This window comes from Aliiroseovarius sp. YM-037, from assembly GCF_048060095.1.
Classification (GTDB): Bacteria; Pseudomonadota; Alphaproteobacteria; order Rhodobacterales; family Rhodobacteraceae; genus JBLUOA01.
Genome location: NZ_JBLUOA010000001.1, coordinates 55,521 through 168,184, shown reverse-complemented (window position 1 = coordinate 168,184; position 112,664 = coordinate 55,521). Strand labels below are relative to the sequence as shown.

Below are 112,664 nucleotides of genomic sequence, written 5' to 3'. Positions count from 1 at the left end.
CTCCAACGCACAATGGTCGTCGTCGAAGGCGTCGCGCGATCGCTCGACCAGCATATCAACATCTGGCAGGTCGCCCGCCCAATCGTCGAAGATTACATCAAGCAAAGCATCGGCCCCCGCGCCCTGCTGCGCGATCTTGGCCGGACGCTTCAGGTCGTCGCACGCTTCGGCCCACAACTGCCACAACTTGCCGAAGCGGCACTGGTCCGTCAGGCGCAAGACCCGGTGTCAAAACCAACGTCGTCGCCGTGGCGCAACATCGGTTTCATGGCGCTTGGCGCGGCGCTGGTCGGGGTCGGGGCGGCAGTTGCATCCCTGTTCTGAGGGGTGAGCGTATCAGCCTGACCCGTCCGGCTCCCGCAGCGCTGTGATGTCATCCGCCTCAACCTTAGCGCCGCTGTCCAGAACAAACACCGTCTGTCCGTTTTCGCTCCGCGCCTCGGTGATGCGCGCGTAGGTTTCAATCGGCGTTGTTCCCAAGGCTTCTGTCCCTGAATAACTCTCAACCTCAAAACTATAGGCACCACTCGGCACCGGGGTTCCGTCATCCCCGACACCAGCCCAGTTGATTGGATCATCGGTCACCGGAATATCGAACCGCTGCACCTCATCCCCAGCAGCGTTTCGCACGACCAGTTGGGCGGCATCCGCGTTGGCGGCTGGCTTGGGGGTCAGCTCAATCGGGGTGCCATCAAATTGCGTGGGCGCGGCGGCCCGTGCCTCCATCCCGACCCAAGAGGCCATCTGCGACAACCCGGAAAGCCCCATCTGCGCGCCCATTCCTTGTAAAAGATCGTTCGTGCGGACCTGCTGCTCCACCCCCGAAAACGTGGCGAGTTGCACGGCGAAATCCTGCGACTGCATCGGATTCAGCGGGTCTTGGTTCTGAATCTGCGCAGTCAGCATTTTCAGAAAGGTTTCAAAATCCGAATTGATCGCCGCGGCACTTTGCGTTTTCGGGGAATCCACCGGTTTCGGTGCCGTTGCGGTGGCCTGAGTCACATCCATCTTTTTTCCTTCAAAGCCTAAGATCGAGCCTGTCCGGCTGATCGATTGTCAACGTCACGACAGCGTCCGTTTGCAGCGGTTCAAGGGGTATATCCCCCTCCTCCGAAGGCATTTCAGATTGATCGGGCGACTGATCTCTCTGACCGAACTGGAATGTAACTTCGGAATACCCAATCTCTCCAAATTCCTGCGCGAGAAGGTCAATGTTCCGTCGGAGCAAATCGCCCGTCTCGGGCCGTTCGGTCAGAATCGACACGGTGATCCCACCGTCTGACGTATGAAGTGATAGTCTCACCCGGCCCAGTTCCTCTGGCGACAAGGTCAGTTCAACCGGTTGACCGGCATGCATGTTAGATGCGTTGGCTAGCTGCTGCAGAACTGCCTGAGGGATCGTCGGCCGCTGGACTGGATCGCTGCGCATAGGCGGCGATGTGGTTTCGGTATGAATATGGACACGCTCTGCCGCCCCGAAGTCTGTTGTGAGCGGCCGGTCCGGCTGGCCTGCTTCCCCACCTGAAAGCGCCAGCGCGGGGCCATGATCGGGGATGGGCGGCAGGGATATTTGATCCGGTGCGGCTTGCGTGGCGCGGGCATCCGGCAAAACCTTACCCCTCGGGACATCAACGTGATCGGAACGGTCAGACGCGTCTGCGCCGCGTTGCTTCGCCCCAGCCATTGGAGGAACATTTTTTGCAAGGGTCTGGGCAGCAACCAGCTGTGGGACAACTTGAGTCTGAACAGGTGGTTTAGATTGGCGAGTGGGTTGCTCCGGGGTCGCACCCTCCGGCCCCCCAACAGCCGATTTCGACCCGGGTGCCTCACCATCGGGAACAGCAACAATGTCGCCCTGCGGATACAAACTGCCAGCTAAGGCGTGTTCCAACCCCTTCACCTTCGGCGCCACTTTAGTCGTGAGATCAGGCGGGGGCTGGCCGATGCTCAAATCGGTATCAACCGACGGCTCAACACTCCCCTCATCCACCGAAAACACCTCCGATCCCGGCACAGAATCGGGACCGGCCTTCGACGTCCCATCCTTCCCCGGCGCGACTGGTGGTCGTGGCCCGACCGGTTGCGGCAAAATCTGCGTCGCTGACATCCTCATCCTCGGAGTTCTTCCGTTTGCCTGACCCTAACCGCCAGTTGATTACCGGTTCTTTACCGAATTCGGCCAACCTCACCGAAAGTGCATTCAATTGGAGCGATCGATTATGCCCGACATCACCGCCGTTTCCACCAACCACCCGCCGCAATTGGCGGCGCCGACCGACGCCCGACTGCGCGAAACCGCTGAAGCGCTTGAGGCCAGTTTCCTTGCCGAAATGCTGAAATCCGCTGGATTCGGCACACCCCGCGAAAGCTTCGGTGGCGGCGTTGGGGAAGAACAGTTCGGCTCTTTCCTCAGGCAAGCGCAGGTCGAGGAAATGGTGAAGCGCGGCGGAATCGGCCTTGCTGAAAGCATCTTTGAATCGCTGAAGGAACGAACACATGACCGCTGAGATGGCATTGCACGATATCGACGCCGTGCTTGAGGCCGAGCGCGAGGCGATTCTGGCCGGGCGGCTTGAGGATGTAAGCAGGCTGGTTGCGCAAAAGGAAAGGTTGCTGGACTCAACCAATTTTGCGGAAATTCACCCCGACGATCTAAAGCGGCTGCGCGCAAAAGCGCAGCGCAACGAACAGTTGCTAAGCAGCGCGATGGCCGGATTGCGGCGCGCCATGGCGCGGATTGAAGAGCTTCGCGAGGGCGGCACCGGCCTGAACACCTATACCCAATCGGGCGGGAAAACGGCGCTTGGCACCGGTGGCGCTCCGCGGGTTGAGAAAAAGGCGTAAAGCTCTCCGACTGATTCAAATGCGAATGACTTTGGATTCTGCGCTTAGGGCGGCGTTAGCAATTCCCGGACAGATTGATCAGGCATCGTAAAGAGATGGCGCAGCTTCGGCCCAAAACGCCGGGCGACGCAATGTCAGAATGACATCGAACTTGGCCACTTTGGTGGCACATCCTGTAACCCGGCGCAAAAGCGTCGCATGAATTTAGGACACGAAATCATGTCAAGCATTCTGACCAACAACAGCGCGATGGTCGCGCTGCAAACTTTGAAGACAATCAATAGCGGGCTTGAAAAAACCCAAAGCGAAATTTCCACCGGTAAGTCGGTTGCATCCGCCAAGGACAACGCGACCGTCTGGATGACCTTTGCGTTCGACGAATAGGCGCGCTGCGTCTGGATGAGCGCGGTGAGTTCACCCGCAACATCGGTCGTCGACCCTTCACGCGAATACCCGGCGACGGCACCGGTCGGGCCATCGCCCGCATCCCAAAGGAAGAACGACCCGCTGCTGGGCGACACCTGATAGGCTTGGTTGTTCAGCGCGATCAGGCCGTTGGGGCTGGGAACGTCCACCAGTGGCACCTGATATAGATCGCGGACGAATCCGGTGTCGTAGGTCGCGGTGATCATGCCGTCGCCATCGATCTCGACCGATGACAGGTTTCCGACCGGGGACCCGTTCTTCGTGATCGAGGTTGGCGCAAAGTTGTCGGACAATTGCGTCAGCCCGTTCGTATCGCCAACCTGCCCAATCGCCATCGTCAGCGGCCCACCCGCAACTGCCAGATCAAGGGTTCCCGTCGCGGCATCATACGTCCCGCCCGAGATTCGATCGACCTGCTGCAAAGTCCCGCCATTCCCCCGGCTGGCATTGAAGGTGAGTGTGTATTCGCCGATTGATGCGCCGCCCTGCGCCGAATCCGTAATCACCATCGACCATTCGTTTGGCGTGCCGGATGTCGGATAGGTTGGCGTGAAGGTGATGTCGAGCGTTTCTGACGTGCCGAGGTTTCCGAAATACTCCACCGAAAGCGGCAGTGCGGTACCATTGCCGCCATCCGTCGCCTCGGTTGCGGGCAGATTGACGCCAAGGTTAATCTCGGTCGTTGGGTCGCCAGCGGATTGGTTGGCGTTGATCTGCACCGGCTCCAACCCCGAGATCGTGTCGCGCGGGTAAGAAGCGATGGAGCCATCCGCCCCTGCCGGCCAACCTAGAAGCACCAAGCCGCTTTCCGTTTTTAGTATGCCGTTGGAGTCCGTATGAAACGATCCGGTCGTCGTCATAAGCAGGGGTTGGTCGCCCGTCATATTGCCCATCGCGACCTCAGCCGTGACTGGCAACATGCCCCGCCCGGCGACGGCGATATCCATCGCGTTGTCGGTTGAAACGAGTGCGCCGCGCTCTTCGATCAATCGGTTGGTTTGGGCGCGCACGCCCCCGGCGGAATAGACGCCCGCCCCGGCGGATTGCGTGATCACGAACGATTCGAAATCAGCCTCCGCCCGTTTGTATCCATAGGTTCCCGAATTCGCGATATTGTCGGAAATCGTGGCGAGCCGCGTTGCGTTCGCGTTCAAACCCGCGACCCCGGCGTTCAGCGAAGAAGAAATGGTCATGGTGCGCCTTTCTGCTGCATCAGTCCTTGAATTGGACTCAGCCTTGCAGATGACCACTTAACAGCGCGCTAACATCTAAAATGCGATCAAAACCTTTCTAGGGCTCCGCCCGCAGCAGAACCAGCTCCAGCCGGTTGTTGCGCACCGACATCGGGTTGTCTGACGCTGGTTTACGATCCGCAAAGCCCGTCACGCGCTGGATACGTCGACCCGGCAGACCAGCCGTTTCAAGCAGCGTCCGAACCCGATCCGCGCGGGCGGTCGACAGATCCCAAACCGGGTTTTCGTTGAGAACGATCGGGTGGGACCGGATGTGGCCGTTCACCGCCACTTCATTGTTGACGGTGGCAAAGACATCAACCAGCACGTCGGCGATCACCACCATCGTGCGGGTTGGAACGGCCCCGCCATCGGCAAAAAGCGGTGTATCGCCGGTATCGAACACTTCGATAATCAGCCCCTCATCCGTCACGCGCGTTACGATGTGCCGTAGAGTTTCGTCCGGCAACGCGCTTTCACCGCCGCGACCTGACAGCATATCAGCAACTTCTTGCAACGGATCGGCGGCCTTGCCCCCGGAACTGGTCGATTGCGTCGCATCCATCGGTGCGGGATATCCGCCCGTTCGGCCAGCGCCGTTCTGCGATAGGGTTTCATCTGAAAAGACACTATCCCCGCCAAAAGAGCCATCCCCGCCCCCGGAAATCCGGTTCACCGGAATGGTCGGACTAAAGTAATCCGCTATCCCTTTGCGTTGTTTTTCCGTCGTCGCATTCAAAAGCCACATCAACATGAAGAAGGCCATCATCGCAGTGACAAAGTCCGCATATGCGACCTTCCAAGCGCCACCGTGGTGGCCATCGCTGCTAACGATTTTCTTCCTCTTGATGATTATGGGCGCGTTTGACTTCGCACTCATCCCACCACCTATTTGTTCACCCGAACTCTGTCCTAGCAGCCGAATCTGAATGGTCGATTAATCGGCAATGATCGGATGATCTGGCCCGTATTAAGTCGGGTTTAACGGTCTTTGCGCAGAGATAGCGGTGCCAGCGCGGACTCTGATTGCGTGGCACTTGCCAGAAGGTGACGATTTGAAAGACCACGCGCACGATCAAATACTCGAAGACAGCGGCCTTGCCCCGCCAGCGCGGCTGCGGCGGCGGCATATCGGTCTTATCGCGAGCTTTGTTTTTCTGGTTCTACTGCCCATAGCGGCGTCAGGAGCCTACCTTTTCTTGGTCGCCAAGGATCAATACGCGTCGCGCGTCGGATTCGCTGTGCGGACGGAAGAAACCGGATCGGCCGTCGAACTTTTGGGGGGAATCACCGACCTTTCGGGCAGCAGCACGTCGGATACGGACATCCTTTACGAATATATCCAAAGCCAACAGATGGTGCGGAAAATCGACGCCATCGTTGATCTGAATAGTCTCTATTCCGCCCCAAAGGACCCAATTTTTGCCCTTGGAGCCGATCCTACGATTGAGGATCTGGTCGATCACTGGCGCGATATCGTGAAGGTTTACTACGACTCCGGCAGCAAGTTGATTGAGATTCGGGTGACGGCCTTCACGCCACAGGATGCGCAGCAAATCGCGACCGCCGTGTTCGACGAAAGCTCCGCGATGATAAACCGTCTGTCTGCCATCGCCCGCGATGACGCGACCCGCTACGCGCGGGAGGAGCTTGAAGCCGCCCTTGCCCGTCTTAAAGCCGCGCGGCTGGCGATGACAAACTTTCGCATCCGCACGCAAATCGTCGACCCCGACGCCGATCTTCAGGGGCGGATGGGGCTATTGAACAATCTGCAAAGTCAGTTGGCGACCGCGCTGATCGAACATGACATCCTGCTTGAAAACACGCTGCCGACCGATACGCGCGTCAAACAGGCCGAACGCCGGATCGCCGTGATCGAAGGGCGGATACGCGAGGAACGCAACCAATTCAGCCGCGGCGACGGCGAGGATGATAGCGCTTATGCGACCGTGGTTGGCGATTATGAAAGCCTCGCCGTTGATCTGGAATTCGCTGAAAGCGCTTACGTTTCGGCGCTTGCCGCCCATGATGCCGCGCAGGCGGAGGCCCAGCGCCAATCCCGTTACCTCGCCGCATTTGTAGAGCCTACACTGGCCGAACGCGCCGAATATCCGAAACGGATCACGCTGCTCGCGACGATCAGCCTGTTTCTGTTCGTTGGCTGGGCCACGGCGATGCTGATCTTCTACAGCATCCGCGACCGACGCTGAGGGGTTCAATGATCCGGCTTCGACATCTGTCAAAAACCTATCTCGTACGCGGCCAACGCAAATGTGTTGCCGACAACATCTCAATTGATCTGCCGGCGGGCCGTTCTATCGCACTATTGGGTCGAAACGGGGCGGGCAAATCCAGCCTGCTTCGGATGCTTGCGGGCACGATGGACCCGGATTCAGGTTCAATCCTGATTAGTGGCAGTGTTTCATGGCCAGTGGGATTTGCGGGTAGTTTTTCGCCTGACCTGACCGGCGCGCAGAACACCTTGTTTATCGCGCGGGTTTACGGGGTCGAAACCGCCGCATTGCTTGAAAGCGTCGAGCGGTTCGCAGAGCTTGGCGGGCATTTCAATCTGCCGGTGCGCACCTACTCTGCCGGGATGCGATCACGGCTTGCCTTCGGTATCTCAATGGGGATCAAATTTGATACCTATCTGGTGGATGAGGTGACATCGGTCGGTGACCTCCGCTTCCGCGAAAAAAGCCTCGTGGTCTTTAAAAAAAGGCTCGAAACCAGCGGAGCGGTGGTCGTCAGCCACTCCATGCCCCTGATCCGCAAGCTGTGCCAACATGGCATGGTCTTGGAAAACGGAAAGCTCACTTATTACGACGCCGTGGGTGACGCCATTGCGCGTCATGAAGGGCATTCAAAACCTCACGGTCAGGCGGCGTAGTGATCCTTATACCAGGCCACAAAACGATCGACGCCGGTTTGCAGAGATGTGTTCGGAACCTCTCCGATCAGCGCTTTCAGCAGCGCGGTATCGGCCCAGGTCGCCTTCACGTCGCCGGCCTGCATGTCCATGAAGTTCTTCTTGGCTTCCCGGCCCAGCGCGGTTTCCAGCGCTTTCACAAAATCCATCAACGGCGTCGGATCGCCCGCACCGATATTCACGACGCGAAACGGCGCGGCTGGCGACAGGCTGTCATTCGCGACCGTCGACCCCGACCCCGGCACGACGGTCAGCAGCCGGTCAATCGCAAAGACAAGGTCGTCGACATAGGTGAAATCACGGCTGAGGTGGCCTTGATTGTAAATATCGATCTCCCGATCTTCGAGGATCGCCTTGGTAAACTTGAACAACGCCATATCCGGCCTGCCCCACGGTCCATAGACAGTGAAAAACCGGAACATGGTCAGCGGCAACCCGTAAAGGTGGGCATAGGAATGGGCCATCGACTCCGTCGCTTTTTTGGTCGCGGCGTAGAAGGACAGTTGATGGTCGGCGCGATCGCGTTCCTGATAGGGCAGATCAGTATTGGCCCCGTAGGCCGAAGACGTCGACGCCAGCAGCATGTGTTTTGGCGGATAGGCGCGCGCGGCCTCAAGAAGTTCGAATGTGCCGACAAGGTTCGATGTGACGTAGGATCGCGGCTCCTCAATCGAATACCTGACCCCGGCCTGCGCGGCGAGGTGGATGACATAATCCGGTCGAAGCTCCGCAAAAAGATCGCGCAGCGCAGAAGGGTTTTCCAGTGCATTAGTAACGGTTTTGAACCCATCCTGGCGCAACAGGATATCCTGCCGCGCGTGTTTCAGCGCCGGATCGTAGTAATCGCAAAGGTTGTCGAAGCCGGTGACCTCGTGCCCCTCGGCCAGCAGCCGCATCGCGGTGTGAAACCCGATAAATCCCGCCGAACCCGTCACAAGAATCCGTGCCATAGAAAGCCTCGCCGCCAATTACGTCGCCCGGACCCTAGGCGGCGTGTGCCGAATGAACAAGCCAGCAAACGCAAATCCGCCGGAGTGTCCCTCAATGCAGCCTGAACCCATGGTCGCGATCCTGCTGGGGCTGTTCAACGGCGCACGCATGATCGACCAGCAGTTGGAGAGTTTCGCAGCGCAATACCACCAAAACTGGGCGTTGATCGTTTCCGATGACGGCTCCACCGACGACAGCCGCCGCCATGTGGGCGAGTTTGCGCAGAAGAACCCTGATCGCACCGTGCTGTCCAATACCGGCCCAAGGCGTGGTTTCACGCAGAATTTCCTTCATCTTTTGGCGATTTCTGGTGAAACAGTGCCTTATGTGGCGCTTTCCGACCAGGATGATATCTGGAAGCCCGATAAGCTTCGCCGGGCTATTCAGGCGCTGCAAAAGGTCGATGGCGGGACGCCCGCGCTTTACGCTTCTCGCACGGCGATATGTAATCGGACCCTTCGTGTGACGGGGCTGTCGCCGCTGTTTTCCCGCACGCCGTCCTTTCGAAACGCATTGGTGCAGAGCATTGGCGGCGGCAACACGATGGTGCTGAACCGCGCGGCTTTGGATCTTGTCCAACAGGCGGGACAGTTTGCGGGCGGCATCGTTTCGCATGATTGGTGGATCTACCAGATCGTCACCGGAGCGGGTGGTCACGTCATCTACGACCCGGAGCCGAGTGTTCTTTATCGTCAGCACGGACGGAATGTCATCGGCGAAAACGGCTCTATTTCGGCGAAAATCGCGCGTATTCGGATGCTGATTGGTGGCCGATTCCGGCATTGGAACCGGTCAAACATCGCGGCGCTGCGCGGGGCTGAGGCACTGCTGACGGCTGAGAGCGTCCAGATTTTGGACGATTTCGAGGAGATGCATCGAGCGAGTGCTGCGCGGAGATTGAAGCTTCTGAAACGGGCGGGGCTGTATCGGCAGACCACCAGCGGGCAGATCGCGCTGATCTTCGCGGCGGCATTCGGCGGTCTTTAGCTTACACTCCCGGCGGGCGCGAGAGCCCATATCCCCTTGTTTTACAGGCTATCGGCGAGCGACGGACGCGTTCTGAGCGGGAATCCGTCAACTTCCCCTTGGATGCGTCGGGCGACAATGAAACCAATTCCTATGTCAGCCGTTCTTTCCACGACCGCCCCGTCACGATGTCGGGCCCACCGGAGTATGAAAAGATGATGAAATCGCTGAAAACAACGAGGGCCCTCGTGGCAAGCCTCGCCCTGATCGCGCCGTCCCCCGCTTGGACCCAAGCCGCGGAAACCGAAGAAACTACGACGATGTGCCCTGAAGGATCGGATCAGCCCTGCGAGAATGCGGAGCAGAGCGGTGAGGTGACAGAGGAGCCTGTCGAAGAGGTTGAGGAGGAGGCGCCAGTCGAAACCGAAGAGGCCGCGCCGGTTGAAGAGGCTCCTGCCGAAGAAACGGCAGTTGAAGAGGAACAAGTAGAAGAGGCACCTGCTGAGGAAGAGGCGGCGCCGACCGAAGAGGCACCGGCTGAGGGCGCTCCGGCTGAAGAGGCTGCGCCGGCTGAAGACGCGACTGAGACAGAAGCCGAAACCGGCGAAGCCAATGAGGAGGCTCCTGTTGAGGAGGCGCCCGTGACTGAAACGCCAGTAGAGGAAACTCCCGAAACCGACGCTCCGGCAGAGGAAGTTCAGGAAGAACAGTCTGCGGACGCGCCTGTCGAAGAAGCTCCGACCGAGACCGAGGCTGAGGCTGAGGCGACGGAAGAAGCTCCTGCCGAGTCAGGCGATGAATCGGCCGCTGAAGAAACCCAGCCCGAGGCAGAAGCGGAGACAACAGACGACGCTCCGGCAGAGGCGGACGCCGAAACCAGCGCTGAGACTGACGAACCGGAAGCGGTCGAAAGCGAAACGGCGGACCCGGAGGCTGAGGCCGCACCGGAAAGTGACGACAGCGCCGAAGAAGAAACCATCGTCGTTGATGACGCGCCCGAGACAGCCGCCGCTGCCACCGAAGGTGAAAGCGAGCCGGTGGAAGTTATCGAGGACACCGTGACCGAAGAAACCGCGCGGTCCAGCGATGAGGATTTTGAAACATCGGTTGGCGAAGCCGCCACTGCTGCGGCCCCCGCCGCGTCCGCCTCATCGGATGATAGCGGTCTCAGCAACCTTGAGAAAGCCGCCATAGTTGGTCTTGGTGCGCTCGCCGTTGGTGCGTTGCTTAACAACGGGTCCGAAGTCGTGTCGAACTCCGGCGACCGGGTCGTTGTCCGTGATGGCAACCAGTTCCGTGTATTGAAAGATGATGACGCGCTGTTGCGTCGTCCGGGGATCGAAACCCGCACAGCTCGCTATAGCGATGGGTCCACCCGCACGATCATGAACCGGCCGGATGGCTCGCAGATCACCACGATCCGCGATGCGCAAGGCCGCGTTCTGCGCCGGACCCGGATTGAACCGGACGGAACCGAGTTGCTGCTGTTTGACGACACGCTCGCCTCTGACCCGGTCGATCTGACGAACCTGCGGCGTTCCAGCCGCGATATTGAGGTCATCGATTTTTCCAAGACGGATCAACAGGCGCTGCGCGACGCGCTTGAGGCCGAAGCCTCTGCTGATGTGGATCGCCGCTATTCCCTGCGGCAGGTGCGGAACATTCGCGAAGTGCGCGAACTGATGCCGCGCGTCGACCTTGATGCGGTCAACTTTGAAACCGGGTCTGCCGCGATTGCGCCGGAAGAGGCCCGCGCGTTACGGGCGCTTGGCGTGTTGCTTGAGGAATACATCCGCGAAAACCCGCGCGAGGTTTTCCTGATCGAAGGCCACACCGACGCCGTTGGCAGCACCTCAAGCAACCTCGCGCTGTCTGACCGTCGGGCGGAATCGGTTGCCTTGGCGCTGACCGAGTATTTCGACGTTCCACCGGAAAACCTTATCGTCCAAGGCTATGGCGAGGATTTTCTGAAAGTGCAGACAGATGGGCCATCGGAAGAAAACCGCCGCGCGACGGTTCGCCGGATCACGCCGCTTCTGCGAAGCGCGGCAGCGGCCAACTAAAAAGCGATCTGACCCATCCGCACGGGCGCGGGTGGGTCAGGCCGTTCGCTGCTGCGGTTCGGCAAAAGCCATTGCTCGCTTGGCTGGGGCCGTCAGAACTTCCTTCACCACTGCGACACGGGCGGGTGTGTAATACTGTTCTTCGTGCAGTATGTTCATCGTCGCAACCAACTGCCCGTCTTCGATGATAGGCAGGTTCACGACGGATCCGCACCCAAGCTGGCCGATCAACTCTGCATCGGGGAACACAGCGTCAATCTCAGCCAGCGTGTTGGCAACGAAGGTTTCATGGCGGTCATGCACGACCTCAAACCAACTGTCCATTTCGACGGGTTTCGTGCCGGATGTCGGATAGTTCACTGGATCGTTCGTATAGGCACGACGGGCGACGCCGGCCTCCATATCGACGGTCATGATAGTGAACAGCTTGGCACCGACGACCGCTTGGGTCAGGTCACAGAGGGCATCAAAGGCTTCGGTCGATGATTGTGCGACAGCGAGCGCGTCGTCAAAGATTTCGAGGGCATGATCGTGCATATCAGACGTGTCCGTCATGTTGTGTGCCACCGCTCGCGGCGTAGAGTTCCTGGGTATAGGCGTGGTCGAACGATCCATCGCGCAAGGCAGTGGCCTCGGCAATTTCAACCACGCGGCCCTTGTTCATCACGGCCATCCGATCGCACATGAAGCCCACGACGGGCAGGTTGTGCGTGACCATCAAATAGGTCAGCCCCTGTTCGCGGCGCAACCGTTTCAGCAGGTTCAAAATCTCTGCCTGCACCGACACGTCCAGCGCGCTGGTCGGTTCATCCAGCAGCATCAGCTTCGGCTCAAGCATCAGGGCGCGAGCGATGGCGACGCGTTGACGTTGACCGCCGGACAGCTGATGCGGAAACCGAAAGCGGAAGCGTTGGTCAAGCCCAACGGCGGCCAAAGTCTCCGCCACCCGGCTGTCGCGATTTCCGATGCCATGGACGACGAGAGGCTCGGACAGAACCGAATCCACCGTCTTACGCGGGTGGAGCGATCCGTAGGGGTCTTGAAACACCATCTGGCAGGTTCCGGCAAAGGCGCGGTCGGTACCGTGGCCGCGCGGCTTACCAAAGACCGACATCTCTCCCGCCCAATCCGGCGCAAGGCCCGCAATCGCCTTCAGCACCGTCGACTTGCCCGATCCGCTTTCCCCGACGAGGGCAAAGCTTTCTCCGTCCGCAACGTCAAAGCTGACACCTTCGACAACCTTGGTCGGCCCGTAGGAAATATCGAGGTTTCGAAGGGAAATCGCTGTCATGTCCCGCTCCAGCTACTGCGGTCAAGCACGGGGAGTTCAGCGCGGGTTTCGTGCATTGCGGGGATCGCGGCCAGCAGACCCCGCGTATAGGGGTGCGTCGCCTTGTGCAAATCGCTTGCGACGCATTCTTCGACGACTTCGCCGGCATTCATCACAAGGATACGGTCGCAGTAACGCGCCACCAGATTGAGGTCGTGGCTGATCAGGATCAGGCCCATGCCCTTACCAGTCACAAGCTCATCAATCAGGTCGAGGACTTGCGCCTGCACCGAGACATCAAGCGCCGATGTGGGTTCGTCTGCGATCAGCAGGTCAGGGCTGGGGATCAGCATCATTGCGATCATTACCCGTTGGCCCATCCCGCCCGACACCTCATGCGGATACATCTTCGCGACCTGTTCCGGGTTGTTGATGCGCACGGCTTCCAACATCTCGATCACACGAGCCTTGATCGCCCGACGCGGCAGGGTTTCGTGGGTCCGCAATGCTTCGGCGATTTGCGACCCGATGGTCATCACCGGGTTCAGCGAAAACTTCGGATCTTGCATAATCATCGAAATTCGCGCGCCGCGCAGCGCCCGCATCTGGCGTTCGCTTTGGGTGGTAAGGTCGATGCCATCAAATTCCATCCGGGCGGCCTGCATCCGACCCGGCGCGCGGATCAACCGGAGGATCGCGCGACCGGTCATGGATTTGCCCGACCCGCTTTCCCCGACGATCCCAAGCCGTTCGCGACCTAGGGTGAAGCTTACCCCCTTCACCACGTCCACCCGGCCTTGGGTGGTCGGAAAGCTGACGCGCAGGTCATCGACATCCAGCAACGCGGTCATGATTTGCCACCCTGCTTCGGGTCCAGCACATCGCGCAGCCCGTCGCCGAGGAAACAAAACCCAAGCGACACGAGGATGATCGCAAAGCCCGGCATCGTCGCGACCCACCATTGGTCAAGGATAAACACCCGCCCGCGCGAAATCATCGCACCCCATTCCGGTAGTGGCGGCTGCGCCCCGAGACCAAGAAAGCCAAGCCCAGCCGCCGTCAGGATGATCCCCGCCATGTCGAGCGTGACGCGGACAATCATCGACGACGTGCAAAGCGGCAGGACGTGACGCGTGATGATCCGGGCATTGGACGCGCCGACCAACTGCATCGCTGCGATGAATTCGGAGTTTCGGAAGGTCAGCGTCTCCGCCCGCGCAATCCGCGCATAGGCTGGCCAGGCGGTAATCGCAATCGCGATGATCGCGTTTTCGATGCCGGGGCCAAGGGCGGCGACGAAAGCCAGCGCGAGGATCAGTTTCGGCATCGACAGGAACACATCCGTTAGGCCCATCAGCACCTTGTCGACCCAGCCGCCGAAATACCCGGAAATCGCCCCGATAATCAGGCCAAGCGGGGCCGAAATCACGGCGACCATGGCAACGATTAGCAGCGTGATCCGCGCGCCATAGACAACACGGGAAAAGATATCGCGCCCCAGCTCATCCGTGCCCATCCAATGATCGCCCGAAGGCGGCAGCAGGCGTGCACTGAGGTTCTGCCCAACAGGACTTTCCGGCGCGATCCACGGGGCGAACGCGGCCGTCGCAATCAGCAGGATTATGATGAGGGCGCCGACAACCGCCAACGGATTGCGCAGCAGCGCACCGCCCATCCGATACGCCCGCCCCATATTCGCCTGAAAACGAGAGGTCGGAGAATCCGCCAGCAACCAATCCCGCGTGGTCATTATGTGCTCCTCGGGTCAAGGATGCGGTAAAGCACATCGGAAATTTTGTTGATGAAAATGAACACCGCACCGATCACCAGCGTTGCGCCAAGTACCGCGTTCATATCAGCGTTCAGCAGCGCAACGGTCAGGTAGTTACCGATCCCTGGCCAGGAAAAGACGGTTTCGATCATCACTGACCCTTCCAGCAGCCCGGCGTAAGAAAGCCCGATCACCGTAATCAGCGGCACCCGGATCGGCTTGAACGCGTGGACCCAGATCACCCGCCATTCGGCCACGCCCTTGACCCGTGCCGTCGTCACGTATTCCTGCCCCAACTGGTCGAGCATGAAAGACCGCGTCATCCGGGCGATATAGGCAAGGCTGAAGAACCCAAGGATCGTCGCGGGCAACAGCAAATGCCCTGCTGCGTTCCAGAACACGTCGATCTGCCCTTCGATCAGGCTGTCGATCAACAAAAGGCCGGTATGTGGCTGAACTAGGCCTTCGTAGAAGATATCGACCCGTCCGGGCCCGGACACCCAGCCAAGGCCCGCGTAGAACACCGCCAGCCCGACAAGACCAAGCCAGAACGCCGGCACGGAATAGCCCAGAAGCGCCAGCACGCGGATCACCTGATCGACCCAGCTTCCCTGACGTGCGGCGGCTGTGACACCCATCGGCACGCCAATCAACACCCCGATCAGAATCCCCAGCGTCGCCATTTCAAGCGTCGCCGGAAACACCCGTGCCAAGTCATCCGCCACATCGCGGTTAGTCGAAATCGAACGGCCAAGATCGCCGCGTAGAACGCTCCAGACGTAATCCGCGAATTGCACGATCATCGGACGATCAAGCCCCATCGCGGTGCGGGCGGCATCGTATTGTTCTTGCGTGGCGCGGTCGCCGACCACTGAAAGAACCGGGTCGATTGGCACAACCCGGCCGATGAAGAACGTGATGGCGAGCAGCCCGAGGAAGGTCAACGCGACCACCACCACAAACCCCGACAGCGACCCGACCCAACGGGTCAGGGCAGGCGCGTTGTTTTGCAGTCTCGGAAAAATGGCGCTGTCCCCCACGTTCAGCCATCCCAATCGCAGGCGAAAGGGCATTTGCACTTGGATAAATATTTTTCTTGGTGAACGCAAAACTTTTTGCTTAAATCAAAAAAATTTTTGTGGACGGATATTCGATGCCAAAAACCAAGACGAAATCCGACCCGAACCTTGGCCCGCGTATTCGCAAGCGGCGCAAGCAGCAGGGTTTGACCCTTCAGGCATTGTGCGACAAGGCTGAGCTTTCGGTCGGTTATCTCAGTCAGGTGGAACGGGATAACGCGACGCCATCGCTTGGCACGCTAGCGCAGATCGCGCAGGCGTTGGACGTGGGGCTGGAATACTTCATTTCGACCCCGAAGCCGGAGGATTCCCTGACCCGCGCCGACAAGCGACCGCAATTTTCCATCGCGGGATCGTCAATCGTCTATGAATCGCTCGGCGCCGCGCTGCCGGGGGCCGAACTGTCATCCTACATCCTGCATGTTCCGGCGGGGTATGAATCGGAAATCGTCCATCACGAAGGCGAGGAGATCATCTATATCCTCGACGGTGAAATCGAGCAGACCCTCGGCGGAGAGGTCTTTCATATGACCCAAGGCGACAGCTTGCATTATAGCGGCTCGACCCCCCATTCATGGGCCAACCGAACCGATCAGGCCGCGCGCATTCTATGGACCGGAACGCTCAATGTTCTGCACCGCAAAGACGCCATTCGAATGCCAACGCCGATGGCCGCCAACGACAACGTATAAGTCCAACATCTGGAGGAGAGACTGATGAAGCTTCTGAAATCCGCCCTATTGGCGACAGCGCTAGCGCTGCCCGCCATCAGCCCCGGCGCGTGGGCCGACACGCCAGCAGGCGTGCTGGTCGTCGCGCAGAATATTGATGACATCGTCGCGATTGACCCGGCGCAAGCCTATGAATTCACCTCAGGCGAACTGGTCACGAACATCTATGACCGTCTGGTTCAATACGATGCCGAAGACCCCACGGTGCTGGCGCCCGGCCTCGCGACCGACTGGAGTGTTGACGCTGAAAACAAGACGATCATCTTCACCATGCGCGATGGCGCGACCTTCCATTCCGGCAACCCTGTTCGGGCCGAAGACGTGGTGTATTCCTTTGCCCGCGTCATCAAGCTTAACCTGACGCCCGCCTTCATCCTGACGCAGCTTGGCTGGACGCCAGAGAATGTCGGCGAGATGGTTACGTCTGAGGGCAACACCGTGACGGTAAAGTATGAGGGCGACTTTTCCCCCGCGTTCGTTCTGAACGTGCTCGCCGCGCGTCCAGCCTCTGTCGTTGATGAAATGACGGTGATGGAACACGACGTTGATGGCGATATGGGCAACGCGTGGCTTAATGAAAACTCCGCCGGCTCCGGCCCGTTTTCGCTGCAAGCCTATCAACCGGCGCAGCTTGTCCGGCTGGCCGCCAACCCGAATTACTTCAAAGAAGGCCCGAAGGTCGACAGCGTTATCATCCAGCATGTTGCCGAAGCGGCGACCCAGCAATTGCTGCTGGAATCCGGCGATGTCGATATGGCGAAGAACCTGACCTCGGACCAGATCGGATCAATTGCGTCGGACAGCATCAAAGTCGAAGTTTTCCCGCAAGCGGCTGTTCACTTCCTGTCGTTCAACCAAAAAACCGAAAGCCTGACCCCGCCCGCAGTCTGGGAAGCGGCACGGTATCTGGTGAACTACGAAGGCATGACCGACACGATCATCGCCGGGCAGATGGAAGTGCATCAGGCATTCTGGCCCAAGGGTTTCCCCGGATCGTATGATGAAACGCCTTTCACCTATGACCCTGAAAAGGCAAAGCAAATCTTGGCCGATGCAGGTGTCGAAACTCCGATCACTGTGTCACTCGATGTGATCAATGCGGCGCCCTTCACCGATATGGCGCAATCCTTGCAAGCCAGCTTTGCCGACGCGGGGATCAACTTTGAAATCCTGCCCGGCACCGGCAGTCAGGTCATCACCAAGTATCGCGAGCGGAGCCATGAGGCGATGTTGCTATATTGGGGCCCGGACTTCATGGACCCACATTCGAACGCCAAGGCGTTTGCGTATAACTCCGACAACTCTGATGACAACTATGCCGCGACGACCACATGGCGGAATGCGTGGGCCGTTCCGGATGAGTTGAACGAGATGACCAACACGGCACTGACCGAAACTGACCCGGACAAACGGCTTGAGATGTATCGCACACTTCAGCAGCGCGTTCAGGAAACGTCACCCATCGTGATCATGTTCCAAGCGGCCTATCAGGTCGCGATGAACGAAGGTGTGTCGGGCTACGTGAACGGCGCGACGTCCGACTTCGTGTTCTACCGGCTCGTCGAAAAGAACTGAGCATTCTCCCTGAACTTGGCCGCCGGCATTCCACCGGCGGCCTTTTTTTTGTGCGAATTGCTTTTCCTTTCGCGCCCCGTTTCGGTAGGGATTTCACGAAAGTAACGGGCGAGTTGGGCATATGGGTCAAAAGCAAACTGCCGTCGTTCTGGGGGGTTACGGCCTGATCGGCGCGGCCTGTATTCGCGCACTGACGCGGGCGGGGTTTCACGTTGTCAGCGTCGGGCGATCCTTGGCCAAGGGGCAGCGCAGCAATCCCGGCGTTGATTGGCTGGCCCGCGATATTGCGACGACTTCGGTGGAAACGTGGGCGGCAGACCTTGCGGGGGTCAGCGTAATCGTCAACGCCTCTGGCGCATTGCAGACCGGGTTGCGCGACGATCTGACCGCGATCCACGAGACGGCGATTGAGCGTCTTACAGAAGCGATGCCCAAGAACGCCAAATTCATCCAGATTTCCGCTGCCGGGGTGTCAAGTGACGCCTCAACCGACTTCATGCGGACGAAGGCGCGCGGCGATCAGGTTTTGATGGAGTCGGGGTTGGATTGGATCATCCTGCGACCGACGCTCGTGATCGGGGCGCAAGCCTATGGCGGCACCGCGTTGCTACGGGCGAGTGCCGCGATGCCCGGTATCGGTATTGATGTTCTGCCGGAGACTCCGGTTCAGACTGTCGCGCTTGACGATGTTGCCGATGCGGTGGTTCAGGCCGCGCAGGGGAACATCGCGCCGAAGACCATCGCCGATCTGACGGAGAGCGGCACGCAGGATTTCGCAACCGTCACGAACATGATGCGCCAGTGGCTCGGCTATTCGGAATGGCGCACCCGTTTGACGCTGCCCAAGCCGCTCGTGCGCGTTGTTGGGCGCTGCGCCGATGCTCTTGGCTGGCTTGGCTGGCGCTCACCGTTCCGCAGCACGGCATTGCAGGCGCTTGAAGACGGCATAGCGGGCGATCCCACCGCATGGATCGCGGCGGGCGGCACGCCATGCTTGTCCTTTGCCGAAACGCTCGCTTCGATCCCCGCGACGACGCAGGATCGCTGGTTTGCCCGGCTGTTCCTGCTTCTGCCCCTCGCAATTGCCGCGCTTTCGCTGTTCTGGATCGCGTCCGGGGTTATCGGTGTCTTTCAGTTCGACGAAGCAAAACAGGTATTGATGGCAAACGGCCTATCATCCGGTTTCGCCACCACCGCCGTCGGTGCGGGCGCTGCTTTCGACATCGCGCTCGGATGCGCGGTGCTTGTGCGCCCTTGGGCGCGGCGGGCGTGTGTTGGGATGATTGTGCTGTCCTTGGCTTACCTGATCGGGGCGACTGTGTGGGTGCCGGGGCTGTGGCTTGATCCGCTTGGTCCACTCCTAAAAGTCGTGCCGACGATCATCCTCGTCCTGTTCGTTCTCGCGATATTGGAGGAGCGGTGATGTATGAACCGCTGTTGTTCCTTCACGTCGTCGGCGCGTGCGTCCTGCTTGGGACCGGGGCGGGAATCGCGTTCTTCATGCTGATCGCACACCGAAGCGATGACCCGACCCTGATCGCCCATGTCGCCGGGATCGTCGTTCTGGCGGATACGGTGTTCACCGCGACCGCGGCGATTGCGCAACCGGTCACCGGGGTTTTGCTCGCGCATGTTGCGGGATGGCCGTTATGGGAAGGCTGGGTGCTGCTATCGCTTGGGCTTTACGTCTTCGTCGGTATCTTCTGGCTGCCCGTCGTCTGGATACAGATACAGATGCACAAGCTGGCGGTTGAGGCGCGGGATCAGGGCGCCGCGCTGCCGCCCCGATACTACCGGTTGTTTCGCATATGGTTTGCCTGCGGCATCCCCGCGTTTATTGCGGTGCTCGCGATCATCTGGATCATGCTGACCAAACCGGCATTGTAGACCCTAGCGCAACCCGTCCCGCGCGATCTGACGGGCGAGGTCAAGGACCACCGCCGCCCGCGCATCCGCTGTCCCTGCGATACCGCTGTCAGGAGCGATGGGTGCCGACAGGTCAAAGCGGCCATCACGGCCCCGGCGACCATCTGTCGGCGCGACGAAATACTGCCCCGTCATGCGAAACCGACCGTCACTATCGGCGAGCATATCTTCGACGCGCACCTCAACCCGGACGCTGGGGCGTTCTTCAAACGGCCAAGGTTCTGATGCGACGGTTGCGGTCGAAAGCGTGCCAAGATGTCGGGCAAGCGCGAGTGTCACGGACCGCGCCGGATCATCCGCCCAAAGCGTTTTCGCAGTGCTGGTTAGCGCGCCGCCTTCGATACGCTGAAAAATCTCTTCTTCTTCCGCGTAGCGGGGCAACGCCACTTCGCGCACCTCAATCGTGCGGAACCCGACGTTCACGCGTTCCTCGGGTTCGATGGCCGGAACGGGATAGCGCAGGATCTCCCCTCCGCCACAAGCGGTGAGGATCGGCAGAAGCGCGATCAGAACGGTCGGGAAAAACTTGGTCATTTCATCACCTGCCAGTCACTAAGGAATTGGGGCGGCGTTCGATTGCCCGCGCGAGGGACGCGACCGCTTCGGCTGCCTTGCGGATATCCGCAATGGCCGCGCGTGCGCCACGGTTAAGATCGGAATCCCCGTCATAATCAGACAGCGTTGCGCTTGCTTGATTAAGAACCGCCGCCAGCCGATCCACGATTTCAGGCAATCGATCACTCGCCGCAGACACGGAATCCGCCGCCTCGCGGGCGGAACCGAGGGTCGCGTTCACATTATCCACCACACCACCTTCGCGAAGTTCGGCGAGGGTTGCTTCGACTTCGGCAAGCGCCGTATTGAGCGCGCCGGGAAGCGCTTTGGCGTCCTCGGTTCCGATCACCTCATCGGCGGTTTTGACGAGGGTTGTCAGTTCCTCGGCCAGTTCGGTCAGCGGCAATTCCTTTGCCCGGCCAGCAACGGCTTGCAGATCTTCGATCAGGGCGGGCACGCCTTCGACGGCCGTGCTGACGCCCTCCCCCGCCTTCGCCGCGGCATCGACCGCGTTCAGCAGGCGTTCAACAGTGCCTTGTTCATTGATCTCAGCGATCAGCGCGTCGATTTCGGCAATTGTCGCATTCAAGTTATCCGGCAAGGACTGCGCGCTGTCCGATCCGACAAGCTCCCTCGCCTCGCTTAGCAGCGCCCGCAGTTCTTCGGGCGCGGCGCGTAGATCGTCGTTATTCACAACCGCGTTCGTGGAATCGATCAAAGTGATCGCGCTGTCGAGCAACTCCTCAATCGGCAGGTTGTTGATCCGCTGGAACACGCCCTCTGCGGTTGCCGAAACATCGGCAATCTGATTTTCGGTGCTGGGGATGCGCGGGTAAGGATCAAAGTCGAGGTCCATTTCCTCAACCGGGATATTGTCGACGGGCACCAGTTCGACCTTCAACCCACCGGTCAAAAGGCTCGCCGATGCCAGCCGCGCCCGAAGGCCGTCGCGCACCTGTTCGCTGAAGAATTCAAGCGCACTATCCGGCGTCACCTCGTCCGGCAAGCCAAGGCGGGTCGGGCGGATCACGAGGGTCGCAAGAAGCCGCACGTTCTGGTCGCCAAACCGTTCCGGGTCAACAAGACCGTTTAGATTCGACACCGTGCCGATTTTCAGGCCATTCAGTTCGACCGCCGCGTCGGGTTTCAGGCCGGAGATGTTGTCTTCAAACAGAACGGAAAGCGATAGCGTTTCACCCTCTGGCCCGGCGAAGACGCTGCTGCGCGCGCCAGCCTCGTCCGCGTAAACGTCAAACGTATCGCCGGGTTGTAGGGCGTCCCCGCCCGACACAATCGTATCGAAGGTGATACCACCCGATACCAGCGACGCGACGGAGCTAAAGTCAATCTCAGCCCCTGCAGCACCCAGTTTCAGGCTGAACCCGGACGTGTCCCAAAACCGCGTCGCGGAGCTGATTAAGCGATCATGCGGCTGGAAGATCACCGCGTCAGCCACGACGGATGACCCATCCTGCGCGATCTGGGCAGAGCCGACGCGCCCGACTTCGATCCCCTTATAGACAATCGGCGTGTTTTCGGTCAGCCCGCTGTCATCCACGCTTCGCAACTGTATCCGCACGCCGTCACGGTCGAATTGCGTTATCGGCGCATCCGACGCGCCGCGAAATTCGGTGGTGAGACCATCGGGCTGATCGTCCCAACTGCCAGCGATATAGACGCCCGACAGAACGGTATCGAGGCCGGAAATCCCGCGGGTCGATACCTGTGGCCGCACGATCCAAAACTCCGCATCGCTGTCGACGAACTGGCGAACCGTTTTGTCGAGCCGCACTTTCACAAGCACCTGTTCAAGCGACTCGGTGAACGTCACCTCTTCGACCACGCCGACGGCGACGTCGCGGTAGCGCAGTTCCGTCTGCCCGGCGGTCACGCCTGACGCATTCTCAAACGAAATCTCAATCAGCGGGCCGCGATCCGCATAGGTTTGAATGCCGATCCCCAACGCGACCAAAAGCGCGAGGATCGGGACCAGCCAAACGATCGACACAACGTCGCGCAAGGATTTGCGACGCGGTTCGATCGGGACCTCTGGCGGCGATTGGCTCACGGTGTTGGCTCCTTCGGGTTGGTTGTTTGCCGATCAGGATCGGTATCCCAGATCAGGCGCGAGTCAAAGCTTTGCGCGGAGAGCATGGTGAAGATCACCGAAAGCGCAAAGTAAAGGCTCGCCCGGCCGGGATTGACTGCGGCGAGGACATTCAACTGCACCAACGATGACAGGATCGCAACGACAAAGACGTCGATCATCGACCACCGACCGATATATTCAACGACCTCATACAGCACTTGCCGTTTCTGCGACCCAATCCGCGTTTGACGCCCGACCCCCAGCGCGAGGATGGCAATCGCCATGAACTTGCCCAGCGGAATAATGATGCTCGCCACGAAAATGATGAACGCGATCCCGTATGAGCCGTGGTGCATCAGTTCGATCACACCGCCGAGGATCGTGTTTTCCTCAACCTGAACCAGCGTGCGCGTGCGTAGCATCGGATCGAGGTTCGCGGGGATGTAGCAGACAACACCCGCAATCCACCAAGCCCAGACCCGCTGAAGGCTTTTGCCATCCCGCGATTGCAGCGTCTGGCCGCAGCGCCCGCAATAGGTCGCATCGGGCCTCCACACCCGACCGCAGCGGGTGCATCCAAGCAACCCCTGCCCCCGCGCGGTTGGCGGCTTTATCGTGTTTCCAGCGACTTCCATACTGACCATCTGCACATGAAATTATCCTGAAGCACAACCACCAGCACCAACAGCGCGAACAGCCAGAACGCCGGTCCAAACGCGACATTGGCGAGATCGGTGATTTTAACGAGGGCGACCGCGCAGCCGATTGCGAAAATCTCGGCCATGGACCACGCACGCAGGCGTTCTGACATCAGGAACGCGCGCTTTGCGTGCCGCGCAGGGGGGCGGTTCATCACGACAGGAACGAGGACGTAGATGACCAGCAGCACCCGGCACAACGGGATGAACAGGATCAAAGCCGCCAGAAGCAATGACAGAAACAAGAGCGGTCCATCCGTAAAGGCAAACGCCGCATCAAGGATCGAGGTTGCGTTCGTCGCGCCGCCTGCTTCTACCCGCAGAAACGGAAAGACGGATGCGCTGACCACGAGGATCACAACCGTCACCGCCAGCGCGATGATCCGCAGCCCGGCTTTGCTGCGCGGCACGATCAGCTTTGTGTGGCAGCGGGCGCATACCGCACGCTCGCCAAACTCCGGCTGGCGCACTTTGTAAAGCGCGTCGCATGTCGGACAGCAAATCAGATCGTCCAAGGGCGGCGTGCCGCTCTGCCCCACTACTTCGTCCAACACATAATCTCCCGATTGGTCGTTGGGAGTGAGAGTGTAAACGCGTCACCAGCGAATGCGAGCAGAAAGCACGGTGTTAGCACTGCCAACCGCGGCGACCGCGCGAGTTTTGTTAAAAACGATGGCAGATTTCATGGGAGCTAAGCTCGACACGTAACCCTGACTTAGCAACCGGGCGCTCTACTGCATCCGATCCGGGTGGGGAGTCCGGTGATCCGCTGCCAGCATGGCGGCAAGATCGTCACGTGGGGTAATACATGACTGCTAGACAAAGGGGCGGCGCGCATTTGGCGCGTCCAATCGGGGTGCGTTTTACCTTGGCGGCGCTGGCTGCCATGCTTCTGTTCGCTCTGCCCGCAAACGCGCAGAGCAACGGTGTTCTGATTATCTCGAACGACCGCGGGGGGGTGATTGGCCAACGGGCCAAGCAGATACGCGATCTAAGGAACAGCGGACAATCCATCGAAATTCGCGGACGCGTCTGCCTGTCGTCCTGCACGATGTATCTGGGTCTTCCGTCGACCTGCATTCACCCCGACACGGTGTTCGGTTTTCACGGACCGTCCTACTACGGCACCCCGCTCAGCCCCGGTGATTTTGAATATTGGTCGCACGTGATTGCCGCCCACTACCCCGAACCCCTGCGGCGTTGGTATCTTGAAACCGGACGAACCCGAACCGCTGGCCACTTCAGGATACGCGGGCGGGAATTGATCCGACTTGGCATCAAGCGCTGCTAAGGCCGTTGCGCGCAGCTGATGCGACCGGACGGTCCCGCAACGCACTGTTGAAACCCCTTACCTATACCTTCCGCAAATTTGGGTGTTGGCCACCCTGCTTTCCCAAAACGCGGCTGACGCCTGAATTTCCGGGTAAATATAAGGAGCTTCCACATGACTAACCCCTTCGAAAATCGCGCGCCATCGCTGAACGGACCTGCCACCGACCTCGTGCCGGTCACGCCGTCAGATAGCGTTGATTTTGCCGACACCGCCATCGCACTGTTCATCGAAACGGGTGGCACGCTGTCCTTCGTCAGCGTTGCCGGACAGAGCCGCACCGTGACCGTCGGCGACGGTATGATCTTTCCCGTCGGCGTGTCGCGCGTGAATGCGACAGGCACGACTGCGACCGGCATCCACGCATTCACGGTCGCGTAATGGTTGGAATTGACCTTGGCCTGATGGCGCTTGCGACGCGACGGCGGGCGGCGTCATTTCATCCGGCGTCGCTTCACCCCTTTGGGGTGTTCGATGCCTCAGACCCCGCGACGCTGTTTCAGGACAGTGCCGGAAAAACGCCTGTCACCAGCGCGGGCGATCCGGTTGGGTTGATGCTGGACACATCCCAAAAGCTATCCCGCGGGGCAGAGCTAGTGACCGGCGATTTCCTGACAGGTTGGGTCGGCGCGAACGGTCCGCTGACGCTTACTGACGGGGTATACCGGATCGAATCCGACGTTGCCGCCGAGGCGCAGGCCCGGTTTGCCGTTTCGGGTCTTGAGGTCGGCGCGTATTATATCGCGACCTGGGACACGATCGACCAACAGGGCGGCAGCGCTTACCATATGATCGGTTTTTCCATCGGTGATGGTGGTGGGCGCGGCGGGTTCAGCGGCAGCGGGACGACCCAGGTCGTTTTGCGCGCGACCGCTACGTCAGGGGAGTTCCGGCTTGGCACGAACTCCGGCAGCGCGGGTGATTTCGTCGAATTCACAGCGCCTTCGCTGCGGCGCTTGCCTGGCCACCACGTCTATCAATCCGCCGCCAGCGCGCGGCCGGTTTATCAGACCAACGGGTCGCACAGCTATATCGCAGGTGACGGGACCAACAGGTTTTTGAACCTGCCCGACCTGCCCGTTCCGGCGACACATTCCGTCTGTATCGCGGCCAACATCAAGGGCGTTGGCGGGTCGAATGATGCGTTGGTGTCACTCGATTCCGCCAATGCCAACTATCAGCTTGATGCCGGCGTCGGCGGAGGGTTTCGTGGGCGGATCAACGGCAGCAATCTTGGCGCTGCAGAAATCGAGGGGAACGCGGACCTAATCGGGCCACATGTCTTCACCCTTAGCTTTGATGCGATTGCACAGACGGCGACGCTTCGCGTTGATGGTGCTGAGGTTTGGCAGGCGTCGGGATATAACGGAGCTCTTGATCCGCAGCAAACCCTTCGATTGCTTGCCGGGCGGGGTGGCGAGGCGTTGAATGCCGACCTCTACGCCGGATGTTTCTGGGGAGGTGCCAATCCCACGGACATCGCCAAGGTTGAAGGCTGGGCCGCCACCAAGATCGGGACCGCTATCTGATACGAAATTCGGTCAGGCGGTGCACATACGCTGCCTGACCGTTTACCCTTCGCCGCCCATCGTTTGCGGCGGAAGATTCTCCAACCAATCCGGGTCCATCTGCGGCACAGAAGACAGCAGCAGCTTGGTATAGTCCGGGTAAGGCGGGTTGAGGATCTTGCTTTTCAAGCCCTGTTCAACCACTTCGCCCTGATACATCACCACAATCTCGTCCGAGATTGCCTGAACCGTGGCGATGTCGTGGGTGATGAACAAGTAGGTGATGTTGAACTTCTCCTGCAATCGCAGCAAGAGTTTCAGGATACCCTCCTGCACGATCTGGTCGAGGGCGGATGTCACCTCATCACAGATAATTACTTCGGGTTCGGCGGCGAGGGCGCGGGCGATGCAGACGCGCTGCTTTTGACCGCCCGAAAGCTCCCCCGGCAGACGGTCGATGAAGCCTTCATCAAGCTCGATCATCTCAAGCAAGTCGATCACACGAGCGTCGCGCTTGCGACCGCGCAGGCCGTGATAGAATGATAGCGGCCGCCCGATTATTTCCCCCACGGTTTGCTTCGGGTTCATCGCGGTGTCGGCCATCTGATAGATCATCTGAATGCGCCGAAGTTGATCCTTCGACCGTTTGCCCAACTCCGCCGGGAGCGGTTCGCCGTTGAACAGAACCTCGCCCTGCGATGGCGGCAGAAGGCCGGTGATGACGCGGGCCGTGGTGGATTTGCCGGACCCGGATTCACCCACGACAGACACGGTGCTGCCGCGCGGAACGCGGATCGACACGTCGTGAAGAACCTTTAGCCCCTTACCGTAGGCCGCATCGACATTTCGCACCTCAAGCGCGATGTCGTCGCTGATGGATTCGGGCTTTTCCAAGGATCGGACAGCCCAAAGGGATTTCGTATAATCCTCCTCAGGATGTTCCAGCATCTTGCGGGTTTCAGCCTCTTCGACCTGTTCGCCAAAACGCAGAACCTTGATGAAATCCGCCATCTGCGCCACGACCGCGAGATCATGGGTGATATAGATGGCGGCCGTGTCGAACTTTTCAACGATGTCCTTCATCGACCGCAAAACTTCGACTTGCGTCGTTACATCAAGCGCGGTGGTCGGTTCATCGAAAATAATCAGATCGGGGCGCGGCGACATCGCCATTGCCGTCATGACCCGCTGAAGCTGCCCACCCGACACCTGATGCGGATAGCGGTCGCCAATCGTCTCTGGCATCGGCAGTTGGAGCGATCCGTAGAGAACACGCGCATCGTCCTTTGCGGCGGAGTCACCCTGAACGCCGCGATCAACGGCGGCCTCAACGGTCTGGTCGATCAAGCGGTGCGCGGGGTTGAACGCCGCCGCCGCGGATTGTGCGACATAGGCGATCCGGGTGCCCCATAGCTTTTGGCGTTCGGTCTGTGACATCGCCAGCAGGTCCATGCCGTCAAAGGTGATCGTACCGCCGGAAATCCGGCACCCCGGCCGCGCGAATCCCATCGCGGCAAGGCCAAGCGTGGATTTCCCGGCGCCCGATTCCCCAATCAGGCCCATGACCTCGCCCCGGCGCAGGGTCAGGTCGACGCCTTTCACAATGTCATGCCAGCGTTCGTCGCTATAGCCGTCGATGCGGACATCCTTCATCTCAAGAAGGATGCTGCCTTTGCCGCTGTTATCAGTGCTCATCACGCAACCCACTTGTTTTGTAGAGGAACCAATCGACGATAAAGTTCACCGCCACCGTCAGCAGCGCAATCGCACCTGCCGGAAGGAACGGCGTCAGCGCGGTCTTCAGGTCATACTGCGCAAACTGAATGAGGTTCGCATTCTCACGCACCATCGTCCCCCAGTCGGCGGTCGGCGGTTGGATACCAAGGCCAAGGAAGGACAACGCCGCGATTGTCAGGAACACAAAGCAGAACCGTAGACCGAATTCAGCCACCAGCGGTGGCATGATATTCGGCAGGATTTCCCGCCGCATGACCCAGCGCAGCCCCTCGCCCCGCAAACGCGCGGCTTCGACGTAGTCCATGACGACGACGTTAACCGCGACGGATCGCGTCAGGCGGAATACCCGCGTGCTGTCGAGGACAGCAATGATGATGATGAGGCTAAGGATGGTCGACCCAAAGATAGACAGCAGCATCAGCGCAAAGATCAGCGCCGGAATCGCCATCAACACGTCGACAAACCGGCTGAGCAGTTGATCGACCCACCCCCGGCTGATCGCGGCGACAAGGCCCAAGCCGCCGCCAATAAAGAACGACAGCAGCGTGGTCGCAAACGCGATCCCGATGGTGTTTCGCGCGCCATAGATCAGGCGTGTAAAGATATCGCGGCCAATTTGGTCGGTGCCGAACCGGTGTTCCTCACCCCACGGCGCGAATGGCGTAGAAAACACCTGCGCCTCGCCATAGGGCGCCAGAAACGGCGCGAAGACTGCGACGAAGACGTAGATGCAAAGCACGATGATTCCGAACCACGCCGACCACGGCGCCTTGCGCAGGTCGAGCCACATGCGTTCGCCAAAGCCGCGACGCTTTTTGACAAGGGCCACCTCGGCGGCGGCGGAGTAGTCCTGTTCGGGTTCCGGCGTGCTCATCTTGGGTGCAAAAGCCTCGGGTTGGTGACGATGCCGATGATGTCGGCAATCAGATTAAGAAGGATGTAGGTCGCAGCGAAGATCAGTGCGCAGGCCTGAACGACCGGGATATCGCGGGTGGTCACGGCATCGACCATCAGCTGTCCGACACCGGGATAGACGAAGACAACCTCAACCACGACAACCCCGACGACGAGGTAGGCAAGGTTAAAGGCAATGACCGTCGCAATGGGCGCCCAGGCGTTCGGCAGCGCGTGTTTCACGATCACCTTGCCGCGGGAAATCCCCTTAAGCTGCGCCATCTCGATATAGGGGCTGGCAAGCAGGTTGATGATCGCGGCGCGGGTCATCCGCATCATATGCGCGACGATCACCAGCGTCAGGGTCAACGCGGGCAAAGCACATTTATAGACGCGGTCCCAAAACTCAGTCTCTGGGCCGACATTGGCGAGCGACGGAAAGATCGGCATCAATGTCCCAAGGCAGAGGATCAGGATGTAGGCGATGAAGAATTCCGGGAACGAAATCGTCGTGAGGGTCGACGCGTTCACGATCCGGTCGTAGATCGAATTCCGGTAAAGCGCAGCAGTAACACCAAGGAACAGCGCCAGCGGGACAGAGATCAGCGCCGCCATCCCGGCAAGGAACAAGGTGTTCATCAGGCGCGGACCGATCAGGTCAACAACCTCGCGCGACCGGTCAACGCCCGACGCCGCACGGCCTGAGAACGACGTTCCCAGATCACCCTGCAACGCCGCCGCGATCCAGTCGAAGTAGCGCAGGATCGCCGGTTGATCGAGGCCGAGTTCCTTTCGGAATGCGGCGACGGTTTCCTCGGTCGCCGCCTGGCCAAGCACGGCTTCGGTAAAGTCGCCCGGCAGGAATTCAATCGAAATGAAGATGATGACGGAAACGAAGAACAGCGTCAGAAGACCTAAACCCAGTCGCTGCAAGATGGTCCTTAGAACCGGATGCACGTTCGCCCCCTCCCGTTATTGGCTCTGCTGACTGCGGGACTGATGCTTGAACCACGCGGCTGTCCCGCCGCTGTTCTGTTCGCCCAAGCTGGCTTTCCCCCCGTCCGACATCCGTTGCCTGTTCCTTGGCTTATCTGGGACGTCGCGAACCATTCATGTTGTTGGTCGTATTCTTCACACTGAGTGGCGTCTGTCTACCCTCTTGGCAAAGCGGTGGGTTTTGTCGGGGGTCGGCGTGAAGCATTGGCCAGTTCGAGATCGAATCTTTGCAAGGCCGACGGCCTGCTGACCGCAAATCCGTTCACGGCGACTGTAACATTGTTAACCAATCGCCGCGTCTTCGGGCAGGCGATTGTTTCGCAAGCCCCGACAATGCCACAATTAGTCGGGTATTCCCTACTTCACCCCATCAAATAATGTTTCGAGGGCGATGCGCGCTTGACTAAATAGTTAACGAAAGCATAATTCCAGCCGTCGAGCATTAAAGTGTGTTAATAATAATCATAGTGTCCTCCCCCGTATTTTGAACCGGGGATTGTTTAGAAGAAGTGGTTGCCGAAGAAACATTTTTGTTGGTGTAGTAATTTGCATGATGTCTAGTCTCTCTTTTTTCTGAGACTTCACCGGATCATAACGTAGCTTAATTTTCCCCAGTGTTGCGCTGGACCTGCTGCCAAAATTCGCCCGCTATTTTTTTGCGGGGTGCCCGTACATACGCCGTTCTTCGGTCTTCCAAAATTATTTTAGGAAGGTCCGTCGTTACATGGCTTACGACCTGAGTTTGACCAAAAAGAATTACGGCTCGGCAGCGGTTGCCGAGGCTAGCTCTGCTCAAGATTTTGCATTCAGAACGCGTCGCCGGACTGGGTTTTACCGTGCGCGCTACAAGCGGATGTTGGACGTCGCGATCGTTTCGATCTTTGCGCTCCCGACCATCATCGTTGTTGGCATCCTTGCCGCGTTGGTTGCAACCGACGGCAAATCGCCGTTCTACACGCAGATGCGTGTGGGCCGCCATGGCCGCAACTTCAAAATGTGGAAGCTGCGTAGCATGAAGGCGAATGCGGATGAGATGCTGGAAAGCTACCTCGCATCGAACCCGGCAGCGCGCCGCGAATGGGATGAAACGCAAAAGCTGAAAGACGACCCGCGCATCACCCGTGTTGGCCGTATCATTCGGAAAACCTCGCTTGATGAGCTTCCGCAGCTTCTGAACGTGCTGCTTGGGGATATGTCCCTTGTCGGGCCGCGCCCGATGATGTGCGAACAAAAGCCGCTTTATCCTGGCAAAGCCTATTTTGAAATGCGCCCCGGCATTACTGGCCCGTGGCAGGTTTCGGAACGGAATGAAAGCTCGTTTGCGGATCGCGCGCCGATCGACAGCCGCTACCTGCGGGAACTGTCGCTGACGACCGATCTGCGCATTCTCTGCCGCACCGTTGGTGTGGTCGTGAAAGCAACGGGTCACTGAGGTCGCTCGTCTATCTGCCCTGAGGTAGTCCACGCCGGCAGTCTCCGGCGTACCGGCAGCGCTGACAGACGAGCGTCACGAATAGAAAGCGGACCCCGCACGGGTCTGCTTTTTTCGTTAGCGCCCCCTGCTCCACCCTTCCGATGATGTCGGGCGTTTCAGCCGAACGGCCAGCGCGACCGCCGTGTAGACGCCGAACCCAACCGGATCGCGCAGCGCGAGGCCCAGCGCACGTTTCAAGCCGAACCGCGGCTTGTCGTCGTTCCTAAGCAGCTCTGGATATTTCTCCGCCACCTCGGCCACACCAATATCCTGACGTCGCCGGACGCGCACCAGATTGCTGAACCCTTCGACGATCGGCCAGTCATAGATCGCGGGGGCCGTGTGCCGTTCCTCCGGCGTGAACTGGAGCCGGACGTAGGTATCGTCAGAGATAATATCGGGGAACACCCCCCACCGCGCCCGTCCGGCTGCGTTGACGGCGAACACCCCGCAGCCCGGCACACCATCGGTCATGAACGGTACCTGGGCATAGATGCGTCGATAGGCGCGGCTGGCCCAGCTATTCGTCGCAGTGATGTTGACCTTGCCGCTGGCATAGGCGGCATCAGGGCGCGACAGGACATCGACCAGCCCCTGCATCAGCTTCGGCCCGACAACGACATCCGCGTCGACATAGGCACGAATATCGCAAGAGGCCGTGCCGTCTCCGACATTCAGCGCGTTCAGCTTGCTGCCTTGCTTGATGTCACGCACCTTCAGCACCCAGCCGGCCGCTGCCGCTTGATCCGCGAAGCTTTCGGCCACCTCTGCGGTATTGTCGGTGCACCCGTTCGCAATCACGAGAATCTCGGGCTGCGGGCCGCCTGCCACCATCTCTGATGCGAGGATTGAACGAAGGCAGGTGCCGATCAGATCAGCCTCATTATTCGCGGGGATGATGACGCTTATCATGTGCGATGCGCTCCCCGCACTCGATGACCACCTGCCAAAGCGCTAATGCATCGCGTTACCCACATCAATCGTCTGCACATATTCTTGCTCAGGCCCCTGAGAACTTTATCAACGTTCATGTCTTATCCGACTTCTTCGGACAGACCCACGGGTTTTGCGGCCGGGCGCGCGGATTTATTTGGGGCTTGGCGGAAAAACGGCGCCGGGGTCGGTGACGAGGCCAAAATAACCCGCGAATCCCCCCTGATTCCGGCGGTAATTCTGCGTGTGAATGCGCCCCAAATCGCCGCTACGGCGAGAAATTGCTGGTTAATTTCGAAAAATTTTTCGCCATGCGAAATCGCCACCTGATTGGTTCGATTTGTTCAACTTTGGCCGGTCATATGCACACAAACGACCCAATTGTCGCATTATTGCCCACCAGTCTCCCGTATGGGTTGTTTCACTATCGGCGGGAACCCGCACTGGTTTCGGGGAACGAAAGTGTATTTGCCTCAAAACATGAAATTGTTTTATATCAATATGTTAAGTGTGTTTTGGGCGTTGATTGTATTGGGGACATGTCTAAAAAGACAGGTGGGTGTTTATTGACCACAAACGGCATTTAGGCTAAATCTTGCCTATTCAATCACCCAGTCCACAAGACAAAAAGTAACATAACAAAGTTTATTTTTAGAGCGACGGGGAGGGCTTGCAAAGACTGGTTGGTGGTTTAATCACCTTTCAATTTTGCAGCATCAACAACATCAACCTGTGACCCCTCCCCGCTTGCTGCCTTTTTTTATTGACTTCTTTTGCCGATTTGGGCCTAGCGCCTGATCACTGATTCCAAGATCACGGCGGTGGCCACTGGCCGCCGCTTTTTCGTTCATCCATCAGTTGACGTTGTGCCTGCGACGCACACTTTCTGGGCGGCCATTAAGGCGCAGCTTCGCATCGTTCCGTGCCTTCTGCGACACGACCTTTCCGTTTGAAATCACCGTCAGGCGATCCGGGCGTAGGCGCACGGCTTCAATCGCATCACCCGCGTCAAGCACGACGAGCGACGCACGCTGACCGACCCGCAACCCGTAATCATCGAGGTTGAGGATACGGGCATTCTCCTCCGTCACCATGTCGAAACAGCGTTTCATCTCTTCCGGGCTGCTCATCTGCGCGACGTGCAGCCCCATGAACGCCACGTCGAGCATGTCTGCCGTTCCCAGCGAATACCACGGGTCGCGCACGCAATCCTGCCCCCAGCCAACGGTGATGCCCAGCGCCTGCATCTCTTTCACGCGGGTCAGGCCGCGGCGTTTGGGAAAGGTGTCATGACGCCCCTGCAACATGATGTTGATGAGAGGGTTCGGAATCGCGGCAACGCCCGCCTCAGCCATCAGCGGCAGAAGTTTCGAGACATAGTAGTTGTCCATCGAATGCATCGACGTCAGGTGAGAGCCTGCAACACGCCCCTGAAGGCCAAGCCGCTGCGCCTCCGCCGCCAGCGTTTCGATGTGGCGCGAGTGCGGGTCATCGGTTTCGTCGCAATGCATATCGACCATCAGGCCACGCTCCGCCGCGATTTCGCACAAGGTGCGCACCGACCGCGCGCCATCCTCCATCGTGCGTTCGAAATGCGGGATGCCACCCACGACATCGACCCCCATGTCGAGCGCGCGGATCGTATTGTCGTAGGCCGTCGGGTCGCGATACAGCCCGTCCTGCGGGAAGGCGACCAGTTGCAGGTCGAGGTAGCCTTTCACGGCCTCCCGCACCTCCAGCAGCGCCTCTACGCCCTTTAGCGTGTCGTCACAGGTATCGACATGGCTGCGGATCGTCAGCAACCCCATGCTGACCGCCCAATCGCAGTAATCGAGCGCGCGGTCGCGGATCGCCTCAACGTTCGTGACCTGCTTCAACTCGCCCCACAGCGCGATTCCTTCAAGCAACGTGCCCGAGGCGTTGATCCGAGGCAGTCCGTAGCTAAGCGTCGCATCAAGGTGGAAATGCGGGTCAACAAAGGGCGGGCTGACCAGATCGCCGGTCGCGTCGATAACCTCGCCGGCGTCCACATCATCGGGCAGCACGTCGACCGCCTTGATCCGGTCGCCCTCTATCCCGATATCGGCGCGGGTGCCTTCGGGCAGCGTGCCGCCCTTGACGACGATATCAAACATCTCAGCGTTCTCCTTTGTTGAACGGCACCATCAGGGCGGCCGGAACTTCGGCGCGGCGCGACATGAAGATCAGCGCGAGGATCGACAGAAGGTAAGGCATGATCAGGAAAATCTGGTAGGGCACATTGGCACCCAGCGGTGTCTGCTGCAGCCGGATTTGCAGCGCATCGAAGGCCGCGAACAGAAGCGCACCCAGCAACGCCTTGCCCGGCCGCCACGCCCCGAAGACGACCAGCGCAATGCAGATCCAGCCGCGACCGTTCACCATCTCAAAGAAGAATGAATTGAACGCCGACATCGTCAGGAATGCCCCGCCGACGGCCATCAGACCACTGCCGACCATCACCGCGCCCATGCGAATGCCCGTCACCGACAACCCCTGCGCCGCGACCGAGGCCGGGTTTTCCCCCGCCGCCCGCACGGCAAGGCCAAGCGGTGTGCGGTAGAGGACGACGGCGACAATCGCCGCCACCGCAAAGGCGAGGTAGGTCATCGGCGTCTGTGCGAACAATGCCGGGCCGAGGATCGGAATATCGCTAAGGAACGGTATTTCAAACGGCTGAAATGCCTCAATCCGGGGCGGAGAGGTGACTTCGGGCAAGGCCAGTCGATAGCTGAAATAGGTGACGGACGTGGCCAGCAGCGTGATCCCCAGCCCGACAACATGCTGCGACAGGCCGAAGGGCACGGATAGGATCGAATGGATTAACCCGAACCCCATCCCGGCGAGCAGCGCAACCGTCACACCCATCCACAGCCCGCCGCCGGAATAAACCGTCATCCAGCCTGCGAAGGCGCCCATCACCATGATCCCTTCGATACCAAGGTTCAGCACACCGGCGCGTTCGCAAATCAACTCTCCCATCGTGGCAAAGATGAGGGGGGAAGCGATGCGCACGGCGGCGGCCCAAAAGCTTGCCGAAAGCAGGATGTCGAGAATCTCCATCAATCCCTCACGATCCGAAAGCGGGTCAGCATGATCGCCAGCACCATCAACAGCAATGCGGTGGCAAGCAGGATATCCGCGATGTAAGTCGGCACGCCTGCCGCGCGGCTCATCGAATCCGCGCCGACAAAGACGGCGGCGACGAAGATGGCTGACGCGACGACACCCGCTGGATGCAGCAGGGCGAGCATGGCGACGATGATCCCGGTGTAGCCAAAGCCCGGCGACAGATCGAGCGTCAGGTTCCCCTTCAGCCCCGCGACTTCGGAAAACCCGGCAAGCGCCGCCAGCCCACCAGACAGCAGCGCGGTTTTCAGGATCACGAGGTTGACGGGGATGCCTGCAAACTGTGCCGCCCGCTGGTTCTGCCCGACCGCGCGCATTTCAAACCCGAGGGTTGATCGCGCGTCGATTACCCAAACGACCCCCGCCGCGATCAGCGCAAGACCAAAGCCCCAGTGGATGCGCAAACCTTCGATGATACGCGGCAGCCGCGCCTCTTCGATCAGGCGGGGCGATTTCGGCCAACCCATGCCCATCGGATCTTTCAGCGGACCTTCAAGCAGCATCGAAATAATCAGCAGCATGATGAAGTTGAGGAGGAGCGTCGTCACGACCTCATCCACCCCCAGTCGGGTCTTCAGCCACGCGGGACCAAGCAACAGCGCCGCCCCGGCAAGCATCGACGCAATGATAATGACCGGAAGCAGCGCGTAGGTCGGCCATGGCAAGAACCCGGTGCCCAGCAAGACGGTGACAAGCGCCCCGGCGTAAAGCTGCGCCTCAGCACCGATGTTCCACAGCTTTGCGCGGAAGGCGACCGCGACGGCGAGACCGGTAAAGATCAGCGGCGTCGCCCGGTTCAAAGTCTCAAGCAGCGCGAATTTCGATCCGACCGCCCCTTCGATAATCAGGCCGAGGACCGAGAACGGGTCCGCCCCGGCCAGCAACGCCAAGCTGGAGGCAATGACAACAGTCATGCCCATCGCCAAGCCGGGCAGGCCAAGACGCCGCGTGATCGTCGGATTGGGGATCGGTTCAAGCCGCATCGGTCGTTCCTTCGAACCCGTCGCCCGCCATCCAGATGCCAAGCTCTGGCGGGGTCTTGGTGCCGCGGGCAAAGCCGGGCGAAAGGCGACCCTCAGACATCACGTGGATCACATCGGAAAGGGTCATGATTTCATCAAGGTCTTCGCTAATCAGAAGCACGGCAGCCCCATCCGCCCGCGCCGCTAGAAGGCGGTTCTGAACGTAAGTGACAGCACCAATGTCAAGTCCGCGCACCGGCTGGTTTGCGAGGATGATCCGCGGGCTGGGTTCCAGAACGCGACCAAGGATCAGCTTTTGCATATTGCCCCCCGACAGCAGCCGGATCGGCGTATCAGGTCCGGGGCAGCGGACGTCGTATTTCGCAATAATCTGTTCCGCGAACTTGCCCGCAGCGCGCCAGTTCATCCAGCCGTTACTGCTGAACCCGCGATCCTTATAGCCTTCGAGTATCGCGTTCTCCGTCAGGCTGAAATTGGCAATCGTCCCGGTGGCATGCCGATCCTCTGGTATCCGCGCGACACCGGATGTGACGGCTGCACGGGGCGACCAGCCCTGTGGTTCCCGGTCGCCGAGTGTCAGCGTGCCGCGTTCCGGTTTGATCAAACCGCCGACCAGATCGGCCAGCGCGCTTTGGCCGTTGCCGGAGACACCCGCCAGCCCGGTGATCTGCCCGGCGCGAAGCTCCAGCGTCACGTCCTGCAACCCGGGCGCGTTGCCGATTGCGGGGGTCGACACCCGATCAAGCCGCAACAGGGGCGCACCGGGTACATTCTCCGCCACTTTGGGCGCGACGATCTCTGACCCGACCATCATCTGCGCGAGCCGGTGGCGATCGGTATTTTCGGTTTCGACCTCGCCCACCAGTTTGCCGTGACGCAGCACCAGAACGCGGTTCGAAATCGCCATCACCTCATGTAATTTGTGCGAGATGAAAATGATCGACAGCCCCAACCCGATTGCCTTGCGCAGCGTATCGAACAGCGCATCCGTTTCCTGCGGTGTCAGCACCGCCGTCGGTTCATCCAGAATCAGGATACGCGCATCACGGTAAAGCGCTTTCAGAATCTCGACCCGCTGCCGTTCGCCTACGCTAAGGGCGCCGACCTTCGCATCGGGATGAACCGCTAAACCGAAATCCGCCGCGAGGGCCGCGACCTTCGCCCGCGCCCCGGCCCGATCAAAGCGCGGCTTCCACAGCGATTGCGTGCCCAGCGCGATGTTTTCCAGAACGGTCATGTTGTCGGCCAGTGTGAAATGCTGATGGACCATGCCCACGCCCGCGCCAAGTGCTGCGCGCGGATTGCCCGGGGGCAGGCGCTCTCCGAACACCTCGACGCTGCCATCGTCCGCCGTGTAATGGCCGAACAGGATGTTCATCAGCGTCGTCTTGCCCGCCCCGTTTTCGCCCAGCAACGCGACCGCCTCGCCCTTTTTCAGGTCAAAGCTGATCGCATCATTGGCGGTCAGGCTGCCGAACCGCTTGGTGATATTCTGAAGGCGCAGGACAATGTCCCGCGCCCCGTCTTTGTCCGGCATTATTCTGACTTCGGCTCTTCGTCGTTGATCTCGACCGTATAGCTTCCGTCTTTGATCGCCGCCTCACGCTCCGCCACGAGGTCGAGCGCCTCTTGCGGCACCTTGCCGTCGAATGTGCCGAGCGGGGCAAGCGATGCGCCGCCTTCCTTCATGAAGGAATAAACGCCGTAATTGTCGGCCTTGAAACTGCCGGCCTTCACCGCCTCAATCGCGGCGTTCAGCGTCGGTTCAAAATGCCAGATCGCAGATGCAACAACCGTTTCCGGGTAATCCGCCTGCGTGTCGATCACGTTGCCAATCGCCAGCACGCCTTTTTCCTGCGCCGCGTCCGATACGCCGAAGCGTTCGGCGTAAAGCACATCTGCGCCGTTTTCGATCATCGCAAACGCGGTTTCCTTGGCCTTCGGCGGGTCGAACCACGACCCGATAAAGCTGACCTGGAATGTGATGTCCGCATTCATTTCCCGCGCGCCTGCCATGAAGGCGTGCATCAGGCGGTTCACCTCTGGGATCGGAAAGCCGCCGACCATGCCGATATTGCCGGATTCGGTCATCGCACCCGCGATGATGCCGGACAGGTAAGACGCATCCTGAATGTAGTTGTCAAACACCGCAAAGTTCGACAACCCGTCGTCATGCAAGAAACTGGAGCCCATCAGGAACGCGACATCGGGATACTCTGCCGCGATCTCTCGGGCTTCCTGTTCGACGCCGAACACCTCGCCGATGATAAGTTGCATCCCCTGTTCCGCGTATTCGCGCATGACACGCGGATAGTCGGTGTTCGATACGTTTTCGGTGAACGTATAGGTAATCTCGCCCGCGTCCTGCGCCGACGTCGCCGCCTTGTGAATCCGGCTGACCCACTGCTGTTCGACGGGAACGGTGTAAATCCCGGCCACCTTCAACGGGTCTTGCGCAAGCAGCTGAACCGGGCGCAGCGCCAGCCCCGCCGCCGTCGTCAGGCCAGCCGTCATCAATAGACGCCGCCGGGTCGGGTTGAAATGAGTGTTCGGTCTTTTTTGATTCTGAGTCATTTGAACTTCCATCTGTTGGACCATCAATTTTTTGATCGTATGATAAAAATTATAGTCTGTTAACAAAATAAACGGACTCGCCCACAGGTCGCCGGAACGCGCCCATCGCTTGTCGTGATTCCTGGAGCGGTGTCGGCTTGTTTTACCTGATCTGGCGGCTGATCACGCAGCCCCGTTGGGTAACGCAGTCAAAGGCTTCGGTGTTCGATCCGATCCCCGGTTTCAGGGTCGAAGAGGTAAAGGTGATCGGTGTCGAGCTTGATGCCGACCACATCGTCTTGCTCTTTACGAAGATGGCGGCCGCCCCGCGCGATCACACGCTGTTTGCCCCATTGCACGGTCAAAAGCGTGCTTTCACCGGTATTTTCGAACGCATAGATCGTCACGTCGATATCGCCTTGGCCGGGGTCATGCACGCTCATGTCATCGGCCCGCACGCCAAGGATCGCCTTGTCGCGATCTTGCCCGCCGACGCCAACCAACCGCGTGCCGCCAGTGGTCACGAACATTCCAGACTGAACCGATCCATTGATCAGGTTCATCGCCGGGCTGCCGATGAAGCCCGCGACGAACATGTTGGCGGGGTTGTTGTAGATATCGTCAGGCGTGCCAAGTTGCTGGATCACACCGTTGCGCATTACGGCAACGCGGTCGGCCAGTGTCATCGCCTCAATCTGGTCGTGGGTGACGTAGACCGTAGTGATCTGCAACGCGCGACTGAGGTGCTTCAGCTCTGCCCGCATCGTGACGCGCAGCTTTGCGTCGAGGTTGCTGAGCGGTTCATCCATCAGGAACACTTTCGGCGTTCGCACGATCGCCCGCGCCAGGGCCACCCGCTGCCGTTGCCCACCGGAAAGCGCCTTGGGCTTACGGTGCAGAAACTCTGTCAGTTCCACCTGTTCCGCCGCCTTTTCGACCCGCGGCTTGATGTCGGCTTTGGGCGTGCCGCGCACCTTCAGCGGATAGGCGATATTGTCAAAAATCGTCATATGCGGATAAAGGCCGTAGTTCTGGAACACCATCGCCACGTCACGGTCTTTTGGCAGATCGTCGTTGACCTTTCGGCCATCTATCCAGATCTCACCATCAGTGGGGTCTTCTAGCCCCGCGATCATCCGCATCGTCGTTGTCTTGCCGCAGCCGGACGGCCCCAGCAGCACGAGAAATTCCTGATCGTGAATGTCGAGCGATTGATCGTCGACGCCTATAAAATCGCCCCACCGTTTGGTGAGATTCTTGAGCCTGATTTCAGCCATTAGCGGACGGCCCCCATGGTCATGCCTTGAACGAAGTATTTACGGATGGCGAGCGCCAGAACGAACATCGGCGCCATGATGATGATCCCCGCGGCGCTCAGCAGGTTCCAAAGGTCGCCCTCTTCACCACGGAAAAGCGCAAGGCCAATCGGCAGCGTCACCGCGTCCCGGTTGGTTAGGATCAGGGCGAACAAAAACTCATTCCACGCGAGGATAAAGCAGAAGATGCCAGCGGTCAGAAGGCCGGGTGCCGCCATCGGCAGGACAATGTTCCAGATCACCTGCATTCTGGACGAGCCGTCGACCATCGCGGCCTCTTCCGTGTCCATCGGGATGCCATCGATGAAGCCTTTGATCATCCAGATCGCAAAAGGCATCACAATGGCGAGGTTCACGAGGATCAGGCCGATACGTGTATCAAGCAGCCCGAGGTCGCGGAACATCACGAAGAACGGCAGGATAATCACCACCGCAGGCACGAATTGCGTCGCGAGGATGATCACAAGGATCGTCGTTTCAAATTTCAGACGGAAGCGACTAAAGGAATAGGCGGCCATCGTCGCAATCGGAATTGCGAAAATGACGGTGACTGCAGCAACTATGGTGGAGTTGAAAAGCTTGGAGCCGAGGTCATAGGGTTCGCGGAACACCTCGCCAAAATTCTCCAACGTTGGGGTAAAGAACAGGCGCAGTTGGTAAACCTCGACATGGGTTTTGAGCGACGCCAGAAAAATCCAGACAATCGGGATCAGCATGACGAAGGTCGCGATCAGGATCAGGCTGGTCTGGACCACGCGCCAGAAGCGCTGTTTCTGTTTTCCGGTCATGGGATCACTCCTTCCGGAACACGAATTTGGCATAGAAATAGGTCAGGATAATCATCGGGATCACCATCAGCCACGCCACTGCGGCAGAATATCCGATCTGCCCGTAGCGCAGGCCGTTCGTGTAGATGTAATGGCTAAGCGTCTGCGTCGCCGTGCCCGGCCCGCCATTCGTCAGCATGAACACCTGATCAAACGTTTTCAGACTGAAGATTGCCTTCAGGATGATCACGACCGCCAGCACCGGCATCAGTTGCGGCAGGGTCACGTCTTTGAACACGCGCCAACCGGACGCGCCATCGACCTGTGCGGCCTCCATCGTATCTTGCGGCACGCTGGCCAAGCCACCGATCAACACCAGCGTCAGGAATGGTATCCAGCCCCAGACGTCGGCCATCACGACAACCGCAAACGCAAGGTCGGGGTCTGCCAGCCAGGACACATCGGCCAAGGGCGGAAAGACCACGCCAAAGAAGGCGTCAAACAGCCCGAATTCCGGGTTGAACATGAATCGAAACGACACCCCGATCAGCGCCGGGCTCATCGCAAAGGGCAGGATCAACAAGGTCTGCACACCGGATCGCAACTTGCCGCCGGGGGCAAGCAGCATAGCAAGGCCCAGCGCGAACAGCGTCGTCAGCGTGACCGTCACCACCGTATAAAGCCCCGTCACCCAGACGGAATTCCAAAACGGCGGTTCATAAAGAAACGCCCAGGTATAATTCTCAAACCCCAGATAGCCCTGCGGAAAGTCGGGTTTGTTCATCCGGCCTTCGGTGAAGGACAGGCGCAAGCTTTCCGCCAAGGGCCAGACGGCAGTGGCAAAGACCACCATGACCGCCGGGAAAACCAGCAGGTATTTGAGAGTGTTATCACGCATGGGTCAAAAGCGGGGCGAGGCACAATCGGCCCCGCCCCTGTCCTGAGAGGTTACTCGATCCGGCCAGCGCGGCGTAGCACACGGTCGGATTGCTCGGCTGCGGCCATCATCAGCTCACGCACATCACCGCCCGCGGCGGCCTCGGCGATTGCGGCGGACAGGATGTCACCCACCTCGGGCCATTCCGGGATCTGCGGCATGATGTCGGAATTCCGCAGGCTGTCATACGCAGCCGCCTGAATCCCCGCATTGGCGGCGTTTACCTCTTCGTCCGTCAGCGAAGTGATGTGCGTGACCACGTTGTTCACGATGCTTTCGCCACCGACTTCACGCTCAATCGCGTTTGCACGATCCATGTCAGGGTTTGACAACCACTTGAGGAATTCCCAAGCCGCTTCCTGATTTTGCGAATAAGTCGAAATCGAGAACGGCATCGAAATCGCGTAGGTCGCCGTGGTGCCCTCGTAGGCCGGCATACCGACAAAGCCCACCTGATCGGCGGTCAGGGTAGAGTTTTCGGGATCGATAAAGCCCGAATAGGCCCACCACCAAACGGGGATCATCGCAGAGTTGCCTTGCATGAACGACTGGCGCGCATCCTGTTCGACAAACGCGAGCGAATTCGGGTTGGTCACGCCATGTTCCGTATGCAGCCCGATATACGCCTCGGTCGCGGCAATGGCCTCATCGCTGGTCCAGGCGGCGGTGAAGTCATCGTTGAAGACGTCCGCACCCGCAGCCCAAAGGAAGTTGATCCAGATGAACAGGTTCTGCCGGTTGCCATCATTGTTGTAGTAAAGCGCAAGCGGCGCGATGTCGGGGTTGGTTTCGGCCAGTTGTTCACCGATGGCGATGACGTCGGCCCATGTCTCGGGCGGCGTTTCGATCAAGTCTTTGCGGTAGAACATCAACTGGGCATGGGCCCGCAGCGGGAAGCCGAGCGTTTCACCCTCAAACTGGGCAGAGCGGGCAAAGGCCGGCGGATACCGGTCCATCGAAATACCGTCACGCTCCATCAGGTCGTCAATGCGGCGCAGCCAATGCGCGTTGGGTGGTCCCCAGCTATCGAGGTAATTCACAACGTCAAAGGTGCCATTCGCGGCGATCCCCTCGGCATTCACGCGTTCTTGGAGAGAGCCGAACGGAATGAAGGTCCACTCCACCTCAATCCCCGTCAGGTCTGTGAATTCCTGATCCCGCAGGCGCAGGCCATCAAATTGTGGCGTCACAACCGACAATACGTTGATCGTCGTGCCCTCATAGGGGCGGCCCGGCGTCAATCCGTGCGCAATCTCTTGTGCGGCGGCCAGTTGTGGCACACCCGCAACCATCGCTATGGCTGATACCGTTGTAAGGAATGTCCGTCTTTGCATCGCATTACCTCCCAGTCCGCGAGTCGCTTTCAGAATTTTCCAACCATACGGGGCAATTGGTGATACTCAAAGGATTTTTGCATTCGTATGCAAATTGGTGCGAGATTAGGTCTGCCGACTGCCTCGGTAAAGATTGGGTAAACGACTGAGGGCGCGTGGTTTTTTCGATTGAGTAAAGTCAGTAGGCGGTGAGGGGATTTCGGCAATTTAAGGTCGTGCGGCTATTCAGATGCGCCAGATTCGTGTCGTCGGTCGTTTTGCATACCGTCCCGCAACGTCCAAAAAATCAAGGCCGCGTGAACTGAATTTTCAGGCTGCTCTTGGGAAGGCTGCCATCGAACACTGCGGCAATTTCTTCCAGTGCAACGCGATGCGACACGATCCGTGCAATGTCCTTTCCGTAGGCACGCAGACCCTTCAAAGCCTGCGGGATGTTGTGGTTCAGCGAATGTGATCCGGCAAGCGTGATCTGGCGGCGGAAAAGTTCAAACGGCGAAATTTCGATCCGGGCCTCTGACGGGCAGATGCCAAAAAACATCCCGACGCCGCCATTGGTGACATAGTCCGTCAGACTGGCCGCGACAGCGGGAACGCCCGTCGCATCGGCAACCAGATCGATGCCGTGGTGCATTGCCTCTAATTCCGCGCTTTGTGCCGCTATGCCGGGAAAGCCGAAACTCTCGGCGAGGTCCAGACGCGCGGCATCGATATCGACCAACGAAACCTTTTTGACGCCGGAAACTTGCATCCCGATCGCCATCAACAGGCCGATGGGACCAGCGCCAAAGACCAGTGCTGTTTTGGCGCGGGTGGCTTGTGCGGCATCCAGACCGTTCATCACACAGCCCAAGGGCTCAGCAAGGGCCGCAATGTCATACGGCATGTCACCGATCAGATGGACACGCGACGCTTTCACGACGCTGTATTCCGCAAATCCGCCGTCACATGTCACGCCATAGGCGCCCAAGGTTTCGCACAGATGCGTCCAGCCCCGTTTGCAGGCCGGGCACGTTCCGCATTCAAGATTGGGGTCTACAACCACGCGGTCGCCTGCCTTGAGGTCGGCGACCTCTGGCCCGATCTCAAGAATTCGCCCGGCGTATTCATGGCCGGGGATGAGGGGAAAGGCCGAGGTGCCGTAATTGCCGCGCAGAACTTCGATGTCGGTGTGGCAAATGCCGCTGGCATGAACTTCGATCAAGACCTCTCCGGCGCCGGGGCGTGGGTCGGGGCGGTCTTTCAGGGTCGGCGTATTTTGGTCTTGGAAAACGATGGCCTTCATGGTGCTCAGCTTTCTAGATAGGTGCGAATAGCTGCCTCTGTTCCATCGTTCCAGACCAGACGCAGCCAGCGTGCGAAGCTTTCGATAAACCGAACGTTCTGGCCGAGGTCGCCATAGAACCTGTCCTGCGCGATCCAAGCCGTTGGGTTGTTTCTTGCGGCGTTGGCTTTCACGGTCAGAACGTCCCAGAACGGATCGTTCGCCGCGATCTCGTTCCCGTCTTCGCGGGTGCCTGCGCACATGCGGGCCCAGAGCGCTTCAACCAAGGCCAGTCCATCGATCGGCGCGTCCGCTTCAAGCGCGTCACGGATGATCGGGTGAAGGAAACCGACATGGCGCGACGATCCGTCAAAGGCCACCCGGCGCGTCGTGTCGCGGATTTCGGGATTGGCAAAGCGGGTGGTGATCAGATCGACATAGGCCAACGGTTCCATCCCCGGAACAGCGGCGACATGCGGGACGATTTCGGATGTTTCGATCTTGCGGAACAGGTCGTGGATCAAGGGGTGGGCCATCGTGTCGGCAATCGTTTCGACCGACAGCAATTCGCCCGGCGTCGCGATGATCTGATGGCCCGCATTCAGCAGCCGCAGCTTCATCGCCTCAAAACTATGCACATCGTCGGTGAACGTGGCGCCGACCTTGTCCCAGTCGGGGCGGCCCGCGCAAAACTTGTCTTCCATCACCCATTGGCGAAAATTCTCGTGGGTGACGGGGGCCGCGTCCTTGATGCCGAAACTGCGGACAAGCGACAGTTCGGACGGGCCAGTCGCGGGCACGATGCAGTCGACCATCGCGTTCGGAAAAGTGACGGTGTCATCGATCCATGCTGCAAGATCAAGGTCCGACAGCGCGGCCAGCCCCAGAATGGTCTGACGCAAAATATCCCCGTTGCCTTGCAGGTTGTCACAGCTTTGGCAGGTGAAGGGGCCAGCTTCAGTGGCGCGGCGCTGTTTCAACGCAGCGATCATCGCGCCAAAGGCTGATCTGGGCGTGTCGGGGTTTGCCGCATCGTGCTGCATGTCCGAGTGCTGGCTGTCGAACCCCCCGTCGGCGGCGACGTAATAGCCGCCTTCGGTCACGGTCAGGGCAACAATACGGATTGCAGGGTCAGCCATATGCGCGATCAGGGGGGCGTTATCCTCAGCAACCGGGATGAAACCGATCATGCTACCCGTGATCTCTGCCGATTTGCCGGAAGGGTCGAGTTCGATCAGCGTCGTCAGGCAATCTTGCGCCAGCATCCTTTCGCGCTGTGCGGCATCTGCGGGGCGCACGCCCGCGCCGAGAATGGCCCAATCCTTCGCAAAGCCTTGATCCATCAGCCGGTGCAGATACCACGCCTGATGAGCACGATGGAAATTGCCAAGACCGATGTGGACGATGCCCGCCGACAGTTCCGCCCGGTCATAAGTCGGCACACGCACACCATCCGGCAGGTCGGCGAGGGTTTCAAGGCCAAGCTTCATCAGCTCATCCACTGGCCGCCATCGACGTTATACGTCTGGGACAGGATGTAATCTGACTCTGACGACGCCAAAAAGATCGCCATGCCGGTTAAATCGGCGGGAACGGCGAACCGTCCGGCTGGAACGCCCGCCTCAACTTCGGCTTTTTTCTGGCCGGGCTGCTTGCCTTCCAGTTTGGCGAACATCGCATCCACGTGTTCCCAGTGCTCACCATCCACCACGCCCGGAGCGATCGCATTCACGTTGATGCCGTGCTTGATCAGGTTCAGCCCCGCGGACTGGGTCATCGAGATAACCGCCGCCTTGGTCGAGCAATAGACCAGCACAAGGCTTTCGCCCCGCCGCCCCGCCTGCGACGCCATGTTAATGATCTTGCCGCCGTGACCCTGGGCGATCATCTGTTTGGCAGCGGCTTGCATCGTGAACAGGGTGCCGGCCACGTTGACGGCGTAAAGCTTTTCATAGCTCGCACGGGTGATATCCACCGTCCCAGCCGCATCGAAAAGCGCGGCGTTGTTGATCAGGATGTCGAGCTTGCCCGCGGTTTCAACCACACTCGCAATTGCCGCGTCGATGCTGGCTTGATCGCTGACATCCATCCGAACGGGATAGGCCGCGTCGCCCAACGTCTCCGCCGCCGCCTTCGCCGCCTCATAGTTGATGTCAGCGATGGCGACCGTCGCGCCCTCACTGATATAGGCTTCGCCGAAGGCAAGGCCGATGCCGCGCGCCGCTCCGGTGATCAGGGCAGATTTGCCAGCGAGTCTTTTCATGCCTCTTGCCGCAAGCCTTGCGCGTCAAAGCGATGCAATTGATCTAGGTCCGGGGTCAGATAGATCGTATCCCCGTGCCGCGCTTCGATATCGCCGGTAATCCGTACGGTCATCAGGTCCATCAAGCCCGTTTCATGGACGTGAATGAAAGTGTCAGACCCCAAGTGTTCCGCCACACCCACGGTGCCTTTCCACATGCCTTCAGTCTTTGACACGCTCATGTGTTCGGGCCGGATGCCGATGGTCACCGCGCCGTGCTTTTGCGCCTCGGCGCCTTCGATCAGGTTCATCTTGGGCGAGCCGATAAAGCCAGCGACGAACTTGTTCCGCGGCTTGTGATAAAGCTCAAGCGGAGAGCCGACCTGTTCGATCACCCCAGCCTGCAACACGACGATCTTGTCGGCCATCGTCATGGCTTCCACCTGATCGTGGGTCACGTAGATCATGGTCGTATCAAGCTTGGCGTGTAGGTCCATAATCTCAAGCCGCATACCAACGCGAAGGGCGGCGTCGAGGTTTGAGAGGGGTTCGTCAAACAGGAACGCGGCAGGTTCGCGCACAATCGCACGGCCAATTGCAACGCGCTGACGCTGACCACCGGAAAGCTGCCCTGGCCGACGATCCAGATAGTCTGTCAGGTTAAGCGCCTTTGCCGCCGCTTCAATCTTGGTTTTCTGGGTTGCCTCGTCGATCCCGGCCATACGCATCGGGAACGCGATGTTCTTGCGCACCGACATATGCGGGTACAGCGCGTAGGACTGGAACACCATCGCCAATCCGCGCTTGGCGGGCGGTAGCGTCGTCGCGTCCTTATTGTCGATGCTGATATCGCCAGAGGTCGTATCCTCCAGCCCTGCAATCAGGCGCAGCAAGGTGGATTTGCCACATCCCGACGGGCCGACGAAGACAACAAATTCGCCTTCGTTGATCTCCAGATCCAGCGGCGGGATGACCTGCACATCGCCAAAACTTTTGGTGACTTGGTTGAGTGTAATCTGTCCCATTATTTTACGGCTCCGAATGTGAGGCCCCGAACGAGCTGTTTCTGTGAGAACCAACCCATGATAAGGATCGGTGCGATTGCCATCATTGAGGCGGCCGAGAGTTTGGCGTAGAACAACCCCTCTGGTGCCGAGAAACTGGCAATGAAGGCGGTAAGCGGTGCTGCATTCACCGTGGTCAGGAGGATCGTCCAGAACGCCTCGTTCCATGCCAGAATGATGTTCAGCAGGATCGTCGATGCAATTCCCGGCACCGCCATCGGCGTCAGGACGTATAGGATTTCCGACTTCAGACTCGCCCCATCCATGCGGGCCGCCTCAAGAATTTCGCCGGGGATTTCCTTGAAGTAGGTGTAAAGCATCCAGACGATGATCGGCAGGTTGATCAGCATCAGCACGACAATCAGCAGCAGCCGGCTGTCCATGACGCCAAGCCATTTGGCGAGCAGCACCAGAGGGTAAAGCACACCAACCGCGGGCAGCATTTTCGTCGAGAGCATCCACAGCAGCACGTCCTTGGTGCGCTTGCCCGGCACGAAGGCCATCGACCACGCGGCGGGAACGGCGATCAGAATGCCAAGCAGTGTTGACCCGACCGCGATGATGATCGAGTTCATCAGCGCCTTGGGGTAATTCGAACGCTCTTGCACGGCCGAGTAATTCTCTAGCGTCCAGTCAAAGAAGAACCAGACAGGCGGGTCGGAAATCGCTGTCGCCTCGGATTTGAACGAGGTGAGGAACGTCCACATGATCGGAAAGAACATCAGCAAGCCGAACGCCCAGGCAAGAACGCTCCACATGACTTTCTGTTTTGTTGTGATGGCACGGGCCATTTTCAATACCCCCTAGCTATCGAGATTCTTGCCGACGATCCGCATCAGGAAGATCGCGATGATATTGGCGAGGATGACGGCGATGATCCCGCCAGCTGACCCCAGCCCGACGTTTTGGCTTTCCAGCACGCGTTGGTAGACAAGGTAGGTCAGCGTCCGGGTGCCGAACGCGCCGTTTGTGGTCACGAAAATCTCAGCGAAGATCGACAGAAGGAAGATCGTCTGGATCAAGATCACAACGGTAATCGCGCGGCTTAGATGCGGTAGGATAATGAAGCGGAACCGCGACAGGGCCGGTGCGCCATCCATTTCGGCGGCTTCCAACTGCTCGCTATCAAGCGATTGAACGGCGGTCAGCAGGATCAGCGTCGCAAAGGGCAGCCATTGCCACGCCACAATCACGACAATCGAAAACAGCGGCGCTTGGCTGAGAAAGTCAAACGGCTGCAACCCGAGGAACTTGTAGAGATACGAGAACAGTCCGTTGTCCACATTAAAAAACATGTTCTTCCAGACCAACGCAGATACCGTCGGCATCACGAAGAAGGGTGCGATAACCAGAATGCGCACGACCCCTTGCCCAAAAATGGGCCGGTCCAGCAAAAGCGCCATAAGCACGCCGCCGATGATCGTGATCGACAGGATACCGCCGACCATCCACAGCGTCGTGCCAACGGCCTTCAGAAATGACGACGACGTGAAGAACGACACGTAGTTGTCAAACCCGATCCACGCATCGAACGTGCCGCGCAAGGGTCGATAGTCCGCGAACGAAAAGTAAAGCGTCATGCAGAGCGGGATCAGCATCCAGACCAGCAGGACAAAGACAGCGGGCGCGATCATGAATCTGGCAGCGGATCGGGAATGCTGGGTGGCCATGACGAAGCTCCTTGTGTTGCTTGTGGCGAAACAGACGGCGCTTACGGAGGCTAATGAAGCCTTCGAAAATGCCGTGAGTCAGCTTTAGGTGGCAGTGTGGGTTGGGGCGGAACCGAAGCTCCGCCCCCGTGAAGGCGGCGGGCTTAGTAGCCTGCGGCTTCCATTTCTTCGACGGTGATCTCTTGGCTGGCAGCCAGAGCGTCCGCACCGGATTGCTGACCAGCAAGTGCTGACGAGATCTGTTGACCAACCTGCGTTGCGATACCCGCAAACTCAGGGATAGCGACGAACTGGACACCTGTGTAAGGGACCGGATCAACTGTCGGATCGGTCGGGTCGGCAGTGCCCATAGACTCAACGGTCATCGCAGCGAATGGGGCCGCACTCAGGTAGTTCTCGTTCTCATAAAGCGACGTGCGTGTGCCCGGAGGAACGGCGACCCAGCCTTTGCTTTCGGCGACAAGCGCGGAATATGCAGGGCCGGTTGCCCAGTTGATGAACGTCTTGGCGGCGTCCTGCTTTTGCGACGAAGTCGGGATCGCCAAAGACCAAGCCCACAGCCAGTTGCCGCGTTTGCCAAGGCCTGTGTCGGGCGCCAACGCAAAGCCAACTTGATCGGCAACGGTAGAGTCGTCGTTCACAACGAACTGACCCGCAGACGTCGCATCGATCCAGATGCCACACTTGCCTTGTTGGAACAGCGTCAGGTTTTCGTTGAAACCGTTGTTGGCTGCACCGGCGGGGCCGGATTCTTCCATCATGCCGAGGTAGAAATCGATGGTGTTGGCCCATGCTTCGGTGTCGAACTGCGCGTTCCAGTCTTCATCGAACCAGCGCGCACCGAAGGAGTTGGACATAGCCGTCAGAAGCGCCATGTTCTCACCCCAGCCCGCTTTGCCGCGTGCACAGATGCCGTTGATCTCGTTGTCGCGATCTGTCATTGCGGCTGCCGCTTCGCGGATGAATTCCCACGTGGGGGCTTCCGGCATTTCCAGGCCGGCGGCTTCCATCAGGTCTTTGCGATACATGGTGAAAGAGGATTCGCCGTAGAAGGGCGCTGCATAAAGTTCCCCATCAACGGACAGACCGCCACGGATCGCGGGGATCAGGTCGTCGACTTCGTAATCCGCAGGCAGATCGTTCAGCGACACGAGCCAACCGTTGTTGCCCCAGATTGGCACTTCATATGTGCCGATCGTCAGGATGTCATACGCGCCGCCACCTGTAGAGATGTCGGTCGTCACGTTCTGGCGCAGAACGTTTTCTTCGAGCGTCACCCACTCAACCGTGATGTCGGGGTGCTTCTCGTTAAAATCGTCCATCAAGCCTTGCATGGTGATCATGTCACCGTTGTTCACTGTGGCGATGGTGATTGTCGTTGCATGGCTGTCTGCGGCTGCGATGCCTGCAGTAAGGCCAAAGCTGACCGCGCTGGTCAACAGAGCTTTCTTTAATGACATAATGTCCTCCCAGTTTTTTACACGCGTTCAATTCTAACCGCTGAGTTGCCCTTTCGTCAATCCCGCATTGCGGGAAGCGCATATCGGTTTGCAAGAAGGTGTAAGATTTAGGCCGACTCGCGCATCTTTAGTTCACCGTCAAACAGCTTAACGAACTGTTCATCTTGATTATTTTGCGCGTGTATCGATCCGACCAGCCGCGACACGGCCTCGTGCCCGATGCTGTCGACGTTCTGGGCAACGGTCGTCAGGCTCGGCACAGTGAACGGGCAGAGGGGGTAATCATCATGCCCCATGATTCGCAGTCCGCCGCTTCGCTTGCTGCCCGGCTCAAGCCCGTGTGACGCGGCCGAGCGCAACGCACCAATGGCCACGCGATCATTCGCGCAAAGTATCGACGTGTCGAGCAAACGACCGGCCGCAAACTCCCGATCAAGAACGGCCTGACCATGGGATTCGAACAGCCATGTATCCTCAATCGCGTTGGTACCGATGATCCGCGGCTCATGCCCCAGTTCTTCCATTGTTGCGATGTAAGCGTGTTCGCGTTCCAGCGCGTTGAAATTCACGCGCGGCATCGCAAGAAACACCGGGGGTCCGCCGACACGGCACAGGTATTCCGTCGCTAACCCCGTGCTTTGATTGTGATTTGTTCCTACAAAGTCGACTTCAGGCATCGTTTCGGGTCGGGAGTCGACAAGCACGAATGGCAGCCGGGACCGCAACCTTTCATGCACTTTCATGTCGCTATGGTTGCCGAGTGGGGCGACCAATGCGCCATCGACATTCATCGACATAAACGTCTCGGCTGCGCGGGCTTCGATGATGGGATCGGAGTGCGAACACTTGGTGATGACGCTGAACCCGGCCTCCATCGCGGCGCGTTCAATCGCCTCAAGCAGCTTGGTGAAAAAGAGGTCGTTGAGATAGGGGATGATCACGCCGATCATCCCCGTCGACTTTCGGTTCAGCCGCGTCGCAAAGAAGTTTGGCACATACTCCACACGCTCCAAACCTTCTGCGATCCGCTCTCGCGAGGTCTTGCTGACACGCCCCGGATCTTGGAAATAACGAGAGAGCGTAGGGCGGGAAACGCCGATGGCGACGGCCAATTCCTCCATCGTATCAATGCGCGGCTTGTGATTCTGGGCCGAATTGGGTTTCGCCATTTTTTCCTCTCCCGTCGTGTTGCGCCAAAATACAGTAAATTATTTTGACATGCGACAAAAAAATTCTTAGTTCTTTTGCACAGCCCTGCGAAGGATAAAAGGATGAGCACCCCCGTCATCGTGTCGATTGGCGAAATACTCGTGGAGTTCGTGTCGCACCGGATCGGCTGCGGCCTTGCCCAGATATCCGACTACTCCGGGCCATACCCCAGCGGCGCACCGGCGATATTCGTCGATCAGGCCGCACGAATGGGGGCCAGGACACAAATGATCGGCGGGGTAGGCGACGATGCCTTCGGGCAATCGGTCCTGACCCGGCTAAGCGCCGATGGCGTCGGAACACGCGGCGTGACCGTCAACCCAGACCGCGCCACGGGTGTCGCGTTCGTCTCCTATTACGCGGATGGCAATCGCGATTTTATCTTTCACCTCACGAATACGGCGTCGGATCATTTTTCAGTGCCCGAAGATCTTACCGACTCTGCCGACACATTCCTGCATGTCTCCGCCGCGTCCCTTGGCAATGCTGCGATGCGCGCGATGATCATGGCAACAGTGCGACGTGTCGCAAGCGCGGGCGGCAAGATCAGTTGCGATCCAAACGCCCGCCCCGAATTGATGCGGGACGATGCCGCGCGCGACGCTTTGTTTGAGACGATGGAGTGCAGCACATGCCTTCTGCCCAGCACAAGCGATCTGGAGTTTCTGTTCCCCGACTTATCCGAAGACGCCGCAATCGATCAGCTTTTGGCAGCCAAGGCCGAAGTCATCGCGATCAAACGCGGTGCTCAGGGCGCGACAGTTGTGGGGAATGGTGAACGGCACGATTTTTCGGGCCATAGCGTCGATGAAGTCGATCCCACCGGCGCCGGCGATTGCTTTGGCGGCACGTTTGTGTCGCTGCTGTCGCAAGGCGCATCGCTTCGTATGGCGGGTGAGATGGCGAATGCGGCGGGCGCAATTGCCGTGACGCGGCGCGGACCGATGGAGGGCAACTCAGGCCCGGACGAAATCGCCACCTTCCTCGAACACAACAGCGGAGGCGCCGCATGACTGTCGTGCAAGACCTGATCAATCGAAACCGCGCTGGCGAACCCGTCGGGCTTCCGTGTTTTTGCACGGCAAACGAACACGTCCTGCGGGCGGTGCTGTCCTACGCCAAACAAACCGGCTTTCCCACGGTGATCGAAGCGACCTGCAATCAGGTCAATCAAGACGGCGGTTATACCGGCATGACGGCAGCGGATTTCATGTCTTGGCTGCGCGGACTTGCTGATGACGCCGGCGTGCCAATGGATCAACTGATCCTCGGGGGCGATCATCTTGGCCCGAACCCATGGCGGGAAGAACCGGTCGAGATGGCGATGGAAAAGGCCCGCGCATTGGTCAAAAGCTACGTTCAGGCCGGGTTTCGCAAAATTCACCTCGACGCAAGTATGGCGTGCGGGGCAGAGCCGAACCCGACCTTTGTCCAGATCGCCGAACGCGCCGCTGATCTGTGCGCCGTGGCAGAGAAACATGCCCCGAACCCCGCCGACCTGATCTACATCATCGGGACCGAGGTTCCGATCCCCGGCGGCGAAACCGAAGAACCCGACGCGCTTGACGTAACCTCCGTCGACCGGTTTCGCGATACCATCGACACGCACCGCGCCGCGTTCAAGGCCCGTGGTCTGGACGATGCCTGGACGCGGATCGTTTCCGTCGTGACCCAGCCCGGCGTCGATTTCGGCCACACCTCAATCTATCCGTTTGTTCCTGAAAAAGCGCAGCCGCTCAGCGACGCTATTCTGAACGAGGCTGGCCTGACGTTCGAAGCACACTCAACAGATTATCAAGCGGCGGATGCGCTTGCCGCGCTTGTCGAAAAGCACTTTTTCTTCCTGAAGGTCGGCCCGGAACTGACGTTCCGATTCCGCGAAGCGGTTTGGGCCTTGGCAGAGATTGAAGACCAGATGGAGGTCGATGCGCCATCGCGGATACGCGAGGTCCTGGAAAGACAGATGACGGATAGACCCGAATACTGGAGGGATTATTATTCGGGATCTGAGGCCGACATATCCCGGCTACGCGTCTACAGCTACAGTGATCGCATTCGTTATTATTGGGCGGACCGAGAGGTCTCGACGGCGCTGGATAAGCTTCTGGCAAACCTGTCCCATATGGAAATACCTGAAACCATCGTCTCACAATCTTTCATGGGGTTGGAGTTTGGAGAGATTACCACAGATCCCGCCGAACTTCTCGAAGGCCACATCCATAAATGTGTCGCGCGATATTTCAGAGCTGCTGGAATGGCGTAATCCGAAACGTGGCGCGCGACCGGTCGGGTTTCCATCGCTAAGGTGGATATATAGACTTTGCCTGACACCGAAGCAGCAGAAGGACATCCCACATGGCCGCAACGCCGCCCGTATGCGAATTCGACTGGCCCGCTCCCGATTTCAGCCTTCCTGCTACGGACGGCCAAACCTATCGCTTCGGTGATGTTGCTGGCGAAAACGGAACGCTTCTGATGTTCATATGCAATCACTGCCCCTACGTGCTGGCGGTGTTGGACCGGATAGTAAGGGACGCGACCGACCTCAAAGCCTTGGGAATTGGCGTGGCGGCGATCTGTTCCAATGACGCGGATGCCTACCCTGCGGACAGCTTTGACAATATGAAGATATTGGCTGAAGAACGATCCTTCCCGTTCCCTTACCTGCATGACGAAGACCAAACCGTCGCCCGCGCTTACGGCGCCGCATGCACACCGGATTTCTTCGGATTCAACCGGGACCGCGGATTGCAATACCGGGGTCGGCTTGATGCCTCTCGGGCCGACGCGGGGCCATCGGACCTGCGCCGGGATTTATTCGAAGCGATGAAGCAGGTGGCAAGCACGGGTCGTGGTCCGGCAGAGCAAACCCCATCGATGGGCTGTTCGATAAAATGGAAAGCTACGGCTTAACCGCCAGCGGCTTGGTATTGTTCGATCTCAAAGCACTAGTGTTCGTGACCGACGCCAACCGGGACCCTCGGCCTATGTGAACCGCATCCGAATGGAATACGCCGCGATGCACTTCGGCTCCTCCGACACGCCCGTCGCCGACATCGCCGCCGACTGCGGAATCGAAAACCCAAGCCACTTCTACAAGCTGTTCCGAGAGCATTATGGAAACACACCCCGCCAATACCGTGTGCTGCACAGGGTGACTCCGGTTCAGCCGTAAGGGACTGGTCCGGCGCGTTCGGTGTTATTCAGAAAACGGCTGGCCGACCGCACGCTTGCCCTGATCAACCGTCGCTTGATGGAAATGTAGGAAGTGGTGCCGCTGAAGGGACTCGAACCCCCGACCCCATCATTACGAATGACGTGCTCTACCATCTGAGCTACAGCGGCGTTGTGGGCGGCTCTTTAGCAATCTTTTTTAATGAGCGTAAGCCCAAATTTTCGCGTTTTCGACCCCGTCAATCCGGCGCGACAGGGCGTTTGGCGGAGGACGTGTCGGCCTCCTCATCCAGCACAACGATTTCGGCGTCGGGCACGACGGGCTCAAACTCTTCCTCCGGTTCCGGCGCATCTTCCTCCACTACCTCGGCTGTGGCCTCGGGCAATGGCGGCGGGGCATCGGGTTTGCCGACAATCAGGGGCAGCATCTCGGTTCCGCCGGGCATGGCGACCTCATCGGACTGCGCCTCTTTCCAGGACAGCGTGTCAAAGCTGCTGCAATTGTCGCAGACCGGCGCCCATGATCCGTGGACGCGGTGGCAATTGTCGCAGACCCATTGCGGCCCGCGCGAGGCTGTCAGGGCACGGGTCAGCCAGCCACGCACCACGGCATCATCGGCGCCTTCGCCCCGTTCGATCGCCGCCATAATGGTCAACGACCGCGCGGTGGGGTCGGTTTCGTAGAGGTTGCCCAGCGCCTTGCGGGCGGCGGGGAAATCCTCTGCCGCGATGTTCAGTTCGGCGGTCAGCAGTTTCGTTTCGGGATGATCCGGCTGAATCTTCAGCAGCGGCCCAAACCGTTTGATCCGCGCCTCGGGCGTTTCATCAGGTTCTATCGCGGCGAAAGCGGCGGCAAGGTCCGGGTGCGGGGTGACGCCCCATGTCTTCTTGATGACCCGGATCGCGTAACGCGGTTTTCCCTGATCAATGTAGGATTGCGCGGCCAGCGTCGCGGCTGGCACCAGATCGGGCGACAGGCGGTTCGCCTCAATCGCCGCCTCACGCGCTTCGATGGTTTTGCCTTCTGCCAACACATCGCGCGCCTCGGACAGCGCCAGAACCGCATCACGGCGCTTATGAACATCGCGCGGCAAACTGCCGTGGCGCAACTTCGCGCCGAGCGTTTTGCGCGCCCCGGCCCAGTCTTCGTGGCTGGCTTGCAGTTTCAGCAGCGTATCCTGCGTTTCCTCGTGCTTCGGCTTTAGGGCAAACGCCTTTTCCGCCAGTTTCAGCGCGGTATCCGTATCCCCTTCGGACAGCTTTTGTTTCATCAAACCGCGCACGCCGACGAAACGGGTGCGGTCCTCGGTCAACAGGCGCTTGTAAACCTCACGCGCCTTGTTCCGGTCGCCGGTCATTTCGGCGGCCTGGGCGCTTAGCAGATTGGTCAGTTCCGGCCGGCGCAGATAGCGTTCGGCTTTGGCGGCCTTCGACATCGCCTGCCGCCCCTCGCCCGAGGCCAGCGCGAGCATTCCGTCGGCCAGTGCCTCATACCCTTTGCGTTCGCGGTTACGGTCGAAATAGCGCGACAATGCGGTTTCATCTCCGTTGAGGAACCGCAGGACCGCGACCAGCAAGCCTGCAATCTTGATAAGCAGCCAAACCGCCAGCAGCAGGATCACAGCCGCTATGGCCGCCTGTAGCGGGCCTAGCGTGAATTCCGTGTTGGCAATCGACACTCGCACGCCCGCGCCGCTTTCCATCAGCATTCCGGCCCCAAGGGCAAGCGCGGCGACAACCGCCACAAAGATCAGGATTTTAATCAAAGACCAAAGCATGAAATTTCCTTAGTTGCTGCTGAGCGTGTCAGTCAGCTCTGCCGCGGCGATAAGGGCCGCGTCCCGTGTTTTTGCGGCGTCGATCCAATCGGCCATTTCGGCGCGGCTGACCTCTTGCAGCGTTTCGACTTCGGCCAAAGCCGTTTCCAGTTGCCCGTCGCGCAGGGCCGCTTCGGCCCGCGACAGCACGGCATCAGCATCCGCCCCTTCGCGCGGCGACAAGGATCTCGCACCAAGCTGCGATTGCAAAAACGCCCCGATCCGCGAGGTGGAGCCATCAAGGACTCCGGCCTCTGCCTCCGCCTCAATCGCGGCGCGGGCAGCGTCGGGGAAGGATCGCTGTAGATCGGCGAGGGTCGGCACGCCGCTATCGGCATTGGCCGCCAGAACCTCTGGGATGTCCACATTGACCGAGGCGCGAACATCTTCAAGCGCATCGGCAAATGATCCGCCGGTCGTCAGCGCGGAATGCACACGGCTCATCGCGGCGCGGGCGGTGGCGGCGTTGGCTGTGCCTTCGGCGCTCGCAATCTGTGCGGTCGCGCTTTCAGATATTCCTTCGATCTGGGCGCGTTGTTCTTCCAACGCGGCGCGCATCGCTTCCAACTCCCGCTCATAGGCGGCAAGGGCCGCGCTTCCGGCGGCACCTTCGCTGATCGGCCGCTTTTCGACTTCGTTCAAACGCTCCTCAAACCCCTGCAATCGGGTGCTGAGTGTTTCGACCTTCTCTGTCGTTTCAGAGCGGAGCGTTTCCAACGTCTGCTGCACATCGGCGAATCCGGCATCGACGGAGCTTGAGTCTGACGCGGCTTCAACCGCCAAGGTCAGCGCGTCGATCTGTTCGGCCTGTTCATCGACAGCGGCTTGAAGTGTGGCGGTTTCGTCGCCCTGCCCTGCCCCGAACGGCCATTCATCCGACAGATATTGCGACACGCCAAACCCTGCACCAGCCGCGACAACACCGCCGAGCAGTAGCGGAAAGAACCCGCCCTTCCGCTCAACCACGACCGGCGGCGGCGCATCAGCGGTGGTCTGAGTGTCCGCGTCGACCGGGTTCGAGTCCTCGGCGACCTCTTCTGTCGGCTCGGCGGTGGCTTCGGTCTCCTCCACCTTTTCCGGCTCAGCTTTTGCGTCATCCGGCGTCTCGACCGAAGTTTCTTTTTCTACTTCCGTCGGTTTGGTGTCTGTCTTTTTCTTGGCGTCGGATTTCTTCGAACTGGCCACAGAACTCGCCCTTCCTTCTTCAATGCGCCTGTCGGTCGGCGCGGTCTTGTCGTCAGACTAGCCCGCTCCCCCGCGGTCCTCAACAGCCCACCAAGCGTCTATGAGTCGCGCCAGCATGTCCAGCATCTCGTTCACATCAGGGCTTTGGCACACCGCGATATCATCCCCAAACTCTCCGCCCAGCGCATCCGCGACCGCCGGGCTGAACACGACAATGCGCAAAGGTGCCGTGCATCCCGCGGCCCCTTCCCTGAATAGCGATGCGGTGCGCGGCGAAAAAAGGGGAAGAATCACAGGCTTGTCCCCACGCAAGACCGCCCGTGCGGCCTCGGTCAGCGGCTGGGCGATCTGGCGGTAGACGATCGCCTCGTCCGTTTTGACCCCGGCTTGGGTCAGCCGTTCGGCAAGCGCGCCCCGCGCGTGTTCGCCGCGCAGATGAAGCAGTGGCGGTGTTACGTGCTGTCGCAGAATCAGGTCGAACAGATGGTCCGCGTCGCCCTCCGCAGCGATTGCGTCGTAGCCAGCGGCGCGTGCGACCTCTGCCGTGCGGTCGCCTACGCAATAGGCCCGCATGGCGTTGCCCGCCGCAGCCGGACCCACCGCCGCAATCGCGTTTTCAGAGGTGAAGATGACACCGCCATATCCGGCCATCGAACCGGGATCACTTAGCGCTTCAATCCGTATCAGCGGCGATGTGACGATGTCGATCCGATCCCCGAACCGATCCTCGCAGAGCGCCGCGAACCGGGCTGCCTGACGCTCTGGCCGCGTGATCAAAAGGGTGTGGGTCATTGCGGCAGACCGCTCCTTGGGATTGTCTGGACCTGCTGCTGGTGTTACCTGCCGTTGACCCTCTTCGCAACTGGCGCGTCCATGACACAACCACTGACGATCCTCGGGCTAGAAAGCAGCTGCGATGACACTGCCGCCGCCGTCGTGCGCGATGACGGCGTGTCGGGGCCTGAAATACTGGCGTCTGTGGTGATGGGGCAAACCTCTCTCCACTCCGATTTCGGCGGTGTGGTGCCAGAGATTGCTGCCCGCGCCCATGCCGAGCGGCTCGACCTGTGTGTGGAACAGGCATTGATGCAATCGGCTCTAACACTGGCCGAAATGGACACGATTGCGGTGACGGCTGGCCCCGGATTGATCGGCGGCGTGATTTCTGGCGTCATGTGCGCGAAAGGGTTGGCCGCAGGCGCGGGCCTGCCGCTGGTCGGGGTGAACCACCTCGCGGGCCATGCGCTGACGCCGCGCCTGACCGATGGGTTGACCTACCCCTATCTGATGCTTCTGGTTTCCGGTGGGCACTGCCAGTTCCTGATCGTGCGCGGCTCGGATTCGTTCACGCGCCTTGGCGGAACCATCGACGACGCCCCGGGCGAAGCATTCGACAAAACCGCGAAACTGCTTGGCCTGGGTCAGCCCGGCGGGCCGGTCGTCGAACGCCACGCAAAGGCCGGTGATCCAAAACGGTTCCCACTGCCCCGCCCGCTGCTGGATCGACCCGGCTGCGATATGTCGTTCTCAGGCCTGAAGACCGCCCTGCTGCGCGCCCGCGATGCGCAGATCGCGGAACGTGGCGGGCTTGGGTCGACCGACCGCGATGATCTTTGCGCGTCGTTCCAAGCGGCGGTGGCGGAGGTTCTGACGGAAAAATCGCGCCGAGCGTTGGAGGTTTATTTGGCCGATAATCCGGCTGAACCGGCCTTCGCAGTGGCGGGCGGAGTAGCCGCGAATGGCATGATTCGGGGCGAATTAGAGACACTTTCGAAGGAAGTCGGTGTGCGTTTTACCGCCCCACCGCTTGATCTCTGCACCGACAACGCCGCGATGATCGCCTATGCAGGCATCGAACGGTTTCGCGATGGCGCGCGCGATGACATGACGCTGTCCGCCCGCCCCCGATGGCCGCTGGACAGGCAGCAACCGTCAATGCTTGGATCGGGCAAGAAAGGGGCTAAGGCATGAGCATTTCGATCCTCGGCGCAGGCGCGTTTGGCACCGGGCTTGCCATTTCGATGGCGAGAGGCGGCGCGGACGTAACGCTTTGGGCACGAAACAGGGACGCGGCTGAGGCGATTGAGCGATCCCGCCAGAACCCGAGGCTACCCGATGTCGATCTGCCCGCTGGGATCACCGTGACATCCGATCTTGCGCAAGCCGCAGCAAACGAAACCGTCCTGCTTTGCGTGCCAATGCAGCAATTGCACGGATTTCTGGCGGATCACCACGACCTGCTGGCCGAAAAATCGCTGGTGGCCTGCTGTAAGGGCGTCGATCTTGCGACCCTGACCGGCGCGACAGCGCTGATTGAATCGCTCATTCCCGGCGCGACCCCCGCCATCCTGACCGGGCCAAGCTTCGCCAGCGATATTGCCCGCGGGCTGCCGACAGCCCTGACGCTGGCCTGTGCCGACACCACGGTCGGCGCGACCCTGCAGGAGCAATTATCGACCCTAAACTTGCGGATTTACCGCACAACCGATACCGCCGGGGCAGAGCTTGGCGGTGCTCTCAAGAACGTCGTCGCGATTGCCTGCGGTGTGGCAATTGGCGCGAAACTTGGTGAAAGCGCGCGGGCGGCGGTGATGACGCGGGGTTATGCCGAAATGCAGCGACTTGCGCAGGATCGTGGGGCGCTGCCCGAAACGCTCGCCGGGTTGTCGGGGTTTGGTGATCTGACGCTGACTTGCACATCAGAACAGTCGCGCAACTATCGGTTTGGCCTTTCGCTGGGCCGCGGCGAAAGTTTCGACCCAGCAGTCACCGTTGAAGGGGCCGCGACCGCAAAAGCAGTCTCTAACTTGGCGAAAAAGCTGAATATCGACCTACCAATTGCCAATACTGTCACCGCGTTGATCGACGGGGAATTAACCGTTTCCGGGGCGGTTGAAACGCTCCTCTCCCGTCCGCTTAGAAAGGAATAGCCATGCGCGTCGCACTGATCACCAAGGACAAGCCCGACTCCCTTCAGGTTCGGATGGACACGCGGGAAAGCCATCTGGCCTACATCAAGGACACCGGCGTGGTCGAACAGGCCGGGCCGTTTCTTGATGAAAACGGTACGATGTGCGGATCACTTATCATTCTGAATGTTGATGATTTGGCCGCCGCCGAACGATGGGCGGAGAACGACCCCTATGCAAAAGCCGGTCTGTTTGCCAATGTGGTGGTGCAGGAATGGAAAAGGGTGATTGGCTAATGGCCTACTGGCTTTTCAAATCCGAACCCGGCACTTGGGGCTGGGACGATCAGGTCGCCAAGGGCGATGCTGGCGAAGAATGGGACGGCGTGCGCAACTATCAGGCGCGCAACAATATGCGAGAGATGAAGCTGGGCGATAAGGGTTTTTTCTATCACTCGCTGAAAGAGAAATCGATCGTGGGCGTGGTCGAGGTTTCTGCCGAAATTCACCCGGACAGCACGACCGACGATCCGCGCTGGGAATGCGTGGACATCAAGGCGGTTAAGCCGCTGAAAAAACCCGTCACGCTTGAGATGTGCAAGGCGGAGCCGAAGCTTGCGGATATGGTGCTCGTCAATAACTCCCGCTTGTCTGTGCAGCCGGTGTCGGATGACGAATGGGCGCTGATCTGCACAATGGGTGGTATAAAGCCCTAGGCGAACACCCAACATTTCGGCATACTTCCTCCCATAAACCAATGGGAGGACGACATGGGATTTCTCGCAGTCATCGTTGCAGCCATCGCTTCTTACGCGTTTGGCGCCGTTTGGTACATGGTTCTGGCAAAGCCTTGGATGGCCGCCGCTGGTATTACGGAAGAAGAAATAAACCGCAAAGACCCGACGCCGTTCATCGTCAGTTTCGTCGCGACCGTCGTTGTCGCCGGGATGATGCGGCACGTGTTCGCCCTTGCTGGGATTGACGGCGCGATGAAGGGGCTGGTGTCGGGTTTCGGCCTGGGCCTGTTTATCGTCACACCTTGGATCGCGACCAATTACGGCTTTTCCGGTCGGCCAAGGGCGCTGACACTGATCGATGGCGGCTATGCCACGATCGGATGCGCGATCATCGGTCTGGTTCTGGCGCTGTTCTGAAAATGCAGGAGGGTCCCGACCCCCCGAGACCCTCCACCACCCCACGTGCTCCCTTAGCACCACACGTGTTCAGTATTTTAAGGTCCGGGCCATCCTGGCCGTTCTCTGTAAGCTAGGGGAAAGTGCGGCGCGGTGCAATCAAAGCATACGGAAAAGTATATTAAAAACAGCGCACTATCGTTATTGCCCTGTTAACTAGAAACGCCCGCACAATGGCGGGCGTTTGGTGTTGGGATTGTGGGACGGGTCAGCTGTAAACAGACTCTTTCCCGAAATGCTTGGTCAGCATGTAATAGACGACCGCGCGATACTTGTTCCGCTCACTGCGGCCATAAGTGTCGAGCACGGCGTTGATCGCATCCATCAACTGCGGGCCGTCGCTGAGGCCCAGCTTTTTGATGAGGAAATTGTTTTTGACAGTCTCAAGTTCATCCGACTGCGTGGCAGCCACGGTCGAAGCGTCGGCGTTATAGATCGCCGGGCCGCAGCCGATCGTCACCTTTGTCAAAAGGTCCATATCGGGCGTCATGCCACACTTGCTTCTCAGATCGTCGGCGTACTGCGCGATAAGATCGTCTCTTTTACCCATAATAATACTCCCTGAAGGCTACGGGGAAAACGCCCCGCTGTGCCGGAGATTAAGGGCAAGTGTGCCAAGAACAAAGAAAAAGATTGGGGGAATTGGGCTGACGTTATCCCCGTTGACTTTCGGCTTCGGCCAGAGCGCACCGCGTTGGGTTTTCTGGGCGTGGTCGGGATGGGATGATTTTGGCAGCGAGCGTGGCGACGATTGAGCGCGGCTGGCGCTCGGTCGGTGGGTGCGGATTTGTCCCTGCAAGGGTAGTCGTGTTGGAACGCAACACACCAAAATTCCAGCCGCAGAGCGATTCCCGCAATGCCGATTTCAACCAGCGACACGTCGGCGACCGATATCCACACGCGTCACCAAATCCCCCAACGCGATGCGCGCCGCGATCACATGACGTGGGCAGGGCGTCAGTATTTATCACGAAATTCTAGACATTTACGTTGACTCTCCCAATCATCTCCACTCCGATAATGGGGTGAAATTCGGCGGGTCAAATAGGGGGCTTGCGTTTTTGTCGATTGTCTACAATCCTGCCCAAACCAATTTTCGGGGGGAAAATGGTAGAACGTAAGTTTTATCAAAACGTCATAATTTTCACAGCACACACCACCACAAACGCATGTCCAAAACAGCGCGGTGGCGGCTGTGATGTCAGCGCGGGGTCAGTGGCTTCGTGATGGCTGTCACCCTCGATCCGCTGGTGGATGAGACGCGGCGTGGCCAGATTGTGCGCCAGTTGCGGGGTCTGATCGTCAGCGGTGCGGTCCCTGCCGGGCAACGCCTGACTGAGCAAGGGCTTGCCGATCAGCTTGGTGTCAGCCGCGCACCATTGCGCGAAGCCATCGGAGAACTCGTCGATTGCGGCCTGTTGGTCAGCCAGCCCTATCGCGGGATTACGGTTCGGAATTTCACCCGCCGCGATCTGGAAGAGCTTTACTCCATGCGCACCGCACTTGAGAAATTCGCGTTCCGCACGTGCTGGGACAAGCGGACGCCCGAGGCGCTGAACGATCTGCGGAATCGCAATGAGGCCGTCCAATCGCACCCCTTGGACGGTGACTCGCCGCTGCACGGGATCGAATTGGAACTGGAACTGCATAGCTGGTGCTACGAACTTAGCGACCACACGCTGCTTCAGCAGGCATGGCGGCGGATCGTTCCGAATCTTCAATTCTACTTTGCGCTTAACGAACGGGCGCACCAGCCTGCCGGAATGCCGCAAAACCCGCATGATACGTATGTTGAGCTCGCCTGCGGCGACGACTTGAATGAAATGTTGGCCCATCTCGATACGCATTTGCGTCAGGGGCTTGCACGCACCCTCAGTTATATCGACACTGCATCGGATGCGACGAGCGAAGAATACGCGCAGGACGGCAAAGTCGCCAAACTGTAGCGGATAGACGAAGTAACCAACCAAGGGAGACTACAATGAAAATGAAATCATTACTTGCGACTGGGGCGACGCTGCTTGCCTTGGCTGCGGGCTCTGCATCGGCAAGCACGCTGGTGTATTGTTCCGAAGGGTCGCCGGAAGGGTTCGACCCCGCGCTTTATACGGCGGGCACGACGTTCGACGCGTCATCGCACCCGATCTACAATCGTCTGGTCGAATTCAAGACCGGCACGACCGAAGTGGTTCCGGGCCTTGCAGAAAGCTGGGAAGCATCCGATGACGGGCTGGAATACACCTTCACGCTTCGTCAGGGTGTAAAATTCCATTCGAATGACGGGTTCACGCCAAGCCGCGATTTCAACGCCGACGATGTGATCTTCAGCTTTGAACGTCAGCGGATGGAGGATCACCCCTATCACGAGGTGTCAGGCGGCACGTGGGAATACTTCGAAGGCATGTCTATGCCGGACCTGATCAAGTCGGTCGAAAAGGTCGATGACTACACGGTCAAGTTCACGCTGAACCGGCCCGAAGCGCCATTCGTGGCAAACCTCGCCATGGATTTCGCGTCAATCGTCTCTGCCGAATACGGTCAGGCGATGGCGGATGCGGGCACGCCCGAAATGCTGAACCAGGCGCCGGTCGGGACCGGGCCGTTCAGCTTTGTCGCCTACCAGAAAGACGCCGTGATCCGCTATGAGGCGAACGCCGATTACTGGGCCGGTCCGGCTGCGATCGACAACCTCGTGTTCGCGATCACGCCCGATGCGTCTGTGCGCTATCAAAAGCTGCAAGCAGGCGAATGTCACGTGATGCCCTATCCGAACCCCGCCGACATCGAGGCGATGAAAGCGGATGAGAACATCAACGTGATGGAGCAGGAAGGTCTGAACGTCGGCTACCTGGCCTACAACACGACCCAGGCGCCGTTCGACAATGCCAACGTCCGCAAGGCGCTGAACATGGCGATCGACAAGCAGGCGATCATTGACGTTGTCTTCCAGGGCTCTGGCCAGATCGCCAAGAACCCGATCCCGCCGACCATGTGGTCCTACAATGACGCGATCGAAGACGATCCGTATGATCCCGAGGCCGCAAAGGCGATGCTGGAAGCGGAAGGCGTGACCGATCTTTCCATGAAGATCTGGGCGATGCCGGTGCAGCGCCCCTATAACCCGAACGCCCGCCGCATGGCGGAACTGATCCAGGAGGATTTCTCCAAGATCGGCGTGACGGTCGAGATCGTGTCCTATGAATGGGGTGAATACCTGTCCCGTTCGCGCGAACTTGACCGCGACGGTGCGGTGCTTTTGGGGTGGACCGGTGACAACGGCGATCCCGACAACTTCCTTGCGGTTCTGCTTGGCTGTGACGGTCGGGAAAACTCCAACCGCGCGCAATGGTGCCATGAGCCGTTCGAAGAACTGATCCAGCAGGCAAAGACCGTAACGGATCAAGCAGAGCGGACCCGTCTTTACGAAGAGGCACAGGTCATCTTCAAAGAGCAGGCGCCGTGGGCGACGATTGCACACTCTGTCGTCTACATGCCGATGCGTCCCGAAGTTGAGGGCTACATCGTGCACCCGCTTGGCGGGCACATCTTCTATGGTGTCAGCTTGGCCGAATAAGGCCAACGCGTCCGGGGCCACACGGCCCCGGACATCCTATCCCGGAGCATTTCTTTTATGTCTGATCGCTACGCAGACGTTCGCAAGGTCGCCCGTGACCTCGACGTTGACGCAGTCGCCCTTGTCCCCGGCCCGAACTTTACCCGGTCGATGGGGCAATCTTTCATGAGCCACGAACGCCCTTTTGTCGTTGTGATCCCCGCCAAGGGCGATCCCGCCGCGATCGTCCCGAACCTTGAACTTGGATCGTGGGCGCAGGTGAATTTCGAAGGGGCCGTGTTCGACTGGCGCGATCAGGTCGGATACCAGCCAGCGTTCGACGCGCTGGCCAATCATATGCCGCTGAACTCCCTCGCGGTCGAAGGGCAGGTGATGCGGGTTTTCGTTCACCACGCTTTGAAGGCCGCCAACCCCGATCTGCGGATCGTCGATGGGGAGAAAGCAATCTCCGGCCTGCGCGCGATTAAGACCGATGACGACATCGCCGCGCTGCAAGCCGCGATTGATATTTCCGAACGTGCGTTGACGCGTGTGCTTGAAGGCGTGCGCGTCGGCCAGACCGAGACTGAGATTGAACAAACACTTGTGCAGGCGCTGTTTGCCGAAGGGGCGGATGACCTTGCCTTCGGCCCGATTGTTGCCGCCGGTGACGGATCGGCCCGGCCACACGCCCATGCCCGTGCTGACTATGCCGTAAAGGCTGGCGACGCGCTGCTGTTTGACTTTGGCGCGCGCAAGCACGGCTTTGCCGCCGACATCACCCGCACCGTCTTTGTCGGTCACGCCACCGACGAGGGGCAGGAGGTTTACGAAACCGTCCTTGCCGCCAACAAAGCAGGCCACGATACCGCCAAGCCCGGCGTGACCGCCCACGATATCGACGACGCCGTGACAAACGTGCTGGAAGCGTCCCGCTTTGCCGACCGTATCCGCACGAAAACCGGCCACGGATTAGGCCGAGAGGTGCACGAAGCGCCCTATATCATGCGCGGCAATCACGAAGTTATGCGGCAAGGCATGGTCTTTACCAATGAGCCTGGGCTATACGAGATTGATAATTTCGGCGTCCGGATCGAGGACGACGTGCTGATCACTGAGGATGGCTGCCGCTCGCTGACCTCATTCCCGAAAGACCTGACCATCGTGGGGTCCAACTGATGTTCAAATACCTATTGGCCCGGCTGGTCACGTTTCTGCCAACCTTTATCGGCGTCACGCTGATATCGTTTTCCTTCATCCGGCTGCTGCCCGGCGATCCGATTATCGTCATGGCCGGCGAACGCGGGATGAGCGAGGAGCGGTATGCAGCCCTGCAAAAAGAACTCGGCTTTGACGCGCCGCTATTGCAGCAATACTGGGAATACCTTGGCGGCGTCGTCCAAGGCGATCTTGGCCAAAGCTTTGTGACCAAGCGCCCCGTGTGGGACGAATTCTTCGCCCTGTTCCCCGCAACACTCGAACTTTCAATCTGCGCGATGATCCTTGCGGTGGCGCTGGGCCTTCCGGCAGGTGTGATCGCCGCGGTCAACCGGGGCAAGTTCTTTGACCGGGCGCTGATGTCCACCGCGCTTGTCGGGTATTCCATGCCGATCTTCTGGTGGGCGCTGCTGCTGATCATCATCTTCAGCGGCAATCTGGGCTGGACACCGGTGTCTGGCCGGATTGACCTTTTGTATTACTTTGAACCCGTCACGGGCTTTATGCTGATCGACAGCCTGCTGTCAGGGCAACAAGGAGCGTTCACCTCTGCGGTGCGTCACCTGATCCTACCAACAATTGTGCTTGGGACGATCCCGCTGGCCGTGATCGCGCGGCAAACCCGGTCGGCCATGCTTGAAGTCCTCAGCGAGGATTACATCCGCACCGCCCGCGCCAAGGGGCTGCCACCGATGCGGGTCAACGGCCTTCACGCTTTGCGCAACGCGCTGATCCCGGTCATCACGGTGATCGGCTTGTCGGTCGGCACGCTGCTTGCGGGCGCGATCCTGACCGAAACGATCTTTAGCTGGCCGGGCATCGGCAAATGGATGGTCGATAGCATCTTCCGCCGCGACTATCCGGTCGTGCAGGGCGGGCTGCTGCTGATCGCGGTCATGGTCATGGTCGTCAATCTGACCGTTGATGTTCTTTACGGTCTCATCAACCCGAAAATCAGGAAACGCTGATGGATCAGGCATTGTCAGAAGAAGTCATCGAACAGGTTGAAGAACGCCCCGGCCGCCTGAAAGAGTTCTGGTATTACTTCCGCGAAAACCGTGGCGCGGTGATGGGCCTGTGGGTGTTCGGGATTTTCGTCCTGATCGCAGCGGGTGCCGATATCCTCGCGCCCTATGATCCGACCCAGCAGTTCCGAACCAGCACGCTGGTCCCGCCGTTCTGGCAAGAGGGCGGATCGACCGACTTCCTTCTGGGGACCGACCCACTGGGCCGCGACATGCTCTCGCGCTTGCTGCATGGGGCGCGGTATTCCTTCTTTGTCGGGATCGTCGTTGTGACGGTCGCCGCGTTTGGCGGCATCCTGATCGGCCTGATCGCGGGCTTTGCGCCGAAATGGGTCGATACGATCATTATGCGGGTGATGGACATCATCCTCGCCTTCCCGTCGCTGCTGCTGGCGCTGGTGCTGGTCGCAATCCTTGGCCCATCGCTGACAAATGCGATGATCGCCATCGCGATTGTCTTGCAGCCGCATTACGTCCGCCTGACCCGCGCATCGGTGCTGGGCGAACGCGGCAAGGATTATGTAACCTCCGCCCGCGTCGCCGGGGCCGGGTATTTCCGCCTGATGTTCGTGACGGTCCTTCCCAACTGCCTTGCGCCGATCATCGTGCAGGCGGCGCTGTCGTTTTCGACCGCGATCCTTGACGCGGCGGCGCTGGGCTTCCTTGGCATGGGGGCGCAGCCGCCCACGCCGGAATGGGGCACGATGCTGGCCGAAGCGCGCGAGTTCATCCTACGCGCGTGGTGGGTCGTGACCTTCCCCGGTCTTGCGATCCTTGTCACGGTGCTTGCGATCAACCTGATGGGTGACGGCCTGCGCGACGCCCTTGATCCCAAATTGAAGAGGAGCTGACATGTCACTTCTGGACATCCGCAACCTCTCAGTCGATTTCACGACGTCCTCGGGCAGCTTCCGGGCGGTGGACGGAGTCGATATCTCGGTCAACAAGGGCGACATTCTGGCGATTGTCGGCGAAAGTGGATCGGGGAAATCAGTCTCTATGCTGGCGATGATGGGTCTGCTTCCGTGGACCGCGACGATCACCGCCGATGTGATGGAGTTTGATGGCAAAGACCTAAAGAACGTGTCGGGCAAGGCCCGCCGCCGTTTGATCGGCAAAGACATGGCGATGATCTTTCAGGAACCGATGTCGTCGCTGAACCCTTGCTTTACCGTTGGCTTCCAGATCAAGGAAGCGTTGCGCCTGCACCTTGGCCTTGACCGGAACGAACGCCAGACCCGCGCGATTGAACTGCTTGAACAAGTCGGGATTCCATCGCCGGAAAAGCGGCTGAACGTGTTTCCGCACCAGCTGTCGGGCGGGATGAACCAGCGCGTGATGATCGCGATGGCGATTGCCTGCAAGCCACGCCTGCTGATCGCGGATGAACCGACCACCGCGCTGGACGTGACGATTCAGGCGCAGATCCTCGATCTATTGGCCGGATTGCAGGACGATACGGGCATGGGCCTTATCCTGATTACCCACGATATGGGTGTCGTTGCCGAGACCGCCGAACGGGTCAGCGTGCAATACGCGGGCCAAAAGGTCGAAGAACAGCCCGTCGCGGACCTGTTCGCAACGCCGCACCACCCCTACACCGCGGCGCTGCTGGCCGCCTTGCCAGAACGCGCGACCGAACGGCATTTGCCGACGATCAAGGGCGTCGTGCCGGGGCAGTTTGACCGCCCGGACGGGTGCCTGTTTTCGCCGCGCTGCGCCTTTGCGGATGACACCTGCCGCAAGGTGCCACCCCCTGTCCAACCAGACGCAATCGGCTGCGCGCGGTGCCACTATCCCCTGTCGGCAGAGACGAAGGAAACAGCATGAACAAGCCCGTCGTCGTCGCCAAGGAACTGTCCCGCCACTACGAAGTGAAGGGTGCGCTGTTTGGCCCCCCGCAGATCGTGCGTGCGCTGTCCGAGGCAAGCTTTTCGCTGACCCCCGGCCAAACGCTCGCCGTGGTGGGGGAGTCGGGCTGCGGGAAATCGACCCTCGCTCGCCTTATTACGCTGATCGAACCCCCCACCGCCGGCTCGCTTGAGATTGACGGAAAACCCGCCGACCCCGACAACTGGGCCGGGTTGCGGTCTTCGGTTCAGATCGTGTTCCAGGACCCCTACGGATCGCTGAACCCCCGCCAGCGGGTCGGCGCGATTCTGGAAGAACCGCTGAAAATCAATCGCCCGAATATGTCCGCGAAAGACCGCACCGCCAAGGCGCGCGAGATGCTGTCGCTTGTTGGGTTGCGCAAGGAGCATTTCGACCGCTACCCGCATATGTTCTCGGGCGGGCAACGTCAGCGGATCGCGGTTGCCCGCGCGCTGATGTTGGAGCCGAAAGTGCTGGTTCTGGATGAACCGGTTTCGGCGCTTGACCTGTCGATCCAAAGCCAGATCCTGAACCTGCTGGTCGATCTGCAAGATAAACTCGGGCTGGCCTATCTGTTCATCAGCCACGACCTCTCCGTCGTCAAACACATGGCCGACGATCTGATCGTGATGTATCTGGGCCGCCCGGTTGAGATTGGCACAAAGGAAGAAATCTTCAAAAACCCGCGCCATCCCTATACCCGCGCACTGCTGTCTGCGACGCCGACCGCTGACCCGACTTCAGCGAAAAAGCGCATCAAGCTTGAGGGTGAATTGCCGTCTCCGCTGAACATGCCAAGCGGCTGCGCCTTCGCGCCGCGCTGCTGGAAAGTCCGCGATCGCTGCCGCGAGGAACGCCCTCTGCTGGAAGGGGAACCGCACCCGGCGGCATGTTTCTACGCTGACGTGGACGACCCCGACCCGGTCGCCTAGATCACGGCGCGTTCGCGCAGCGGGTTGCCTGCCGCGACCCGATCAAACCCAAGCGGGCTAAGGTCCAGCGTGCGGTATTCGCCGTAGGTGATCCATTCCGACAGCCCGCGCCCCATGGCCGGGGCCTGCTGAAATCCGTGGCCGGAAAACCCATTCACAAACAAGAAGTTACGCAAGTTCGAATGCGGCCCGACAATCGCGTTCTGATCGAGCGTGTTGTAGGCGTAATGGCCAACCCACGAATTAACCACCTTCACCGCCTCAAACTGCGGAATCCGCGTAGCAATTGCGGGCCATGCCTTTTGTTCCCAAATCGTAAAGTCTTCGGCGAAGTCGTCCGGCTCCACCGCCGGGTCGTCGTCAGGCGCACACCCGACCATGTAATAGGTGCCGTCCGTGCGGATATGAACGCCCGACGGATCAACGGTCAGCGGCAGGTCTTGGCCAAGCGGTTTTGCCGCGTCGATGACGAAAGTATAGCGCTTGCGCGGCTCAACGGGCAGGTGCAGCCCCGCCATTGCGGCGGTCTTCGCCGCGCGGGGGCCAGAGGCGTTGACGACGGTTCCGCAGGTGATGACCTCCCCCGATTTCAAGGTGACGCTATCGACGCCTGTTCCCGCAGGGTTGGTGGTTATCCCGACAACCTCATTCGTGACCGTTTCAACGCCACGTTCCCGCGCTGACCTCCGCCACCAGTCAAAGACGGTTCCGCCGTCAAAATACCCCTCATCCACCGGGTTGTGAGCGCCAAGAATGATGTCATCGAGGTCATAGAACGGATAGGCGGCGGCGATTTTGTCCGGCGTCAACAACTGCGTTCCGGCCCCGCAAGCGGATTGCACCGCATGGGCGGCGCGCAAGGCGTCGGCCGCCTCTGGCGTGTCGGCCAGATACATATAGCCGAAAGCGTGCACCGGGATGTCGGGCACACGCCCATCATTCCCCATGAAGGCGCGAAAATTCGTCACAAACTCAGCGCAGAATTGCGAAATTCGGACGTTGATCGATTCTGAGAATTGCTGCCGCATGCAGCTATTCGTATGGGCGGTGGAAGACGTTTCGAAGCTCGGGTCACGCTCAACCACAAGAACGGAGCCGTTGAAATCCGGGTTGTCCGACAGGAACCAAGCGACCGACGCGCCCATCATCGCGCCGCCGATAATCACGACGTCATAGCTGTTGCGGTTCGGTGTGCCTGAAAGGGGGGTGGTCATTCTGCGAACGCTCTTCGTGTGGTGGATGCTTTGGCAACATCTGACAGACGAAACCGGCGGTTTGCAACATCTGTGAACGCACGGCGCTAACCCATTTCGCGCATCAACGCGGCGTGCCTGTCGGTGTAGCCTTTCCGCACCTCGGTCGGGGGCCTAAGGCGGATCGACAGCCCTTTAACAACCTCAGGCGGAGGGCGTCCGAAAAACTTGTTCGCCTCGCTCACCGTGAAGCCCGCGATCTGTGTCGCCTCTAACCAGGCAGAAATCTTATCGGCCCGCTTGATCCGCTTTTTGACCGCAACGGGCGTTGCGGCGGGCAGCCCGAACCGCAGGTGAATCGCCGCCGTCAATCGGTCATCAAGCGCCTTGTAACCTGGCCCGACCGCCGCCTTGACGGGCGAAATCATATCCCCGATCACATATTCCGGCGCATCGTGCAAAAGCGCCGCCAAACGCCACTTTACGGGTGCATTAGGGTCGATTTTTACAAAAATCTCCTCCACCAACAACGAATGTTCGGCAACCGAATAGGCGTAATCCCCGACCGTCTGACCATTCCAGCGCGCAACAAACGCCAGCCCATGCGCAATATCGTCGATCTCGATGTCAAACGGCGTCGGATCCAGCAGATCAAGCCTGCGGCCGGACAACATGCGTTGCCATGCGCGGAGGGGTTTGGGCGGCATCGTCACCTCGGTTCTGTCAGGGGCGCCAGCACGGCGTTTCGCCCAGTAAGAACACAGACGCACGCGGTTGTGTAGGGATGTGCATCGCAGCTGCCCCAGAAACGCCCAATATCTGAAGTATCAAGACACGATCTGAACGCTGGCCTTGCCAGACCGGTAGGGCCCCAACTGACAGGAGCTGACCATGTTCAAACGTCTGATCTCTGCCGCGCTGATCTTCGGTGCGGCTGCCCTTGCCCCGCCCGCCCAAGCACAAAATCGCGCGCTTTGCATGAACCGCGACTCGCTTATCGATACTCTCGAAGGGCGCTATAGCGAAGCGCTGACCGGGGGCGGCCTGCAAAACGCCGGCCAACTGCTCGAAGTCTGGAGCTCTGCCGACACCGGCAGCTTTACGGTTTTCATCACATATCCCAACGGGATGAGCTGTATCATGGCCTCGGGCGAGAATTGGCACAACGTGGCCACACAGGCGTCGGGTGGCGTCGCTGGCTAGGTTTTCCCATTCATACGTTGCCCGCATCGTTCCCCGGTGGTATCTGCCCCGCGACAGATACCTCTTGAGGAGCCGCCCCAATGGCCAAAGACTATATCGTGAAAGACATCGATCTTGCGGATTTTGGCCGCAAGGAACTGGACATCGCCGAAACGGAAATGCCGGGCCTGATGGCGTTGCGCGCCGAATACGGTGATTCAAAACCGCTGAAAGGCGCGCGGATCGCTGGGTCGCTCCACATGACGATCCAGACCGCCGTGCTGATCGAAACGCTGGTGGCGCTGGGTGCCGATGTGCGCTGGGCGTCTTGCAACATCTTCTCCACCCAAGATCACGCGGCGGCGGCAATTGCGGCGGGCGGCACTCCGGTCTTCGCGATCAAGGGCGAAACACTGGAAGAATACTGGGACTACGCCGACAAAATCTTCATGTTTGAAGAAGGCACGGCGAACATGATCCTCGACGATGGCGGCGACGCCACGATGTATATCCTGCTGGGCGCACGCGTTGAAGCTGGCGAAACCGGGTTGCTCGATGTTCCCACGTCCGAGGAAGAGGTCGCACTGTTCGCGCAGATCAAGAAACGCCTCGCCGAAAGCCCCGGCTGGTTCACCAAACAACGCGATGCAATCAAGGGCGTGTCCGAGGAAACCACGACGGGCGTTCATCGCCTGTATGATCTGGTCAAGAAAGACATGCTGCCTTTCCCTGCGATCAACGTGAACGACTCTGTCACCAAGTCGAAATTCGACAACAAATACGGCTGCCGGGAATCGCTGGTCGACGGCATCCGTCGCGCGACCGATACGATGATGGCTGGCAAGGTTGCCGTGGTCTGCGGATACGGCGATGTCGGCAAAGGCTCTGCCGCGTCGCTTCGTGGTGCCGGCGCCCGCGTCAAAGTCACCGAAATCGACCCTATCTGTGCGCTACAGGCCGCTATGGACGGGTTCGAAGTTGTCCGGCTTGAGGATGTAATCGGCACCGCCGACCTTTTCATCACCACCACCGGCAACAAGGACGTGATCCGCATCGAGCACATGCGCGAGATGAAGGATATGGCGATCGTCGGCAATATCGGCCATTTCGACAACGAAATTCAGGTTGCCGCGCTGAAGAACCACAAGTGGACGAACATCAAGGAACAGGTCGACATGATCGAAATGCCGAACGGCAATCGGTTGATCCTGCTGTCCGAAGGGCGTCTGCTGAACCTTGGCAATGCGACGGGGCACCCGTCATTTGTGATGTCGGCCTCTTTCACCAACCAAGTGCTCGCGCAGATTGAGCTTTGGACCAAGGGCGACGAATATAAGAACGACGTCTACATCCTGCCAAAGCATCTGGATGAGAAGGTCGCGCGCCTGCATCTGGATCGGATCGGAGTGCGGCTAAGCTCGCTGGACAAAGAACAGGCCGATTACATCGGCGTATCCGTGGATGGCCCGTTCAAGCCGGAACATTACCGCTACTAAATTGGCGGCAAGTTAATTGGAAAGGGCGGCATCAGGCCGCCCTTTTGTGTTTGTTAGAGCCTTCCAACGGTCTTTCGCTGGGCACCCTTCGCCTCTGCCAGCAGGCACAACCAGTCATGCGCAACGGTGGCAGCGGCAATCGCCGTAATCTCCGAATGGTCGTAGGAGGGGGAGACTTCGACCACATCCATCCCGATCAGGTTCATGCCGCCCAGCCCCCGGATCAGTTCAAGCGCCTGCCAACTTGCTAGACCGCCGGGAACCGGGGTGCCAGTGCCGGGGGCATAGGCCGGGTCCAGCCCGTCAACGTCGAAAGATATATAAAGCGGCGCGTCACCCGCGCGGTCGCGGATCACCTCAAGCGCCGCGTCGATGCCGCTTCGATGCACCCACGGCGCGGTCAGGATTTCAAAGCCGTGATCGCTGTCGTTGAAGGTTCTAAGGCCGATTTGGGTCGATTTGGACACGTCGACAACGCCTTCGGCGGCGGCGCGGGCGAACATTGTGCCGTGGTCAAGCTTGCGGCCGTCATCTTCCCACGTATCGCAATGCGCATCGAACTGAAGCAGCGCGACAGGCCCGTGTTTCTTGGCATGGGCCTTCAGCAACGGGTAGGCGACGAAATGATCCCCGCCCAGCGTCAGCATCTTCGTGTCGGTTGCGAGGATCGCATCGGCGTGTTCCTCAATCGCGCCGGGGATCGTTTCGGGGTGGTGCGGGTCAAGGAAGCAATCGCCGTAGTCGACCACCGAAAGCGTGTCGAAAGGGTTAAAGCCAAACGGAAAGGCATCGAGCTCAGCCAACAGCGTCGACCCCGCCCGGATCGCCCGCGGCCCCAGCCGACAGCCAGAGCGGTTGGTGACCGAACTGTCGTAAGGCACGCCGCTAACGGCGACATCGACGCCGTCGAGATCCCGCGAATACTGGCGCCGCAGGAAGCTGAGCGCGCCGCCATAAGTCATCTCTTGCCACCGTCCCATCGGATCGCCGGAGCGGAATGCAAAATCGCCCTTCTTGTCTGACATAGTCTCTATCCTTGCCAAAAATGCGTCAAAGCATGTCGAGGTGGTCGTTCAAAAGTTCCGCCAGCCAACCGCGATTGTCGGGGCGGGCCATGTTCGCTTTGCCGGTTTCAACATCCTCATCGCTCAGGACGGTGCCGCGCCGCAACTCCAGCAAGTCGGCGGTGTAGTCCCCCGCGAATTCCGGGTGGCCCTGCACGGTCAGCGCAAAGCCCGGATACCAAAGAGCGGCGTTTTCGCAGAAGTCCGATTGCGCAATCCGCTCCGCCCCTTTGGGAAGCGCCGTCACCTGATCCTGATGATAGGCTTGGATCGCGATTTTCTCAGGCGGCGCACCCAGCACATTAGGCCAGTTCACCGGCGCATACTGGTGAACGCCAAGCCCCCAACCCTTGTCAGACTTCACGACGGTCCCGCCCAGCGCCTGCGCGATGATCTGGTGGCCGAAACAGATACCGACCATCTTTTTCCCGGCGTCACGGGCGCTGCGAATGAATACCTCAAGCGGGGGAATCCAGTCATGCGCCTCATACGCGCCGAATTTCGACCCGGTGATAACCCATAGGTCGCACATCTCGGCAGACTCCGGGAACTCTCCGTCGAGCACGGCGTAGCTTTGGAACTCCGCCTCAAGCGGGGACAGCCAGTCAGCCACCATTCCAGGGTAGTCGCCGTAATGGATCAGCTCCTCCGGCGGGCGTCCGGTTTCGAGTATTCCGACCTTCAGGGGGCGCTTTGTCATGGTCTTATCCTCTGTCCTGCCATTCATACCAACGATGGGCGAGCGGCAATAGGCTCCGCCGCCAGCGGCCAAGTTCAAACTTTTTCGGGGGTGCGGCCATCAGATCGGGCAGGGGGCGTTTCGGGTTTTCCACCCCCGCCGCCAGATCCGCCATCAGCGCGCCGGCATAGGTGCCCATCGCAACGCCGTTGCCGTGATAGGCAAAGGCCGTGAAGGCGTTTGGCCAATCCCCAAGGGGGCCGACATAGGGCGTCAACCCGCGCGACAGACACAGAAGACCGGTCCAGAAATGCGGTGTTTCGACCTGCGCCCAGGCGGGGAACATAGTCTCGAACTCTGCCCGAAGTATACGTTTTGTCGCCTCAAATGCCTTGGGTGAGGCTTTCGTCGCGCCCCGCATCCCGAACAGCATCCGCCGGTTCGGCATCAGCCGGAAGTAATGCAGCAGATGCCGTGTGTCGTAGCACATCTGATGTGTCGTCCAGCCCTGCGCGGCCAGCTCATCATCGGTCAATTCCCGCGTCACGAGGATGCTTGATTGCACCGGCAGATAGCGACCCGCCATCCAAGGCGGCACGTCATCGCTGCTATAGCCGTTCGTGGCGAGCAAAAGGTGCTTTGCGGTGACGATGCCGGTCGGCGTGGAGAGGCGATAACAGCCGTTTGACTGCTTAATCGACGTGACAGGCGTGTTTCCGAATATAAGGGCGCCTTCACGCTCCGCAGCGGCGGCGAGGCCCAGTGCGTATTTCCGCGGGTTGAGGGCAAATCCGATCGGCGTCGTCACTGCGCCATGAAATCCAGCGCCGCCCATCCCGTGATCAACAAGGTCGTCCCCCGCAATCAACTTGGGTTCGACGCCATAGGCCGTGCGGACGCGCTCTGCCTCATCCTTCAGGACATCGACGGAACGGTCGGTATGCGCCAATAGCGTTTCGCCGTCGGAGTGGCGATCCGCGTCGATTCCGTATTGGTCCAGCAGCCCGTCGACCATATCGACAGCGCCGCGCATCGCGCCGTGAAACGCGTCGATCTTCTGCTGCCCAAACCGCGCCTTTAGCGTCCCGGTATCCGCCGCCGCCCCGCCGAGGCAACAGAACCCGCCGTTCCGCCCTGACGCGCCCCAGCCCGGCTGTTTCGCATCAAGAACCTTCACCGATGCGCCGTGGTCGCGAGCGAGGTGAAGCGCTGCCGACAGCCCCGTATAGCCAGAGCCGATAACGGCAAAATCGGTCTCTAAATCACCTGAAACTGCGCTCCATTCGCGATCTTCAACAGTCGTGCGCCAATAGCTTCCGGCGTCGCTGTCATCTGCGTAGGCAAGCGGTTCGTAAAGGCGTTGCATGGATCACAGTCGGCTGAGGTAGTAGCGGTATTCGACGGCCGTGATGATCGAGGTCAGCTCCTGAATCTCGTCCCGCCGCACGGCGGAGTAGATGCGCCGGTAGTCCTCTCCAAACAGATCGGCGGCAAAGTCGGATTGTTCGAACATCTGAACGGCGGTGGTCCAGTCGTGAGTCAATGGATCGGTATCGGTTGTTTCGGTTTCATCCAGCGGCGCGGGCAGGGGGCAATCGTTGTTCAACCCGTAATGAATCCCGCCAAGAATCGCGGCAAGCGCGAGGTAAGGGTTCACATCGGCGCCGCTGATCCGGTGTTCCAGCCGCGCGCCCGGCCCGGCGGTTTCCGGCAACCGGATTGCCGCCCCGCGATGATCCAGCCCCCAATCGGGCGCGGCGGGGGCGAAGCTGCCCGGCTGAAACCGCCTGTAAGAGTTCATATGCGGCGCAAAGATCGCCTGCATGTCGCGCATCGTGGACAGCACACCGCCGACCGCAGATTTCAACGTGTCCGACACGCCATCCACGGCGGAAAAGATGTTCTGCCCTTCACCATCAACGACCGAAGCATGAACGTGCATCCCGTTACCCGGCTGATCGGCGTAGGGTTTCGCCATAAAGGTCGCCTCCATCCCGTGGGAATCGACGATCCCGATCACAAGACGGCGGAACAGCAGGGCGGTGTCGGCGGCGGCCAGCACATCGTCCGTGTGGTGAAAGTTAATCTCAAACTGACCGGGGCCGTATTCCGCGATCAGCGTATCGGTGGCGAGCCCCTGGATGCGCGCGGCGTCGAGGATTTCGGTCAGAATCTCCTCAGTCTGGTTCAGCACCTCCAGGTCATAGTTCTGCGCGTCGGGCAGACCGTCGGGTGGTTCTGGCGCGTCGGTCGCGTCGGGGCGGTTCTTGACGATGTAGAACTCAAGTTCCGTCGCGACGACGGGGTGATGGTCATCCTTGGCGAAGCGGTCAAGCACGTTATTCAGGTGCTTTCGGGTCGAAAGCGTGCTCACCTCGCCGTCTTCGTCGACCATCTCGACAAGCACCTGCGCGACGTGGCCATTGGCCCATGGCACCGGTTTCAGCGTGCCGCTCACCGGCGTGATGAAACCGTCGGGGTCGCCCTTGACGATGCCAAGGCCGGTCGCCTCAACCTCTGATCCCAGAATATTCGGCGCGTAGGTCGACATCGGCAGGCGGACACCGCCGTTCAGCAGCTTGTCGACCTCATCCCCCGGCAGCCATTTCCCGCGCAGCACGGCGTTCAGATCGCACAGCATCATTTCGATGCGATCGGGCACACCATGTTCGGCGCAATACGCCTCATACTCAGCTTGGAAGTCGGACATTACTGGTCGGCTTTCTGTTCTTCTTTTTGGCGCATCGCGATGCTGCGCTTGGTGACGAGCGACGCGGTCAGCACGCCGACGGTGACGATCCCGATCATGATCGTGGACAGGGCGTTGATCTCCGGGCTGACCCCAAGGCGCACCGCGCTGAAAATCTTGATCGGCAGGGTCGTCGATGACGGGCCAGAGGTGAAAGAGGCAATCACCAGATCATCAAGCGACAGAGTGAAGGCCAGCAACCAGCCGGAAATCACCGCCGGCGCGATGATCGGCAGGGTCACCGACTTGAACGCATCAAAAGGGGTGCAGCCGAGGTCAAGCGCGGCCTCTTCCAACGATTTGTCGAAGGACACGAGGCGGGAGGACACGACGACCGACACGTAGCACATCGAAAAGGTCGTATGCGCCAGCACGATTGTCATGACACCACGGTCAAAACCAATTGCGATGAAAAGCAGCAGCAGGGACAGGCCCGTAATGACTTCGGGCATGACCAGCGGCGCGTAGATCATGCCCGAAAACAGCGTGCGCCCATAAAACCGCCCGCCACGCACCAGAACGTAAGCTGCCATTGTGCCAAGCACGGTGGCGAAGGTTGACGACAACACCGCGACCTTCACCGTCACCCACGCCGCATCAAGGAACGCGTCGTTCTGGATCAGCTCTCCATACCACTTGGTCGAGAATCCGGCCCAAACAGTGACGAGTTTCGATTCATTGAAGCTAAAGATGACGAGGATCACCATCGGCAGATAAAGAAACGCAAACCCAAGGGTAAGGGAGGTCGCGTTGAACCAGCTGAAACGCCTCATTGCTCTGCCTCCCTCTGCTTTTGCTCATTCCGCTGGAACAGGATGATCGGGATCACGAGGATCAGCAGCAGGATCACCGCCACCGCCGACGCGACCGGCCAGTCGCGGTTTGAAAAGAACTCCTCCCACAGCACTTTACCGATCATCAGCGTGCCCGACCCGCCGAGCAGCGAGGGGATAACGAATTCGCCCAGCGCCGGGATAAAAACAAGAAAGCAGCCCGCGATGATGCCCGATTTCGACAGCGGCATGGTGACAAGCCAAAAGGCCGAGGTGCGCGAACATCCCAGATCTTCGGCCGCTTCCAGCAGTGACCCGTCGAGTTTTTCGAGCGTCGCGTAGATCGGCAGGATCATGAACGGCAGGTAGGTATATACGATGCCGATATAGACCGCCCAGTTTGTGTTCAGGATCGTCAGCGGGCTGTCGATGATGCCGAGCCACAGCAGGAACTGGTTCAAGAACCCTTCATTGCTGAGGATACCCATCCACGAATAGACGCGGATCAGAAAACTGGTCCAGAACGGCAGGATCACCAGCATCATCAGCGTCGGGCGCCATTCGTCCCGTGCTTGCGCCATGGCGTAGGCGATTGGAAAGCCCACAATCAGCGTTATTAGGGTCGAAATCAACGCGATCATCAGGCTGGAGAGGTACGAACGCCAGTAAAGATCGTCTTCGGTCAGGAACACAAAATTCTCAAAGTCGAGCTTAGAGAAGAAATCCTTGATCCCGGTCCAGCCTTCCGACAGGTCGAGCGTCGGCGTGTAGGGCGGAATCGACAGCTCGATATCCGACAGCGCGATTTTCAGAACGATGGCGAACGGCACAAGGAACAGCGCCAGCAGCCAGAAATAGGGAACGGCGATCAGGAACAGGCGGCGCGGGTTCATGGCTGTGCCCCTCACTCAGTCAGGATGATGCCGGCGGTGTCGGTAAACGACAGCCAGACCGTATCATCCCAGGTGAAGCTGCGTCGCGCGATCCTTCGGTTATTCGCGGTCTGCGCCTTGATCACATGGCCGCTTGCCAACTGGACGTGGTAAGTCGAAAGATTGCCAAGATAGGCGATATCGAGCACCGTGCCGCTGATGACATTCGCGTCGGCAGCGGGCCTTTCCGCCGAAATAGAGACCTTTTCGGGCCGGATCGCGAAGGATACGCGCATCCCGTCGGTGATCTTGTCGTTCGACGGGCCGACCAGCGGCGGCTCGCCCTCGGCCCAGTGCACTTCGTGCTTGCCGTCGCTGTGGGGCTTGGCATTGCCTTCGATGATATTCACATCACCGATGAAATCCGCGACATAGACAGAATTCGGCGTTTCGTAGATCCGGTCGGGCGTCGCCACCTGGATCAGCTTGCCATGATCCATCACCGCGACGCGGCTGGCCACGGTCATCGCCTCTTCCTGATCGTGAGTCACGATGACGAATGTCGTGCCGGTCTTTTCCTGAATATCCATCAGTTCGAACTGCGTATCCTGCCGCAGCTTCTTGTCGAGCGCGCCGAGCGGCTCATCCAGCAGCAGCAGTTTCGGCGCCTTCGCCAGCGACCGGGCGAGCGCGACGCGCTGGCGCTGGCCGCCGGAAATCTGGTGCGGCTTGCGCTTACCGAATTTCTCCAGCCGCGTCAGGCGCAGCATCTCGTTGACGCGATCCGCAACCTCGTCTTTCGGCATCGGGGACCGTTTCAGGCCAAAGGCGATGTTTTCAGCGACCGTCAGGTGCGGGAACAAGGCGTAGGACTGGAACATCATATTCACCGCCCGCTTGTTCGGCGGAATCGGCGCGATGTTCTGGCCATCAAGCAGGATCGTGCCTTCGGTCGGGCTTTCGAACCCGGCAAGCATCCGCATCAGGGTCGTCTTGCCGCACCCGGATGGGCCGAGCAGGGCGAAGAATTCTTTTTCAAAGATATCAATGTTGAGGTCGTCGATGGCCGTGAATTCGCCAAACCGTTTGGTGACGTTCTTGAAGCTGATCAACGGTTTTGCGGATGGATCTTCCCACGGGGCAAATTCTTCGGGTTGGGATGCTTGCGCCATACTGTCCTCACGCTTTCAAACGAAATCCGCGCCCGGCGATGCGGGCGCGGATTGGGCACGATATCAGGTGCCGGATTTGATCTTCGTCCAAAGCCGCGTAACGGTCCGCTGAACCTTCGCCGGGTACGGCGTCGTGGTATAAAGGTTCTCCAGCGTGGCCGCATCGGGGTAGATCGCCGGATCGCCGATCACGTCTTCGGCCAGGAATTCCTGCGATGCCTCGTTGCCGTTAGCGTAATAGACATAGTTCGACGCGGCGGCCATGTTTTCGGCATCCATGATGAAGTCCAAGAACTTGTGCGCGCCTTCCGGGTTCGGCGCGTCAGCCGGAATCGCCATCATGTCGAACCACATCAGCGCACCCTCTTTCGGCGCGTTATAGGCGATTTCAACGCCGTTATCCGCCTCAGCCGCGCGATCGCGGGCCTGCAGGATGTCACCGGACCAGCCGAACGCAACGCAGATGTCACCATTGGCGAGCGCGTTGATATATTCGGAGCTGTGGAACTTCTGCACATAGGGCCGGATCGGGGATAGCACCTCTTCGGTTTTGGCGATGACGTCGGGATCGTGGCTATCCGGGTCTTCACCAATGTATTGCAGCGCTGCCGGGATGATTTCGACCGGCGCGTCAAGCAGGTGAACGCCGCATTCCTGCAGCTTTTCCATGTTGGACGGCTCAAAGATCAGGGCAAGGGAATCGATCGGGGCATCTTCGCCCAACACCTCTTTCACCTTGTTGACGTTCACGCCGATCCCGGTCGTGCCCCACATATAGTTGATCGCATGGGCGTTGCCGGGGTCATACTGATCGGTGCGCTCCTTGATCACGTCCCACAGATTGCCCGTGTTTGAAAGTTGCGAAGTGTCGAGCGGTTGGAACGCGCCCGCGGAAATCTGGCGCTGAAGGAATGTGCCGGACGGAACAACAACATCGTAACCCGATCCGCCCGCAAGCATCTTGGTTTCAAGAACCTCGTTCGAATCGAAGACGTCGTAGATCAGATCGATCCCGGTTTCTTCCTCGAACTTGGTCAGCAGGTCTTCGTCGATATAGTCCGACCAGTTATAGACGCGCACTTCCTCGGCTGCGGCGGCGGTTGCGCCCAGCGTCAATGCGGCCGCCAGTGGTAGCCAAAACTGTTTCATTAGGTGGTCTCCCCTTGGTTTTAAGAAAGGCTCTCGCTCTCTTTCGCCGGATTTGATCAAAAAAAACGATTCATTGCAATATGGTATTTTTTTGAACGCCCGGCTATGGTGGCTCTGAGTGGGTTCAGGCACGCATCACGCCCGACCACAGTAAGGGGCATCTTAACGTGGAAACACCGCATCGCAAGCTACCAACGCATGAACTGGTCTATCGCAAGATCCGCGAGCGGATCTTGTTCGGCGAACTGCAGCCGGGGCAGGCGGTCACGATACAGGGCTTGGTTGCGGAACTGGGCGCGGGCATGACCCCGGTGCGCGAGGCGATTCGGCGACTGACGGCAGAAGGCGCGCTTGAATTTCTCGGCAACAGACGGGCCTGTGTGCCCGAGCTAACCGAGGAACAGCTTGAGGAATTGTCCTTTGCACGTTTGGCCATAGAACCAAGGCTTTCGCAGATCGCTACGGGCAAGATGACCGCAGCGGATATCGACAAGCTGACCGACATCGACAACGCTCTGAACGAAGCGATAGATGCCGGTGACGTGCGTGGCTACCTGCAACACAACTACCGGTTCCACGCGACGCTTTATCGCTTGTCCGACGCCAAGATCCTGATTGCTATGGCGAATGCGCTGTGGCTGCGCGTGGGGCCGTCCCTGCGCGTGGTCTGCGGGCAGATCGGGACCTACAACCTGCCCGACAAACACGAAGAAGCGCTTGCCGCGATGCGGGCCGGAGATGCCGATGCCGTGGCGGATGCCATCGCCGAAGACCTTCGGCAGGGGCATGAACAGATCAGGTTGTCCTTCGCACGGAACGCCGATTTGATCAAATCCGGTTGACAGTATATTTTTTGATCATATCCTTGTAGCATGATGGCGCATTTGGCCCGCTGCGACGAGTATGATCGTTCGGACATCAATTGAAATTCAGGTGAACACATGGCCCCCGATTCTCAGCTAAATTGGCAAGACGCATTGCCGGACGCCTTCCGCACCTATCGCGACGGTCGGCGGTTTGAAGAGGTGGAGTGCATCATCCCCGACATCGCCGGAATGTCGCGCGGCAAGGCGATGCCGGCGTTCAAATTCTCGCCCGAAGATACCTTTTTCCTGCCGATCTCTCTGTTCTACCAGACGATCACCGGCGAATACGTCGACATGGATATCGAAAACCAGTGGATGGAATCCGATATCGTCCTGCGCCCCGACATGGCGACGGCCTGTGCCGCACCCTGGGCGGAAGATGTCACGATGCAGGTGATAAACGATCTTGAAACCCGCGAGGGCGAACCGCTTGGCGTCGCGCCGCGCAACGTGCTGAAGCGGGTGCTGGCGTTCTACCGCAACAAGGGCTGGCAACCCATCGTTGCGCCAGAGCTTGAGTTCTACCTGACAAAGCCGAACATCGACCCGAATGAACCGATCGAACCCCCCGTCGGGCGCACCGGGCGCAAAGGCGCGGGGCGGCAGGCTTATTCGATGGTCGCCGTCGATGAATACGGGCCGGTCATCGACACGATCTATGATTACGCCGAGGCGCAGGGCCTTAGCATCGACACCGTCATTCAGGAAGGCGGCGCGGGGCAGATTGAAATCAATCTGCTGCATGGTGATCCCCTGATGCTCGCCGATCAGGTGTTTTACTTCAAGCGCGCGATCCGCGAGGCGGCGCTGAAGAACGGCACCTTCGCCACCTTCATGGCCAAACCGATGCGGGATGAACCCGGCAGCGCAATGCACATCCATCAAAGCCTGATCGACACTAAATCGGGCAAAAACATCTTTTCCAACGCCGATGGCAGCCCGTCTGACGCGTTCCATCGCTTCATCGGCGGGTCGCAAGCCCACATGATGTCGGTCGTGCCGCTGCTGGCGCCATACGTGAATTCCTACCGCCGCTTCACCGCGGGGATGAGCGCGCCGGTCAACCTTGAATGGGCCGCCGACAATCGCACGACGGGTATTCGCATTCCCAATTCCGGGCCAGAGGCGCGGCGTGTGGAAAACCGGGTGATCGGCATCGACGCGAACCCCTACCTCGCCATCGCGGCCAGCCTTGCCTGCGGCTACCTCGGCCTTGTGAACAAGACAGCGCCGCGTCCGGCGGCCGAAGGCGAGGTTTATGACGAAGGTGCTGTCCTGCCCCGCAACCTTGCCGAAGCGCTCGACGGGCTTGAGGAAGAAAACCCCGTTCGCGACATCCTAGGCGAAGAGTTCTGCCTGCTTTACGCCGCCATCAAGAACGCCGAGCTGGAAGAATTCCAGCGCGAGATTTCGCCGTGGGAACGTGAACACCTGCTTTTGAACGTCTGACGACCCTGAGAAGGACCCCTAACATGAACATGATCACCAACCACCTGCCCACGAAAGAGCTTCAGGCGCTGGACGCGGCCCACCACATGCACCCCTTCACCGATGGCGCGGAACTGGCCGAAAAAGGTGCCCGCATCATCACGCAGGCCAATGGCGTGACACTGACCGATTCCGAAGGGAATGAAATCCTGGACGCGATGGCGGGGCTGTGGTGCGTCAATATCGGCTATGGCCGGGATGAATTGGCCGAGGTCGCTGCGCGCCAGATGAAGCAGCTGCCGTTCTACAACACCTTCTTTCAGACGTCGCATGTGCCGGCAATTGCGCTGGCTGCGAAGTTGGCCGAACTTGCGCCCGGTGATCTGAATCATGTGTTTTTCGCTGGATCAGGGTCTGAAGCCAACGATACGAACATCCGGCTGGCGCGGCATTATTGGGCCGCAAAGGGCAAGCCCGACAAGAAAGTCATTGTCAGCCGTAAGAACGCCTATCACGGCTCCACCCTCGGGGGGGCGAGCCTTGGCGGCATGACCCCGATGCACGCGCAGGGCGGTTTGCCGATCCCCGACGTCGTTCATATCGATCAACCGCACTGGTATAACGAAGGCGGAGAGATGGACCGCGACGCGTTCGGCCTTGAACGCGCCCGCCAGCTTGAGGCGAAGATTGCAGAGCTTGGCGAAGGCAAGGTCGCCGCCTTCATCGCAGAGCCGATTCAGGGCGCGGGCGGTGTTGTGATTCCACCCGACTCCTACTGGCCCGAAATTCAGCGGATTTGCGATGCCCACGACATTCTGCTGATCGCGGATGAGGTGATCTGTGGCTTTGGCCGGACCGGGAATTGGTTCGGCAGCCAAACCTTCGGCATCCGCCCGGATATCATGACCATCGCCAAGGGATTGTCCTCGGGCTACGCGCCCATCGGCGGGTCGATCGTCTGTGACGAGGTTGCTGAAACCGTCGCTAACGCGGGCGATTTCAACCACGGCTACACCTATTCCGGCCATCCGGTCGCGGCGGCCGTCGCGTTGGAAAACCTGCGAATTATCGAGGAAGAGAGCCTTATCGACCACGTGCGCGACGTCGCAGCGCCCTACCTTGCGGACCGCTGGGCAACGCTCACCGATCATCCGCTGGTGGGTGAGGCACGGTCGCTTGGCATGATGGCGACGCTCGCCCTGACACCGAATAAGGAGACCCGCGCGAAATTCGCGTCTGACGAAGGCATGATCGGCCTGCGCTGCCGTGAACGGTGCTTTGCCAACAACCTCGTCATGCGACATGTCGGCGACCGGATGATTATCGCACCACCGCTGATCTTTTCCCGCGACGACATCGACACGCTGATCGAACGGGCGACGAGGGCGCTTGATGAAACCTATGCGTCGATCCGCGAAGATGGCCTGCTGAAAGCGGCGTAAGCCCGTCTGATGGACATCCTCACAGCGAATGACCGCGTCGGCGAATACCCGGCGTCGTGGTATGCGGCGAGCGCGCCACCGCTTGATCCGTTTCCCGAGGCCGCGGGCGCAATCACCTGCGATGTGTGCGTCATCGGCGCGGGGTTCACCGGGCTGTCCGCCGCGCTGCACCTTGCGCGAAGGGGGTTTGACGTTGTGCTACTTGATGCGCATCGCGTCGGGTTCGGCGCATCGGGGCGCAATGGCGGGCAGGTCGGCACCGGGCAACGGGTCGATCAGAATGAGCTTGAAAAGATGGTCGGCGAAGACCGGGCGCGGGCGCTTTGGGATCTGTCGTTGGAGTCGGTGCAGCTTGTCCGCGACCTTGCCGCTGAAACCGCGCCTGATTGCGCCTTTGTCGATGGTATCCTGCACGCCGACCACCGGGCGCGGTTTGTGCCAGAAAGTGAGGCGTATGCCGAAAAGCTGCGCACCAATTATGGCTACGATAAAATTCGCGCGCTCGATGGGGATGAGGTGCGGGCGCTCGTCGGCTCTGACGCATATCACGGCGGCACGCTTGATATGGGGGGCGGGCATATCCATCCGCTGCGGTTTGCGTTCGGCCTTGCCCGGGCTGCGGTGAAGGCTGGCGTTCGGGTCTTTGAACGGTCGCGCGTGACAGAGGTTACCCAGGGCAATCCGGTGAAAATAGTCACTAACCAGGCAGAAATCGCGGCGAAGCATGTGGTTCTGGGCTGCAACGGCTACCTGGGCGGGCTGAACGGCAAGGTCGCTGCGCGGGTCATGCCGATCAACAATTTCATCGTCGCGACGGAACCGCTGGGCGAGGAACGCGCCCAGTCGCTGATCCGCAACAACTACGCAGTGGCCGATAGCAAATTCGTAGTAAATTACTTTCGCCTGTCCGAGGACAACCGGATGCTGTTCGGGGGCGGCGAAAGCTATGGCTACGCCTTCCCGAAGGACATCGCCGTAAAGGCGCGCAGGCCGATGACGGCGATCTATCCGCAGCTAAAGGACGTGCGGATCGACTACGCCTGGGGTGGCACGCTGGGGATCACGATGAACCGGATGCCGCATTTCGCCCGGCTTGGCGCCAATGTGCTGAGCTGTTCGGGATATTCCGGTCATGGTGTTGCAATGGCGACGCTCGGTGGAAAGCTCGCCGCCGACGCGATCGCGGGGCAGGCCGAAAAGTTCGATACGCTGGCCGACGTGCCGACGCCCCGGTTTCCAGGTGGCGCGGCGCTGCGCACGCCGCTGCTGGCCCTTGCGATGGTTTGGTATTCTTTGCGCGATAAGCTGTAATTTGGCTGGAATAGAGTCTGTTTTTTGCCGTTCAGGACCACGCCACGGCCACCTGATCCTGCGCGCCCAACCCATCGACGCCCAACTGCATCCGCTGGCCGGGCTTCAGGAAAACCGGCTCCGGCTTTTGCCCCATCCCGACGCCCGGCGGGGTGCCGGTCGAAATAATATCCCCCGGCTCAAGCGTCATGAACCGGCTGCAATATGAGATCAGTTCAGCCACGCCAAACACCATCGTCGCGGTGGAACCTTCCTGCATCCGTTTCCCATCAAGATCGAGCCACAGGCCAAGTGCCTGCGGATCGGGAACCTCATCCCGCGTGACAAGCCATGGGCCAGTCGGGCCGAACGTATCGCAGGACTTGCCCTTTACCCACTGCCCGCCGCGTTCGATCTGAAACGCGCGTTCGGACACATCGTTGATGACACAATAACCCGCGACATGGCCCAGCGCGTCGGCTTCGGACACATACTGCGCGCGGGTGCCAATGACGACGCCAAGCTCTACCTCCCAGTCGGTTTTGGTTGAGCCTTTGGGAATAATCACCGGATCGTTGGGCCCGGAAATCGCGCTGGTGGCCTTCATGAACAGGATCGGTTCGGTTGGAACGTCCATCCCCGCCTCTGCCGCGTGGTCACTGTAGTTAAGGCCAATGCCGATGAACTTGCCGACCGCACCGACGCATGGCCCTAGCCGCGTGTCTGCCGGAACCACCGGCAGAGCCGTCGGGTCGAGTGCGCGAAGGCGATCAAGTTCACCATCCGACAGGGCCGCGCCCGCGATATCGCCAACCACACCGGTCAGATCGCGCAGAACGCCGTCGCCATCCAGCATCCCCGGCGCTTCGCGGTCCTGTCCGCCATGCCTCAGCAGTTTCACATCGTGCCCCTATCGTGGGCTGCGTTTCGCCAGAATCCGTTGCAGCGTGCGGCGGTGCATACTTAGCCGACGCGCGGTTTCAGAGACGTTTCGGTCGCACAGCTCATACACCCGTTGAATATGCTCCCACCGGACGCGATCTGCGGACATCGGATTTTCCGGCGGTGGCGGCAGCGTGCCTTCCTTGGCCAGCAGCGCCGCGGTGATGTCATTCGCATCAGCGGGTTTTGACAGGTAATCGGTCGCGCCGGATTTAACCGCGGCAACAGCCGTGGCAATCGCGCCGTAGCCCGTCAAAACGATGATCCGGGAATCGGGGCGTTTTTCGCGCAGCACCTCAACCACGTCGAGGCCGGAGCCATCCTCAAGCCGCAAGTCAATCACCGCATAGGCAGGCGGGCGGGCGGTGGCGATGGCACGCCCAGCCGCGACAGATCCGGCCAATTCAGGCTCAAACCCGCGCTTTTCCATGGCACGGGCCATGCGGCGCAGGAACGGTTCGTCGTCATCAACCAGAAGAAGTGATTTATCGTCACCAATATCGTGCAGATCGTGCTCTGTCATTCGTGCCCCCTGTTCGCATAGGCCGTGTGTCGCTTGTAGGCCGTTGCAAGGGGCGGGTCAATTTAGCTTGCCGCGTCAACAAAGCAGGCGACGCTTTCTGCCATCTCCTCCGGCGTTGTTTCGCGGCGATAGAATTCGACGACACCTTTTTCCGGCAGGACGAGATAGCTGAAGGTCGAATGATCGACGAGGTAGAATTCATCCTCTGCATCCTGCTTGTTGAAATAAGTCTTGTAGGCTTGCGAGGCCGCGCGAACCTGTTCCAGCGATCCGGTCAGCCCGATCATCTTGTCGTGAAGGTTAAAGGCATAATCCGCCATGACTTCGGGCGTGTCCCGTTCCGGGTCGATTGAGATCATGACGGGCGTTACGTCAGTGCCATTCTCCTCAAGAATATCCACGGCGATTGCGTTACGGGCCGTGTCCGCCGGGCAAACGTCGGGGCAGAAGGTATAGCCGAAATAAACGATGGAGGGTTTGGTGAACACGTCCTCATCCGTCACGGTCTGTCCGGTTTGATCGACCAAAGTGAACGGCCCGCCGACCGACCCCATGCCACCCGCGACCTGGCCAGAGCGGCATTGTGCGAACGCCTCTTCCCCACCGCGCGTGGTGGCGACGTAAACACCTGCGATAAGCGCGACGATCGCTGCGCCCGCGACGATTGCATATGTTCTGACCATTCCGGATTCGCCTTTCTTGCCATACGGCGCATTGATCGCGTCGCTCGGCCTGTTTAACAATTGCGCATGATGACGCAATCCCAAGCCGACACGCCCCAGACCTATCCGCCCAGCGCGGTCTTCCCGCCCGAAGCGCGGGCCGATTGGCTGCGCCTGCGCACGTTCACCACATTACGCTGGATCGCCATCGTCGGACAGATCGCGGCGATCACAATTGCGCAACGGCTTTACGGCCTGTCGATGGAGGTCGGCTTTGTCTATGCGGTCGTCGCGGCCTCGGTCATTGCCAATCTGGTTTTTGATTTCGTCTATCCGGAAAACAAGCGCCTGACCGAAGCGCAGGTTGTCGTCATGTTGCTGTTCGACATCTCGCAGCTGTCGCTGCTGTTGTTCCTGACCGGCGGGCTTCACAATCCGTTTGCGCTGCTAATTGTTGCCCCGGTGACGATTTCCGCAACTGCGCTTTACACGCGGTCGACCGTGTTTCTAGGCGTCGTCGCTTTGGCCGCAACGACCATCCTCGTGAACTACCACATCCCCTTGCGGACAGAGCAGGGGTTCATCCTGCGAATGCCGCAGATTTTTGTTTTCGGCTTCTGGGTCGCAATCATGATCGGGATCGTCTTCCTTGGCGCTTATGCGCATCGGGTGTCATCAGAAATCCGGTCGATGTCCGAAGCCGCGCTGGCAACGCAAATGGCGCTGGCTCGTGAACAGAAGCTGACCGACCTCGGCGGTGTCATCGCCGCCGCCGCGCATGAGCTTGGCACGCCGCTTGCCACGATCAAACTCATCAGCACGGAGTTACTGGAAGATTTGACCGAAGACGATCCCCTATATGACGACGCCATTCTGATCCGCGATCAATCTGACCGCTGCCGGGAGATTCTGCGGTCCATGGGCCGGGCCGGCAAGGACGACCTGCACCTGCGCTCCGCGCCCCTGTCGGCGGTGATTTCCGAAGCGGCAGAACCGCATCTTGATCGCGGCAAATCGATTCAGTTCGACTTCGCCCCAGACAAGGACGGCGGCCCGGAACCGACAATCCGGCGCCAGCCAGAACTGATCCACGGCGTCCGCAACCTCATTCAGAACGCTGTCGATTTCGCCACGGATACCGTGTGGATCGAAGCCCGCTGGACCGAAAGCACCATTCGCCTGCGGGTGATGGATGACGGTCCCGGCTACCCCTCGCACCTGCTCGGCCGGATCGGAGAGCCGCTTATGCGCCGCCGCCGCAGTGCCAGCGAAAAGGCCCAGCGCCCGGAATACGAAGGGATGGGCCTTGGCCTGTTCATCGCAAAGACGCTGCTACAGCGTTCGGGTGCGGAGCTTGCGTTCGCGAACGGGACCGATCCATCGCTTCGCGCCGAAATGGCGGCGAGGGGCAAGGGCGCGGTCGTCAGCGTGACATGGCCGCGCAACGAACGCGGACCAGAGGCTAACGCACGCCCCGGCGCATTGGGGGAAAACCAGCCCATCAAGGCGTGATCGCCGAGCGTTAAGACGCTGTTAACCAAAATGACCGAAAAGTGAGCCGAAACGACGACGAGGCAGGCTCCTTCATTGTATCTGGCTGAATATTCAACGGTCGCACTGATCTTTCTGGCGTCGCTTTCATCGGCGATGATCGCGCTATGGATCTCATTGCGCGATCCATCCCGCCATCGCACCCCCGCGCGGAAACTGCTGGAGGGGTCGGAAAAATCGCTCGTCTTCATCTTTGACGATGAAAGCCTGATCGACGCGACGATCCCGGCGCAGGCTTTGCTGAAAACCGTGCCGCACGCCAAGACGGACTGGCAGCGCCTATCGGCGGTCCTTTGCGCGCGGTTCCCGACGTTGAAAAGCGATCTGACCGATCTGGCGCAGTCCGGCCGCAAGACCCTAATCGCCGAAGGGGCGGACGACCCCACGATCATCGTCGCCGAATGGTGGGACGATCTTGTGCGGATCGAGCTTTTGAATCCCGAAGAAACGACGCCCGAAATCCCGGTTGACCGCGAATGCCTGACCGCGATGGAGGCAGAGCTATCGCTGCTGCGCGCCGCCGCCGAAAACGCGCCTTTCCTGTTATGGCAACAAACCAAAGACGGCGACGTGACATGGGCCAATACCGCTTATATCGATCGCGCGAACCAGCTTCGCCCGGATACGGAACACGCCTCCTGGCCGCCGCCGCGCCTGTTCGATCCGCTGAACGCACAGGAGGGCACGCCCCGCCCCGGCACCCAGCGGATGGCGATGCGCACGCCGGATGGCAAAATCGCCGCGTGGTTTGATTGTAAATCTGTGGCGTTCGGCGACCTGACGCTGAATTTCGCCATTGACGCCGACACCGCCGTTCAAGCCGAACTGGCCCAGCGCGATTTCGTGCAGACGCTGACCAAAACCTTCGCGCATCTTCACGTCGGCCTCGCAATCTTTAACGAGCGGCGACAGTTGACGCTGTTCAATCCCGCGCTCACCGATCTGACGGGGTTGCCGGTCGATTTCCTGTCGTCCAAACCAACACTCCGCGCCGTGCTGGATCGCCTGCGCGACAAGCGGATGCTGCCGGAGCCGAAAGACTACAAAAGCTGGCGGCAACACATGGCCGCGCTGGAAGCCGCCGCTGTCGATGGAACTTACGAAGAAACATGGTCGCTGTCATCGGGCCGGACCTACCGCGTTACCGGGCGTCCGCATCCGAACGGTGCAATCGCGTTTCAGTTCGAAGACATCACCTCTGAAATCTCGCTCACCCGCAAATTCCGGTCCGAGCTTGAGCTGGGACAAGCCGTCATCGACAGCCAGCCCGAAGCGGTCGCGGTCTTTTCCTGCGGCGGGCCGCTGTCACTGTCGAATGACGCCTACGCCCGGCTTTGGGGTGTCGATCCCGGCTCTGCCATCGCGGAAACCACAAGTGCCGACGCGTTGCGCCAATGGTCCGCCGCCTGCGCGCCAACGCCGGTATGGGACCGGATCGCGCAATTCATCGACCGCCGCACCGGGCGAGAGGCTTGGGACACAACCGTCACGCTGCTGACCGGGGCAGGGGTCACGGTGCGGCTGGTGCCGCTGCCCGGCGGCGCGACATTGGTTGGATTCACGCCCGAAGCAAACATACCAGCGGCGCAGAACGAAAAAGAAGGCGCGCCCGAAACCGTTGACGCATGAACCGCCTTGCAGCGCCTGATCTTCCGGCTACAGTCGGCCCATGCTTCGCGACGCCGCCCACCGCCATCTGAAATCACCCGAAGACTCCGCCGCCTTGGCGCGGACCATCGCGGGTGCGTTGAAGCCGGGCGATACGCTGCTTTTAGAAGGCCCGATTGGTGCCGGCAAAACCCACTTCGCCCGGTCGATTATCCAGTCCATGCTGACGGACCCAGAGGATGTTCCCTCCCCCACCTTCACGCTGGTTCAGACCTACGAAACCGACGCGGGCGAAATCTGGCACCTCGATCTTTATCGCCTCACCGACCCAAGCGAACTGTCCGAACTGGGGCTTGAGGATGCACTAGAGGACGCGATCTGCATCATCGAATGGCCGGATCGGCTGGGCGACGATGTTCCACAAAATGCGCTGCGCCTGACCTTCGCGCTCGACGCCGACCCTGACGCCCGCCAACTGACCGCCACTGCGGGGGCGGAGCGTTGGATGAGTATCCTCAGGCAGGTCAATGACTAATCGAAGCGCGGAAATCACCGCCTTCCTGACAGGTGCGCGATGGGTAAAAGCCGACCGCACGCACCTGGCGGGCGACGCCTCTGCCCGACGATATGAGAGGCTGACGCTCGACAACCGCACCGCGATTCTGATGGACGATCCGCCGGGGGACGGTGCTGGCCTTGCCCCCTTCGTTGAGGTCGCGGATTTCTTGCGTCAATCGAGCCTGTCCGCGCCAGAGATTTACGCACGGGACGACGCAACCGGCCTGATGCTGCTCGAAGATTTCGGCGACGCGAGCTTCGCCAAGGTGATCACCGCCGACCCGGCGAAGGAACGCCCCCTTTTTGAGGCCGCCGTCGACGTTCTGATCGACCTGCACAACACACCCTGCCCGCCTTTCGTCGCACCCTACACCGCCGAGATGATGGCGGACTACATCCGCCCCGTCTTCGACTTTTACGCGCCATCGGATCAGCGCGATGCCGCTCTGGAAGCAGACATCATCGCCCAACTCCAAACGCTCCTTACCGCCCACACGCCCGACACCGATGTGATCATTCTGCGGGACTATCACGCCGAAAATCTCGTTTGGTTGCCGGGGCGGGAAGGCGTCGCACGGGTCGGCTTGCTCGATTTTCAAGACGCGCTGGCGGGGCATCGGGCGTACGATCTGATCTCCCTCCTCGAAGACGCGCGACGTGACGTTGCGCCAGAGGTCGTCGCCGCGATGATCGACCGATATACAGCCGCGACCGACACCGACCCCGATCAATTCCGCGCCGCCTGTGCTGTCCAGGCGACGCAGCGTAATCTGCGCATCCTCGGCGTTTTTGCCCGCCTCGCGCGGTTGCGCGGAAAGCCGCATTACATCGACCTATTGCCCCGCGTCTGGGGCCATCTGATGAGCGACCTGTCGCACCCGATCATGGCCGACCTGCAGCCCATGATCCCGCGCGCCCTACCAGCACCAAAACCTGAATTACGCGAGGCGTTGAAATCCGCATGACGCCTGACACCCCCACATCCGCAATGGTCTTCGCCGCCGGGTTCGGCACCCGGATGGGCGCCCTGACCGCTGATCGACCAAAGCCCCTGATTAATGTCGCCGGGCGGGCGCTGATTGACCACACGCTCGACATCGTTGAAAGCGCCGGGATCACACGCAAAATCGTTAATGTGCATTACAGGGCCGAAATGATGCGCAGGCATCTCGCCGGCCGGTCCGTGACGATATCGGAGGAAACCGGCGACATCCTCGAAACCGGCGGCGGGCTGAGGAAGGCGCTGCCGCTTCTTCGGCCGGGGCCGGTCTATACGCTCAATTCCGATTCGATCTGGCGCGGACCGAACCCGCTGACCGCCCTGTCCGATGCTTGGAGCCCTGAAATCATGGACGCGCTGTTGCTGTTGATTGCGCCCGAGGCCGCCCACGGGCATTCCGGCGCGGGGGATTTCGTGTTGGGAAAAGACGGTCAGATCACGCGCGGTCCGGGGCTGATCTATTCCGGCGCGCAGATTATCAAGACCGACAGGCTCGCGGATATCACAGACGCGGCGTTTTCCCTCAACGTCGTGTGGGACCGGATGCTCAGCGATGGTCGCGTTTTCGGTCTGCGTTACCCCGGCGCGTGGTGTGATGTCGGCACGCCCCACGGCATTCAGGACGCTGAAAACCTGCTTCGCGGGGACCGCGATGTTTGAGCATTCCGATAAGCCCCGGATCTTTGCGTTGCCACCCGGCGTCGACTTTGCGCAGGCATTGGTTTCGGGTCTAATTCAGCGGAATTCAGGCCGCGCACCCGAATGCCTCGCCCGTGCCGAAGTCTTTCTGAACACCCGCCGGATGCAGCGCCGGGTCCGCGCGTTGTTTGACTCCGGCCCGCCGATCCTGCTGCCCCGGCTTCGACTTGTCACCGACCTTGCCAGCGATGTGTCGATGGCCGACATTCCGCCCGCAGTGCCACCCCTGCGACGGCGGTTGGAGCTTGCACAGCTCATCTCAAAACTCCTCGATCAGGAACCCGATCTCGCGCCGCGATCCGCGATCTTTGACCTCGCCGATAGCCTTGCCTCCCTGCTTGATGAAATGCAGGGGGAGGGCGTGACCGCCGACGCGATTCAAAAGCTCGATATCACCGACCAGTCCGGCCATTGGGATCGCGCCAAGCGGTTCGTCGACCTCGCGCAGCAGCTCTTCGTGGCCGACGCACCAGATGCCGAGGCGCGACAGCGGCGCGTTGTTGAGCGTCTGGTTGAGCGCTGGAAGGTCGCGCCGCCGGACCATCCGGTGATTATCGCAGGGTCGACCGGGTCGCGCGGCACGACGCAACTGCTGATGCGGGCCGTCGCGCAGCTGCCGCAGGGGGCGTTGGTTCTGCCGGGCTTCGATTTCGACACGCCCGCCGATGTCTGGCGCGGCATGGATGACGCGCTGACGGCTGAGGATCATCCGCAATTTCGCTTTGCCCGGCTGATGGCGGCGCTGGATGTCACCCGTGACGATATTTTGCCGTGGGATCAAACGCAGCCGCCATGCCCCGCCCGCAACCGCCTTGTGTCCCTCGCGCTGCGTCCGGCACCGGTGACAGATCAATGGATGGTCGAAGGCGCAGCGCTTGACGATATTGGCGAAGCGACTGGGGCCGCCACCCTGATCGAAGCCCCTTCCGTCCGAGCGGAGGCTGTCGCCATCGCCCTGCGCCTGCGCCAAGCGGCGGAGCGCGGCGAGACCGCCGCCTTGATCTCCCCGGATCGGCTGCTGACGCGGCAGGTCACCGCCGCGCTGGATCGCTGGGGGATAGAGCCGGACGACAGCGCAGGTCGGCCGCTTGGTCTATCCGCGCCGGGCCGTTTCTTGCGGCATGTTTCGTCTCTGTTCCGGCAGAAATTGACGTCTGATGCGCTTCTGGCGCTGCTCAAACACCCCCTCGCGAATACCGGGGGTGAGGGTCGCGGCCAGCACCTGTTATGGACGCGGGAGTTGGAGCTTTCGCTGCGCCGACATGGTCCACCCTTCCCGGGGCCGGACGACCTGTCCGCATGGGCCGCCAAGGGCGGCGAGGATGGCCGCGCGGAATGGGCCGATTGGATCGCCAGCCTGATTTGCGGCCGAGAACGCGCCGGAACCCGCTCGCTTGATGCCCACCTTGCCGAACACCTCGACATCGCCGCCGCGCTTTCGTCTGGGCCTGACGGCACAACCCTCGGCGAGCTTTGGGAAAAGCCCGCAGGCAAGGAAGCGCTACGCATCGTCACGGAGCTTCGGCAAGAGGCGCAGCATGGCGGCGAAATGACCGCTGCGGAATACGATGCGCTGTTTCTGTCGGTTCTCAACCAAGGGGAGGTGCGCGATCCCATCCGCCCACACCCCAACATCATGATCTGGGGCACGCTTGAGGCGCGCGTTCAGGGTGCCGACCTTGTTATCCTCGGGGGGCTAAACGATGGCGTCTGGCCGGAACCGCCCGCCCCTGATCCATGGCTCAACCGCGAAATGCGCAAGAATGCCGGGCTTTTGCTGCCTGAACGGCGGATCGGACTATCGGCGCATGACTTCCAATTGGCGATCGCCGCGAAGGAAGTCTGGCTAACCCGTGCGATCCGCGATGCAGAGGCGGAGACTGTGCCCTCCCGCTGGGTCAATCGACTGACGAACCTGCTGGGTGGTTTGGCGGATCAAGGGGGGGTTCAGGCACTTGGCGACATGCGGAACAGGGGAGAGCAATGGCTTGACCTGGCGGCGCGAATTGATATTAAATCAGAGCCTATTTCGCCTGAAAAGCGCCCATCCCCCCGCCCCCCGCGCGATCAGCGGCCAAGCGAATTGCCGGTCACGCAGATCAAAACCCTGATCCGTGACCCCTTTGCCGTCTATGCGCGCTATGTGCTGAACCTGCGCGCGCTCAACCCGCTTCAGAAAATGCCCGACGCGTTGATGCGGGGGATTATTGTGCACAAAATCCTCGACGCGTTCATTCGCCAGAACGTGCTGTCGACCGACGCGCTTCTGCGAACAGCCGAACAGATCCTGGACGAAGAGGCCCCATGGCCCGCCGCGCGGCGGATCTGGTTGGCCAAGCTCGTCCGCGTTGCGGATTGGTTTATTGCTGGCGAAGTAGCTCGCCAGCGAGATGCCGAGCCGTTCCTGTTTGAAGAATCCGGCCGCGCCACGCTGTCCGATATCGGCTTCACTCTCACCGCGAATGCAGACCGTATTGACTGCGCGCCTGACGGAACGGCCTTTATCTACGACTACAAAACCGGAAGCCCGCCGACCCAGCCGCAGCAAAAGGCGTTCGACAAGCAGTTGCTGCTAGAAGCCGCGATGGTTGAGCGGGGCGGGTTTGAAAAACTCGGGCCGACTCCGGTCGGCGGCGCGGTTTACATCGGCCTCGGCGCAAAGCCCAAGGAAGAGCCCGCGCCACTTGACGATGTTGCCGTCGGAAAGGTGTGGGAAGAGCTTTCCGAGTTGATTAGAGCCTATTTCAGCGAAAACAGGGGCTATACCGCCCGCCGCGCCGTCGAAAAGCAGCGGTTTGAAGGCGAATACGATCACCTATCGCGCTACGGCGAATGGGATGAAACGATGCAGCCTGACCCGGAGGATGTCGCATGACCCGGCGCGACGCAGCCACCGAACGGCAGGTGCAGGCGGCGGACCCGTCGGGGTCTGTCTGGCTCTCGGCAAACGCGGGCTCCGGCAAGACGCGGGTTCTGACCGATCGCGTCGCGCGGCTCTTGCTGAACGGGGTGTCGCCGCAGCATATCCTGTGCCTGACCTACACCAAGGCCGCCGCGTCCGAGATGCAGAACCGCCTGTTCCAGCGCCTTGGGTCGTGGGCGATGCTGGGGGATGAGGCGATTACCGACGGGCTGCGCGCCCTTGGGGTCGACGGGCAGATCGACAATAAAATGCGGGCCGAGGCGCGGCGCCTGTTCGCCCGCGCCATCGAAACGCCGGGCGGGTTGAAGATTCAGACGATCCACTCGTTTTGCGCATCGCTTTTGCGGCGGTTTCCGTTGGAAGCGGGCGTTTCTCCGCAATTCAAGGAAATGGACGACCGCGCGGCGGAACTTTTGCGCGGCGAGATCATCGAGGACATGGCCGATGGCGAGCATATCGCCATCATCGATACCCTTGCCGCGCAATATTCCGGGGAAGATTTTTCGAAACTTTCCGCCGAGGTCGTGAAGCGGCGGACGGAGTTCGCTGATGCTATCGACTGGCCGACGCTTGCCCAGCGGATGGGTCTTGATGCGGATGAAACCGAGCAAACCATCCTTCGCAATGTGGTTTTGCCCGGCGACGGGGCGTTGCTGGCGACACTGCGCACCGCGCTCGCCGCTGGGTCAAGCATGGATAATAAGGCGGCGAAAAAGCTCGACGCGATGGATCCGTCCAATATCCGCTATACCGATCTGGAAATTTTGGAATCCGTGATGCTGACCGGTGCGACAGCGAAGGCTGGCGCGTTCACTGCAAAGATCGACGCATTCCCGACGCAGAACACGCGCAAGGCACTGGGCGACGCGATGCCGGCGATCAACGCCCTGATGCAGCGGGTGGAGGAGGGGCGAAGTCGCCGAATACGTCTCTATGTTGCCCAAAAAACGCTCGCACTTCATCAGTTCGCGGCTGTGTTCCTGCCGCTCTACGAACAGCGCAAGCAGGCGCGGGGGTGGCTCGACTTTGATGATCTGATCTTGCGGTCGCGAGCGTTGCTGAACGATCCGGTCGTCGCGCAGTGGGTGCTGTTCCGGCTGGACGGTGGCATCGATCATATCCTTGTGGATGAGGCGCAAGACACCAGCCCGCCGCAGTGGGACGTGATTGAACGGCTCGCGCAGGAATTCACGGCGGGCGAGGGCGCGCGCGCCAATGCGGAGCGGTCGATATTCGTTGTCGGGGACAAAAAACAATCGATCTATTCGTTTCAGGGCGCTGACCCGGAAGGCTTCGACCGGATGCGCGCGCTGTTTGAAAGCCGTTTGTCGGACGCCGAAGGACAGCTTCGGTCGATGGAGATGGAGTATTCTTTCCGATCCGCCGCGCCGATCCTGCGGGTGGTTGACTCGACGTTTCAGGACCGGGCAGATAGCGGGCTGGGCGGGCACGCGCAGCACATCGCGTTCAAGGCCAATATGCCCGGTCGCGTCGATCTTTGGCCGGTCGTCCCCGTGGCGGACAAGCCGGACGACACCGAATGGTATGATCCCGTCGACCTGCTGGCCGAGAACCATCAGTTCGTCGTTTTGGCGAACCGGATCGCGAATCAGATCGACTCGATGATCGGGCACGCCGATATTCCCGATGCGCCCGACAACTCCGGCAACTACACCATGCGCAAGGTGCGGGCGGGCGACATTCTGATCCTCGTTCAGCGGCGGTCAGATCTGTTTCACGAAATCATCCGCGCCTGTAAGGAGCGCGGGCTGCCGATGGCCGGGGCGGATCGCCTGAAAGTCGGAGGGGAGCTTGCAGTCAAGGATATCGCGGCGCTGCTGTCATTCCTTGCGACACCTGAGGACAGCCTATCGCTCGCCGCTGCTTTGCGCTCTCCGCTGTTTGGCTGGTCGCTGAAAGACCTGCACACACTCGCGCACGGCAGGGAGGAGCGGCATCTTTGGGAAACGCTCCGCAATCGCGCCGACGCTTATCCCGAAACCGTCGCCACGCTCCGCGCACTTCGGGCAGCCGCGGATTTTCTGCGACCGTACGATCTGATCGAACGTATCCTGACCCGCCACCGGGGGCGTATGAACCTTCTTGCGCGGTTGGGGGCAGAGGCGGAGGACGGGATCGACGCGCTATTGTCGCAAGCGCTGTCTTATGAACGGATGGAGGTGCCGAGCCTGACCGGTTTCCTCGTCTGGCTGCAAACCGATGACATCGAAGTTAAGCGCCAGATGGACAGCGCCAGCGACAGGATTCGTGTGATGACCGTGCATGGCGCGAAGGGGCTTGAGGCGCCGATTGTCATCCTGCCCGACACTGCCCAGCGCAAATCGACGCTGAAGGATGAAATCCTGATGGCGGACGATCTGGCGATCTGGGGCACGCCGAAGGATATGCAGCCCGATCTGGTTGTTACCGCCTACGACGCCCAGAAAGCACGGCAGGATGCGGAACGGGATCGCCTGCTTTACGTCGCGATGACGCGGGCGGAAACCTGGTTGATCGTCGCCGCCGCGGGCGAGTTGGGAAGCGATGGCAAAAGCTGGTTTGAAACGATTGGGCGTGGCCTGGAAACCGCCGGCGCAGTATCGCACCCTTTTGTTTTCGGCGGTGGTCTGCGGCTGGAGGAGGGCGATTGGTCGCGCACCGCACCGTCGGATGCAGGCGCGGCGACAACCACACCAGCGGCGCTGCCCGACTGGACGCAAACGCCGGCGCCTGCCCCGGTTGAGGCGGCCAAAACCCTGCGTCCGTCCGACCTTGGCAGGGCGAAGGCGTTGCCGGGTGAAGCGGGGCTGGATGAAGAGGCCGCCAAGCTGCGCGGCAGTCGTTTGCACCGCTTGCTGGAACATCTGCCGCGTCACGCGCCGGATCAGTGGGGCGCACTCGTCAACGACCTTCTGGCCGATCCGACCACGCCAATTTCAACCGACGAAACGGCAGAGCTGTTTGATGAAGCGCAGCGAGTTCTGAAAGCGGCGAAGTTGTCCTTCCTCTTCGACCCCACAACGCTGGCCGAGGTCGACATCAGCGCGCAGCTTTCCGAACTCGGCAACGCCCGCATCCACGGTGCCATCGACCGGCTGATCGTCGAGGAAAACCGCGTGATGGCGGTTGATTTCAAATCCAACGCGGTCGTGCCAACCCGCCCCGAATACGTGCCCGACGGCCTCTTGCGGCAGATGGGCGCCTACCACGCCGCCTTGCAACAGATCTATCCGGCAAAGCGGGTGGAGTCCGCCATTCTTTGGACCCGCACGGCAACGTTGATGCCGCTGCCACAAGACATCGTGATCGCCGCGTTTTCCGACGCCACCGTGGCTTGACGCCAAAGGGGGGGGCACATACGTTCATGGCAACTTATTCCTGATTTGGAGAACCGAAATGGCAACTGTCGCCGTGACTGACGAAACCTTCGACGCCGAAGTCAAAAGCTCTGATATCCCTGTCATCGTGGATTTCTGGGCCGAATGGTGTGGCCCCTGTAAGCAGATCGGCCCAGCGCTTGAAGAACTTTCGACCGAGTACGAAGGCAAGGTGAAAATCGTCAAGGTCAACGTGGACGAAAACCCGAACTCCCCCGCACAGATGGGCGTTCGCGGCATTCCGGCGCTGTTCATGTTCAAGGATGGCGAAGTCGTGTCGAACAAGGTCGGCGCCGCCCCAAAGGCCGCGCTTGAAGGTTGGATCAAGGAAGCCATCTGATCCCAGATTAATACGAGGGAAAGGGCGTCTTCGGGCGCCCTTTTTCTATGGCGCGCTTGTCTGACAGGCGGTGCGCGTCCATATAGGCCCGAACGAACGGAGGCGAAACATGGCAGACGATCAATTCCCCGGTTGGCACGGCACAACGATCATCGGCGTCAGGCGCGGCGGTGAGGTTGTGATCGCCGGCGACGGGCAGGTGAGCCTTGGCCAGACGGTCATCAAGGGATCTGCCCGTAAGGTGCGCCGCTTGTCACCGGGCGGCTATGACGTGGTTGCCGGGTTTGCCGGATCGACAGCGGATGCCTTCACGCTGCTTGAACGGCTTGAGGCGAAGCTTGAGGCGACACCGGGGCAGCTGCAGCGCGCCTCGGTCGAATTGGCGAAAGACTGGCGCACGGATAAATACCTGCAAAAGCTCGAGGCGCTGCTGATCGTCAGCGACGGGGCAGAGCTTTACGTGATTACTGGCGCGGGCGATGTGCTGGAACCGGAACATGACGTGGCCGCGATCGGCTCCGGCGGGAATTTCGCGCTGGCGGCGGCGCGCGGGTTGATGGAATCCGAAGGCTCCGCAGAAGATGTCGCCCGCAAAGCAATGGCCATCGCCGCCGACATTTGCGTTTACACCAACGGCAACCTGACAGTGGAGCGGATCGCGAAATGACCGACCTGACACCCCGTGAAATCGTATCCGAACTTGACCGGTTTATCATCGGCCAGAAGGGCGCGAAACGTGCCGTGGCCGTTGCCCTGCGCAACCGCTGGCGGCGCAAGCAGATCGGTGATGATCTGCGCGACGAGGTATATCCGAAAAACATCCTGATGATCGGGCCGACCGGCGTTGGTAAAACCGAAATCAGCCGGCGTCTGGCCAAGCTTGCCCGCGCGCCGTTCATCAAGGTCGAGGCGACGAAGTTCACCGAGGTCGGCTATGTCGGTCGTGACGTGGAACAGATCATCCGCGACCTTGTTGAAAACGCTGTCACGATGACCCGCGAACAGATGCGCGAAGACGTGAAGGCCGCCGCCCACGGCGCCGCAGAAGAACGCGTGATCGAAGCGCTTGCCGGAACGGACTCCCGCGACGGAACCCGCAAGATGTTTCGCGATAAGCTGAAGAAGGGAGAGCTTGACGACACGATCATCGAGCTCGACGTTGCCGACACCTCAAACCCGATGGCGTCGTTTGAAATTCCCGGCCAACCCGGTGGCGGTGGGCCGATGGGCGGCATGATGAACCTCGGTGATATCTTCGGCAAGGCAATGGGTGGTCGCACCGTGCGGCGCAAGATGACCGTCGCCGAAAGCTATGAAATTCTGATTGGCGAAGAAGCTGACAAGCTGCTTGACGACGAGGCCGTGACCAAGGCCGCGCTCGAAGCGGTCGAACAGAACGGCATCGTGTTTCTGGACGAGATCGACAAGGTCTGCGCCCGCGCCGACGCGCGTGGTGGCGAGGTCAGCCGCGAAGGCGTGCAGCGCGATTTGCTGCCCCTGATCGAAGGCACCGTCGTCAGCACAAAGCACGGCACGATCAAGACCGACCACATCCTGTTCATTGCCTCTGGCGCGTTTCACATTGCAAAGCCATCCGATCTGTTGCCCGAACTGCAGGGTCGCTTGCCGATCCGGGTCGAGCTGCGTCCACTGACCGAAGAAGATTTCGTGCGCATCCTGACCGAAACCGACAATGCGCTGACGCGGCAATATACGGCCTTGATGGGCACCGAAGACGTGACCGTGACCTTCACAGAAGACGGAATCGCAGCCCTTGCCAAGATCGCCGCAGACGTGAACCAATCGGTCGAAAACATCGGCGCGCGGCGGCTTTACACGGTGATGGAGCGTGTGTTCGAGGAGCTTGGATTCACCGCCCCCGACCGCGCTGGTGAAAGCGTTGAGGTGAACGCGGATTTTGTCGAAGAGAACCTCGGCGAACTCACCCGCTCTGCCGATCTCAGCCGCTACGTGCTCTAGGCGACCGTTTTAAAACCTGCTAGGGCAAGCGCGATATCGACCCTTTGAAAGTCGCGCTTGTGCCGGTTCTACGTTTCCTTCTGACCGCAGCTATCGCTGTGCTGCTGACGGCCTGCGGGCCGCGGCCCGTCATTGTCGTGGACGAAGCCGCCGCATCCGTCGGCGAGGTGCAGCGCGTTTTTGTCGGAACGACCCGGCAACGTGACCCAGAAACGCGGTTCGGGGCGGAACGGTCGGGCGATCTGGCTTTTGCCCGTTACGATGTGTCCGTCCCGCCCGCGCATGAAACGGGGCGCATCGAATGGCCCCGACAGGCACCGGACGCCACGCAGCATTTCATAGCAACGGAAGAGGTTTTGTTTCAGGGTGTCGGAGAGTTTCGGCGCGACCTGCGCCAAGCCCTGCTGACCCGCCCAGTCGGCAAACGCGTTGCGATCATCTATGTTCACGGGTTCAACAACACGTTTTCTGATGGCGTCTATCGGCTTGCCCAGATGTCGCATGATTTCGGGCTGCCCGACGTTGCGGTTCACTATTCCTGGCCCAGCGCAGGCAGCGCCTTGGGTTATGCCTACGACCACGACAGCGTGTTATTCGCCCGCGACGGGTTAGAGGAGCTTTTGTCAGTCGTCCGCTCAGCCGGAGCGAACGAGGTTCTGCTCGTCGGCCACTCGATCGGCGCGCAGCTTGTCATGGAAACCCTGCGCCAGATGGCGATCGCCAACCCGCGCAGCCTTGATCGGCAGGTGGGCGGGGTCGTTCTGCTATCCCCAGATATCGACATTGATCTGTTCCGCCAGCAAGCCGCACGGATCGGGGATTTGCCGCAACCCTTCGCGATCTTTTCCTCTGACCGGGATCGAGCGCTGCGACTGTCGGCGCGGCTGACCGGGCGGACGGATCGGCTGGGTAATGTCACGGACCCGGAGATTCTGTCGGATCTTGAGGTTACGATCTTTGACCTATCGGAGTTCTCGGACGGCCCGGTTGGCCATTTCAGCGCAGCAACCTCACCCGCATTGATTCGCATCCTTAAGCTCGCACCGGGGATTGAGGCGGCGTTCGCCAACGATCCATCGGGGCGCGCGGGGCTGATCCCCGGCACGGTGCTGACGGTCCAGAACGCCACGCAAGTCATCCTCAACCCCGCTGCCGCTGGCGTGCAATGAGGTTTGGCGCGTTCCTGCGGGCCAATGCACAATGGCTCGCCGCTGGTATGCTTCTGACGTTGGTGTCGAGCTTTGGGCAGACCTTTTTCATTTCGATCTTCGCCGGTGAAATCCGGGCAGAGTTCAATCTAAGCCACGGCGCTTGGGGCGGGCTATATTCATTAGGCACGATGGCCTCTGCCGTCGTGATGATCTGGGCGGGCGGGCTGACCGACATCTTTCGCGTGCGCCACCTTGGGGCGTTCGTGTTCCTTGGCCTTGCCGGGGCATGTGTTGCGATGGCGACGGTCTCGGCGGCATGGGCGCTGCCGTTCGTGATCTTCTCGCTGAGGCTTGCCGGGCAAGGAATGTTACCGCATGTATCTGCCGTTGGTATGGCGCGGTGGTTTGTGGCGGCGCGGGGCCGGGCGCTTGCCATCGCGTCACTTGGTTTCGCGGCGGGGGAGGCTTTGCTGCCGCTGATCTTCGTCGCGCTGCTTGGCTTCTATTCGTGGCGGTCACTTTGGATCGGCTGCGCGGTTGTTGTCGTCTTGCTGATCCCGCTGCTGATGCTGCTTCTGCGCCAGGAACGCACGCCGCGATCGGTTGCCGAAGAAACCCACGCATCCGGCATGGCGGGCATTCACTGGACCCGGAACGGCGCGTTGCGACACTGGCTGTTCTGGGCGCTGGCCCCCGCGCTTGTCGCCCCGTCGGCCTTTGTCACGTCATTCTTTTTCCAGCAGGTCCACATCGCCGAAGTAAAGGGGTGGAGCCATGCGGCCTTCGTTGCATTGATCCCGATTTATACGATTGTCAGCGTGCTTTCCGCCCTTGGGTTCGGATGGCTGATCGACCGGATCGGAACCGGGCGGTTGATGCCGATCTATCAACTGCCGCTCGCGCTGGGGTTCGTTTTGTTCGGCCTTGCCCATTCGCCGTGGGCAGCGGGCGGCGCGATGGCGGTCATGGCGCTGACCCAAGGCGGGCAATCGACCCTATCAAGCGCGTTCTGGGCAGAGTTCTACGGCACCCGCCACCTTGGGTCGATCAAGGCGATGGCGGCGGCGGTGATGGTGCTCGGCTCTGCCATTGGGCCAGCGATTACCGGGGAGCTGATTGATCTTGGCGTGAATTTCGAACAGCAGATGTTCGGGATCGCAGCCTATATCACGCTCGCGTCGTCCATCGTGGCGGTCGCGGTTGGGCGCGTCCGAAAGACCTTAGCGATTGCGCCTTAGATAGACGTAATACGCGCCGCTTCCGCCATGACGAACATGTGCTTGGGCCACCTGAAGAACCACAGAACGAAGCGGCCCGGATTGCAGCCACTGCGGCACTTGATGTTTCAGAACACCGCGCCGTTCCGGGATTGGCCCGTGATCGTCGCGCTGCCTGCCCTTGCCGGTGATGACCAGAACCAGCCGTTTGCCCGAGGCGTGGGCATTTAGCACGAAGCTTGTCAAAGCCGGATGCGCACGGGCGAGCGTCATGCCGTGCAGGTCGATCTTGGCGTCGGGCGTCATCTTGCCCCGCCGAAGTTTGCCGAAAGCCTTGCCATCCATCTGCACTGGCTGACGTGAAAGCTGATCGGAAATCGACGGGATAAGGTCCATCCGGGTCGCGGGCTTCGCACCGCTGCGGATAGAAAACGGTTCAATCGGACGCGGCGAGTCGTCTGCCGCGCCGTTTTGTTTCGGTTCAGTCAGGTTGCTGGTCCGAAACTCTGGCGGGCGGATTGGTTTTGCCGTTTTTGCGACACGCGCCCAAAGCTCTTCTTCGTCCGGGCGCAGGTGGCGACGCTTGCGCGTCATCCTGCCCCCTCGGGCACCAGCTCAAACGCGATCTGAATCGGCAACAACATCACCAACCGCCCCGGATCACGAATACGCCCCGCAACCCGCCCCGCATCATCCCCGGAGCCGAAAAAGATATCCGCACGCTGCGCGCCCTTGATGGCAGAGCCTGTATCTTGCGCGACCATCAGCCGGGTCATCGGATCTTTGCCCTCTTTCTCAATCCAAACCGGTGCGCCAAGCGGGGTATAAAGCGGATCGACCGCAATCGTCCGCAGCGTGGTGATCGACCGGTTCATCGCGCCAAGCGGCCCACGGTCCGGGGCCAGATCCCGCAGCTTGCGGAAAAACACGAAAGACGGATTGTGCCGCAGCAGTTCGGTCCCATCCGTCGGATTGCGCTGCACCCAATTGCGGATCACCTGCGCGGACACCTGATGCGGCTGGTAGACGCCGCGCCGCACCAGCTCTTCGCCAACAGATCGATAGGGTTGGCCGTTCGCCCCGCCATAACCAACGCGGATCACGTTGCCATTGGTCAGACGCACCCTCCCCGAGCCTTGGATTTGCAGAAAGAACACATCGACCGGGTTATCTACCCAACAAATCTCAAGCCCCCGATTGTGGAGTGCTCCGGTTTCCTCAATCTCTCGTCGGGTCAGCCATAGTCCATCGGCCTCTGGCGGCTTGCGATAGAGGGGGTAGCGGAACCGCGCTGTGGGCTGAAGCGACCCCGAAAGCTCCGGTTCAAAATAGCCGGTGAACATGGCGGGGCTGCCATCCTCCACCATCACCGGGCGGAAGAAGATTTCAAAGAAGGTGCGGGCCGAGGGCTGTGTCGTCGCGAGCGCGCAAAGCGCGGTCCACTCCGCCCCATTCATATCGCCGCAGGTTTCCAGAAAGACCGAAAGCGCTTCTTGGTGGTCGTCGTCTTCCCAGCCGGAAAGCTCATCAAACCGCAAAAGGCTGTAGGTCGCATCCTTTGCCTTGACGGGTGCTGTCATCGACAACACCGCCAGGACAAGCGCCGACCACACCCCACGCATCATTCCCCGGTGGCGACCAGCAACCAATTCGGATCGTTCGTTCCCATCTTGCGGGCGAAGGTCCAGATATCTTTCTGGCGTTTAATCTCGTGCGGTTTGCCTTCGACGATGTCGCCGCCACTGTCGCGCACGACCGACGTGAGTTCACCAGCGAAGCGAACTTTCACCTCGCCCTCGCGGGAATTTTGGTCGAAATTCGCGTCGATCACCGCAACCTCGCGCACACCGATGAATTCGGCGTCGATGGTCAGGCCCTTATCCTCGCGTGCCGCGACGACATCGACAAAACTGTCAAAGACATCGTCCGACAGGAAAGGCCGCAGCGAATCCATATCGCCACGTTCGAACCCCATCAGGATCATTTCGTAGGCCCCACGCGCGCCTTGCAGGAATTCGCCGACGTTAAAGCCCGGCTCTGCCTCTTTCATCGCGGCAAGCGCTTCGGCCTCGGGGCTGCCCTCGGCCACATGGTCCGTGATGTCGCGGTCTGGCCCGCCCTCAATCACCTCAAGCCCAGCGCGGCGCTGGGTTACAGTGTCATCGGCACGGATTGCCGGTTTTTCAAACCCTTCGCGGGTGCCAAGCACACCACGCAGCTTCAGGATCAGAAATATGGCAACGCCGGCCAAAACCAGCAGTTGGATCGCAGAAGAGCTCATTCGGACCTCACGAAAGGATGGTAACACGTGTTCACCGTTCATATGTAGGGCGTGGGTCGGTCCAAGTCCACCTCACGACGCGCCGGAAAAGAGGGTCATATGTGGTTGTTGCTAATCTTTATCGCGGTTCCGCTGATTGAAATCGCCTTGTTCATCCAGTTGGGCGGGGCAATCGGGCTGTTCCCGACGCTTGCGATTGTTGTTCTGACAGCGGTTCTTGGCACATGGCTGGTGCGCACGCAGGGGGCGCTGGCGATCAATGAACTGCGCGGATCGTTCTCTGAACTGCGCGACCCGACCGAACCTTTGGCGCATGGCGCAATGATCCTGATCGCCGGGGCGCTATTGCTGACACCGGGATTCTTCACCGACACGGTCGGTTTTTTGCTGCTGTTCCCGCCGTTCCGCCGCGCCGCGTATCGCTATCTGCGCGCCCGCGTCAAAGTGCAGAGCTTTTCGATGGGACCGGATCAACCGGACCCGCACCGCCCGCATCCGCAAGACCCGGATATCATCGACGGTGATTTTCAAGAGGTTCAGCCGCCGAAAAAGCCGACCCACGGCCCGTCTGGCTGGACAAAGCATTGAGGCCGAAACCCGGACCTGCTAGATACCCCGCCAACCTCATCGCCATCGGGAGTATAGAATGGCCGAAAACGAAAACGGCGCGGCAGAACAGCCCGCGCAGGTAAAAATGCAGGTCTTGGGCCAGTTCGTCCGCGATCTGTCTTTTGAGAATATCGTCGCGCAAAAAGGTATTCAGGGCGACGTTCAGCCGGACATTCAGGTTCAGGTGAACCTCGACGCAAAGAAACGCAGCGTCGAACATCAGTATGAGATTATCGCGAAGTTCACGATCAACTCCAAAACCAAGGACAAGGGCCAGCCCCTGTTCCTGATGGAGCTTGAATATGGCGGCATCTTCCACGTCGAAAACGTGCCCGAAGAACAGCTACATCCCTATCTGCTGATCGAATGCCCGCGGATGCTGTTCCCGTTCGTGCGCCGCATCGTCAGCGACGTAACCCGCGATGGCGGCTTCCCGGCGTTGAACCTCGAAAACATCGATTTCGTGGCGCTGTATCGTCAGGAGCTTGCACGGCGGGCCGAGGCTGAAAAAGCCGACACCAACGTGTCTTAAGACAGTTTTTTCCACAAAGCACCGTCGCCCATTTCCGCCACGAACGCGGCATGGGCGGCGGCCTCATCCTCGGTGATCCGAGGCGGCAGCGGGCTTGGCCGCTGTTGCGGACGCCATTCGGTTTCGCCACCCGGCCCGGTCGATTGACCGCCACCGCTTGCCAAGCCAAAGTCGGGTTGCCGCCCGCCGATCAGCTCCAGATAAACTTCGGCCAGAATTTCGGAGTCGAGCAGCGCGCCGTGCAGCGTGCGCGATGAATTGTCGATACCGAAACGACGGCACAGCGCATCCAGCGACGCCGGGGAGCCGGGGAATTTCCGCCGTGCGATGGCCAGCGTATCCAGCGCCTGTTCCATCGGCAGTTGCGGGTGACCAGCCCATTTCAGTTCGGCGTTCAGGAACTTCATGTCAAAGGCTGCGTTGTGAATCACAAGGCGCGAGTCTTCGATGAAATCCACGAAAGCCTGCGCGATGGTTTTGAACACGGGTTTATCGGCAAGGAATTCGTCGCCCAGCCCGTGAACCTCGAACGCTTCATTCGGCATGGCGCGTTCGGGGTTGATATATTGGTGATAGGTGCGCCCGGTCGGAACGTGGTTCAGCAGCTCAACCGCGCCGATTTCGACAATCCGGTCGCCTTGCTCAGGCTCAAACCCGGTGGTTTCGGTGTCGAGGACGATTTCACGCATCGGTCTGCTGTCTCCTGATTTGGTCTACGATATGTCGCACAGCATCCCGCGCCGCTTCAAGCGTCACGGTCTCAACAATGTAATCCGCACGGCGGCGCTTTTCGGCATCGGGCAGTTGCTTGACAAGAATCGCGTCAAACTGCGCTTCGGTCATGCCCGGACGCTCCAGAACCCGCGACCGCTGAACATCGGCCGGGGCTGTGACGACGACAACCGCATCCATATCGGCACTGCTGCCGGTTTCAAACAGCAGTGGGATGTCGAGCAGGACGATGTCGCTCTCCGCGGCCTCGATGAACTCCGCGCGGTCGGCGGCGACAAGGGGATGAACGACGCTTTCGATTTGTCGAAGGGCGGTTGGATCTTTGGCGATCCAGTCTTTCAGCGCCGCGCGGCTGACGGCACTATTGATCACCGCATCTGGATGTAGATTTGCGATTTCGGGCACCGCCGCGCCGCCTTTGTCGTAGAGCCGGTGCACGGCGGCATCCGCATCCCAGACCGCAACACCTTCGTCGGCAAACATCCTGGCCGTCGTCGATTTTCCCATTCCGATTGAACCGGTTAGCCCGATCAGGAACGGTCGACTCATGCGGACAAGACCGCATCGCGGGTCTGGGCGTCAACATCGGGGCGTTGCCCGAACCAACGTTCAAACGCCGGGGCGGCTTGGAACAACAACATGCCCAGCCCATCGACAGTCCGACACCCCTTTTCCCGCGCAGTTTCCAGAAAGGCCGTTTCCAGCGGGGCGTAGACAAGGTCCGTCACCGTCGCATCCTTGCGCAGTCCGTCAAGCGGCACCCTCAGTTCCGGCTTTCCGACCATGCCTAGCGATGTGGTATTGACCACGGTCGCCGCTTCCTCAAGCATATTGCCCGCCTGAACCCATTCAAACACGTGAACGCGCTGGCCAAATTCGCTGCGTAACGCATCCGCGCGGGATCGCGTTCGATTGGCGAGCATGATTTCCTCTGCCCCGGTTTCCAACAGCGACGCGATCACCGCGCGCGCAGCGCCGCCTGCGCCAAACACCGCCGCCGGTCCATCTGCTGCCGACCAGCCCGGCGCCCCTTGGCGCAGGTTTTCGACAAATCCGTAACCGTCAGTGTTATCCGCGTGAACCCGTCCGTCTTTGTGGAAAATGAGCGTATTTGCAGCGCCGATCAATGAGGCACGGTCGGTAACAAGATCTGCAAGCTCAAGCACCGCCTCTTTATGCGGGATCGTCACGTTGACGCCGACAAATCCCAGACGCGGCAGCAGTTCGATCACCTCGGCCAGATCGTCATGGGCGACATTCATCGGAATGTAATGGCCGTTGATTCCGTAACGCTTCAGCCAATGCCCGTGAAGTGCCGGCGACTTGCTGTGTTCGATTGGCGAGCCGATTACGCCGGCCAATGGAATCGCGGTATCACTCATCTCGTCAACTCTCCCCTAAGTGTAAGATATGACAAAAGCTCTAAAAGCGGCAGCCCCAGAACGGTGAAAAAATCGCCATCGACGCGCGAAAACAACCGCGCGCCCTCTTCTTCGACTTTGTATCCGCCGACGGAGTGGCGAATGCTATCCCAGTTTCGCGCGACATAGTCGTCGATAAACGCATCAGAAATATTGTGCATCTGCAAGCGCACCTGACCAATGTGTCGCCAGACGGGTTTGGCATCCTGATAGATCACGACGGCCGATAGAAGCATATGCCGTTTGCCACGCAAAGCCCTTAGTTGATCTTTCACCACGTCGGGTGTTTCGGGTTTCGCAAGAATCTTGCCGTCGAAATCCAGAACCTGATCGCAGCCGATCACCAATGCGCCCGGTTCTTTCTGGC

111 protein-coding genes, 1 tRNA gene and 1 pseudogene (2 of these 113 cut by a window edge) are annotated in these 112,664 nt (G+C 60.0%); 53 read left to right on the top strand and 60 right to left on the bottom strand.

Features of this window, described 5'->3' with window-relative positions; all coding sequences use genetic code 11:
* Positions 1-324, top strand: the end of a protein-coding gene (gene ubiB, locus ACEWPJ_RS00840) for a 2-polyprenylphenol 6-hydroxylase (RefSeq protein ID WP_416510261.1). It extends 1,206 nt beyond the left edge of the window; 324 of the gene's 1,530 nt are visible here — the last part of the coding sequence; the start codon falls outside the window, past its left edge; it ends in the stop codon at positions 322-324.
* A 12-nt stretch (positions 325-336) separates the two neighbouring features.
* On the opposite strand, the gene ACEWPJ_RS00835 is transcribed toward ubiB, so the two are convergent.
* Positions 337-1,008: a flagellar hook capping FlgD N-terminal domain-containing protein gene (locus tag ACEWPJ_RS00835; protein WP_416510260.1), complete on the bottom strand. Its 672-nt coding sequence runs from the start codon at positions 1,006-1,008 to the stop codon at positions 337-339.
* A 10-nt stretch (positions 1,009-1,018) separates the two neighbouring features.
* Positions 1,019-1,684: a flagellar hook-length control protein FliK gene (locus tag ACEWPJ_RS00830; protein ID WP_416510259.1), complete on the bottom strand. Its 666-nt coding sequence runs from the start codon at positions 1,682-1,684 to the stop codon at positions 1,019-1,021.
* 259 nt (positions 1,685-1,943) lie between these two features.
* Here ACEWPJ_RS00830 and ACEWPJ_RS00825 point away from each other — a divergent pair, with 259 nt between their 5' ends.
* The 4 genes from ACEWPJ_RS00825 to ACEWPJ_RS00810 all read left to right on the top strand — a co-directional run bounded on the left by ACEWPJ_RS00825 (position 1,944) and on the right by ACEWPJ_RS00810 (position 3,228).
* Positions 1,944-2,138: a hypothetical protein gene (locus tag ACEWPJ_RS00825; RefSeq protein WP_416510258.1), complete on the top strand. Its 195-nt coding sequence runs from the start codon at positions 1,944-1,946 to the stop codon at positions 2,136-2,138.
* A gap of 81 nt (positions 2,139-2,219) precedes the next feature.
* Positions 2,220-2,507 carry a rod-binding protein gene (locus tag ACEWPJ_RS00820; RefSeq protein WP_416510257.1) on the top strand — a complete coding sequence of 96 codons (288 nt, stop codon included), beginning with the start codon at positions 2,220-2,222 and terminating at the stop codon, positions 2,505-2,507.
* Entirely contained in the window at positions 2,497-2,844 is a 348-nt protein-coding gene (locus ACEWPJ_RS00815; RefSeq protein WP_416510256.1) for a hypothetical protein, read from the top strand. Before ACEWPJ_RS00820 ends, ACEWPJ_RS00815 begins: the two co-directional genes overlap by 11 nt.
* 198 nt (positions 2,845-3,042) lie before the next feature.
* Positions 3,043-3,228, top strand: coding sequence for a hypothetical protein (locus ACEWPJ_RS00810; RefSeq protein WP_416512977.1), 186 nt, complete (start codon positions 3,043-3,045; stop codon positions 3,226-3,228).
* Here ACEWPJ_RS00810 and ACEWPJ_RS00805 read toward each other — a convergent pair.
* Both ACEWPJ_RS00805 and ACEWPJ_RS00800 read right to left on the bottom strand, forming a co-directional pair.
* Positions 3,165-4,463, bottom strand: a pseudogene (locus ACEWPJ_RS00805) (flagellar hook protein FlgE); the annotation flags it as partial. The gene ACEWPJ_RS00810 and the pseudogene ACEWPJ_RS00805 sit on opposite strands and share 64 nt — an antisense overlap.
* Before the next feature lie 97 nt (positions 4,464-4,560).
* Positions 4,561-5,382 carry a flagellar motor protein MotB gene (locus tag ACEWPJ_RS00800; RefSeq protein ID WP_416510255.1) on the bottom strand — a complete coding sequence of 274 codons (822 nt, stop codon included), beginning with the start codon at positions 5,380-5,382 and terminating at the stop codon, positions 4,561-4,563.
* A gap of 175 nt (positions 5,383-5,557) precedes the next feature.
* Here ACEWPJ_RS00800 and ACEWPJ_RS00795 point away from each other — a divergent pair, with 175 nt between their 5' ends.
* Positions 5,558-6,712, top strand: coding sequence for a sugar transporter (locus ACEWPJ_RS00795; RefSeq protein ID WP_416510254.1), 1,155 nt, complete (start codon positions 5,558-5,560; stop codon positions 6,710-6,712).
* A gap of 8 nt (positions 6,713-6,720) precedes the next feature.
* Positions 6,721-7,392: an ABC transporter ATP-binding protein gene (locus tag ACEWPJ_RS00790; RefSeq protein WP_416510253.1), complete on the top strand. Its 672-nt coding sequence runs from the start codon at positions 6,721-6,723 to the stop codon at positions 7,390-7,392.
* Here ACEWPJ_RS00790 and ACEWPJ_RS00785 read toward each other — a convergent pair.
* Positions 7,380-8,381 carry an NAD-dependent epimerase/dehydratase family protein gene (locus ACEWPJ_RS00785; RefSeq protein ID WP_416510252.1) on the bottom strand — a complete coding sequence of 334 codons (1,002 nt, stop codon included), beginning with the start codon at positions 8,379-8,381 and terminating at the stop codon, positions 7,380-7,382. The genes ACEWPJ_RS00790 and ACEWPJ_RS00785 overlap by 13 nt on opposite strands.
* A gap of 94 nt (positions 8,382-8,475) precedes the next feature.
* Here ACEWPJ_RS00785 and ACEWPJ_RS00780 point away from each other — a divergent pair, with 94 nt between their 5' ends.
* The gene (locus tag ACEWPJ_RS00780; protein ID WP_416510251.1) at positions 8,476-9,408 is read left to right on the top strand and encodes a glycosyltransferase family 2 protein; all 933 of its coding nucleotides are present in this window, start codon (positions 8,476-8,478) and stop codon (positions 9,406-9,408) included.
* Between the two features lie 197 nt (positions 9,409-9,605).
* Entirely contained in the window at positions 9,606-11,450 is a 1,845-nt protein-coding gene (locus ACEWPJ_RS00775; protein ID WP_416510250.1) for an OmpA family protein, read from the top strand.
* A 36-nt stretch (positions 11,451-11,486) separates the two neighbouring features.
* Here ACEWPJ_RS00775 and ACEWPJ_RS00770 read toward each other — a convergent pair whose 3' ends face one another.
* From ACEWPJ_RS00770 to ACEWPJ_RS00750, 5 genes are read right to left on the bottom strand one after another with little or no spacing between them, the layout of a single operon-like run.
* On the bottom strand, positions 11,487-12,005 hold the full coding sequence (locus ACEWPJ_RS00770; protein ID WP_416510249.1) for a GAF domain-containing protein: 519 nt from the start codon (positions 12,003-12,005) through the stop codon (positions 11,487-11,489).
* Positions 11,989-12,741, bottom strand: coding sequence for an ABC transporter ATP-binding protein (locus tag ACEWPJ_RS00765; RefSeq protein WP_416510248.1), 753 nt, complete (start codon positions 12,739-12,741; stop codon positions 11,989-11,991). The genes ACEWPJ_RS00770 and ACEWPJ_RS00765 overlap by 17 nt, the downstream gene beginning before the upstream one ends.
* Positions 12,738-13,571, bottom strand: a complete 834-nt coding sequence (locus ACEWPJ_RS00760) for an ABC transporter ATP-binding protein (protein ID WP_416510247.1) — start codon at positions 13,569-13,571, stop codon at positions 12,738-12,740. The genes ACEWPJ_RS00765 and ACEWPJ_RS00760 overlap by 4 nt, the downstream gene beginning before the upstream one ends.
* Positions 13,568-14,470 carry an ABC transporter permease gene (locus ACEWPJ_RS00755; RefSeq protein ID WP_416510246.1) on the bottom strand — a complete coding sequence of 301 codons (903 nt, stop codon included), beginning with the start codon at positions 14,468-14,470 and terminating at the stop codon, positions 13,568-13,570. Before ACEWPJ_RS00755 ends, ACEWPJ_RS00760 begins: the two co-directional genes overlap by 4 nt.
* Positions 14,470-15,564 carry an ABC transporter permease gene (locus ACEWPJ_RS00750; protein ID WP_416510245.1) on the bottom strand — a complete coding sequence of 365 codons (1,095 nt, stop codon included), beginning with the start codon at positions 15,562-15,564 and terminating at the stop codon, positions 14,470-14,472. The genes ACEWPJ_RS00755 and ACEWPJ_RS00750 overlap by 1 nt, the downstream gene beginning before the upstream one ends.
* Before the next feature lie 80 nt (positions 15,565-15,644).
* Here ACEWPJ_RS00750 and ACEWPJ_RS00745 point away from each other — a divergent pair, with 80 nt between their 5' ends.
* The 4 genes from ACEWPJ_RS00745 (at position 15,645) to ACEWPJ_RS00730 (ending at position 19,763) form a co-directional block, all read left to right on the top strand.
* Positions 15,645-16,262, top strand: coding sequence for a helix-turn-helix domain-containing protein (locus tag ACEWPJ_RS00745; RefSeq protein ID WP_416510244.1), 618 nt, complete (start codon positions 15,645-15,647; stop codon positions 16,260-16,262).
* A gap of 24 nt (positions 16,263-16,286) precedes the next feature.
* Positions 16,287-17,876, top strand: a complete 1,590-nt coding sequence (locus tag ACEWPJ_RS00740) for an ABC transporter substrate-binding protein (protein WP_416510243.1) — start codon at positions 16,287-16,289, stop codon at positions 17,874-17,876.
* 121 nt (positions 17,877-17,997) lie between these two features.
* Positions 17,998-19,299, top strand: a complete 1,302-nt coding sequence (locus ACEWPJ_RS00735) for an SDR family oxidoreductase (RefSeq protein WP_416510242.1) — start codon at positions 17,998-18,000, stop codon at positions 19,297-19,299.
* Entirely contained in the window at positions 19,296-19,763 is a 468-nt protein-coding gene (locus ACEWPJ_RS00730) for a DUF2269 family protein (RefSeq protein ID WP_416510241.1), read from the top strand. Before ACEWPJ_RS00735 ends, ACEWPJ_RS00730 begins: the two co-directional genes overlap by 4 nt.
* Before the next feature lie 3 nt (positions 19,764-19,766).
* Here ACEWPJ_RS00730 and ACEWPJ_RS00725 read toward each other — a convergent pair whose 3' ends face one another.
* The 4 genes from ACEWPJ_RS00725 to ACEWPJ_RS00710 are packed head-to-tail and all read right to left on the bottom strand — an operon-like array spanning position 19,767 to position 23,695.
* Entirely contained in the window at positions 19,767-20,336 is a 570-nt protein-coding gene (locus tag ACEWPJ_RS00725) for a PqiC family protein (RefSeq protein ID WP_416510240.1), read from the bottom strand.
* 4 nt (positions 20,337-20,340) lie between these two features.
* The gene (locus ACEWPJ_RS00720; protein ID WP_416510239.1) at positions 20,341-22,425 is read right to left on the bottom strand and encodes an MlaD family protein; all 2,085 of its coding nucleotides are present in this window, start codon (positions 22,423-22,425) and stop codon (positions 20,341-20,343) included.
* The gene (locus ACEWPJ_RS00715; RefSeq protein ID WP_416512976.1) at positions 22,422-23,090 is read right to left on the bottom strand and encodes a paraquat-inducible protein A; all 669 of its coding nucleotides are present in this window, start codon (positions 23,088-23,090) and stop codon (positions 22,422-22,424) included. Before ACEWPJ_RS00715 ends, ACEWPJ_RS00720 begins: the two co-directional genes overlap by 4 nt.
* Positions 23,057-23,695 (bottom strand): paraquat-inducible protein A, encoded by a 639-nt coding sequence (locus ACEWPJ_RS00710; RefSeq protein WP_416510238.1) that lies wholly within the window; start codon positions 23,693-23,695, stop codon positions 23,057-23,059. Before ACEWPJ_RS00710 ends, ACEWPJ_RS00715 begins: the two co-directional genes overlap by 34 nt.
* A gap of 257 nt (positions 23,696-23,952) precedes the next feature.
* Between ACEWPJ_RS00710 and ACEWPJ_RS00705 the strand changes: the two genes are divergently transcribed.
* From ACEWPJ_RS00705 to ACEWPJ_RS00695, 3 genes are all read left to right on the top strand, one after another.
* Positions 23,953-24,435: a hypothetical protein gene (locus ACEWPJ_RS00705; RefSeq protein WP_416510237.1), complete on the top strand. Its 483-nt coding sequence runs from the start codon at positions 23,953-23,955 to the stop codon at positions 24,433-24,435.
* 153 nt (positions 24,436-24,588) lie between these two features.
* Positions 24,589-24,855 (top strand): spike base protein, RCAP_Rcc01079 family, encoded by a 267-nt coding sequence (locus ACEWPJ_RS00700; protein ID WP_416510236.1) that lies wholly within the window; start codon positions 24,589-24,591, stop codon positions 24,853-24,855.
* Positions 24,855-26,003 (top strand): hypothetical protein, encoded by a 1,149-nt coding sequence (locus ACEWPJ_RS00695; protein WP_416510235.1) that lies wholly within the window; start codon positions 24,855-24,857, stop codon positions 26,001-26,003. The genes ACEWPJ_RS00700 and ACEWPJ_RS00695 overlap by 1 nt, the downstream gene beginning before the upstream one ends.
* Before the next feature lie 42 nt (positions 26,004-26,045).
* Here the strand turns inward: ACEWPJ_RS00695 and ACEWPJ_RS00690 are convergent, their stop codons facing one another.
* Genes ACEWPJ_RS00690 through ACEWPJ_RS00680 form a run of 3 tightly spaced genes read right to left on the bottom strand, consistent with a single transcriptional unit; the run spans position 26,046 to position 29,570 of the window.
* Positions 26,046-27,677: an ABC transporter ATP-binding protein gene (locus tag ACEWPJ_RS00690; protein WP_416510234.1), complete on the bottom strand. Its 1,632-nt coding sequence runs from the start codon at positions 27,675-27,677 to the stop codon at positions 26,046-26,048.
* The gene (locus ACEWPJ_RS00685; protein WP_416510233.1) at positions 27,667-28,593 is read right to left on the bottom strand and encodes an ABC transporter permease; all 927 of its coding nucleotides are present in this window, start codon (positions 28,591-28,593) and stop codon (positions 27,667-27,669) included. Before ACEWPJ_RS00685 ends, ACEWPJ_RS00690 begins: the two co-directional genes overlap by 11 nt.
* A complete protein-coding gene (locus tag ACEWPJ_RS00680; protein WP_416510232.1) occupies positions 28,590-29,570 on the bottom strand; it encodes an ABC transporter permease in 981 nt (326 codons plus the stop codon). Before ACEWPJ_RS00680 ends, ACEWPJ_RS00685 begins: the two co-directional genes overlap by 4 nt.
* Before the next feature lie 763 nt (positions 29,571-30,333).
* Here ACEWPJ_RS00680 and ACEWPJ_RS00675 point away from each other — a divergent pair.
* Positions 30,334-31,041 carry a sugar transferase gene (locus ACEWPJ_RS00675; RefSeq protein WP_416510231.1) on the top strand — a complete coding sequence of 236 codons (708 nt, stop codon included), beginning with the start codon at positions 30,334-30,336 and terminating at the stop codon, positions 31,039-31,041.
* A gap of 117 nt (positions 31,042-31,158) precedes the next feature.
* Here ACEWPJ_RS00675 and ACEWPJ_RS00670 read toward each other — a convergent pair whose 3' ends face one another.
* From ACEWPJ_RS00670 to ACEWPJ_RS00585, 18 genes are all read right to left on the bottom strand, one after another.
* Complete coding sequence (locus ACEWPJ_RS00670; RefSeq protein ID WP_416510230.1) at positions 31,159-31,995, bottom strand: glycosyltransferase family 2 protein; 837 nt, start codon at positions 31,993-31,995, stop codon at positions 31,159-31,161.
* 875 nt (positions 31,996-32,870) lie between these two features.
* Complete coding sequence (locus ACEWPJ_RS00665) at positions 32,871-34,151, bottom strand: amidohydrolase family protein (protein ID WP_416510229.1); 1,281 nt, start codon at positions 34,149-34,151, stop codon at positions 32,871-32,873.
* A gap of 1 nt (position 34,152) precedes the next feature.
* Entirely contained in the window at positions 34,153-35,097 is a 945-nt protein-coding gene (locus tag ACEWPJ_RS00660) for an ABC transporter permease (protein WP_416510228.1), read from the bottom strand.
* The gene (locus tag ACEWPJ_RS00655; protein WP_416510227.1) at positions 35,097-36,146 is read right to left on the bottom strand and encodes an ABC transporter permease; all 1,050 of its coding nucleotides are present in this window, start codon (positions 36,144-36,146) and stop codon (positions 35,097-35,099) included. The genes ACEWPJ_RS00660 and ACEWPJ_RS00655 overlap by 1 nt, the downstream gene beginning before the upstream one ends.
* Positions 36,136-37,683, bottom strand: coding sequence for an ABC transporter ATP-binding protein (locus ACEWPJ_RS00650; RefSeq protein ID WP_416510226.1), 1,548 nt, complete (start codon positions 37,681-37,683; stop codon positions 36,136-36,138). Before ACEWPJ_RS00650 ends, ACEWPJ_RS00655 begins: the two co-directional genes overlap by 11 nt.
* Positions 37,683-38,720 carry a BMP family protein gene (locus tag ACEWPJ_RS00645; RefSeq protein WP_416510225.1) on the bottom strand — a complete coding sequence of 346 codons (1,038 nt, stop codon included), beginning with the start codon at positions 38,718-38,720 and terminating at the stop codon, positions 37,683-37,685. Before ACEWPJ_RS00645 ends, ACEWPJ_RS00650 begins: the two co-directional genes overlap by 1 nt.
* A gap of 188 nt (positions 38,721-38,908) precedes the next feature.
* Entirely contained in the window at positions 38,909-39,976 is a 1,068-nt protein-coding gene (locus ACEWPJ_RS00640; protein WP_416510224.1) for an ABC transporter ATP-binding protein, read from the bottom strand.
* Positions 39,976-40,803, bottom strand: coding sequence for a carbohydrate ABC transporter permease (locus tag ACEWPJ_RS00635; protein WP_416510223.1), 828 nt, complete (start codon positions 40,801-40,803; stop codon positions 39,976-39,978). Before ACEWPJ_RS00635 ends, ACEWPJ_RS00640 begins: the two co-directional genes overlap by 1 nt.
* Positions 40,804-40,807: 4 nt before the next feature.
* Entirely contained in the window at positions 40,808-41,680 is an 873-nt protein-coding gene (locus ACEWPJ_RS00630; protein ID WP_416510222.1) for a carbohydrate ABC transporter permease, read from the bottom strand.
* 50 nt (positions 41,681-41,730) lie between these two features.
* Positions 41,731-43,053 (bottom strand): ABC transporter substrate-binding protein, encoded by a 1,323-nt coding sequence (locus tag ACEWPJ_RS00625; RefSeq protein WP_416510221.1) that lies wholly within the window; start codon positions 43,051-43,053, stop codon positions 41,731-41,733.
* A gap of 286 nt (positions 43,054-43,339) precedes the next feature.
* Positions 43,340-44,335, bottom strand: coding sequence for an alcohol dehydrogenase catalytic domain-containing protein (locus ACEWPJ_RS00620; protein ID WP_416510220.1), 996 nt, complete (start codon positions 44,333-44,335; stop codon positions 43,340-43,342).
* Positions 44,336-44,340: 5 nt separating this feature from the next.
* Positions 44,341-45,804, bottom strand: coding sequence for a mannitol dehydrogenase family protein (locus tag ACEWPJ_RS00615; RefSeq protein WP_416510219.1), 1,464 nt, complete (start codon positions 45,802-45,804; stop codon positions 44,341-44,343).
* Positions 45,804-46,577, bottom strand: coding sequence for an L-iditol 2-dehydrogenase (locus ACEWPJ_RS00610; protein ID WP_416510218.1), 774 nt, complete (start codon positions 46,575-46,577; stop codon positions 45,804-45,806). The genes ACEWPJ_RS00615 and ACEWPJ_RS00610 overlap by 1 nt, the downstream gene beginning before the upstream one ends.
* Complete coding sequence (locus tag ACEWPJ_RS00605; RefSeq protein ID WP_416510217.1) at positions 46,574-47,581, bottom strand: ABC transporter ATP-binding protein; 1,008 nt, start codon at positions 47,579-47,581, stop codon at positions 46,574-46,576. The genes ACEWPJ_RS00610 and ACEWPJ_RS00605 overlap by 4 nt, the downstream gene beginning before the upstream one ends.
* Positions 47,581-48,411 (bottom strand): carbohydrate ABC transporter permease, encoded by an 831-nt coding sequence (locus ACEWPJ_RS00600; RefSeq protein WP_416510216.1) that lies wholly within the window; start codon positions 48,409-48,411, stop codon positions 47,581-47,583. Before ACEWPJ_RS00600 ends, ACEWPJ_RS00605 begins: the two co-directional genes overlap by 1 nt.
* A gap of 12 nt (positions 48,412-48,423) precedes the next feature.
* On the bottom strand, positions 48,424-49,290 hold the full coding sequence (locus tag ACEWPJ_RS00595) for a carbohydrate ABC transporter permease (protein WP_416510215.1): 867 nt from the start codon (positions 49,288-49,290) through the stop codon (positions 48,424-48,426).
* 143 nt (positions 49,291-49,433) lie between these two features.
* Positions 49,434-50,750, bottom strand: a complete 1,317-nt coding sequence (locus ACEWPJ_RS00590; protein WP_416510214.1) for an ABC transporter substrate-binding protein — start codon at positions 50,748-50,750, stop codon at positions 49,434-49,436.
* A gap of 107 nt (positions 50,751-50,857) precedes the next feature.
* The gene (locus ACEWPJ_RS00585; protein ID WP_416510213.1) at positions 50,858-51,919 is read right to left on the bottom strand and encodes a LacI family DNA-binding transcriptional regulator; all 1,062 of its coding nucleotides are present in this window, start codon (positions 51,917-51,919) and stop codon (positions 50,858-50,860) included.
* A gap of 102 nt (positions 51,920-52,021) precedes the next feature.
* Between ACEWPJ_RS00585 and ACEWPJ_RS00580 the strand changes: the two genes are divergently transcribed.
* The 4 genes from ACEWPJ_RS00580 (at position 52,022) to ACEWPJ_RS00565 (ending at position 55,134) form a co-directional block, all read left to right on the top strand.
* A complete protein-coding gene (locus tag ACEWPJ_RS00580; RefSeq protein WP_416510212.1) occupies positions 52,022-52,972 on the top strand; it encodes a carbohydrate kinase family protein in 951 nt (316 codons plus the stop codon).
* Positions 52,969-54,222, top strand: a complete 1,254-nt coding sequence (locus tag ACEWPJ_RS00575) for a class II D-tagatose-bisphosphate aldolase non-catalytic subunit (protein WP_416510211.1) — start codon at positions 52,969-52,971, stop codon at positions 54,220-54,222. Before ACEWPJ_RS00580 ends, ACEWPJ_RS00575 begins: the two co-directional genes overlap by 4 nt.
* Before the next feature lie 92 nt (positions 54,223-54,314).
* Positions 54,315-54,872 (top strand): thioredoxin family protein, encoded by a 558-nt coding sequence (locus ACEWPJ_RS00570; protein WP_416510210.1) that lies wholly within the window; start codon positions 54,315-54,317, stop codon positions 54,870-54,872.
* 16 nt (positions 54,873-54,888) lie between these two features.
* Complete coding sequence (locus ACEWPJ_RS00565) at positions 54,889-55,134, top strand: helix-turn-helix transcriptional regulator (protein ID WP_416512975.1); 246 nt, start codon at positions 54,889-54,891, stop codon at positions 55,132-55,134.
* Between the two features lie 94 nt (positions 55,135-55,228).
* Here ACEWPJ_RS00565 and ACEWPJ_RS00560 read toward each other — a convergent pair.
* The 4 genes from ACEWPJ_RS00560 to ACEWPJ_RS00545 all read right to left on the bottom strand — a co-directional run bounded on the left by ACEWPJ_RS00560 (position 55,229) and on the right by ACEWPJ_RS00545 (position 58,927).
* Positions 55,229-55,304: transfer RNA gene (locus ACEWPJ_RS00560), tRNA-Thr, on the bottom strand.
* Between the two features lie 68 nt (positions 55,305-55,372).
* Entirely contained in the window at positions 55,373-56,911 is a 1,539-nt protein-coding gene (locus ACEWPJ_RS00555) for a heme biosynthesis protein HemY (RefSeq protein ID WP_416510209.1), read from the bottom strand.
* Positions 56,912-56,920: 9 nt separating this feature from the next.
* Positions 56,921-58,135 carry a COG4223 family protein gene (locus tag ACEWPJ_RS00550; protein WP_416510208.1) on the bottom strand — a complete coding sequence of 405 codons (1,215 nt, stop codon included), beginning with the start codon at positions 58,133-58,135 and terminating at the stop codon, positions 56,921-56,923.
* A 57-nt stretch (positions 58,136-58,192) separates the two neighbouring features.
* Positions 58,193-58,927 (bottom strand): uroporphyrinogen-III synthase, encoded by a 735-nt coding sequence (locus ACEWPJ_RS00545; RefSeq protein ID WP_416510207.1) that lies wholly within the window; start codon positions 58,925-58,927, stop codon positions 58,193-58,195.
* An 81-nt stretch (positions 58,928-59,008) separates the two neighbouring features.
* Here ACEWPJ_RS00545 and tsaD point away from each other — a divergent pair, with 81 nt between their 5' ends.
* The 5 genes from tsaD to ACEWPJ_RS00520 are packed head-to-tail and all read left to right on the top strand — an operon-like array spanning position 59,009 to position 62,197.
* Entirely contained in the window at positions 59,009-60,106 is a 1,098-nt protein-coding gene (gene tsaD / locus ACEWPJ_RS00540; RefSeq protein ID WP_416510206.1) for a tRNA (adenosine(37)-N6)-threonylcarbamoyltransferase complex transferase subunit TsaD, read from the top strand.
* On the top strand, positions 60,103-61,065 hold the full coding sequence (locus ACEWPJ_RS00535) for an NAD(P)H-dependent glycerol-3-phosphate dehydrogenase (protein WP_416510205.1): 963 nt from the start codon (positions 60,103-60,105) through the stop codon (positions 61,063-61,065). The genes tsaD and ACEWPJ_RS00535 overlap by 4 nt, the downstream gene beginning before the upstream one ends.
* A gap of 2 nt (positions 61,066-61,067) precedes the next feature.
* Positions 61,068-61,340, top strand: coding sequence for a YciI family protein (locus ACEWPJ_RS00530; protein ID WP_416510204.1), 273 nt, complete (start codon positions 61,068-61,070; stop codon positions 61,338-61,340).
* A complete protein-coding gene (locus tag ACEWPJ_RS00525; RefSeq protein ID WP_416510203.1) occupies positions 61,340-61,759 on the top strand; it encodes an EVE domain-containing protein in 420 nt (139 codons plus the stop codon). The genes ACEWPJ_RS00530 and ACEWPJ_RS00525 overlap by 1 nt, the downstream gene beginning before the upstream one ends.
* 54 nt (positions 61,760-61,813) lie before the next feature.
* Entirely contained in the window at positions 61,814-62,197 is a 384-nt protein-coding gene (locus ACEWPJ_RS00520; RefSeq protein ID WP_416510202.1) for a DUF1761 domain-containing protein, read from the top strand.
* A 247-nt stretch (positions 62,198-62,444) separates the two neighbouring features.
* On the opposite strand, the gene ACEWPJ_RS00515 is transcribed toward ACEWPJ_RS00520, so the two are convergent.
* A complete protein-coding gene (locus ACEWPJ_RS00515; protein ID WP_416510201.1) occupies positions 62,445-62,786 on the bottom strand; it encodes a DUF2853 family protein in 342 nt (113 codons plus the stop codon).
* Positions 62,787-63,462: 676 nt separating this feature from the next.
* Between ACEWPJ_RS00515 and ACEWPJ_RS00510 the strand changes: the two genes are divergently transcribed.
* Genes ACEWPJ_RS00510 through ACEWPJ_RS00480 form a run of 7 tightly spaced genes read left to right on the top strand, consistent with a single transcriptional unit; the run spans position 63,463 to position 70,836 of the window.
* Complete coding sequence (locus ACEWPJ_RS00510) at positions 63,463-64,182, top strand: GntR family transcriptional regulator (RefSeq protein WP_416510200.1); 720 nt, start codon at positions 63,463-63,465, stop codon at positions 64,180-64,182.
* Between the two features lie 35 nt (positions 64,183-64,217).
* A complete protein-coding gene (locus ACEWPJ_RS00505) occupies positions 64,218-65,810 on the top strand; it encodes an ABC transporter substrate-binding protein (protein WP_416510199.1) in 1,593 nt (530 codons plus the stop codon).
* A gap of 57 nt (positions 65,811-65,867) precedes the next feature.
* Positions 65,868-66,968, top strand: a complete 1,101-nt coding sequence (locus ACEWPJ_RS00500) for a M24 family metallopeptidase (protein WP_416510198.1) — start codon at positions 65,868-65,870, stop codon at positions 66,966-66,968.
* Positions 66,968-67,975, top strand: coding sequence for an ABC transporter permease subunit (locus tag ACEWPJ_RS00495; RefSeq protein ID WP_416510197.1), 1,008 nt, complete (start codon positions 66,968-66,970; stop codon positions 67,973-67,975). The genes ACEWPJ_RS00500 and ACEWPJ_RS00495 overlap by 1 nt, the downstream gene beginning before the upstream one ends.
* Positions 67,975-68,883 carry an ABC transporter permease subunit gene (locus ACEWPJ_RS00490; protein ID WP_416510196.1) on the top strand — a complete coding sequence of 303 codons (909 nt, stop codon included), beginning with the start codon at positions 67,975-67,977 and terminating at the stop codon, positions 68,881-68,883. Before ACEWPJ_RS00495 ends, ACEWPJ_RS00490 begins: the two co-directional genes overlap by 1 nt.
* Position 68,884: 1 nt before the next feature.
* Complete coding sequence (locus tag ACEWPJ_RS00485) at positions 68,885-69,862, top strand: ABC transporter ATP-binding protein (RefSeq protein ID WP_416510195.1); 978 nt, start codon at positions 68,885-68,887, stop codon at positions 69,860-69,862.
* Positions 69,859-70,836, top strand: a complete 978-nt coding sequence (locus tag ACEWPJ_RS00480; protein ID WP_416510194.1) for a dipeptide ABC transporter ATP-binding protein — start codon at positions 69,859-69,861, stop codon at positions 70,834-70,836. Before ACEWPJ_RS00485 ends, ACEWPJ_RS00480 begins: the two co-directional genes overlap by 4 nt.
* On the opposite strand, the gene ACEWPJ_RS00475 is transcribed toward ACEWPJ_RS00480, so the two are convergent.
* Complete coding sequence (locus tag ACEWPJ_RS00475) at positions 70,833-72,050, bottom strand: NAD(P)/FAD-dependent oxidoreductase (RefSeq protein ID WP_416510193.1); 1,218 nt, start codon at positions 72,048-72,050, stop codon at positions 70,833-70,835. The genes ACEWPJ_RS00480 and ACEWPJ_RS00475 overlap by 4 nt on opposite strands.
* An 86-nt stretch (positions 72,051-72,136) precedes the next feature.
* The gene (locus tag ACEWPJ_RS00470; protein ID WP_416510192.1) at positions 72,137-72,736 is read right to left on the bottom strand and encodes an HD domain-containing protein; all 600 of its coding nucleotides are present in this window, start codon (positions 72,734-72,736) and stop codon (positions 72,137-72,139) included.
* Between the two features lie 184 nt (positions 72,737-72,920).
* Between ACEWPJ_RS00470 and ACEWPJ_RS00465 the strand changes: the two genes are divergently transcribed.
* Together ACEWPJ_RS00465 and ahcY are read left to right on the top strand one after the other, a co-directional pair.
* A complete protein-coding gene (locus ACEWPJ_RS00465; protein ID WP_416510191.1) occupies positions 72,921-73,232 on the top strand; it encodes a hypothetical protein in 312 nt (103 codons plus the stop codon).
* Positions 73,233-73,312: 80 nt separating this feature from the next.
* A complete protein-coding gene (gene ahcY / locus ACEWPJ_RS00460; RefSeq protein ID WP_416510190.1) occupies positions 73,313-74,707 on the top strand; it encodes an adenosylhomocysteinase in 1,395 nt (464 codons plus the stop codon).
* Between the two features lie 53 nt (positions 74,708-74,760).
* On the opposite strand, the gene speB is transcribed toward ahcY, so the two are convergent.
* The 8 genes from speB to ACEWPJ_RS00420 form a co-directional block, all read right to left on the bottom strand.
* The gene (speB, locus tag ACEWPJ_RS00455) at positions 74,761-75,732 is read right to left on the bottom strand and encodes an agmatinase (protein ID WP_416510189.1); all 972 of its coding nucleotides are present in this window, start codon (positions 75,730-75,732) and stop codon (positions 74,761-74,763) included.
* A gap of 25 nt (positions 75,733-75,757) precedes the next feature.
* Positions 75,758-76,471 (bottom strand): type 1 glutamine amidotransferase, encoded by a 714-nt coding sequence (locus ACEWPJ_RS00450; RefSeq protein ID WP_416510188.1) that lies wholly within the window; start codon positions 76,469-76,471, stop codon positions 75,758-75,760.
* A 4-nt stretch (positions 76,472-76,475) separates the two neighbouring features.
* A complete protein-coding gene (locus tag ACEWPJ_RS00445; RefSeq protein WP_416510187.1) occupies positions 76,476-77,816 on the bottom strand; it encodes an NAD(P)/FAD-dependent oxidoreductase in 1,341 nt (446 codons plus the stop codon).
* Between the two features lie 3 nt (positions 77,817-77,819).
* Positions 77,820-79,160, bottom strand: coding sequence for a glutamine synthetase family protein (locus ACEWPJ_RS00440; RefSeq protein WP_416510186.1), 1,341 nt, complete (start codon positions 79,158-79,160; stop codon positions 77,820-77,822).
* Positions 79,160-79,972: an ABC transporter permease gene (locus ACEWPJ_RS00435; protein WP_416510185.1), complete on the bottom strand. Its 813-nt coding sequence runs from the start codon at positions 79,970-79,972 to the stop codon at positions 79,160-79,162. Before ACEWPJ_RS00435 ends, ACEWPJ_RS00440 begins: the two co-directional genes overlap by 1 nt.
* Positions 79,969-80,865: an ABC transporter permease subunit gene (locus ACEWPJ_RS00430; protein ID WP_416510184.1), complete on the bottom strand. Its 897-nt coding sequence runs from the start codon at positions 80,863-80,865 to the stop codon at positions 79,969-79,971. The genes ACEWPJ_RS00435 and ACEWPJ_RS00430 overlap by 4 nt, the downstream gene beginning before the upstream one ends.
* A gap of 11 nt (positions 80,866-80,876) precedes the next feature.
* Entirely contained in the window at positions 80,877-82,016 is a 1,140-nt protein-coding gene (locus ACEWPJ_RS00425) for an ABC transporter ATP-binding protein (RefSeq protein WP_416510183.1), read from the bottom strand.
* Positions 82,017-82,079: 63 nt separating this feature from the next.
* Positions 82,080-83,165, bottom strand: a complete 1,086-nt coding sequence (locus ACEWPJ_RS00420) for a polyamine ABC transporter substrate-binding protein (RefSeq protein WP_416510182.1) — start codon at positions 83,163-83,165, stop codon at positions 82,080-82,082.
* 167 nt (positions 83,166-83,332) lie between these two features.
* Here ACEWPJ_RS00420 and ACEWPJ_RS00415 point away from each other — a divergent pair, with 167 nt between their 5' ends.
* From ACEWPJ_RS00415 to ACEWPJ_RS00400, 4 genes are all read left to right on the top strand, one after another.
* Positions 83,333-84,007 (top strand): GntR family transcriptional regulator, encoded by a 675-nt coding sequence (locus ACEWPJ_RS00415; protein WP_416510181.1) that lies wholly within the window; start codon positions 83,333-83,335, stop codon positions 84,005-84,007.
* A 99-nt stretch (positions 84,008-84,106) separates the two neighbouring features.
* Positions 84,107-85,480, top strand: a complete 1,374-nt coding sequence (locus ACEWPJ_RS00410) for a glutamine synthetase family protein (protein WP_416510180.1) — start codon at positions 84,107-84,109, stop codon at positions 85,478-85,480.
* A gap of 23 nt (positions 85,481-85,503) precedes the next feature.
* The gene (locus ACEWPJ_RS00405) at positions 85,504-86,901 is read left to right on the top strand and encodes an aspartate aminotransferase family protein (protein ID WP_416510179.1); all 1,398 of its coding nucleotides are present in this window, start codon (positions 85,504-85,506) and stop codon (positions 86,899-86,901) included.
* Between the two features lie 9 nt (positions 86,902-86,910).
* A complete protein-coding gene (locus ACEWPJ_RS00400) occupies positions 86,911-88,212 on the top strand; it encodes an NAD(P)/FAD-dependent oxidoreductase (protein ID WP_416510178.1) in 1,302 nt (433 codons plus the stop codon).
* Positions 88,213-88,243: 31 nt separating this feature from the next.
* Here ACEWPJ_RS00400 and ACEWPJ_RS00395 read toward each other — a convergent pair whose 3' ends face one another.
* The 3 genes from ACEWPJ_RS00395 to ACEWPJ_RS00385 all read right to left on the bottom strand — a co-directional run bounded on the left by ACEWPJ_RS00395 (position 88,244) and on the right by ACEWPJ_RS00385 (position 90,339).
* Positions 88,244-89,092 carry a fumarylacetoacetate hydrolase family protein gene (locus tag ACEWPJ_RS00395; RefSeq protein WP_416510177.1) on the bottom strand — a complete coding sequence of 283 codons (849 nt, stop codon included), beginning with the start codon at positions 89,090-89,092 and terminating at the stop codon, positions 88,244-88,246.
* 9 nt (positions 89,093-89,101) lie between these two features.
* Complete coding sequence (locus tag ACEWPJ_RS00390; protein WP_416510176.1) at positions 89,102-89,656, bottom strand: ActR/PrrA/RegA family redox response regulator transcription factor; 555 nt, start codon at positions 89,654-89,656, stop codon at positions 89,102-89,104.
* 62 nt (positions 89,657-89,718) lie between these two features.
* Positions 89,719-90,339 carry an SCO family protein gene (locus ACEWPJ_RS00385; RefSeq protein WP_416510175.1) on the bottom strand — a complete coding sequence of 207 codons (621 nt, stop codon included), beginning with the start codon at positions 90,337-90,339 and terminating at the stop codon, positions 89,719-89,721.
* A gap of 69 nt (positions 90,340-90,408) precedes the next feature.
* Between ACEWPJ_RS00385 and regB the strand changes: the two genes are divergently transcribed.
* The 12 genes from regB to ACEWPJ_RS00325 all read left to right on the top strand — a co-directional run bounded on the left by regB (position 90,409) and on the right by ACEWPJ_RS00325 (position 106,743).
* On the top strand, positions 90,409-91,830 hold the full coding sequence (regB, locus tag ACEWPJ_RS00380; protein ID WP_416512974.1) for a sensor histidine kinase RegB: 1,422 nt from the start codon (positions 90,409-90,411) through the stop codon (positions 91,828-91,830).
* A 75-nt stretch (positions 91,831-91,905) separates the two neighbouring features.
* Entirely contained in the window at positions 91,906-93,498 is a 1,593-nt protein-coding gene (locus ACEWPJ_RS00375) for a PAS-domain containing protein (protein ID WP_416510174.1), read from the top strand.
* Positions 93,499-93,538: 40 nt separating this feature from the next.
* Entirely contained in the window at positions 93,539-94,012 is a 474-nt protein-coding gene (gene tsaE / locus ACEWPJ_RS00370; protein WP_416510173.1) for a tRNA (adenosine(37)-N6)-threonylcarbamoyltransferase complex ATPase subunit type 1 TsaE, read from the top strand.
* Positions 94,005-95,000, top strand: coding sequence for an aminoglycoside phosphotransferase family protein (locus ACEWPJ_RS00365; RefSeq protein ID WP_416510172.1), 996 nt, complete (start codon positions 94,005-94,007; stop codon positions 94,998-95,000). The genes tsaE and ACEWPJ_RS00365 overlap by 8 nt, the downstream gene beginning before the upstream one ends.
* A complete protein-coding gene (locus ACEWPJ_RS00360; protein ID WP_416510171.1) occupies positions 94,997-95,695 on the top strand; it encodes a nucleotidyltransferase family protein in 699 nt (232 codons plus the stop codon). The genes ACEWPJ_RS00365 and ACEWPJ_RS00360 overlap by 4 nt, the downstream gene beginning before the upstream one ends.
* Positions 95,688-98,609, top strand: a complete 2,922-nt coding sequence (gene addB / locus ACEWPJ_RS00355; protein ID WP_416510170.1) for a double-strand break repair protein AddB — start codon at positions 95,688-95,690, stop codon at positions 98,607-98,609. The genes ACEWPJ_RS00360 and addB overlap by 8 nt, the downstream gene beginning before the upstream one ends.
* Positions 98,606-101,995, top strand: coding sequence for a double-strand break repair helicase AddA (gene addA / locus ACEWPJ_RS00350; protein WP_416510169.1), 3,390 nt, complete (start codon positions 98,606-98,608; stop codon positions 101,993-101,995). Before addB ends, addA begins: the two co-directional genes overlap by 4 nt.
* 58 nt (positions 101,996-102,053) lie before the next feature.
* Entirely contained in the window at positions 102,054-102,374 is a 321-nt protein-coding gene (gene trxA / locus ACEWPJ_RS00345; RefSeq protein ID WP_416510168.1) for a thioredoxin, read from the top strand.
* Between the two features lie 109 nt (positions 102,375-102,483).
* Complete coding sequence (gene hslV / locus ACEWPJ_RS00340; RefSeq protein WP_416510167.1) at positions 102,484-103,041, top strand: ATP-dependent protease subunit HslV; 558 nt, start codon at positions 102,484-102,486, stop codon at positions 103,039-103,041.
* Positions 103,038-104,354, top strand: a complete 1,317-nt coding sequence (gene hslU, locus ACEWPJ_RS00335) for an ATP-dependent protease ATPase subunit HslU (RefSeq protein WP_416510166.1) — start codon at positions 103,038-103,040, stop codon at positions 104,352-104,354. The genes hslV and hslU overlap by 4 nt, the downstream gene beginning before the upstream one ends.
* A 44-nt stretch (positions 104,355-104,398) precedes the next feature.
* Entirely contained in the window at positions 104,399-105,523 is a 1,125-nt protein-coding gene (locus ACEWPJ_RS00330; RefSeq protein ID WP_416510165.1) for an alpha/beta hydrolase, read from the top strand.
* Positions 105,520-106,743 (top strand): MFS transporter, encoded by a 1,224-nt coding sequence (locus tag ACEWPJ_RS00325; RefSeq protein WP_416510164.1) that lies wholly within the window; start codon positions 105,520-105,522, stop codon positions 106,741-106,743. The genes ACEWPJ_RS00330 and ACEWPJ_RS00325 overlap by 4 nt, the downstream gene beginning before the upstream one ends.
* Here ACEWPJ_RS00325 and ACEWPJ_RS00320 read toward each other — a convergent pair.
* The 3 genes from ACEWPJ_RS00320 to ACEWPJ_RS00310 are packed head-to-tail and all read right to left on the bottom strand — an operon-like array spanning position 106,726 to position 109,003.
* Complete coding sequence (locus tag ACEWPJ_RS00320) at positions 106,726-107,316, bottom strand: Smr/MutS family protein (RefSeq protein ID WP_416510163.1); 591 nt, start codon at positions 107,314-107,316, stop codon at positions 106,726-106,728. The two genes, ACEWPJ_RS00325 and ACEWPJ_RS00320, sit on opposite strands and share 18 nt — an antisense overlap.
* A complete protein-coding gene (locus ACEWPJ_RS00315; RefSeq protein ID WP_416510162.1) occupies positions 107,313-108,302 on the bottom strand; it encodes a murein transglycosylase A in 990 nt (329 codons plus the stop codon). Before ACEWPJ_RS00315 ends, ACEWPJ_RS00320 begins: the two co-directional genes overlap by 4 nt.
* Before the next feature lie 41 nt (positions 108,303-108,343).
* Complete coding sequence (locus ACEWPJ_RS00310; RefSeq protein WP_416510161.1) at positions 108,344-109,003, bottom strand: Tim44/TimA family putative adaptor protein; 660 nt, start codon at positions 109,001-109,003, stop codon at positions 108,344-108,346.
* 99 nt (positions 109,004-109,102) lie between these two features.
* Between ACEWPJ_RS00310 and ACEWPJ_RS00305 the strand changes: the two genes are divergently transcribed.
* Positions 109,103-109,591, top strand: coding sequence for an FxsA family protein (locus tag ACEWPJ_RS00305; RefSeq protein WP_416510160.1), 489 nt, complete (start codon positions 109,103-109,105; stop codon positions 109,589-109,591).
* Positions 109,592-109,649: 58 nt separating this feature from the next.
* Complete coding sequence (gene secB / locus ACEWPJ_RS00300) at positions 109,650-110,144, top strand: protein-export chaperone SecB (protein WP_416510159.1); 495 nt, start codon at positions 109,650-109,652, stop codon at positions 110,142-110,144.
* Here secB and dnaQ read toward each other — a convergent pair.
* The 4 genes in view from dnaQ to ACEWPJ_RS00280 are tightly spaced (each overlapping or abutting the next) and all read right to left on the bottom strand, a layout consistent with a single transcriptional unit that may run on beyond the window.
* A complete protein-coding gene (dnaQ, locus tag ACEWPJ_RS00295; RefSeq protein WP_416510158.1) occupies positions 110,141-110,833 on the bottom strand; it encodes a DNA polymerase III subunit epsilon in 693 nt (230 codons plus the stop codon). The two genes, secB and dnaQ, sit on opposite strands and share 4 nt — an antisense overlap.
* Positions 110,826-111,425, bottom strand: a complete 600-nt coding sequence (gene coaE, locus ACEWPJ_RS00290; RefSeq protein WP_416510157.1) for a dephospho-CoA kinase — start codon at positions 111,423-111,425, stop codon at positions 110,826-110,828. Before coaE ends, dnaQ begins: the two co-directional genes overlap by 8 nt.
* Entirely contained in the window at positions 111,422-112,258 is an 837-nt protein-coding gene (locus ACEWPJ_RS00285; RefSeq protein WP_416510156.1) for a shikimate dehydrogenase, read from the bottom strand. The genes coaE and ACEWPJ_RS00285 overlap by 4 nt, the downstream gene beginning before the upstream one ends.
* On the bottom strand, positions 112,255-112,664 hold the 3' portion of the coding sequence (locus ACEWPJ_RS00280; RefSeq protein WP_416510155.1) for a Maf family protein. 190 nt of this gene lie beyond the right edge of the window; 410 of the gene's 600 nt are visible here — the last part of the coding sequence; its start codon lies beyond the right edge, outside the window; the stop codon is at positions 112,255-112,257. The genes ACEWPJ_RS00285 and ACEWPJ_RS00280 overlap by 4 nt, the downstream gene beginning before the upstream one ends.

Coding starts and splice junctions, on each gene's coding strand:
- ACEWPJ_RS00835 (WP_416510260.1), bottom strand. CDS start 1,008: ATGGATGTGACTCAGGCCACCGCAACGGCACCGAAACCGGTGGATTCC.
- ACEWPJ_RS00830 (WP_416510259.1), bottom strand. CDS start 1,684: ATGGCTGGGGCGAAGCAACGCGGCGCAGACGCGTCTGACCGTTCCGAT.
- ACEWPJ_RS00825 (WP_416510258.1), top strand. CDS start 1,944: ATGCTCAAATCGGTATCAACCGACGGCTCAACACTCCCCTCATCCACC.
- ACEWPJ_RS00820 (WP_416510257.1), top strand. CDS start 2,220: ATGCCCGACATCACCGCCGTTTCCACCAACCACCCGCCGCAATTGGCG.
- ACEWPJ_RS00815 (WP_416510256.1), top strand. CDS start 2,497: ATGACCGCTGAGATGGCATTGCACGATATCGACGCCGTGCTTGAGGCC.
- ACEWPJ_RS00810 (WP_416512977.1), top strand. CDS start 3,043: ATGAATTTAGGACACGAAATCATGTCAAGCATTCTGACCAACAACAGC.
- ACEWPJ_RS00800 (WP_416510255.1), bottom strand. CDS start 5,382: ATGAGTGCGAAGTCAAACGCGCCCATAATCATCAAGAGGAAGAAAATC.
- ACEWPJ_RS00790 (WP_416510253.1), top strand. CDS start 6,721: ATGATCCGGCTTCGACATCTGTCAAAAACCTATCTCGTACGCGGCCAA.
- ACEWPJ_RS00785 (WP_416510252.1), bottom strand. CDS start 8,381: ATGGCACGGATTCTTGTGACGGGTTCGGCGGGATTTATCGGGTTTCAC.
- ACEWPJ_RS00780 (WP_416510251.1), top strand. CDS start 8,476: ATGCAGCCTGAACCCATGGTCGCGATCCTGCTGGGGCTGTTCAACGGC.
- ACEWPJ_RS00775 (WP_416510250.1), top strand. CDS start 9,606: ATGAAATCGCTGAAAACAACGAGGGCCCTCGTGGCAAGCCTCGCCCTG.
- ACEWPJ_RS00770 (WP_416510249.1), bottom strand. CDS start 12,005: ATGACGGACACGTCTGATATGCACGATCATGCCCTCGAAATCTTTGAC.
- ACEWPJ_RS00765 (WP_416510248.1), bottom strand. CDS start 12,741: ATGACAGCGATTTCCCTTCGAAACCTCGATATTTCCTACGGGCCGACC.
- ACEWPJ_RS00760 (WP_416510247.1), bottom strand. CDS start 13,571: ATGACCGCGTTGCTGGATGTCGATGACCTGCGCGTCAGCTTTCCGACC.
- ACEWPJ_RS00755 (WP_416510246.1), bottom strand. CDS start 14,470: ATGACCACGCGGGATTGGTTGCTGGCGGATTCTCCGACCTCTCGTTTT.
- ACEWPJ_RS00750 (WP_416510245.1), bottom strand. CDS start 15,564: ATGCCCTTTCGCCTGCGATTGGGATGGCTGAACGTGGGGGACAGCGCC.
- ACEWPJ_RS00745 (WP_416510244.1), top strand. CDS start 15,645: ATGCCAAAAACCAAGACGAAATCCGACCCGAACCTTGGCCCGCGTATT.
- ACEWPJ_RS00740 (WP_416510243.1), top strand. CDS start 16,287: ATGAAGCTTCTGAAATCCGCCCTATTGGCGACAGCGCTAGCGCTGCCC.
- ACEWPJ_RS00735 (WP_416510242.1), top strand. CDS start 17,998: ATGGGTCAAAAGCAAACTGCCGTCGTTCTGGGGGGTTACGGCCTGATC.
- ACEWPJ_RS00725 (WP_416510240.1), bottom strand. CDS start 20,336: ATGACCAAGTTTTTCCCGACCGTTCTGATCGCGCTTCTGCCGATCCTC.
- ACEWPJ_RS00715 (WP_416512976.1), bottom strand. CDS start 23,090: ATGGTCAGTATGGAAGTCGCTGGAAACACGATAAAGCCGCCAACCGCG.
- ACEWPJ_RS00705 (WP_416510237.1), top strand. CDS start 23,953: ATGACTGCTAGACAAAGGGGCGGCGCGCATTTGGCGCGTCCAATCGGG.
- ACEWPJ_RS00700 (WP_416510236.1), top strand. CDS start 24,589: ATGACTAACCCCTTCGAAAATCGCGCGCCATCGCTGAACGGACCTGCC.
- ACEWPJ_RS00695 (WP_416510235.1), top strand. CDS start 24,855: ATGGTTGGAATTGACCTTGGCCTGATGGCGCTTGCGACGCGACGGCGG.
- ACEWPJ_RS00690 (WP_416510234.1), bottom strand. CDS start 27,677: ATGAGCACTGATAACAGCGGCAAAGGCAGCATCCTTCTTGAGATGAAG.
- ACEWPJ_RS00685 (WP_416510233.1), bottom strand. CDS start 28,593: ATGAGCACGCCGGAACCCGAACAGGACTACTCCGCCGCCGCCGAGGTG.
- ACEWPJ_RS00675 (WP_416510231.1), top strand. CDS start 30,334: ATGGCTTACGACCTGAGTTTGACCAAAAAGAATTACGGCTCGGCAGCG.
- ACEWPJ_RS00670 (WP_416510230.1), bottom strand. CDS start 31,995: ATGATAAGCGTCATCATCCCCGCGAATAATGAGGCTGATCTGATCGGC.
- ACEWPJ_RS00665 (WP_416510229.1), bottom strand. CDS start 34,151: ATGTTTGATATCGTCGTCAAGGGCGGCACGCTGCCCGAAGGCACCCGC.
- ACEWPJ_RS00660 (WP_416510228.1), bottom strand. CDS start 35,097: ATGGAGATTCTCGACATCCTGCTTTCGGCAAGCTTTTGGGCCGCCGCC.
- ACEWPJ_RS00655 (WP_416510227.1), bottom strand. CDS start 36,146: ATGCGGCTTGAACCGATCCCCAATCCGACGATCACGCGGCGTCTTGGC.
- ACEWPJ_RS00650 (WP_416510226.1), bottom strand. CDS start 37,683: ATGCCGGACAAAGACGGGGCGCGGGACATTGTCCTGCGCCTTCAGAAT.
- ACEWPJ_RS00645 (WP_416510225.1), bottom strand. CDS start 38,720: ATGACTCAGAATCAAAAAAGACCGAACACTCATTTCAACCCGACCCGG.
- ACEWPJ_RS00640 (WP_416510224.1), bottom strand. CDS start 39,976: ATGGCTGAAATCAGGCTCAAGAATCTCACCAAACGGTGGGGCGATTTT.
- ACEWPJ_RS00635 (WP_416510223.1), bottom strand. CDS start 40,803: ATGACCGGAAAACAGAAACAGCGCTTCTGGCGCGTGGTCCAGACCAGC.
- ACEWPJ_RS00630 (WP_416510222.1), bottom strand. CDS start 41,680: ATGCGTGATAACACTCTCAAATACCTGCTGGTTTTCCCGGCGGTCATG.
- ACEWPJ_RS00625 (WP_416510221.1), bottom strand. CDS start 43,053: ATGCAAAGACGGACATTCCTTACAACGGTATCAGCCATAGCGATGGTT.
- ACEWPJ_RS00620 (WP_416510220.1), bottom strand. CDS start 44,335: ATGAAGGCCATCGTTTTCCAAGACCAAAATACGCCGACCCTGAAAGAC.
- ACEWPJ_RS00615 (WP_416510219.1), bottom strand. CDS start 45,804: ATGAAGCTTGGCCTTGAAACCCTCGCCGACCTGCCGGATGGTGTGCGT.
- ACEWPJ_RS00610 (WP_416510218.1), bottom strand. CDS start 46,577: ATGAAAAGACTCGCTGGCAAATCTGCCCTGATCACCGGAGCGGCGCGC.
- ACEWPJ_RS00605 (WP_416510217.1), bottom strand. CDS start 47,581: ATGGGACAGATTACACTCAACCAAGTCACCAAAAGTTTTGGCGATGTG.
- ACEWPJ_RS00600 (WP_416510216.1), bottom strand. CDS start 48,411: ATGGCCCGTGCCATCACAACAAAACAGAAAGTCATGTGGAGCGTTCTT.
- ACEWPJ_RS00595 (WP_416510215.1), bottom strand. CDS start 49,290: ATGGCCACCCAGCATTCCCGATCCGCTGCCAGATTCATGATCGCGCCC.
- ACEWPJ_RS00590 (WP_416510214.1), bottom strand. CDS start 50,750: ATGTCATTAAAGAAAGCTCTGTTGACCAGCGCGGTCAGCTTTGGCCTT.
- ACEWPJ_RS00585 (WP_416510213.1), bottom strand. CDS start 51,919: ATGGCGAAACCCAATTCGGCCCAGAATCACAAGCCGCGCATTGATACG.
- ACEWPJ_RS00580 (WP_416510212.1), top strand. CDS start 52,022: ATGAGCACCCCCGTCATCGTGTCGATTGGCGAAATACTCGTGGAGTTC.
- ACEWPJ_RS00575 (WP_416510211.1), top strand. CDS start 52,969: ATGACTGTCGTGCAAGACCTGATCAATCGAAACCGCGCTGGCGAACCC.
- ACEWPJ_RS00570 (WP_416510210.1), top strand. CDS start 54,315: ATGGCCGCAACGCCGCCCGTATGCGAATTCGACTGGCCCGCTCCCGAT.
- ACEWPJ_RS00555 (WP_416510209.1), bottom strand. CDS start 56,911: ATGCTTTGGTCTTTGATTAAAATCCTGATCTTTGTGGCGGTTGTCGCC.
- ACEWPJ_RS00545 (WP_416510207.1), bottom strand. CDS start 58,927: ATGACCCACACCCTTTTGATCACGCGGCCAGAGCGTCAGGCAGCCCGG.
- tsaD (WP_416510206.1), top strand. CDS start 59,009: ATGACACAACCACTGACGATCCTCGGGCTAGAAAGCAGCTGCGATGAC.
- ACEWPJ_RS00535 (WP_416510205.1), top strand. CDS start 60,103: ATGAGCATTTCGATCCTCGGCGCAGGCGCGTTTGGCACCGGGCTTGCC.
- ACEWPJ_RS00530 (WP_416510204.1), top strand. CDS start 61,068: ATGCGCGTCGCACTGATCACCAAGGACAAGCCCGACTCCCTTCAGGTT.
- ACEWPJ_RS00525 (WP_416510203.1), top strand. CDS start 61,340: ATGGCCTACTGGCTTTTCAAATCCGAACCCGGCACTTGGGGCTGGGAC.
- ACEWPJ_RS00520 (WP_416510202.1), top strand. CDS start 61,814: ATGGGATTTCTCGCAGTCATCGTTGCAGCCATCGCTTCTTACGCGTTT.
- ACEWPJ_RS00515 (WP_416510201.1), bottom strand. CDS start 62,786: ATGGGTAAAAGAGACGATCTTATCGCGCAGTACGCCGACGATCTGAGA.
- ACEWPJ_RS00510 (WP_416510200.1), top strand. CDS start 63,463: ATGGCTGTCACCCTCGATCCGCTGGTGGATGAGACGCGGCGTGGCCAG.
- ACEWPJ_RS00505 (WP_416510199.1), top strand. CDS start 64,218: ATGAAAATGAAATCATTACTTGCGACTGGGGCGACGCTGCTTGCCTTG.
- ACEWPJ_RS00500 (WP_416510198.1), top strand. CDS start 65,868: ATGTCTGATCGCTACGCAGACGTTCGCAAGGTCGCCCGTGACCTCGAC.
- ACEWPJ_RS00495 (WP_416510197.1), top strand. CDS start 66,968: ATGTTCAAATACCTATTGGCCCGGCTGGTCACGTTTCTGCCAACCTTT.
- ACEWPJ_RS00490 (WP_416510196.1), top strand. CDS start 67,975: ATGGATCAGGCATTGTCAGAAGAAGTCATCGAACAGGTTGAAGAACGC.
- ACEWPJ_RS00485 (WP_416510195.1), top strand. CDS start 68,885: ATGTCACTTCTGGACATCCGCAACCTCTCAGTCGATTTCACGACGTCC.
- ACEWPJ_RS00480 (WP_416510194.1), top strand. CDS start 69,859: ATGAACAAGCCCGTCGTCGTCGCCAAGGAACTGTCCCGCCACTACGAA.
- ACEWPJ_RS00475 (WP_416510193.1), bottom strand. CDS start 72,050: ATGACCACCCCCCTTTCAGGCACACCGAACCGCAACAGCTATGACGTC.
- ACEWPJ_RS00470 (WP_416510192.1), bottom strand. CDS start 72,736: ATGCCGCCCAAACCCCTCCGCGCATGGCAACGCATGTTGTCCGGCCGC.
- ACEWPJ_RS00465 (WP_416510191.1), top strand. CDS start 72,921: ATGTTCAAACGTCTGATCTCTGCCGCGCTGATCTTCGGTGCGGCTGCC.
- ahcY (WP_416510190.1), top strand. CDS start 73,313: ATGGCCAAAGACTATATCGTGAAAGACATCGATCTTGCGGATTTTGGC.
- speB (WP_416510189.1), bottom strand. CDS start 75,732: ATGTCAGACAAGAAGGGCGATTTTGCATTCCGCTCCGGCGATCCGATG.
- ACEWPJ_RS00450 (WP_416510188.1), bottom strand. CDS start 76,471: ATGACAAAGCGCCCCCTGAAGGTCGGAATACTCGAAACCGGACGCCCG.
- ACEWPJ_RS00445 (WP_416510187.1), bottom strand. CDS start 77,816: ATGCAACGCCTTTACGAACCGCTTGCCTACGCAGATGACAGCGACGCC.
- ACEWPJ_RS00440 (WP_416510186.1), bottom strand. CDS start 79,160: ATGTCCGACTTCCAAGCTGAGTATGAGGCGTATTGCGCCGAACATGGT.
- ACEWPJ_RS00435 (WP_416510185.1), bottom strand. CDS start 79,972: ATGAGGCGTTTCAGCTGGTTCAACGCGACCTCCCTTACCCTTGGGTTT.
- ACEWPJ_RS00430 (WP_416510184.1), bottom strand. CDS start 80,865: ATGAACCCGCGCCGCCTGTTCCTGATCGCCGTTCCCTATTTCTGGCTG.
- ACEWPJ_RS00425 (WP_416510183.1), bottom strand. CDS start 82,016: ATGGCGCAAGCATCCCAACCCGAAGAATTTGCCCCGTGGGAAGATCCA.
- ACEWPJ_RS00420 (WP_416510182.1), bottom strand. CDS start 83,165: ATGAAACAGTTTTGGCTACCACTGGCGGCCGCATTGACGCTGGGCGCA.
- ACEWPJ_RS00410 (WP_416510180.1), top strand. CDS start 84,107: ATGGCCCCCGATTCTCAGCTAAATTGGCAAGACGCATTGCCGGACGCC.
- ACEWPJ_RS00405 (WP_416510179.1), top strand. CDS start 85,504: ATGAACATGATCACCAACCACCTGCCCACGAAAGAGCTTCAGGCGCTG.
- ACEWPJ_RS00400 (WP_416510178.1), top strand. CDS start 86,911: ATGGACATCCTCACAGCGAATGACCGCGTCGGCGAATACCCGGCGTCG.
- ACEWPJ_RS00390 (WP_416510176.1), bottom strand. CDS start 89,656: ATGACAGAGCACGATCTGCACGATATTGGTGACGATAAATCACTTCTT.
- ACEWPJ_RS00385 (WP_416510175.1), bottom strand. CDS start 90,339: ATGGTCAGAACATATGCAATCGTCGCGGGCGCAGCGATCGTCGCGCTT.
- regB (WP_416512974.1), top strand. CDS start 90,409: ATGACGCAATCCCAAGCCGACACGCCCCAGACCTATCCGCCCAGCGCG.
- tsaE (WP_416510173.1), top strand. CDS start 93,539: ATGCTTCGCGACGCCGCCCACCGCCATCTGAAATCACCCGAAGACTCC.
- ACEWPJ_RS00365 (WP_416510172.1), top strand. CDS start 94,005: ATGACTAATCGAAGCGCGGAAATCACCGCCTTCCTGACAGGTGCGCGA.
- ACEWPJ_RS00360 (WP_416510171.1), top strand. CDS start 94,997: ATGACGCCTGACACCCCCACATCCGCAATGGTCTTCGCCGCCGGGTTC.
- addB (WP_416510170.1), top strand. CDS start 95,688: ATGTTTGAGCATTCCGATAAGCCCCGGATCTTTGCGTTGCCACCCGGC.
- addA (WP_416510169.1), top strand. CDS start 98,606: ATGACCCGGCGCGACGCAGCCACCGAACGGCAGGTGCAGGCGGCGGAC.
- trxA (WP_416510168.1), top strand. CDS start 102,054: ATGGCAACTGTCGCCGTGACTGACGAAACCTTCGACGCCGAAGTCAAA.
- hslV (WP_416510167.1), top strand. CDS start 102,484: ATGGCAGACGATCAATTCCCCGGTTGGCACGGCACAACGATCATCGGC.
- hslU (WP_416510166.1), top strand. CDS start 103,038: ATGACCGACCTGACACCCCGTGAAATCGTATCCGAACTTGACCGGTTT.
- ACEWPJ_RS00325 (WP_416510164.1), top strand. CDS start 105,520: ATGAGGTTTGGCGCGTTCCTGCGGGCCAATGCACAATGGCTCGCCGCT.
- ACEWPJ_RS00320 (WP_416510163.1), bottom strand. CDS start 107,316: ATGACGCGCAAGCGTCGCCACCTGCGCCCGGACGAAGAAGAGCTTTGG.
- ACEWPJ_RS00315 (WP_416510162.1), bottom strand. CDS start 108,302: ATGACAGCACCCGTCAAGGCAAAGGATGCGACCTACAGCCTTTTGCGG.
- ACEWPJ_RS00310 (WP_416510161.1), bottom strand. CDS start 109,003: ATGAGCTCTTCTGCGATCCAACTGCTGGTTTTGGCCGGCGTTGCCATA.
- ACEWPJ_RS00305 (WP_416510160.1), top strand. CDS start 109,103: ATGTGGTTGTTGCTAATCTTTATCGCGGTTCCGCTGATTGAAATCGCC.
- secB (WP_416510159.1), top strand. CDS start 109,650: ATGGCCGAAAACGAAAACGGCGCGGCAGAACAGCCCGCGCAGGTAAAA.
- dnaQ (WP_416510158.1), bottom strand. CDS start 110,833: ATGCGTGAAATCGTCCTCGACACCGAAACCACCGGGTTTGAGCCTGAG.
- coaE (WP_416510157.1), bottom strand. CDS start 111,425: ATGAGTCGACCGTTCCTGATCGGGCTAACCGGTTCAATCGGAATGGGA.
- ACEWPJ_RS00285 (WP_416510156.1), bottom strand. CDS start 112,258: ATGAGTGATACCGCGATTCCATTGGCCGGCGTAATCGGCTCGCCAATC.